The organism is Paenibacillus sp. FW126-R14 (genome assembly GCF_058789495.1).
This window is the reverse complement of record NZ_JBYTBS010000010.1, coordinates 57,672-168,045: the sequence shown is the minus strand read 5'-3', so window position 1 is coordinate 168,045 and position 110,374 is coordinate 57,672. Positions and strand designations below refer to the sequence as shown.

The window sequence follows — 110,374 nt, the reverse complement described above, 5'->3', positions numbered from 1 at the left end:
GACGAGGTTGATAGGTTCGAGGTGGAAGTGCAGCAATGCATGCAGCTGACGAATACTAATCGGTCGAGGGCTTAACCAAAACAGCTGACTAAGCAGCTAGTCGCTACGTCTAAACGTAGATGACAAATATTCTTTACGCAAGTTTCGTATCTAGTTTTCAAGGCGCAAATCACGCTTTGACTGTTTGGTGATGATGGCGGAGGGGACCCACGCGTTCCCATCTCGAACACGACCGTTAAGCCCTCCAGCGTCGATGGTACTTGAACCGCAGGGTTCTGGGAGAGTAGAACGTTGCCAAGCACAGATAAAGAGTCTTTTTGGAAGAAATTCCAAGAAGGCTCTTTTTTTTACATCAGTACAATGGATCATAACAAACCATACTAGCCCTATAAGGAGGGATTGGTATGGGTGGATGCTTGGCTCGAAAATGGTTAGGTGTTTTACTACTTGGTTGTTTGGTGATACAAGTCGTGGTCGTTAGCGGGTGTTCGGCCAAGATGGACGCTGCTAGGGAGGAGATGGAGGCGCCGCTTCAATCCTTAAACAGCTTTACCGAGAGGAAGCAGCCTGCTCCTAATGCAGAAGCGGAACCGAAGCAAGCAATCCCTCCGACAGAACCGCCAGTCGAGCGGCAAATGCCTGCTAAGAAGGTGGTCAAAGGCATTTATGTATCGGCTTGGTCAGCGGTAGGGAATAAATTCGACCAATTGATTAACTTGGTGGATCAAACGGATTTGAATGCGATGGTTATCGATGTAAAGAACGATTCAGGGCAAGTTACATATGCCTCGGCGGTGCCTCTGGTGAATGAGATTGGAGCTAACAGCAACGTCATTATTCGCGATATGAAGGGCACGCTGCGGAGGTTAAAGGATAAGCAAATTTATACAATTGCGCGTGTTGTTGTTTTTAAAGATCCCTATTTAAGCAATAAGAAAAGCAATTATGCGATGAAGACTCATCAAGGCAGTGTTTGGAAGGATAACAAAGGAATAGCTTGGGTGGACCCTTACAAGGAAGAGGTATGGGACTATAATATTCAAATTGCGAAAGAAGCCGCTCAGTTAGGATTTGACGAAGTTCAATTCGACTATGTGCGATTCCCCGAAAACAGCAAAAGGGTTGACGCGGAGGTTAAGTTCAATAATCCGAAGAAATGGACAAAGGCACAGGTCATTGAGACTTTTCTCAAAAAAGCTAAGGATCGCATCGGGGACCATGCCTATCTGTCTGCTGACGTGTTTGGCTTAACTACCTCCTCCGACAATGACATGGGCATAGGGCAAGATTGGTCTATGATCAGCAAACAGGTTCATTATATCTCGCCAATGCTGTATCCCTCTCATTATTCTAATGGGATGTACGGTATAAAATATCCTGATTTACAGCCCTATGCCGTCATTCATAAAGCTATCGTTGATGCAAAGGGGAAAAACGACAAGCTTATGCAGGCCAGTGCTCCTGCCGCTGAAATTAGGCCATGGTATCAGGATTTTACGGCAACTTGGGTAAAACCGCATAAGACATACGGGAACGTGGATGTGAAGGAGCAAATTAAAGCAGCTAAGGAGCTGGGTGTTGAACAATTTTTATTATGGAATTCAAATAGTCTGTATACCTATCGTTAACCGAATGTTCTTATTCGGATGCTTGAGGCTCTCTGAAGGGTTCCTTTTCCTTGACACGAAAAATGGGCTTTTGTTAAGATTGCATTCATATACAATGAGCAGGCTGCTTATGACCTAGTTTTTGAATAAAAGTGATTCAAGGAGGAGTATGTGTTGTGAGGGAAGACAAGTTTGGTAAGGAAGGCTTGACGTTCGACGATGTGCTGTTGGTGCCAAGGAAGTCTGAAGTGTTCGGTAAGGAGATCGACGTTTCGACGGTGCTTGCGTCTCATGTGAAATTGAATATCCCGTTCATTAGTTCGGCAATGGATACTGTTACGGAATCGGCCCTGGCGATTGCAATGGCGAGAGAAGGCGGGATCGGGATTATTCATAAGAATATGCCGATTGAGCTTCAAGCCGAGCATGTAGACCGCGTTAAGCGCTCAGAGAGCGGCGTTATTACAAACCCTTTCTCGTTAACGAAGGAACATCACGTTTATGACGCTGAAGAGCTGATGGCGAAGTACCGTATATCGGGTGTGCCAATCGTTGACGAGGCGAATAAGCTGGTTGGGATTATTACGAACCGTGACTTGCGTTTTGTGCATGATTACTCGATCAAAATCAAAGAAGTTATGACGCAGGAAGGCCTTGTAACAGCTCCGGTCGGCACGACGCTTCAGCAAGCGGAAGGCATTCTGCAGAAGCATAAGATTGAGAAGCTTCCTTTGGTCGACGATAATTTCGAGCTAAAAGGTCTAATCACAATTAAAGACATTGAGAAGGCCATTCAGTTCCCTAACTCCGCGAAAGACGCACAGGGCCGTTTGCTGGTAGGCGCGGCTGTCGGTGTTTCCAAGGATGTTATGGACAGAGCGGCGGCGCTTGTTAAAGCCGGAATAGATGTAATCGTAGTAGATTCAGCACACGGCCATCACATTAATATCGCAGAAACGGTCAAAAAGATTAGAGCGCAATATCCGGATCTTCCTATCATCGCAGGAAATGTAGCTACAGGCGACGGTACGCGCGATCTGATCCAAGCTGGAGCATCCATGGTGAAGGTTGGCATCGGGCCGGGATCGATTTGTACGACAAGGGTTATTGCAGGGATCGGCGTACCGCAAATTACAGCGATCTATGACTGCGCGCAAGCGGCTGCCGAGTTCGGAGTTCCCATTATCGCCGATGGCGGGATCAAGTACTCCGGCGATGTGGTCAAAGCAATTGCCGCTGGGGCAAGTGCGGTTATGATCGGCAGTCTTTTTGCCGGAACGGATGAAAGCCCGGGGGAATCGGAGATTTTCCAAGGACGTAAATTTAAGGTTTACCGCGGTATGGGTTCTTTGGGTGCGATGAAAGAAGGCAGCAAAGACCGTTATTTCCAAGAGAATGAGAGCAAGCTTGTCCCAGAAGGTATTGAGGGGCGCGTAGCCTACAAAGGGCCGATGGCGGACACCGTGTATCAACTCGTTGGCGGTCTTCGTTCAGGCATGGGCTATTGCGGCGCGCGTAATATCCAAGAATTGATTCACGATACGCAATTCGTGCGGATCACAGGCGCTGGACTAAAGGAAAGCCACCCTCATGATATTCAAATTACTAAGGAAGCTCCGAACTATTCTTTGTAATTGTCACATTTTGGTTATATTTGGAGGCGCGGGATTTGAACCTGCGTCTTCTTTTTTTTGTCTAATAGGGTGTGTTACAATATAAAAATGGGATAAAAATGACTAGGGAGAGTGGAGTTGTGAGATTTTTTAGTTTTACAAAGAAAAAGATTGCTTTGGCGTTAGGTGTTAGTTTAATAGCTCAATCCGTACTTTTACATATACAACCGGCTTCTGCCGCTGATACAAAAGCACCGGCTGCTACTACAGCTCCAACGACTGCAACAACAGCAACAACTGGAAATGAACTGAAGGTCAGCGCCAAATCTGCCATTATCATGGAAGCTAGCACAGGCGCCGTTCTCTATGAAATGAATGCTGATGAAGCGCTGCCGCCTGCTAGTATGGCGAAAATGATGACAGAGTATCTTGCCATGGAAAGCATCAAAGAAGGCAAATATACGTGGGATTCGAAAGTAACGGCATCCAAGAATGCCGCCGCTGTCATTGGCTCCGGACAATTAATCGCTGAAAATGAAACACTGACTTTTAAAGATATGTTTAACGCTATGTCCATTTATTCCGCGAATGACGCGTCTGTGGCTTTTGCCGAGCTGCTCGGGGGCGGATCGGAAGAAAACTTTGCGAAAATGATGAATGAGAAAGCCAAACAATTGGGCATGTCCGACAAAGCGCACTTTATCAGCGCTACGGGACTATCCCGTGCCGATCTGAAGAACCCGCCGCAATCCATTGAGGGCGAAACGAAAATGACAGCGCGGGATGCGGCAATTCTTGCCTATAACATCCTGAAGGATCATAAAGAGGTTTTAGAATTTACGAAAATTCCGTCTTTGAAGCTCAGACCGACCGATAAAACGCCGATGATCAACTGGAACTGGATGCTGGAAGGCAATTCAACCAATACAAATTTCAAGAAATATGCTTATCCAGGGCTGGATGGTTTGAAAACAGGTTCGACGGATGATGCCGGCTACTGCTTTACAGGGACTGCTGAAAGAAACGGGATGCGCCTGATCACGGTTGTTATGGGCACTAAGACAGAGCCTGAACGTTTCAATGAAACTAGAAAGCTCCTCGATTACGGATTCAATAATTTTGAAATTAAACCATATCTAAATGCGAAACAAGAAATAGATTCTTTGAAAATCGTAAACATTAAAAAAGGCGTTCAAACGCAAGTTCCTGTTGTAACTAAAACCGGGTTAACGTTTGTAACGAAAAAAGGTGCAAAAGACACGGAATTTAAAGTTACGGCACAAGCCTTGGAAGAGAGCAAACTGGTAGCTCCAATTGCCAAAGGCGACGTGCTCGGCAAAGTAACGGTGGACTACAATGGACAAGTAAAAACCGTAGATCTTATTGCCAATGACGATGTCGAAAAAGGAAGCTGGATCCGGTTGTTGTTCCGTTCTTTCAAAAACTTCTTCAGCGACCTGTTTAAAGGGATAAAGGGTGGCTCCTAGACCAGATAATGGGTTGTATAATGCCCCTCCTTCATGTAAAATGTTTGTTTAGAAGTTTACTATCGAATCGTGTAGGAAACTGTATAAAATCGCACTCAGGTATAGGAGGAAATAAAGAATGGAAACAGGAACATCCCGCGTTAAAACAGGTATGGCCGAAATGCAAAAGGGCGGCGTTATTATGGACGTTATGAACGCCGAGCAAGCAAAAATCGCAGAAGCAGCTGGTGCCTCCGCTGTTATGGCGCTAGAGCGCGTACCTGCTGACATTCGTGCGGCTGGCGGGGTATCCCGTATGGCTGATCCGACTATCGTTGAAGAGGTTATGAAAGTCGTATCCATTCCGGTTATGGCGAAAGCAAGAATCGGGCACTTTGTAGAAGCGAAAGTCCTGGAATCTCTGGGCGTTGACTATATCGATGAGAGTGAAGTTTTGACACCAGCGGACGAAGTGTTTCACATTAACAAACGCGATTTCACAGTTCCTTTCGTTTGCGGGTGCCGCGATCTTGGCGAAGCACTGCGCCGTATTGGCGAAGGAGCATCCATGCTTCGTACCAAAGGTGAGCCAGGAACAGGCAACATCGTTGAAGCTGTGCGCCACATGCGCATGATTCAAGGGCAAATTCGCAAAGTACAAGCGATGTCCAAAGATGAATTGATGTTCGAAGCGAAAACGCTTGGAGCTCCATACGAATTGATGCTGCAAGTTCATGAAACAGGCAAATTGCCGGTTGTTAACTTCGCTGCAGGCGGTGTGGCAACTCCGGCCGATGCTGCGCTCATGATGCATTTGGGTTCTGACGGTGTGTTCGTAGGTTCCGGTATTTTTAAATCGGACAACCCAGAGAAATTCGCCAAAGCCATCGTAGAAGCTGTAACGCACTATACAGATTTTAAATTGATCGCAGAAATCTCCAAAGGCCTAGGTACCCCTATGAAGGGAATCGAAATTTCCAAGCTGCAAGCTTCCGAGCGTATGCAGGAGCGCGGCTGGTAATGACGAAGATTGGGGTTCTCGCGCTTCAGGGCGCGGTAGCGGAGCATATTCGCGGCATCGAGAAGGCAGGCGCTGAGGGCGTCGTCGTAAAGCGTACGGAGCAGCTTGCCGACCTTGATGGCATTATTCTACCTGGCGGAGAGAGTACGACAATTGGCAAGCTGATGCGCACGTATGGCTTTATCGATGCGCTTCGGGAATTTTCTGCGGCAGGCAAGCCGATCTTCGGCACCTGCGCAGGGTTGATTGTCATCGCGAAGGAGATCACCGGACAGCCGGAAGCTCATCTTGAGCTGATGGATATTACGGTGGCTCGCAACGCGTTTGGCCGTCAACGCGAAAGCTTTGAGACGGATTTGCCGATCAAAGGCATTGACGAGAACGTTCGCGCGGTGTTCATCCGTGCCCCGCTGATTGAGAAAGTGGGACCCGGTGTGGATGTATTGGCTACGTATGACGGCCAAATCGTCGCGGCGCAGCAAGGACATCTTCTTGCGGCCTCGTTCCACCCTGAGCTGACAGACGATTTCCGTCTGCACAGCTACTTCTTAGATATGGTAAAGCAAAGTCAAGCATAATTGATGGTACAAGCACCTTGATTTCACCGGAAATTCCGGTAAGGGTGCTTGCTTCCATATACAACCATTTTGCGCTAACGGAGGAATCTCCTTGTTTGATGTAAAGTTACTTCGAAACGATTTGGCAGCTGTACAAGCTGCGATGCAGAACCGTGGTAAGCAGATTGAAGAGCTAAGCGGTTTCACTGCATTAGATTTAAAACGCAGAGAGCTTCTGCAAGAAACTGAGCAGCTCAAAAATCGCCGCAACACCGTTTCCCAAGAGGTGGCGGTACGCAAGCGGTCCGGCGAGAATGCCGATGAGCTGATTCAAGAAATGAAAGTGGTCGGAGACCGCATTAAAGAGCTGGATGACGAGATTCGCGTGCTGGACGAGTCCTTGCAACAAGTGCTCCTCTCCATCCCGAATATGCCCCATCCTAGCGTCCCTGTAGGCCGATCCGAAGAAGAGAATGTAGAATTGCGCCGTGTTGGCGAAATTCCGCAATTCGATTTCGAAGTGAAGCCACACTGGGAAGTAGCGCAAGAGCTGGGCATCCTTGATTTCGAAGCGGCGGCGAAGGTAACGGGTTCGCGTTTCGTTTTCTACAAAGGGCTCGGCGCAAGACTAGAGCGTGCCCTAATCAACTTCATGATGGACCTGCACAGCGATGAGCATGGCTATGAGGAAATGCTGCCGCCGTATATCGTTAACCGCGATAGTTTAACGGGTACCGGTCAGCTTCCGAAGTTTGAGGAAGATGTTTTCAAAGTGGAGAATTCGGAGTATTTCCTAATTCCTACGGCAGAAGTGCCGGTTACGAACTACCACCGGGAAGATATTTTGACAACCGAGCAGCTGCCTGTTAATTTCGTCGCTTTCAGCGCTTGTTTCCGCTCGGAAGCCGGGTCAGCCGGAAGAGACACACGCGGCTTGATCAGACAGCATCAATTTAACAAAATTGAGCTCGTTAAAATCGTTAAGCCCGAAGACTCCTATGATGAGCTGGAGAAGCTCACAGGGCACGCTGAGCGCGTTTTACAGCTGTTGAAGCTCCCTTACCGGGTATTATCCCTATGTACGGGTGATATTGGCTTCACGTCGGCCAAAACGTTTGACTTGGAAGTATGGCTTCCAAACAGCGGCGCATACCGTGAAATCTCATCTTGCAGCAACTTCGAGGATTTCCAAGCCCGCAGAGCGAACATTCGTTTCCGCAGGGACGCTAAGGCGAAACCGGAATTCGTACATACCCTGAATGGTTCAGGCTTGGCGCTCGGACGCACCGTTGCGGCGATTCTCGAGAATTATCAGCAAGCTGACGGCTCGATCAAGGTGCCTGAAGTTCTTATTCCTTACATGAACAACGTAAAAGTAATCGCGAAAAAATAGTACTTGCGTATTATCGGGATTATGTGATACAATGCTTTTTGTCACTGCACAAGGTTGTCTCCTCTACAGGGGACACCTATCGTGGAGAGGTGGTCGAGTGGTTTAAGGCAGCGGTCTTGAAAACCGCCGAGGTGCAAGCCTCCGTGGGTTCGAATCCCACCCTCTCCGTAACCATGGTAATACCCCCAATAGTTTAACTACATGGGGCATAAAGCGCTGAAACGCACTGGACTGTTGAATACACGGTCTGGTGCGTTTTTTATTTGTTCCGCAAGTTGCTAATGACAACAATAGTCCGCTATTTACACCAATGGCGGCGATTTGAACTGTACCGCAGTTGTTGTTTTTTTACATGGATAAAAGCCGGGCGCCTTCCGCATTTTAAACAATGTGGAGGTGTTACCTATGAGCAATGAGAAGCTGACAATCGATCAAGCGGAATTGGTACAAGAGTGGGCAAATGTTCTCCCTACGACCTTGCAGCCTACCGATCAGGCACGCGTATGGGCCGATGAAGCCGATGCTCAGACCGTTAGGGTTCATATTGAAGCGGGAGGGCACTCGGGTTACAACTTCGATTTTAAAGTCAATTACGTGGATGCCAGAGAGGTTAATGTGGAACTGATGGACGTGCAGCAGGGCACTACTCACATTGATGAAACCGGTGATGTCGTTCAAAATTTGGTGGATGACTATGTTCGCCACATTCATGAATGCGCACAAGTCTTGCACAGAGTTACACACGCTTAAACTGCGGAGGGGAGTTCAATCACATGACAAAGCAAAAAGCTCCGGATAAAAATTTGCAAAATGTTGCCAAAGATTTCGAAGCGGCTCCTGTGAACAGTCATCATGCTCAGCAGGTGCAGCAGCAAGTAAATGATCATAGACATCAAGATGCTCTGAATCATAAAGGAAACTAGAGAGGAATGATGATGATGAAGCCAGATGCTTATGGAGTAGCGGATCCGTCTCAAAACCAATCAACCCGGAATAACCAGGGCAAACAGCAGCAGGATCCTCTTTCGGGATCGAAGAAAGTGAAGAACCGTAACCATTCGAGGAATAATGGGCATGGCGAAGGAGCGGGGCACGGTCATTAAAAATTGTTCTCCGGACAATGTTTAAAGATCGCCAAGCCGGACATACTATATCTTGTCGGTGAGCAGAGAGGTGTGGTTCCGTTGGAGTATTCCGCGAAACAAAAACCGTTGCAAAGAGGACTTTCATACCTGTTATAATCAGGCTGGAGGGGATGTGCCAAAGACACGTACCGTGTTTTATAAGCAGATTTTCCTAAAGGTTTATGTGTAACATGTTTAAAAGAAACCCAAAAAACACCGACAAAAAAAGAACCCCTTAAAAAGGGTTCTTTTTTTCGTCTGGCGAATAAGGAGCTGAAGTCGGCTCTGCCTGAGTAGGTCCCATTTTCCGATAAAGTAGCAATTTGATGCCGCCGCCGATGAGAATTACAGCTACGATTAGCGTTTGTCCGAAATTGTTTATCCAGTACAAGTAATTATTCGGGAACATCTGATATAGAAACTGGACAATGACTTCCTTAAATACGTAGTAGCCGCCGAGCAGGATAAGGACAAAGCCGATGGATCGGTGGTGCGCAGCCCAGTTTTCGACGATCGGTTTATCTATGAGCGAACCGTTCTCATATTTCGAGATGCTCTGTAAGGCATCGAAGAAGCTAAAAAACCACAGAATCGGGATCAGGAAGAAGAAAAGGGACAGCCGCAGCACATCCAGCACATAAATGGAGAACAAGAAAATCGCCATCAATTGAATGCCTCTTTTATTCATCGACAGATACAAGTGTGCGGCACCTGGGAAAATAGCGATAATTGTCGCCAAGGTCCGGTTCTTGCGACCGTTATCATCGCCTAGATGAAAGTCATCGAAGAGACTGCGATCCGTAAGCTCGAAGCCCGCTTGTTTGCGCTCTTGCTGCTTTAACGCATCGAACATCGTATAAAACCATAAGACCGGCATAGCTAAGAGAAAAGCAACGAAGCTGTTATTATGGGTCATCATGGTGATGAAAAAGACGAGAACGGCAACCCCGAAGAAGGATACCATCGCGGTCAATCCGCGCTGCATAAGACCCAGTTGGAAATGGCCGAGACCAGGGACGAAGGAGAGCAGCATGACCCTCGTTCTTTCTTGTTGTGCGGCAGCATGAGCGGCATAAGGGTTTGGCTCCCAAGCGGACGTGTGCATATAAGGGTCACCTCCGTAAGGCGCTCCCTGCGGCCCGTAATAAGGCTGAGGGCGCAGCAGGAAGATGATCATATCCACCATATTCGCGATCCCTACGAGGGCTGCGAAGAGGAGAAGGAGAATCAGGGATTTATCATGCGCATGGAAAACAGCGACGCCAACGAAAAGGAGAAATAAGGGACCAAAGAACCCTGCTCCGTAAAGTACGGCGCGAAAGATTCGATTCATATAGAGATGACCCGCTCCGGGGATGAAGGACAACAGGAAAGCGACGAGGCTGCTTTTGTTTGGCATTTAAGTTGTAAACCTCCTTGTGGTTTATTTGTTCTGCAGAGTATCCAGCCAACTTAGCGTTCTATTTAATAGTTTATCCGAGATCGGTTGATCGATTTTTAATTCGGAAGGAGGAGCGGGTTGCAGCGCGCTTCGAGGTCCCAACTCCTGCGATAATCCGTGAAAAAAGCCGGTAGCCGCCAGAATCAGCGTCGCCGCCGCCGCAATCCCGTAATGCAGCATCGTAGAGCGGTTCCGGGAACGTTTGGTTCCTATCGTACGTGTGAGTATGGCATCTACATACTTGTGCTCCTCGACATCCATAAGGGGCAGCGCCGCCGTCATTTGCTCCATACAGATCATATACAGCGCCAAGCAATCATCACATCCGTATAGATGTTGTTCCATTTCACTTAATTCATTCGGTGGCAGCTGCTCATTGATATATTGGCTCCAGGCTTGTTCATCATAGTGTTTCACAAGAAATCCTCCTCCTTCCAGTTGTTGCGAAGCCACTGCTTGGCCCTGTACAGCTTGGATTCGATCGTTTTCACCGTCACCCCGTGGGCATTAGCAATATCTTGGTACGATTGATGATGAATATAATAGGCCGTTAATACTTCGTGGTAATTGGCGGGAATTTGGTGAAGTTTCCGGCGAACGAGCTCGGTGGTCTCCTTCGTCAGCACCTCATGTTCCACACCATTTGAAGAGAACGGATGAGTCCCCGAGGTCTGGCCTTCTTGGATCGGAACTTCCATCTCTGCAGTCATATCTTCCCTTCGCCTGTTGGCCGATCGTTTGAAGTCAATAGCCCGGTTCACCGCAATGCGGGTCATCCAGGTTTTAAGCCCTTTCATCTGGTACTGGGGGAGGGAGAAGAAAATTCGGGACCAGACATCCTGCGATATATCCTCGGCATCCTTCGTATGGCGTACGATGGCATAAATGGTTTGGAACAAGTATTGACGATAAGTCGCAACAAGTTCCCGGAATGCCGCCTCATCACCATTCAATATGCGTGTTACAAGCTCTTGTTCCTGAATGTGCTTCTCCTCCTCTCCGCATGAATAGACGCAGGCGACGATGCCCAACCCTGCACTTCAGGCAAAAGAAAAGAACGAATCGTTACGATCCGCTCTTCTATCAGTTAAAGCGCAGCGGTAGAGCTGCTGGACTTGACCGCGGACATCTTAGGCGTACTTCGTACGAACCATTGAGACAACAGAGCGCTGATCACACCAAGGACGCCTAGCACGATAAAGCCTTGATTCAAAGAGAACCAATCCCCGATCACGCCCATCAGCACAGGGCCAACGAACATCCCCAATCCATAGATCGCTTGGAAAAAGCCCATCGCCGTCGCCCGCTTTTCGGCAGGCATATGTTTAATACTCATTCCCATGAGCAGTGTAAAAGAAAGTCCCCGTCCAAAGCCGGCAAAAGCCTGCGTTATCATAAGCACCCATAAATGATGCGTAAAAGGGATCGTAAAGGTAAATACCCCCATGAGAATAAAGCCCCAAACAACCATTCGTTTCTCTCCGTATTTGGCTGCCCATTTGCGTCCGCCGAATAAGGAAGCCAGTGCAACAGGCACATTGGCAAATAACGAAAGCATGGATAGCGAGAACTTATCGGCGCCTAACGATGTGGCGTATACGGGAGTAAACCCGAAGACCGTAGCGAAGATCAGCACCTGCGACAAAATGGCAAGCAAGGACACGAAGAGGAGCGTACGGTCTGTGGCGACGTCTCCTATCCCCCGCAGCGTAATTTTCGGCGCATCGGGCTCTATTTTTTCGATCAAAAAGAAAGAACCGACGAATCCGAGCAGCCCCAGCAGCGCTCCTAAAATGAAAGCTGCCTCCCAGCCGAGCGAGTCTGCCGCCCATCCGGCCGATAGAATGCCGAGCACCTGGCCTAAGGAGTTGAAAAAGGAGATCGTACCGATCGCTTTCGTGGACTCCTCATGCTTATAGTAGCTCGTGAACAAGACGGTGAAGTCGACCCATGTTGCCGCGGCTGCCCCCGCCAAAGCCCGGAGAATCAGAATCCACGTGAAATCGTGGGTGATATAGAGGCCGAGTCCGCCAATGGCTGTAAAAAACAACCCGAATGTAATAAAAAGCTTCCGTTTATGAAAGCGGTCCGACATGATGCCTACGGGAATGCGCAGCAGCATTTGGGAAATCCCATACATGCCAACGATCCATCCCGCCAGTTGGTGATTCCCGCCAAGGAACTCCACATAAGGCGCCATGATGGGAACGCTCGTATACATGGACATCCAGAACAGCAGCGTAACTGCGCAAAATAAAGGAATGCGATAAGAGCTTGGAATTTTGTTAATTGTCACGGGGTGCTCCTTTCCTACCTAATCTACCGTTTATTATAGAACATCGTCTGTAGCAAGGCTATGACAGGATGGTTGCAAAATAAGGCAGCGCGCGGCACCTCCTTCTTTTTTGCGCGGCGGATCATCCCTTTTTCACGCAAAAATACGGACTCTGTTGTACTTTGTACAATGCAGAAGCGGTTTTTTCCTCTCCATCGTCATCTTCATTGCACAAAGTACACTTATTTTGACCTCTGTACTTCGAAAACCACTCCTCCCCCTCCAAAACGTTGTACATAGTACAATGAAGATGAGCGTTATGGCTGGATTTCAGTCATTTTATTGCACAAAGTACAACATAGGATGTGCTATTGTCTAAGACCCTCCCCCTCCGAGAACCCCTGTCCACTTGTTGAGATCCTCCCTCTTTTTGGTTGTTAATATCGTCTGAAAAAGGCCTTACTTGTGCTCATGTTGATAGTGCTGATTTGTTTACCGGGATATGTGGATAGTCTATTCACATGTGGATAGACTATAAAAAGTTTGCAACTGGAGGAATTACCTATATGCGGCGGGAACTATTTTAGTCGAACGGATAAGCATCACGAAGACTTAGCGGAGATCAACGGAGTTTTACCGATAAATAAGAAGAAGACGGCTTCTGTTAGATCAGTTGCCGTCTTTTTTCGTCCAGAGCATTCTATTTGTGAACGATGGCACGATTTACTCTGTGCCATTTACGAGTATTAATAAGTCCGTAGGCGTAACGTCAAGGTATGCGCAAAGTTTCGCTAGAAGCTCACGCGGATAGCGTTCCATTTCATCATTAATATAGTTGACGAACGGATTCGGATCGGTAATCGATATCTTGTGCGACTTGACGTATGGACAGGTTACGAGCGTCTATAAGTGGTTTTAAATTAGAACGGATAGTCAATGAATTGGGGGCGCTGCATTCATAACGTATCAACCTCTGGGAATATTGTTCGAACGTATATTCGTAATTATACGCGTAGTGTGGGCGAAGGGCAAGCGATAAAAGCGACGACGTCGTCGTATGAAAGTGCCTAAAGTGACTGATGTCATTACCTATAATTACCGTCTCAACAGAGTAAAGGCAACACGTCTAATTACCATAGAGCGCGAAAAGTTAACTAATGAGGAGACTTAGTATGAGCAATCAGATGATTAACAAAATACGTTAGAATTTAGCGTCAAAGAAATGGAAGACATTCAAGATGTGTTTTTCGATTATGAGGAACGATTAGTTGCACTCGGTTATGACGGGGAATTATATTACATATTATTAGACAAAGAGTTCTTAAAGGACTAAATATAAAATAAACGCCAGTCGCAGCGGAATCACTCCGTTACACTGACGTTTATTTTTCGTTATATTAATTTGGATTATATTCGTTAACTTCGAACGTTTCAATTTTATCGAACGCGACATAATCTTTGCGGCTGATAAACTTCGCAAGGTTATACGTTTTATTAAACGTGTATATTTCCGATCCAGTACCTGTCGCACGTCCATTATACCACGCGATAAACGCGTTAACGTCCGTCATAGGGAGATCATACTCCTTTTCGAGTCCGCTAGTTAACGTGACAACGAGTAGGGCTCGTCCGGCTGTTACGGGTGCCGTTGGAGTCGCGGATGCAACATTACTTTTTACGGATTCATTACCGGCAGTATCTACCGCACTTATTTGAAACGTATATAGCGTACCATTCGTTAGATTTGTAACAAGAAAGTTATTTGTTGCTACTGTAGTAAGGAGAATTCCGTCTTTATATATCTTGTAACTCGAAATGTCGGGTTCCGCATTAGCTGTCCATGATAAACTTACTTGAGTATTGCCAGCAGTTGCATTAAGTCCGAGTGGTGCTATTGGCGGCGTAGTGTCGACTGGAATAGCTAATGTACCGTAGACGTTAAATTCAAAAACATCGTCTTCTTGCCCATAATTTCTACTCACAAGAGCTACATAGCGGACACCTTGTTTTTTTGTGGAAAGAGTAAGTAATCGGCCATCAGTTGTGTGACCACTGTCTATGTAGTTTCCTAAGTAGCTACCATCACTTTTAAAAAGCATCATCGAGACGTTTGTACCTAAAGATGACTTTAAACGGAATGACGTCAACTCAGCATCCGCGTCCAATTTGTAAAGAACCATGCTTTTATTAATTCCATAGCCCATAATTCTATTTAGTGTTGATTCGTTGTTATCCGTCAGCAATGTAGTTGATTCGGAAGCAGCGTTATACTTTGCTTCTTTCACAACGTATCCTACTACAGGCTCCTCAAGATCTGAGGTGTTCATAACCTTCCCTGGTTTCCCATCAAGTAGACCGCCCGTGTAGTTAGTTGCCGCTTTAGCACTTACTACAGGTAATAACAATGAAATTACTAAAAGAAAAATTGCAATTCTCAATCTGTTTTTCAAAGTAAATTCCACCTTTTTCTAAAAATAAGTTACTCGGTGAATTTTACGTTATTAAACATAATATGTCTAAACATTTACAGTAAAATAATATAATATATGTATTTTATTAGTTAATTTCACGTAGCTCGTACATACTACGCGCGAAGCAAAGTCGCCAATCCTCACGATTTCCCCGCATTATTCGCGTATAATGCCGCCATTTTCGAGGTTACCGCACGCACTCATTGTGACGGTCGCCTGCGATAATGCGGCCGCGAAGAGTTCAAAGCGTAGTGCCTCGAGTATACGAAAACCGCCGTCTGCAATCAGAAGTAGGCATGTCCTATCGCGAAACCCAGCAAACGTGCTTGTATCAATTGCCGCAAGTAACTGTTTAAGCTGATCCGGACTGAGCGTCGCTTACTCTTTGTGATCAAAGCACGGCTGTTTAACGTTCTTGACTGGATTGATATGAACTTCTTTTCACGTGCCAAAAACAAAAAGTTAAATATGGTCCTCAAATCTCGCAGCTGAAACGCAATAGTGTAAGGCGACAAGTTGGGAGCGTCCTCTATATCGCGTCTAAGCTTAGTGCTCATAAATCTAACGTAATCGCGGACAACTTCGGTTGTGATCGCGCCAATATCCACTAGTTGTGGACAAGTTTGACCGATCCATTCGCGAAAATAACCCCAGTATAATACATAACTCCCCAACGTTCTCTCGCGCATGCCCTCCGCCTTCTTAGCAACATCAAAACAAATGGAACGCACTTTCAAGACCATACGAAGGCACTACGTCCACATTTCGGCATCCACTAGCGATTGATTTACCTTTCCGCGGATCAACATTACTCATAACGAAAACCCCCTTACGTTATTCCGTAAAGGGTCACATGAAACGGGTATTTAAACGGTGAATTTCCGGCATATAGTTCCGCAAATTTTCGTGTACAGACTGTATGCCTTACGTTCTCCTTCCGCTGAGCTCAATGTTAGCTAAACGTTGACCTACCGCGGATTTCTAAGCAAACGCGCCCGAGATGATTCGAACATCCGGCCTACAGTTTAGGAAACTGTTGCTCTATCCTGCTGAGCTACGGGCGCATAGCAAGGATTATGATAGCACGAAGCCTTGTGCGGTGCAACCTTTTGGGCGGCAGCGTGTAAATCTAGTGCCGCTAAAAAATATTCTCGCGGGAGCGCCTACTCCTTCCCCCGCAGCTTGCGGAAAAACTGCGTCAGCATAGTAGCGCACTCCGCCTGCAGCACGCCGCTGACCACATCGACCCGGTGATTGAACCGGTCCTCCTGCAGCAGGTTCATCAGCGTTCCCGCGCAGCCGGCTTTGGGATCGGTCGTACCGTAGATCACCTGCGGAACCCGCGCTTGGACGATGGCTCCCGCACACATCGGACAAGGCTCCAGCGTGACGTAGAGCTTGCAATCGAGCAAACGCCAAGCTTGCAGGTGCTCGCTAGCCTGCTTAATGGCAATCATTTCAGCATGAGCCAGAGGATCCAGCGTGGTTTCGCGAAGATTGTAGCCGCGGCCGATAATTTGACCTTGATGGACAACAACGGCGCCGATGGGCACCTCGCGAATGGCTTCGGCTTTGCGTGCTTCTTCAATAGCTGCTTTCATCCAGAGAATATGTTCATTATGCTCATTATGTTCATCCACAGGGGGACACCTCGCTAAAAATAATCTTATCCACATGTGTACAAAGAATCGAACAAATATTCGTTGTTAACAACCTGTGGATAACAATGTGTATAACTTAAAAAGTTGTGGATATGTAATTCTTTTAACATTCATACAACAAATACAATCCGTATGCAAGGGATTTAGTTGATAATAAGATCAGCCATCCGTATAATGAGAGATAACGTAGGTCTTTTAGACCATAAAGAACGAGATATGTATAAATTTCATTTGCAGGGTTCGATAATGGCAAACTTGCCGAAAGGCAAGGACGCAAAGCTGAGGGTCTACCGTTCCATGGAACTATGACAGCCTGGTTACCGAAAATCGATGCTTTTTTGGGTTGAGGTAATAGGCTGTTCCCGCGGTAAAGGGGCAGTCTATTTTTTATATACGGAGCACGGAGGAAGGTGTTGATGAACAAAATGGCGAGCAGGCAGAAAGCTATGAAGTTTTACGGCAGCAAAGAAGGGTACGATGCTGAAGTCATGATTGAAAGCAAGGCGATGCTGAGCAAGGACGATTTCGTAGCCACAGGCGTGCTTACTTATGCGCTCGGCGATATTATCGAGGTGGAGCTGCCGGAATATGATAATTTTGCGCTGGGCGATAAATGTAAAATGACCGTGTATACGAGGTCCGGGCTGTTTGTCATGGAGACAACGGTCGTGGCCAAGGAGCAGGGCTCTCTCATTGTCCTGAATCCGCCTGAAAACCGCAGGAAGTTTACGGAGAAAAGGGAGTTCCCTCGCGTGGATGTGAAGAATGAGGGGCTGCTTTTCGGACTTCAAGACAAAAATAAGCGAAATAAGCATCAATTCGATGATCCAATCCGGTTCTCTATCAAAAATATATCCGTCAACGGCCTAGGTTTCACAATCAATGAGAATGCTATGCTTGAAAAGGTCATACAAAAGCATTCCCAGCTTGAAGTGGAGTTGATTTTGGGCTTTTTGGTGCCATGTACAATGGAAATTGTCCGGCAGGAAAAAACGAATGAAGGCTATTACTACGGGGCAAGCTTTACCGCCATACCGGAACAGAAAACGAACGCGCTGCGCGGCTTTATTTTAAAAAATCAGATCGAAACCTACTTCGTCCAGAAGCGGGAAAATGAAACGAAAAAAGCGCTGGAAAAAAAGTCTGCGGCTAATCAGTAGCCTTCAGGCTTTTTTTTGCGTTCCAAGTACTATATAATAAGAAGGATGATTTTCGAAAATTAAGGAGTTGTAACTACAATGGCTTTGAAAGCAGGTATCGTCGGTCTACCGAACGTAGGAAAATCGACATTGTTTAATGCAATTACACAGGCGGGGGCAGAATCTGCGAACTATCCGTTCTGTACGATAGATCCGAATGTCGGGGTAGTTGAAGTACCGGACGAGAGATTGCACAAGCTGGTAGAGATGATTGTCCCTAAAAGCATTGTCCCGACAGCCTTTGAATTCGTTGATATTGCGGGTTTGGTAAAGGGTGCGAGCAAAGGCGAAGGGCTTGGAAATAAATTTTTGGCTCACATTCGTGAAGTGGATGCGATCGTGCATGTTGTCCGTTGTTTTGAGGATGATAATATTACCCACGTATCCGGTAAAGTGGATCCGATTGGCGATATCGAGACGATTAATCTCGAATTGATTTTGGCTGACATTGAATCCGTAGAGAAGAAGATCGAGCGCTCCCGCAAAAACCTGAAAGGCGGCGACAAGAAGGTTGTAGCCGAGGTTGAGTGTCTGGAACGCATCAAGGAAGCTCTCTATAACGATCTGCCGGCGCGCAGCATTGATTTAAGCGACGATGAGAAGCTGCTTGTACGCGATCTTCATTTGCTGACCATGAAGCCTGTGCTTTATGCGGCAAACGTGAGTGAAGATGAAGTGGCAACAGCGGATGAGAATCCGTTCGTCAAAATCGTTCAGGAGTACGCGGCGAAAGAAAACAACGAAGTTGTTTCGATCAGCGCGAAGGTAGAGTCCGAGATTGCTGAACTCGAGGACGAAGAAAAAGCGATGTTCCTGGAAGAGTTGGGACTTCAAGAGTCCGGCTTGAATAGATTGATTAAAGCAGCTTATCGCAAGCTTGGCTTATATACGTATTTTACGGCCGGGGTGCAGGAAGTAAGAGCTTGGACGATCCGCAAAGGAACGAAAGCTCCTCAAGCGGCTGGCGTGATTCACACGGATTTCGAGCGCGGATTTATTCGTGCCGAAGTTGTGTCTTATACGGATTTGGTAACGGCCGGCTCCATGAATGGCGCGAAGGAAAAAGGCCAAGTGCGCCTGGAAGGCAAAGAGTACGTGGTGAATGACGGCGACGTTATGCATTTCAGATTTAATGTGTAAACCATAAAAAATAAAGAAAGGAGTGATCCGTTATGTTGGATCGACTTCAGTCCATTGTGGACCGCTATGAGAAATTAAGCGAACTGCTGTGTGACCCGGATGTAACGAGTGACACGAAGAAGCTTAGAGAGTATTCGAAGGAACAATCTGATCTTCAGGAAGCCTACGATGCTTATAATGAATATAAGAGCGTGACCGAGCAGCTGGCAGACGCGAAAGCGATGCAGAACGAGAAGCTGGACGATGAAATGCGTGAAATGGTGAAAATGGAGATCGAAGAGCTAAGCGAACAGTCTGCTAATCTAGAAGAACAGCTTAGAGTGCTCATGATGCCAAAAGACCCGAATGACGATAAGAACGTCATCGTTGAAATTCGCGGAGCGGCAGGCGGCGATGAAGCTGCGCTGTTCGCAGGCGACTTGTACCGGATGTATACGCGTTATGCGGACGGGCAAGGGTGGAAAACGGAAATTCTCGATGCTTCCGTCAATGATTTGGGCGGGTTCAAAGAGATTATTTTCATGATTACGGGCAAAGGCGCTTATAGCAAGCTGAAGTTTGAGAGCGGAGCGCACCGTGTACAGCGTATTCCAGTAACAGAATCAGGCGGACGTATTCATACATCAACGTCCACGGTTGTTGTGATGCCGGAAGCGGAAGATGTTGAGATTGTCATTCATGATGCGGATATTCGCGTAGATACGTTCTGCTCCAGCGGAGCAGGCGGTCAGTCCGTTAACACGACGAAATCAGCGGTTCGCGTAACGCATGTGCCTACGGGCATCGTTGCGACGTGTCAGGACGGCAAATCGCAAAACTCCAATAAGGAGCAAGCGCTTCGCGTACTGCGCGCGCGGATTTCGGATAAGATGCGCGAGGAAGAGGAAGCGAAATACGCGGGCGAGCGCAAGAGCAAGGTTGGAACGGGAGACCGTTCGGAGCGAATTCGCACGTACAACTTCCCGCAAAGCCGGATTACGGATCACCGGATCGGCTTGACTTTGCATCGTTTGGAAACTGTTCTAAACGGGGATATGGCGGAGATTGTGTCCGCACTAACCATTGCTGCACAGTCCGATGCTTTAGATAAAGGGGAGCAGGCAATGTGATGCCGACTGCCTCGATGACGATTAGAGAAGCCTATGTAGAGGCTTCTTCTTTTTTAGGGAAGCTGGGCGTAGCGGAAGCAGCTTCCTGTGTGGAGCTTTTGCTGCAGCACCTGCTTGGCTGCAGCAGGACAGAACTGCTGTTCCGTTTCCAGGAACAGTTTCCGGTGGAGCTGGCGGATGCCTGGCGCCAGCTTGTAGAGAGGAAGGCCGCGGGCGAGCCGGTGCAGTACATTACCGGCGAGCAGGATTTTTACGGCCTTCCGTTTGCGGTGAGCCCGGCCGTGCTGATTCCGCGGCCGGAGACGGAGCTGCTCGTGGAAGCTTTGCTCCACGAGGGCTCGCGTCTGTTCCCGCAAGGTGCTCCGCTGCTTGCGGATGTGGGCACCGGGAGTGGCATCATCCCGGTGACCGTGGCTCACGCGCGCCCGGACTGGCGCGTGGCCGGCAGCGACATCTCCGCGGCAGCGCTGGAGATGGCCCGCTCGAACGCGCAGCGGCACGGCGTGGCTGCGCGGGTGGAGTGGCTCGAGGGCGACCTCCTCGAGCCCTATATCAAGCGCCGGATCGCTCCGGATATACTGGTGTCCAACCCACCGTATATTCCTGATGGCGAGCTCCCGGCGCTGATGCCGGAGGTGCGGCTGTTCGAGCCGCACACAGCTTTATTCGGCGGTGTCGAGGGACTCGACTTATACCGCCGGATGATTGGGCAGCTGCCGCTGCTGCCGCGAATCCCGACCGTGGTCGGGTTCGAGGTCGGCATCGGGCAGGCGGAGGCTGTCGCGGCGATGCTGCGGGCCGCCGCGGATTGGGAGCAGATCCGGTTCGTGCCGGATCTGCAGGGGATCGATCGCCATGTGATCGCGATCCGGGCGCTCCTATGATTCAGCTCAGGGAATCCCCGCTGCAACCGAGCCCGGCAAGCGACTCTATCAATCCTATCAAATTTAAATAGATTACTAGGTTTAGCCTCTCCTCTTTTTGCCTATACTGGCTAGTAGAAGCGAAAGGAAAGGGGCTTTTCCTTATGGTAAAAAGAACGGATCGTCATTCATTTAAACATTTATTATTCGTGGCTTTTGCACTTATTGTTATGATTACTAGTTGGGAATCCAATCGTACGAATGCGGCGGTGATTTCGCCTACGATACCGGAAGAATCTATTCGCCTGCGGATTCTAGCAAATTCGGACTCTGCGCAAGATCAGGCGCTAAAGCGTGAAATTCGAGATGCGATTATTGCGCGTATGCAGGATTGGGTTATTGGACCTCACTCACTGGATGAAGCGAGAGCGGTGGTAACGGCTCATTTACCGGAGTTCGATGCGCTTGTCGGGCAAATGATCGAAGCTCGGGGTTATACTTATACGCATACGGTTGAGCTTGGCAAAGTCCCTTTCCCTACCAAAATGTACGGTAACGAAGTGTATCCGGCAGGTGATTACGAAGCGCTTCGCGTCACGATTGGCAGCGGGGAAGGTCAGAACTGGTGGTGTGTGTTGTTTCCGCCGCTTTGCTTTGTGGACTCTGTTTCCGGAGAAGCTGTGGCGGCAGCGGCTGTCGTAGCCAAAACGGAGGGCCAAGAGAAGATCACAACTTCACCTTCGGCAACAGCCAAAGACAGTAAAGCAGCTCAGACAACGGTTAAGCAGGGTAAAGAAGCTAAGGCAAGCACAGCAGGCACATCAAGCACAAAAGAACAAGTGCAGCCCGCCGGCTCGCAGCCTGAAGTGAAGTTTTTTGTCTGGGAAATGATCAAGAAAGTGGTTGCCTGGTTTAGTTAATAAATTGAATTTAATTCGGAAGTAAGGATGATAGCTGGTGACAAAGTATTGGAAAGTGGATCCTGAGCAGGGAAGCGGTAGGGGTGGAGAATTGATGGAAGCGGCAGCGCTTCTGAGGAGCGGAGACACCGTCGCTTTCCCGACAGAAACGGTATACGGCCTTGGTGCTGACGCTACGAATACCTCAGCGGTTGAACGTATTTTCTCAGCCAAAGGACGGCCCTCCGATAATCCACTGATCGTTCATATCGCGGATACCCGGCAGCTCACAGGTTTGATCGAGCCTGCTTGCGTCACGCCCGATCATCGCAGTCTTATGGAAGCTTTCTGGCCGGGTCCTCTTACTATTGTGCTGCCTGTGAAACCAGGCGGCATTTCGCCGTTGGTGACGGCCGGTCTTACGACGGTAGGGATAAGAATACCTGATCATCCGGTAGCTCTGCAGCTGCTTCGTGAAGCGGAGCTTCCTATTGCGGCGCCAAGCGCCAATCGTTCAGGCAGACCGAGTCCGACACTGGCATCGCATGTCAGAGAAGACCTTGACGGTCGAATCGGAGGCATTGTGGACGGCGGAGGAACGGGTGTCGGAGTCGAATCGACGGTGATTCAGCTTGTTGAGGGCCAGCTGTATATACTGCGTCCTGGCGGTGTGACGGCGGAACAGCTGCAGTCCGCGCTGCCGGCTATTCAAATTCATGAGCCGGAACGGGAAGATGTGCAGGCTTCGGAGACGCCGCGTGCTCCGGGCATGAAGTATACGCATTACGCGCCGAAGGGGTACATGCATATCGTTTTTGGCGACGATGCAGAGGCAGTGTCTGCTTGGATTCAGGGTGACATTCATGCAGCCAAGGCAAGAGGGGAATCGACCGGTATCCTTACTTTTGAGGAAAGAGCTTCCCGCTTTGAAGCCGATTTGGTGATTGCCTGCGGATCGTTAGCTGAGCCGGAAACGATTGCCCAGGAGCTGTACGCTGCATTAAGAGAATTCGATCTGCAAGACATTCATTATATCGTCGCAGAGGGCTGTCCGGAAACGGGAATTGGTCAAGCGATCATGAATCGTCTGCGCAAAGCGGCAGGTCATCGGCTTGTACGCGTTTAGCTAGCATGATTCCCAGTTTGTCCGCATATCTTGGTTAAGAAAGCGGACAAGGGGGATCGTACTTATGCTCTTAAATGACGTTGACTTTGGGCAGATCATCACCATATTCATCATGGCGATTGCTCTGGGCTTGGATGCTTTTTCCTTGGGGATCGGCATCGGCATGAAGGGGATTCGCTTGATGGATATTTTGAAAATAAGCATTGTGATTGGTATTTTCCACATCATTATGCCGTTGATGGGCATGTTCATGGGGCAATATGTCTCGCACTTGCTAGGCAATGTCGCTACAGCGGCCGGCGGATGTTTGCTTATTCTTTTGGGCTCCCATATGGTGTACAGCTCGATTCGCGGGGAGGAAGCGACTTCTTTCGATCATAGATCGCTATGGGGTCTGACGATTTTCGCGCTTAGTGTCAGTATAGATTCGTTCTCTGTTGGGGTGTCTCTAGGGATGTTCGCGACGGATATTTTGCTTACGGTGCTTGTGTTTGGCTTGTTCGGCGCTTTGCTTTCCATAGCCGGATTATTGGTCGGAAGGCGGGTTAACGGTTGGGTTGGCGAGTATGGCGAGGCGTTTGGCGGACTTATTTTGCTCGCGTTTGGGATCAAGTTTTTGCTATGATACAATACAGGTAGAGAAGGCTCTGCCTTTAAAACTTTTAGGAGGAACTCATGTTGCGAATTCTATTTGTCTGTACAGGAAATACGTGCCGCAGTCCATTAGCTGAAGGTTTGCTGCGTATCAGGGTGCATCAAGAAGGACTTGCGGCGGAAGTTCGTTCAGCTGGGGTATCGGCGATGACGGGCGCTCCGATCTCCCTGAACAGTGCATCGCTCCTGCAAGAAGCGGGCTTCACGGAGTCCATTAGCTCGTTGGCGATTCAGGAGTCTGAAGTGAAGTGGGCAGATGTTATTTTGACGATGACGATGGGGCATAAACGCACGGTGATCCAGCGATTCCCGGCTGCAGTCGAGAAAACTTTTACGCTCAAAGAATATGTAGAGGATGACCATCATGTCCTGCAGGCGATTGAGGAAAGGGAAAAGCTTGTGACGGAAGTTCAGCTCAAGCAGGCTCTGTCGCAAACGGTGACGCTCGAAGAAAGAAATCGTATTTATACCCTTGAACATGCCATTCCGGATTACGATATTTCCGACCCGTACGGGGGTTCGCTAGAGGTTTACCGGCAAACGGCGAAGGAAATAGGCGGGAGTTTAGATAAATTAGTTGCAAAGCTTCGACAGAAAGAGGGCCCGCAGACTGGGAAATGATTTGCGGAATACGTCTTTACACCCGGAGCATAATACGATAAAATGTACCTATCAAGCAGGACTCAATGTAACTGGCGACGAGTGGGATCAACCACAGTGGAGCATTGAGCTATACGGCCGGTCGCCTGGGCAAAAGAGCAACGCGCTATTTCTAGCGTGTCCGCTCTTTTTTTCGTTTTCTGGTGGACTTTGGGATATAATAGGATGGTCGAATTCGAACAAGCAAAGGAGCGTTCTACTCATGAAAATTGCGTTAGGTGCGGATCATGCAGGCTATCGTTTGAAAGATGTTATCATTCCTTTTATTGAATCATTAGGTCATCAGGTTATAGATTATGGCTGCAGCTGTGCAGATTCGGTCGATTATCCGGATTATGCGCTGCAAGTTTGCGAGCAAGTGGTTTCCGGCGGAGCCGACAAAGGGATTCTCATCTGCGGAACGGGCATCGGCATGTCCATCGCTGCGAATAAGGTTCCGGGGATCCGTTGTGCCCTGGTGCATGATCTCTTTTCCGCCAAAGCGACACGGGAGCACAATGATACGAATGTCCTTGCTTTAGGTGAGCGTGTCATCGGACCGGGCGTTGCTGAGGAAATTGTAAAAATTTGGCTGGAGACGGAGTTTTCGCAAGGCGTCCGCCATCAAAACCGCATTAACAAAGTGCAAAGCATCGAAGATCGCTTCGCGATTCATCCATAGAGGGCGACCGCGATGACAGATTCCATACTTCACACGATTGCAGAAGGCTTGGAAACAAATCTTCGTGAGTTGGTCAAGGTGGGCAGTCTGCAGCCAGGTCATATTCTGGTTATCGGTACGAGCACAAGTGAAATTCTCGGGCACCGGATCGGCACTTCGGGGACGCTGGATGCGGCCCGGCCGATTTTTGAAACGGCGCAGCGTATAAGCCGCGAGTTCGGGCTGCACTTGGCTTTCCAATGCTGCGAGCATTTGAACCGTGCGCTTGTCATCGAGGAAGAGCTGCTGTTCAAGGCTCCTCAGCTTGAGCCCGTAGCGGTTATTCCGGTGCCCAAAGCTGGCGGTTCGATGGCCTCGTACGCGTACCGCCACTTCGCAAAGCCTGTCGTTGTCGAGACGATTCAGGCGCACGCCGGGATTGATATCGGCAGCACGTTGATCGGGATGCATTTGCGGCGGGTTGCCGTACCTGCAAGGCCCCCCGTGCGAAATATCGGTCATGCCTATGTGACCATGGCGTTTACACGGCCTAAACTGATTGGCGGCATAAGAGCCGTCTACTCGCCGGATGCTGCCGAACAGCTCTACCGGCAAGCCGCGCCGGATGCCGATTGCTAGGCGATATGTTTAGATAAATTATCCTTTAGGAGGAATTCCATATGACAAACTTTCTAAGCAAGCAAGATCCGAAAATCGTAGAAGCAATGAATCTGGAGCTTGGTCGTCAACGCGACAAAATCGAGCTTATCGCCTCGGAAAACATCGTTAGCCAAGCGGTTCTCGAAGCAATGGGCACGGTTCTGACAAACAAATACGCAGAAGGCTACCCGGGCAAAAGATACTACGGCGGCTGCGAATACGTAGACATCGTAGAAGATATCGCCCGCGACCGCGCGAAAGAGCTTTTCGGCGCAGAGCACGCGAACGTTCAACCGCATTCCGGAGCACAAGCGAACATGGCTGTTTACTTGGCAGCTCTTAACCCTGGCGACACAGTGCTTGGTATGAACCTGGCGCATGGCGGTCACTTAACGCACGGCAGCCCGGTGAATGCTTCCGGTATTCTTTACAACTTCGTAGCTTACGGCGTAAGCGAAAAAGATTTCCGCATCGACTATGACGATGTGCGCAAAGCGGCGTTCAAACATAAGCCTCGCATGCTCGTAGCAGGCGCGAGTGCTTACCCGCGCACGATTGATTTCGAAGCGCTGGCTTCCATCGCTAACGATGTAGGCGCTCTGTTCTTCGTCGATATGGCGCATATCGCCGGTCTGGTTGCAGCCGGCTTGCACCCGAACCCGGTGCCGCACGCACATTTCGTAACAACAACGACGCACAAAACGCTTCGCGGTCCACGCGGCGGTATGATTCTTACGCGCAAAGCTTGGGCGGCAGCCATTGATAAAGCTGTATTCCCTGGTTCCCAAGGCGGTCCTTTGATGCATACAATTGCAGCAAAAGCGGTATCCTTCGGCGAAGCTCTTCAACCGGAATTCAAAACATACGGTCAAAACGTCATCGACAATGCGCAAGCTTTGGCGGCTGCTCTGACAGCGGAAGGCATCAACCTTGTTTCCGGCGGTACAGACAACCACTTGATGCTGGTTGACCTGCGCAACCTGAACATCACAGGTAAAGATGCTGAGCACGTACTTGACGAGATCGGTATCACAGCGAACAAAAATGCGATTCCTTTCGATCCGACAAGCCCGTTCATCACTAGCGGTATCCGTCTAGGTACACCGGCTGTAACGTCCCGCGGCATGGGCATTGAAGCTATGCAAACGATCGCGAAAGTGATCGCACTGACGTTGAAAAGCCCGAAAGACGAAGCTGTGCTGGAGAAAGCTCGCGGCATGGTGAAAGATTTGACGGCGCAATATCCGTTGTACCCAGGTTTGACTTACTAATAAATACGAAGGGGCTGCCTCAGAGGGTCGTTAATGACCTTTTGAAGCAGCCCTTTTTTTATATTTTTGAGGCCGTCAGATGGGCAATTTTCGCATTAGCGTACCTCGTCTACACCGCCGCATGCTGCACTTTTTGCGACTCTTCCTTCAGACTTGGCAGGATGGAGGCCAGCATGCCGATGCCGAGGACGCCGGTCGCTAGAATGTACACGGCCATAGCGCCCGACGGCAGGAAGCCGCCGATGATCATGTTAAGGCCGCTGAGCATGATGGCGACCCGATTGGTCATGCTGCTCAGCGCCATATAGGAGCTGCGGGCATCATCCGGGACGAGCTGCACGAGGAGCGATTGCTTTAACGGCACATAGGTCAGCTCGCCGATTGTGGCAACGAGCATGAGCAGCAGCAGCAGGGCCGGCTGGTTGCCGAAAACCAAATACGTGTACCCAGCCACATTCAGGAACATGGCGAACAGCATGAAGCGATTGTCGGAGTTCCCTTTGAGCAGTCGGCCGACAAAAAGGGAAAGCAGGACAACGGCAATCGTATTCTCGGTACGCAGTACCCCCACCAGCGGCAGGCCGTCGATCGTCGCCGATAGACCGGGCAGCCATGGGGTTTGATGAATGTCTTGAGCGAGCCGGATGCCGATGTACCCGCTTAAATTCATCTCTACGGACACGACCAGCACACTGGAGAGCAGATAGATCAAGAATCTACGATCCTGAAGCACTATTTTATAGCGTTCGATCATGGTAATGCGTTTAGTTAAGGCTGGGGCCTGATTTTCACCCGTGTTTCCGTTTGCTGCGGGCATTGTTTCTTTCATGAATAAGGCGGTCACCAGAAGTGCGATGAGCGACATCCCGCCAGCAGCCAATAATAGCTCAAACAGATAGTCGCTGAAGAAATACCCGCCAATCATAGCGGCTACGGATATAGCGAGATTGTTGCTCCAATAGTTGATCCGGTAGATGGCTTTGCGCGTATCCGGTCCCGAGACATCAATCAGCATGGCCTCAACGGCCGGTTTGCTTAGTCCCCAGGAAGCGCTGCTGATTATTGTCATGACGAGCGTAAGCTCGGCCGAATGCCAGACAGGAGAATTGGCGAAGGTCATGATCGCGTAAGACAGCATGGCGACCCCTTCCCCGAACAGCATCAATTTTTTGCGTCCGACCCGGTCGGCGTAGTGCCCGCCAATGGTAGCGGTGACGAGAGCTACAATGATGGAAATCGTAGTGGCTGTGCCGGCCATCGTCGTACCGAGCGTACGGGCAAAATAAATCGACATGAACGGAATAACCATATTGCTGAGTATGTTGGTTAGAAAGCTAAGAGCAATGCGCAGTCGCACATTGGGATGGAATTGAAAGAATGTCATGCTGCATCACCTGTTTCATAGAGTCGTAAAGTCTTGGTGCTACCCATCATAACAAATGACCCTAGGTTAAAAAGTGTATAGAGCTTTGAAAAACTTTCACCTTTTATTCCCTCCAAAGGCTGTTGACGAATCGGTGAGGTGCCCCTATACTCTTGGTAATTCGTGTAAATGGAGGGGATTTTCATGCAGCTGGCTTTACAATATGCGCAGTTAAAAACATCAATAACGCGTGTTTTACAGATCCCCCACACGTATATGGACGTGCCCGTCTCGGTTGAAGAAATTGCCGGCTACCTTTACTGTACGGAACGAAACGTGAAAATTCTGATTCGCAAGATGAGCGAAATGGGCTGGATTGTTTGGACACCAGGGCGCGGCCGCGGGCACCGCTCGGCCATTCGGTTTCTGGTTGCCGCTGAAGATCTGCTGCTGGCGGAAGCGAAAGTGCTTGTCGAGCAGGGAAACTTGAACAGCGCGATGAGCTTATTTCATATGGAGGGTCTTGATGGGGGCGTCATTGACCGGTTCCTGGCTTGGCTGGGCAGTTACTTCGGCTACCGGGGCAACTGTGAGTCCGGTAACCCCGAGACGCTGAGGCTGCCCATGCAGTTCAGGGTATTGACGCTCGATCCCGTCGATATACTCTTCTCACGAGATCTCCACTTCGTGAAGCAGGCCTTCGACACGCTCCTCTATTACAATCCGCTCTGCGGCTGTCTGGAGCCGGGCCTCGCTCATGAGTGGGCTTGCAACGACAATGCGACCGTATGGACCTTTTATTTGCGAAAAAGGGTGCGATTCCATCATGGCCGCGAGATGACGGCAGACGATGTTGTCTTTTCATTCAACCGGCTGCGCTCGCTGGGTACGGAGTACTCGCCGAACCGTTGGCTGCTGAGGTCCGTCAGAGAGATTCGCGCTGTAGACCGGCTGACGGTCAGGTTGGAGCTGGATGCGCCGAATTATATGCTGCCTCACTATGTGAGCTCTTACCAGGCAGCGATTGTTCCCGCGGATGTTTATAGCGCTTCTAAGGTAGCGGATGCCAGTATGCTTCCCGTTGGAACGGGTCCTTTTCGAATTGCGAGGCATGATACGGGAGGCTTAACGTTAGAAGCGTTCGAGGATTACTATAAGGAGTGCGCCCATTTGGATCGCATCGAGCTTCTCTATGTGCCGGATAATGTCAGCGATCGAAGATGGCAGCAGCTGAACTTTCAAATGGGCAAGCTCAATCACTATAAACAGCCTGCCCCTGCGCATTGGTACAAAAAAGAAGTGATGATGCTGGGCTCCAGCACGCTCGTATTTAATTTTCGTAAAAAGGGTCCTCAACAAGAACTCAAATTTCGCCAAGCCATTCAGCTTATCCTGAACCGAAGCGGGTTGATCAAGGAATTAGGCCTTTATCATGCTAGACCTGCCGCCGATTTCCTGCCGCCAGAGTCGCCGACTGCAGAGCCGGAGGATCATCAGCCTGAGCGTGCGAGAGAGCTGTTGAGAGAGTGCGGATACGACGGCGAATCCATCACTATGATTTTTACACGGAAGAATCAGCCTCATGCGGAATGGATTCAATCCTGCTGCCGGGCTGTCGGGATTGGGGTTGTCCTGAAGGAGTATACCTTTGAACAAATGACCAAGGTTCCCCTGTTGTTAGAGGCCGACGTCATTATCGGCGGAGTTGTGGCAGATGACGATGAAGCGCGCTGTTTGATCGAAGTGTACAAAGTAGGCAATCTGGCGGTTCGTACGTATGCGACGGATGAGCAGCGTCTGGTTTTTGATGAAACAATCGCAGCCATCGAAGCAGAACCCGATGCGCAGGAACGTTTGCAGCGAATCCGTGGCATGCAGGATCTCATTTCTGACAACTACGCGGTCCTGTTTCTTTTGCATACGACCCAGCAATTGGTATACAGCCCTCATTTACAAGGGATTGCGTTCAATACGCTGGGCTGGTTTGATTTTAAAAACATCTGGTTTCGCTCTGATTCTATGGAAGAATAAGCGTATTTCAACACCGCTTGAGAGAAGATCTCCGGCGGTTTTTTATTTAAATAAGGAGATTCATGGTAGGTTTGGTTTTTCGGAGGATAAGTTGGATAACATATGATATAATGAACGAGGTTTGTCGTACCTTGACGCTAAATAGGTAAAATACATATAACAATGTGGTTTTTTAGGAGGAAATTATGGGGAAGTTATTTATTTGTGATCATCCGCTTATTCAGCATAAGCTTACCTTTATTCGGGATGAGAATACGAAAACGAAAGACTTTCGGGAGCTTGTGGACGAAGTAGCCACATTAATGGCTTATGAGATCACCAGAAATATTCAGCTTGAGCATGTTCAGGTGAAAACACCTGTTACAACAGCGGATTGCCGCATTATTTCCGGCAGAATGCTGGGACTCATTCCAATTTTGCGCGCAGGACTAGGGATGGTTGACGGTGTGCTTAAACTGATCCCGGCGGCAAAAGTGGGACATGTTGGCCTTTACCGTGATCCGGACACGCTGCAGCCTGTCGAATATTATGTGAAGCTGCCGACAGATGTGCAGGAGCGGGAACTGATCGTGATTGATCCGATGCTGGCTACCGGGGGATCCGCCAATATGGCCATTGAAGTCTTGAAACGCAGAGGATGCACCCAAATCAAGCTGATGTGCCTAATTGCGGCGCCGGAGGGAGTTAAAGCGGTTCAGCAAGAGCATCCTGACGTTGATATTTATGTAGCGGCCGTAGATGACTACTTGAACGATCACGGCTATATCGTACCCGGACTGGGAGATGCGGGAGATCGTCTGTTCGGCACGAAATAAAAGAGTTGTGACGATGGGGGAGAAGAACCAATGAAACGTTTGAAAGTCATTACGATTTTCGGTACTAGACCTGAAGCAATTAAGATGGCTCCTCTGATTAAGGAGTTGGAGAAGCATCCGGAGCATATCGAGTCGCTCGTTTGCGTAACGGCACAGCATCGTCAAATGCTGGATCAGGTGCTCGACATTTTCAAAATTACGCCGAATTATGACTTGAACGTCATGAAAGACCGTCAGACGCTGAACGAAGTTACGATGCGCGTGCTGCAGGGGCTTGAGCCTGTGTTCCAGGAATCGCAGCCGGATCTTATTCTCGTGCATGGCGATACGCTGACGACGTTCCTCGCAAGCTATGCCGCTTTCATGCAGAAAATCGCGGTCGGCCATGTCGAAGCCGGTTTACGCACATGGGACAAAATGTCCCCGTATCCGGAAGAAATGAACCGTCAACTGACCGGCGTGCTGGCCGATTTGCACTTTGCGCCAACGGATTTGTCTGCGGACAACCTGCGCAAGGAGAATAAATCCGAGCCGCAGATCTATGTGACGGGCAATACGGTAACGGATGTTTTCCAATATACGGTTGAAAAAGACTTCCGGCACCCGATCCTGGACTGGGTGGGGGACCGCAAGCTGATTCTGATGACGGCGCATCGCCGGGAATCGCAAGGGGAGCCGCACCGCCAGATCTTCCGTGCGGTACGCCGTATCGCCGACGAATTCGAGGATATCGCGATCGTGTATCCGGTGCATTTGAGCCCTGCGGTTCAAGGGCCTGCTCATGAAATATTGGGCAATCATCCACGGATTAAGCTGGTAGATCCTCTTGATGTAGTAGAAACCCATAACTTCTATCCACATACGCACATGATTTTGACAGATTCGGGCGGTATTCAGGAAGAAGCGCCTTCCTTCGGCGTGCCGGTGCTTGTCCTCCGGGATACGACGGAGCGTCCGGAAGGCATTCAAGCGGGCACTTTGGAGCTGGTTGGAACGAACGAGGAGAAGGTCTATGAGCGTGCTCGCGCGCTGCTGACTGATGCGGATCTGTACAACCGAATGAGCCAAGCCGCTAACCCTTACGGGGACGGCAAAGCATCTCAAAGAATCGTTCAAGCCATCCTGCATCACTTCGGCAAGGTCACGGAGCGTCCTGAAACATTCTAACCGTGACAAAATCATGACAAACGCTACAGCGTACAGTTCGACTGTTTGGTTTGGAAACTCGCAATCCCTAGAGCCGCAAGGCTCTGAGGGGTTTTGGGTGGTGAGGCCTGTTAAGTTTCGTCAATTGACAAACCTCGCATGCCTTCGATACAATAAATGAGGATTCGTAGCACTATGTCTACGAAACAGGTTTTCCCAAGCGGAAAGCCTTCAGGAGGGATGCGATGAAACGGCAAAATCCCAATGATAATCCGTGGCGGGCAGTAGCTTTAACTAGCGCAATAGGCATTGACCTTGTAGTTTGTTTAGGAGCCGGATATTTGTTCGGTGACTGGTTGAGTCGTGTGCTAGGTGGACAGTTCTGCTTGTTAGGCGGGTTTTTACTAGGGCTTGTAACCGGAATCATTAGCATTTACTTCATGATAAAGCGGTACGGAGGGCTATGATGGATGAATTTTCAGCCACTCTGAAAACGGTTCAAAATGTGTTTCTTTTCTTTTTATCCTTTTGTTTGGCTGCATGGGCGCTTCTTGTCGATTACCGGGTTTACTTGGCGGGCATTATGCTTGGATCTGTGGCGAGTATGATCAACGCGAGGTTCTTGGCCTGGAAGATTAACAAGTTGGCAGCAGCTGCGATAGAGCAGAAAGGGCGCAAGGTGACCCTAGGTTTTCTGACAAGAGCAGCAATTGCTGGCTTCGCAGGTTTGGTTGCCGTTCGGTATCCGGAACATGTCGCTTTAACCACGACAATTATTGGATACTTTTTTGCTCAATTGGCAACACTCGTACTGGGTATTCTTTCTATTAGAAAGTCTAAGAAGTAATTCCATTCGATGAAAGGGGTGAAAATGGGAAATATGGAACATAAGGTACCAGAGTTTGAGTGGTTAGGTATTCACTTCGACGCATCAGCTCTTATGATGATCGGAATTACCACCATTATCGTGCTTATTCTTGCAATCGCAGGGGCTAGCCGTGCATCCGTAACGAATCCTTCGAAAATTCAAAACTTCATGGAATGGACGATTGAGTTTGTAGAAGGCATCATTGGAAGCACGATCGGTTCTAAGCATGGCAAAGGTTTTATCGCGCTTGGTCTTACGCTCATTATGTACATCTTTATCGGCAACATGCTCGGCCTTCCTTTCTCGATCGTGACGGAAGATCATGTATCATGGTGGAAATCACCAACGGCTGATATCGCTGTAACAGGAGCACTGACGGTTATTGTTATCGTACTAAGCCACTACTTAGGGATAACGCGTAACACGAAGCATTACTTCGCGCATTACTTTGAGTACAAAGGGGCAATGTTGATCCTTCACTTGATTGAAGTTGTATCAAAGCCGCTTACGCTCGCTTTCCGTCTTTACGGTAACATTTATGCAGGTGAAATTATGATATCTGTCATCATCGGAGCTGGTTGGTTTGGAATTGCGCCTCTCTTCGTATGGCAGGGCTTCAGTGTGTTCGTAGGTGCTATTCAGGCCTTCGTATTTACAATGCTGACAATGGTTTACATCTCACAAACGTTAATCCACGAAGAACACTAAAAGCAAGACTTACCTCGGGTAGTCTCGAGTCACTTATACACAAAACAAACCTAAGAGTTTAAGGGAGGATTTTATCAATGGGAGCAATAGCATTAGTAGCAGCAGGTATCGTATTCGGTTTAGGAGCACTAGGTGCAGGTATTGGTAACGGTTTGATCGTAGGTCGCGCTTTGGAAGGTATTTCCCGTCAACCAGAACTACGTGGTACGCTTCAAACAACTATGTTTATCGGGGTAGGTCTAGTAGAGGCAATGCCGGTCGTTGCATTGGTACTTGCGTTCATCTTTATGGGGAAAGCTTAAGAAACCGTTTGGCGGGGATGGCCGCAGTCGCCACCACGCCTTCGTTTTGCCCACGTTATCAGAAGGGAGTGACGTTACTTGCATATTGAATGGTCCACATTTTGGATTCAACTTATCGCGTTCTTAATTTTATACGTGCTACTTTCCAAGTTTGCGTTCGGCCCTCTGTTCGGCATGATGGAGAAGCGCAGACAATTGGTTAAAGATCAAATCCAAACAGCTGAAGCAAGCCGTAAACAAGCTGATCAACTGTTAGAGGAACAAAAGCAAGCTCTGCAACAAACACGCAAGGAAGCTTATGAAATCATTGAGCAAGCGAAACAAACAGGCTCTAAACAAGCGGATGAAATCGTTCGCGCAGCTGGAGCGGAAGCAGCTCGTCTGAAAGAAGAAGCTTTGAAAGATATCGAGAACGAGAAGAACAAAGCGGTTGCCGCACTTCGCAGCCAAGTTGGCGCGATGTCCGTTCTGATTGCCTCCAAAATTATTGAGAAACAAATCGATGAAAAGTCACAAGAACAATTGGTTGAGCATTACCTCAAAGAGGTAGGAGGCAACGTATGAGTGACATCGTCGTAGCGAAGCGTTATGCCAGAGCTCTTTTTGAAGTGGCTAAGGATAAGGGGATTATTTCCCAAGTCGAAGAAGAGCTGAAATCTGTAGCTAGTGCGATTAGGGACAATGCAGACTTGCAGAAGTTCCTTAACCATCCGAATATCGGGACGACCGTCAAAACGGACCTGCTGAAGCAGATTTTTGAGGGCAAAGTTTCCGAACCGGTGTGGAACACGCTGCTGGTCTTGATTGATAAAGGAAGACAAGCGATTTTGTCCGTTCTTGTGAGCGATTTTGCAAAAATTGCGGATGAAGCGCTTGGACAAGCGAGTGCAACGGTTTATTCCGCATTTACGCTGACAGAAGCTCAACAAGCGGAAATTGCAACGCATTTCAGCAAAGTTACGGGAAAAACAATTCGCGTTGCGAGTGTAGTTGAGCCTAAGCTGCTCGGCGGCATCCAAGTGCGTATTGGCGACCGTTTATATGATGGAAGTTTGGCAGGCAAGTTAGACCGCCTATCCAAAGCTTTGGTTTAATAACAAGCACTGTAAGAATAGGGGTGACGTTCGTTGAGTATCAAACCTGAAGAAATCAGCTCATTGATTAAACAACAGATTGAAAACTATAAATCCGATATGCAAGTGGTTGACGTAGGTACAGTCATTCAAGTCGGGGACGGTATCGCTCGTGCTCACGGTTTGGAAAATGTAATGGCAGGCGAACTGCTTGAGTTTTCAAATGGCGTTTTGGGCTACGCGTTTAACCTTGAAGAAAGCAACGTAGGTATCGTTATTCTCGGACCTTACAAAGATATCCGTGAAGGCGACGCAGTAAAACGTACAGGACGTATCATGGAGGTTCCTGTTGGGGAAGCCCTTCTTGGTCGTGTCGTTAACTCCTTGGGTCAACCAGTCGATGGTCAAGGACCTATTGCTACAACAGAATTCCGCCCTGTAGAGAACATGGCTCCAGGCGTAATGGCTCGTAAATCCGTTCATGAGCCAATGCAAACAGGGATCAAAGCGATTGACGCGATGGTTCCAATCGGTCGCGGTCAACGTGAGTTGATCATCGGTGACCGTCAAACAGGTAAAACAGCGATTGCGATCGACGCGATCCTGAACCAAAAAGGCAACGGCGTTAAATGTATCTACGTTGCTATCGGTCAAAAACAATCCACAGTCGTAGGCGTTGTTGAAAAACTTCGTGCTGCCGGCGCTTTGGAATACACAATCGTTGTAACTGCTTCTGCTTCCGAGCCTTCACCAATGCTTTGGTTGGCTCCATACTCAGGCTGTGCAATGGGCGAGTACTTCATGTACAAAGGCGAGCACGTATTGATCGTATACGATGACTTGTCCAAACAAGCTGCTGCATACCGTGAGTTGTCCCTCTTGCTGCGCCGTCCACCAGGTCGCGAAGCATACCCAGGTGACGTATTCTACTTGCACTCCCGTTTGCTGGAGCGCGCTGCGAAATTGAACGATGAGCTTGGCGGCGGTTCGATTACTGCACTTCCATTCATCGAGACACAAGCGGGCGATATCTCCGCATACATTCCGACGAACGTAATTTCCATTACGGACGGTCAAATCTTCCTTGAGTCCGACCTGTTCTACTCCGGTCAGCGTCCAGCGGTTAACGTTGGTAACTCTGTATCCCGTGTAGGGGGCTCCGCTCAAACGAAAGCAATGAAAAAAGTTGCCGGTACACTTCGTGTAGACTTGGCACAATACCGTGAGCTTGCTGCATTCGCAGCGTTCGGTTCCGACCTTGACAGAGCGACGAAAGCTCGTCTGGATCGCGGGGTTCGCACACTCGAAATCTTGAAGCAAGGCGTGCATCAGCCGCTTTCGCTTGCAAAACAAGTTTGCTCCCTGTACACCGTTGTTAAAGGTCACTTGGATGACACGCCAGTACAAGACGTTACTCGTTTCGAGCAGCAATTCTTGGCTTACTTGGAATCCAACCGTCCGGAAATCTTGAACAGCATTAATGAAACAAAAGACATTACTGCGGATAACGACAAAGCGCTTGTTGATGCCATCAACACGTTCAAAAAGAGCTTCGCAGTTTCTGAATAATATTTGAATACCTGTGCTTTTCTTCGCGAGAAGCCAGGTGCTCCGTTTATGCCTGAGATTAGGTGCAAGCTGCCTGAGATCAGGCCTTCGAATGAAGGCTTTCCAAAGCCTCAAAAGAGAGGTGACAGGTATGGCAAAAGGAATGCGCGAGATTAAGCGCCAAATCAAATCGACACAAAACACGAAGCAAATTACGCGCGCGATGGAAATGGTCGCAGCAGCGAACTTGCGTCGGGCTCAGCAAGCTGCGGAAGCGGCTCGTCCTTACTCGGATAAGCTGAAAGAAGTAGTTGCTAGCATCGCTGCAGGCTCCAAAGGTGTGAAGCACCCTATGCTTCAAACGCGTGAAGTGAAGAAGACCGCTTACTTGGTAATCACTTCGGATCGCGGTTTGGCTGGTGGCTACAACGCGAACGTATTGCGGAAGGTTATGACGGAGATTCGCGAAAGACATCAATCCACGTCGGAATACGCGGTTTTTGTAATCGGACGTAAAGGTAGCAATTTCTTCAAGAAACGCAATGTTCCGATCGTTCAAGAAGTTACAGGACTTCCGGATTCTCCGAAGTTCTCGGATATTAAATCGATTGCAGCTTCTGCGGTTGCTAATTTTGAGAATGGCTCGTACGACCAATTGTTCTTGGTGTACAACAAGTTCCAAAATGCAATCAGTCAAGTACCAACCATGGTTCGTCTGCTTCCTATGGAGGAAGTCAAAGGTTCGTCTACGGCTAGCTACGAATATGAGCCGTCTGCGGAAGGCGTTCTAGAAGTGCTGCTGCCTAAATATGCGGAAACGATTATTTACAGCGCAGTATTGGAAGGTAAAGCAAGTGAGTTCGGTGCGAGAATGACAGCGATGAACTCGGCAACGAAAAATGCAACGAAGATGATCAGCAGCTACACATTAGCATACAACCGTGCACGTCAAGCTGCCATTACGCAAGAAATTGCGGAAATCGTCAGCGGCGCGAACGCGAACGCTTAATTCATAAAACGTCTCGTTCAGAGGCGAAGCTTTTCTTAGGAGGGAAACCATGAGCAAAGGGCGCGTTGTGAATATTACAGGGCCTGTCGTCGACATTGAGTTCGGACGCGGACAACTCCCTGAAATTCTGAATGCAATCAAGATTGAAAAAACGGAAGCTGGTCAAACGGTTACGATTACGGTTGAAGCGGCGGTTCACCTCGGTGACAACCTCGTTCGCTGCGTAGCGATGTCTTCCACGGACGGACTTGTACGTGGCGCTGAAGCTACGGACACAGGAGTTCCAATCACTGTACCTGTAGGTGCTGCAACACTAGGTCGCGTATTTAACGTTGTTGGAGATCCTATCGATGGCATCGAAAACGTTGATCGTACGTTGACTAGTCCAATTCATAAAGAAGCTCCTGCATTTGAGAACTTGTCCACGAAATCGGAAGTTCTTGAAACAGGTATTAAAGTTATCGACCTTATGGCTCCTTACGCAAAAGGTGGTAAAATCGGTCTCTTCGGCGGTGCGGGCGTAGGTAAAACCGTAACGATGCAAGAGCTGATCCACAACATCGCGCAAGAGCACGGCGGTATCTCCGTTTTCGCAGGCGTTGGCGAGCGTACTCGTGAAGGTAATGACCTTTACCACGAGATGAAAGACTCCGGCGTTATCGAGAAAACAGCGATGGTATTCGGTCAAATGAACGAGCCTCCTGGTGCGCGTCTGCGCGTTGCCTTGACTGGTTTGACAATGGCAGAATATTTCCGTGACGTTGAAGGCAGAGACGTTCTTCTGTTCGTCGACAACATCTTCCGTTTCACGCAAGCAGGTTCCGAGGTTTCGGCTTTGCTTGGTCGTATGCCTTCCGCGGTAGGTTACCAACCTACTTTGGCTACAGAAATGGGTCAATTGCAAGAGCGTATTACATCCACGAAAAAAGGTTCCGTAACATCGATTCAAGCGATTTACGTTCCTGCGGATGACTATACGGATCCGGCTCCAGCTACAGCGTTCGCGCACTTGGACGCTACAACAAACTTGGAGCGTAGCATCGCGGCTGCCGGTATTTTCCCAGCGGTAGATCCACTTGCTTCCTCTTCCCGTATCTTGACGCCTGAAATTCTGGGCGAAGAGCACTATAAAGTAGCACAAGGCGTTAAACAAGTTCTTCAACGCTACAAAGAGCTTCTGGATATCATCGCAATCTTGGGTATGGATGAGTTGTCCGATGAGGATAAACTGGTTGTAACCCGTGCGCGTCGTCTTCGTTTGTTCCTGTCCCAGCCGCTTCACGTTGCTGAGCCGTTCAACGGATTCCCAGGCTTGTACGTACCATTGAAAGATACTGTGCGCAGCTTCAAAGAAGTTCTTGAAGGTAAGCACGACAACCTTCCTGAAGTAGCGTTCCACAACGTAGGTACGATTGAGGACGCAATCGAGAAAGCGAAAACGCTGTAAGATACCCAACGGTAATCTTACGTGTTAGCTGAGGAAGGAGAATCCAAGTGAGTACATTCCTACTGGAAATCGTTACTCCTGAGCGCAAAGTGTACGCTGAACAAGCGAACATGGTTGTTGCAAAGGGTGTCGCAGGGGAGCTTGGAATTCTGCCGAACCACATTCCACTCGTGACTCCACTAAAAATCAGCTCGATTACTGTGAAGAAGCAGGGCTCTAAAGACGAGATCATCGCAGTGAACGGCGGTTTTATGGAAGTGCGTAAGGACAAAGTGGTTATACTGGCGGAAAGCGCCGAGCTGCCAGAACAAATCGATGTGGATCGTGCGAGAGCAGCGAAAGAACGTGCGGAGAAACGTCTTGCGGAAGTAAAGCAAGGCAACGTTGACTTCAAACGTGCGGAAGCGTCTTTGCAAAGAGCATTGAACCGGATCAGCGTATCCGGCAAATAATAGATCGAAAAAAGCGAAGGAACCCAGGTTCCCTCGCTTTTTTTATTATGGCCGAGTATTTTATGATAATTATGGAAAATCTACTCCTTATATCTGATAAATTAAGGGCTTGGAATTAGTCATCGACGCCTAAAAGGACTTTTGGTATAATATTGAAGGTGAATATTACCAAATTTGATAAGAGAAATATCAAAAGTAAATAGGAATGGAGGCGGTTACATTCAGATGATGTACACAAATAACTATGTAATCGTAGCGATTTTTTTAGGGTTAGGTATTTTCCTCCCGGTGGCAGCGCTTACGATAGGCAAATGGTTAAGGCCGAGTAAACCCGTCGTGGAGAAATATACGACGTATGAGAGTGGGAACGAGCCTGTAGGTGAGGGACAAATCCGGTTTAACATTCGATATTATTTATTTGCTTTGATGTTTGTCATCTTTGATGTAGAGACCGTATTCCTGTATCCATGGGCTGTTGCTTTTAATCAGCTTGGACTGTTCGCTTTAGTAGAAATGTGCATTTTTGTAGCCTTGCTAGCCATAGGATTAATATACGCATGGAAGAAGAAGGTGCTGCAATGGACTTCAGTTTAGAGTCGATATCCCCGGAAGAACGCGAAGAATTAAACCGCAATGTATTTATGACGACACTGGAGCAGGTGAAAGCTTGGGCTCGCAGTAATTCGCTTTGGCCATTAACATTTGGTCTTGCTTGTTGCGCCATCGAAATGATGGGCACGGGCGGATCCCATTATGATTTAGACCGTTTCGGAGTCATCTTCCGTACGTCGCCTAGGCAATCCGATGTGATGATTGTAGCAGGGACAGTTACGAAGAAAATGGCTCCTTTGCTTCGCCGTCTTTATGAGCAAATGCCTGAGCCGAAATGGGTTATTGCCATGGGCTCCTGCGCAACAGCCGGCGGACCGTATATCAAATCGTACTCCGTAGTCAAAGGTGTCGATCAAATCGTTCCGGTTGATGTCTACATACCGGGTTGTCCGCCGAACCCGGCGGCGCTCATCTACGGAATCAACAAGCTTCAGGAGAAGATTCGCTATGAAGCGAAGACCGGTAAGCAGGTGATCAATCGATGAGCGAGGATAAGAAACCGGAGGGCAGTGCAGAGCTTACTGCCGAAGAAAAAGCAGCAGAGCGCGCCGCGGCGAGAGCCGCCCGCCTGGCGGCAAAGGCCGCTGCTGCTGAGCAGGCCGGCGAGCCTGCGCCGGCCACGGCCCCCCCTGCGGAAGCTAGCGCAGCAGGGGATGACGAGAAGGCGGCCAAAGCGCAGGCCGCCGCAGAAGCACGCGCAGCGCGAGCCAGCGCGCGTGCGGGGAAGACCGACGCGGCGGAGCCTGCCGCGCCGAAAGAGCCTTCGCCGAACCAGCCGCTGCTGGACCGGCTGGTCGCGATCTTGAAAGAAGGCGCCGGCGAGGATGCCGTCGTCGACAGCTTTATCAACGAAAGGGACGCGCATCGCCCTTACGTGGTCATTCACAGCTCCCGCTGGCCGGAGGCTGCGGTTACGCTGCGGGATCACGAAGAGCTGCGCTGCGACTACTTGCGCAACCTCTCCGGCGTGGACCAAGAGACGCACCTGGAGGTGGCGTATCATCTGCTTTCTCTCACCCACAAGCGCGAATACTGCGTGAAGGTGAAAACAGACCGGGATCAGCCAAGCATCCCTTCGGTCGCTCCTGTGTGGCCGACCGCGAATTGGAATGAACGGGAAGTATATGACCTGCTGGGGATCGATTTCCCCGGGCATCCCAACCTAGTACGCATCATGATGCCTGACGACTGGGTCGGCCATCCGCTGCGCAAAGATTACGAACCGCTTGACCCGGAGGTGTAGCATTTGTTACGGACAGAAGAGCTCCTGCTAAACGTTGGGCCTCAGCATCCGAGTACGCACGGCGTTTTCCGCGTGATCGTGAAATTGGATGGAGAGGTCATCAAAGAAGCTATACCCGTTATGGGCTATCTGCATAGAGGAACAGAGAAGCTGGCTGAGAACTTGAGTTACACGCAAATTATTCCTTATACGGACCGCATGGATTACGTGTCGGCGATGACGACGAACTATGTGCTCGTCCATGCCGTTGAGAAAATGATGGGACTGGAAATCCCGGAACGCGCCGAATTCCTTCGCCTAATCGTGATGGAGCTTCAGCGCATCGCTTCCCATATGGTTTGGTGGGGAACTTATTTGCTGGATATAGGCGCAATGAGCCCGTTCTTATTCGCTTTCCGCGATCGTGAAATTATCATTGACCTGTTTAATGAGCTTTGCGGAGCTCGTTTGACTTACAACTATATGCGTGTAGGCGGGGTGAAATGGGACGCTCCGGACGGTTGGATCGATAAAGTTAAGAAATTTATCCCTTATATGTACGGCAAGTTGGAAGAATATCACACCCTCGTGTCCGGAAATGAAATTTTCCTATCCAGGATTAAGGGCGTAGGGAAATATGATGCCGATACAGCCATTGCGTACGGCCTTAGCGGCGCTAACTTGAGATGTACAGGCGTAGACTGGGATATTCGCAAAACGCAGCCCTACAGCCTCTATAACCGCTTCCAGTTCGATGTGCCTGTGCGAAGCGGAGGCGATTGCTATGATCGCTATCTGCTGCGTATGGAAGAAGTGAAACAGTCACTGCGTATCCTGGAGCAAGCGGTGGCGCAGTTCCCGGAGCAAGGCGAAACGATGGGCAAGGTGCCCAGGGTCATTCGTCCTCCGGAAGGGGAAGTGTATGCCGCTATCGAGTCCCCTCGCGGAGAAATCGGCTGCTATATTATTTCCCGGGGCAAGCAAGAGCCATTCCGTCTGAAATTCCGCAGACCGTCCTTCGTAAATCTGCAAATATTGCCAAAGCTCCTGGTCGGTGAATCGATGACCAATCTGATTACGATACTGGGCGGCATCGATATTGTCGTTGGGGAGGTGGATGCTTAATGGTGAACTTGCTGGAAGAGAGTCTGACATGGACGAACTTCTTTGTTTTCCTTTTCTGGGGCATCGTCATGCTGATGCTGGTTCTTGGCTTCGTTACCTATGCCATCTACTTTGAGCGGAAGGTCATCGGATGGATGCAGCTGCGGATCGGACCGAACCGGACGGGGCCGTTAGGGCTTTTGCAGAGCGTCGCGGACGTATTTAAACTGCTGATTAAAGAGGATACCATTCCGAAGAAGGCGGAGCGCGAGCTGTTCATTCTGGCGCCTGTCATTACCTTCATTCCGTCCTTTACGATTATTGCGGCGATCCCGTTCTCGGACCGGATGTTTAACGCGAACTTGAATGCCGGTCTGCTTTTTTACGTCGCCCTTACGGGGATTTCTACGATTGGCATCATTCTTGGCGGCTGGGCATCTAATAACAAATATGCGCTGCTCGGCGGCATGCGTTCAGCGGCGCAAATGATTTCTTACGAGGTTCCGCTTGTCATCTCCGTGATCGGCGTCATTATGATGACAGGCAGCTTGAATCTGCATACCATCGTTGACCACCAAGCGGGGGGCTTCTGGCATTGGAATTTCATTCCCCAGATTCTAGGTTTCATCATTTTCGCAATTGCCGGTGTATCGGAGCTTAACCGAACGCCTTTTGACTTGCCGGAGGCGGAGTCCGAGCTTGTCGCAGGCTATCACGTGGAATACAGCGGTTTCCGCTTTGCCTTTTTCATGCTGTCGGAGTACGTGTATGTATTTATCATCGCCTCGCTGACGAGCCTGATTTTCTTGGGCGGCTGGCATTCGCCGTTCCCTTTCCTTGATTTTATTCCGGGGATTGTGTGGTTCCTGCTGAAATTCTCCTTCGTCGTGTTCGTCCTGTTTTGGCTGCGCGCGACGCTGCCTAGGGTGCGGATTGATCAGCTCATGGGATTCGGCTGGAAAGTGCTGCTGCCATTAGCTTTGGTCAATATGCTGGTGACGGCGATCATTATGACCATCTTTTAGCAAAGTCTAAGGAGTGAACCAAATGAAGGGCATAATGAAAGGCCTAGGCGTAACGTTGAAAAGCATGACACAGAAGAAAATCACGTACGCATACCCTGACGTCCCGATTAAAATGCCGGATCGTTTTCGTGGTATTCAACATTTTGACCCGGAGAAATGCATTGTGTGCAATCAATGTGCGCGTATTTGTCCGACAGAGTGCATCACCCTCACGGGGAAAGCGAATCCTGATCCCGAGAAAAAGGGCAAGGTCATTGATACGTACGACATTAACTTCGAAATCTGCATTTTGTGCGATCTTTGTACGGAAGTATGTCCGACAGAAGCGATTGTCATGACCAATAATTTCGAGCTTAGTTCGTATAGCCGTGATGATCTTTTCAAAAATTTGCAATGGTTGAATGAGAACAACCAAAATATTCGCCAGGAGAATAACTCGGCCATGCCAAAAGGGGGGGCCAAAAAAGATGTTTAACGGAATTGGAGACTTCCTCTCAAGCGGTTCAAGCTGGGCTTTCTTCATTTTCGCTCTTCTTGCCATCGGCGGAGCTATCTTTATGATTTCTTTTACCAAAGTCGTTCATATGGTCATTGCCGTTGCGCTGACGTTCATTAGCTTGGCGGGGTTGTACATTATCCTTGAAGCGGAGTTTGTCGCGTTCGTTCAGGTGTTGATCTATGCGGGAGCCATCTCGATTCTGATGATCTTCGGCATTATGATGACGAAGCACCGGCAAGGGGAAGATGAAGAGCCAAGACGCCCTTGGCATGAGGGATTGGCGATTGTCGGCGCTTTGGGCTTGTTCGGAGTTCTATTTTATGCGATCCAAAAAACGACCTTTGTCGCCACAGGCACTTTGGATGCCGGCAAAGACAACACGTTGGAAATCGGCAAACTGCTGTATAACGAGCATGTGATTCCGTTCGAAATCATGTCCGTGCTGCTGACGGTAGCCTTCATCGGCGCTATCGTCGTAGCGAAGAGAGAGGAGGATTAGCGATGGGCAATGTCATTACTCCCTATCTTACGCTGGCTGCCATCCTGTTCTGTATCGGCCTATACGGCGCATTAACGAAGAAAAACGGGGTCATCGTCCTGCTTTCGATTGAGCTGATGCTCAATGCGGTGAACTTGAATTTGATCGCATTCTCCAAGCTCGGAGATCATCCTGCGCTGACAGGTCAAATTTTCTCGCTCTTCAATATTACAATTGCAGCTGCTGAAGCGGCTGTCGGGATTGCCATTCTTATTACCATTTACCGGAATAAAGGAACAGTCGACGTAACGGATTTGGATTCTATGAAGCGCTAGGAGGCTAACAAGGATATGGTATCGGACTATTCACAGTACGCCTGGCTCATTCCGTTGTTTCCGCTGATTGCTTTTCTAGCGCTTACGGCTATGGGACGTCAATTAAAAGACTTAGGCATCTATATCAGTATTTTCGCGATGCTTGCATCATTTATCGTGGCTGTATTGATATTTATTGAACGCATTGGCGGCAAAGTTGAGGATTATACGTGGGATAAGCTGAATTGGCTGCAGGTCGGCGATTTCACCTTGAATATGGGGTTTGAGGTCACCAATTTGAATGCCTTGATGCTGGTCATCGTCACGCTGGTTTCTTTACTCGTCAATATTTACTCCAGAGGCTATATGAAGGGCGACGAGCGAATCCATGTATTTTTCAGCTATATCGCTTTGTTTTCCTTCTCGATGCTAGGGCTTGTTATTTCGGAAAATATGTTAGAGCTCTACATTTTCTGGGAACTTGTAGGGGTATGTTCCTTCTTGCTCGTCGGTTTCTGGTATTTCAAGCCGGAGGCAAAGGCTGCAGCCAAAAAAGCGTTTATCGTCACCCGGATCGGGGACGTGGGGCTGTTTCTGGCCATCCTGCTGCTGTATTGGTATATGCCTGGAAATTCGCTTGATTTCACATCGATACATAACGCTTTTACAACGGGCAAAATCGACCCGACGATCGTCACCTGGATTGCCGTTCTGATCTTTATCGGGGCAATGGGGAAATCAGGTCAGTTCCCGCTGCACACTTGGTTGCCTGACGCCATGGAAGGCCCGACGCCAATTAGTGCGCTGATCCACGCAGCTACGATGGTTGCGGCTGGGGTGTACTTAGTAGCGCGCACATTTGATATTTTCCACGCTTCTCCGGATGCTTTGACGGTTGTTGCCTATGTGGGCGGCTTCACGGCCATCTTTGCAGCCACGATTGGGATTGCGCAGAACGATATCAAACGCATTCTCGCTTACTCTACCGTAAGTCAGCTAGGCTATATGATGATGGCGCTCGGAATCGGCGTTTCGTACACGTCGGGCATGTTCCATTTATTCACGCATGCTTTCTTTAAAGCACTGCTTTTCTTGGGCGCAGGCAGCGTGATTCATGCTGTGCATACGCAGGATATCAATGAAATGGGCGGCCTGTCCCGCAAAATGAAAATAACGACCTGGACATTCGCCATCGGAACGCTGGCGCTCTCGGGTATTTTTCCTTTCGCAGGATTCTGGTCGAAGGATATGATTTTGACGGAAGCCTACGAGCATAACCAGCTGTTGTTCTGGGTTGGCGTCATTGCGGCTTTCTTCACAGCCTTCTATATGTCCCGTCTCTTCTTCCTGGTTTTCATGGGCTCACCTAGAGGCAAAGCTAACGCGCATGGCGAGCATGGTCATGCTCATGAACCGCATGAATCTCCGTCATCGATGACGACGCCGCTGATCATACTGGCTGTGCTCGCTGTGGTTGCGGGGTTCGTCAATACGCCGTTCAACGAATGGCTTGGCCACTGGTTAACGGGTCAAGAGCATGAGGAGGCGGCCAACTGGATCGTCATTCTTTTATCGACACTTGCCGGGCTGCTCGGGATCGGACTCGGGTACCTGATTTACCTCAAACGTTCGATTCCACGCGATGTGGTTTCTGGCAAGCTGCCGTGGCTGTATACGCTGCTGAACCGCAAATATTTCGTGGATGAAATCTATAACGGAATCTTCGTTAAGCCGCTGCGCGGATTGGGATGGATTCTCGAGCTGATCGATGTGTATATCATTGACGGTATCGTGCGTTTGGTCGCCTTTACGGTGGTCAGTCTTGGCCGTCTCGGCTCCCGTCTTCAAAACGGTCAGATGCAGACCTACGGTGTCATCATGATTCTAGGGATGCTGATCCTGGCTCTCGCCATCGCAGGAAGGAGGTTCATCCATGCCGGCTAATTTTCCCATACTTAGTCTGATCGCTTTCTCGCCTTTGCTCGGCGTGCTGGTCCTGCTCTTCGTTCGAAGCGACCGCGGCCGTTTAATCAAGACGATCGGTATCGTGACGACACTGATTCCGCTTATTTTGGCGGCATGGCTGTACGTCGATTATAACTACCAAGGCGACCCTATTCAGTACAAAGAACAGTTGTCTTGGATTAAGGTTCCGCTCAACCATGAAGGCATTCAACAAATTACGTCTTATTTCTTTGAGTTCAAATACAGCGTAGCGGTAGACGGAATTTCTTTGCCGCTCGTATTCTTAACGGCTCTGGTGTCGTCCATGGCGGCCCTGGCCTCGGTGTATATCAAAAAGCGTTGGAAAACGTACTTCATTTTATTTCTGCTGCTGGAAACCGGCATGTTCGGCGTTTTTATGGCGCAAGATCTGTTCTTGTTCTTCTTGTTCTTCGAAATTACGCTCGTGCCGATGTTCTTCCTGATCGGAATATGGGGGTATATGAACAGGGAGCAAGCGGCCAACCGCTTCCTTCTCTACAATGGACTCGGCTCGGCGATTATGCTGATTGCGTTCCTTATTCTCGTCAGCACGGCTGGCTTCAACCAAGATCCGTCGCAGACAGAGGCTATCATTTACTATAGCGGTGACATTCATACGATTGCGCATAATTTACTGCAGGAACCGTCCGCCTACGTGAATCAGGAAGGCTCTCCGTTCTTCCTAAGCGCGGCTATGAAATGGACTGTGTTTATTATGCTGCTGGTCGCCTTCGGCATTAAGCTGCCGATCTTCCCGTTCCACACATGGATGCTCAAGGTACATACAGAGGCTCCGCCTGCTGTAGTTATGATTCACTCCGGTATTTTGCTGAAAATGGGGGCCTACGGGCTTATCCGCTTCGGCATCCTGTTCTTTCCGGCGGAGGCGAAGCAGTGGGCCTGGATGTTGGCGCTTCTCGGCGTCATCAACATCGTGTACGGGGCCATTCTGGCGACGGTCCAAAAAGATTTCAAGCTCGTGCTGGCCTACTCGAGTATTAGCCACATGGGCATCGTCCTGCTCGGTCTAGCCGCGTTTAACGTGTCGGGCCTGCAGGGAGCCGTGTTCCAATTGATCTCACACGGTCTGATCTCGGCCCTGATGTTCTTGCTCGTCGGCAGCATCTACGAGCGCACGAACACCACTGAGCTCGATCGCTTAGGCGGTCTCGCGCAGGCAGTGCCTTTCATCAGCGGGATTCTGCTGATTGCGGGGATGGCCTCGCTCGGATTGCCGGGCTTATCCGGCTTCGTCAGTGAGTTCCTCGCGTTTCTCGGACTCTTCGAAACGCACCGCGTGTACGCCATCATCGGTACGCTCGGGATCATTCTCGCAGCGGTTTATGTGCTGCGCGGGGTGTTGAACATCACGTTTGGCCCGAAGCATCCGGCTCTGGTTCTGCAAGGCATACGCGACGCACGGTTAATCGAGGCGGTGCCGATGATTACTCTGGTGGCGTTTATCCTCTTGCTTGGGGTGTACCCAAGCGTGCTGAGTCAGCCGCTTCAGCAAACGATAGGCAGCTTGGATCAATTGATCCAAAGCGTCGCCGGGAAGATAGGAGGTTAGTCCGGTGGAACAGCTTCGACTCCATGTCGCCGATTTAGTGCATCTGCTCCCTGAGCTTTCGCTGGTTGCCACCGCGATCATCCTGTCTCTCTTGGATTTGATCCTGCCAAGCAGGTTAAGTCGTTCCGTTATTGGATGGTTGACCTTGGTCGGCCTTGTGATTTCTGCCGTATTTGTCTTGCTTCAGTTGAATCCGGAAGAGGCCATTCAGCTGCTCAACCAGAGCTACAGAGTGGATGATTTCTCGAATCTGCTGAAATTGTTCACTTTATTAGGAACCGGCTTCGTCATCCTGATGAGTTTAGGCTTCGTGAAGGAAGATGCGATCCCCCATGTAGGCGAATACTATTATTTCTACCTGCCTGCTGCGCTGGGCGCCATGATTATGTCATCTTCCGGCGATCTGATCACGTTATATGTGGGGTTAGAGCTTCTTAGTATAACCTCTTACTTGCTTGTAGCGATGAAGAAGAAGGAAAGCAACTCCAATGAAGGAGCTTTTAAATACCTGGTCATGGGCGGCGTTTCCTCCGCCATCATTTTGTATGGGATGTCCTTCTTGTACGGTATGGTCGGAACGACCAATCTTCCGGAGATTGGCGCTGCGCTTCCGTCGCTTCTTGCTTCTTACGAGCCGCTGCTTTATGTTTCGTTCTTCATGCTGCTTGCCGGCTTCGGCTTCAAAATCGCCGCTGCCCCGTTCCACAGCTGGGCTCCGGATGTGTACCAAGGCGCTCCTACGCCGGTGGCAGCCTTCTTGGCCGTCGTCTCCAAAGGTGCCGGGTTCGCCATTCTTTTCCGTGTATTCTACATCTTGTTTGGCTTCAGCTCCTTCGAGGAACCGAAATTCCAATCCGATATTTTCCTGGCCATCTCTGTCATGGCTGCGATCGCGATGGTGACCGGTAATTTCATTGCGTTGAAGCAAACGAACATAAAAAGGCTGTTGGCTTACTCGGGAATTGCCAATGCGGGATATTTGCTGGTTCCGATCGCAACGTACTTCTCCGCCGTCCATTACGCGAACTTCTCTGAATTTATTTTCTATCTAATCGCGTACTTGTTCATGAACATTGGGGCATTCGCGGTGTTGATGATTGTCGAGCAAGCGGAGGGACATACCGAAGCAAAAGGCTTCGGGGGTTTGTACTACCGGGCGCCTTATACAGCTGCTGCGATGGTATTGCTTGTGCTTTCCTTGGCTGGGATCCCTATTTCCGGGGGGTTCTTCGGTAAGTTGTATATTATTCTCGGAACGATGCAAACCCACCAATATTGGCTGGGCTCCCTGATGATCGCGACGAGTGTGGTATCCTTGTACTACTACTTCGGAATCGTGCGTCAAATGTTTATGCGCAGCGATTACGAGTCTGCCGAGGTGAAAGTGCCGGTTACGCTGGGCGTAACGGTCTGGTTATGCGCTCTTGTCAGCTTAGTCCTGGGCTTCGTGCCGCACCTTGTGCTCAGATGGATCGAAAGCATTTTTATGCTGACGAAGGATTTTATTATGATGTAAAAATGGTGAAGAGCCTTCCCCTAGCTGGGGAGGGCTTTTTTATATAGCTGCCCGTCTGGACGAGCATACGTTTAATGCTGGTTTAGCACAAAATCCGCGATTTTCCGCATCTCTGGTAATTGCCTCCAAATCTCACACAAATCCCACATTTCCATGTACAATAGATTCACATGAGCCAAGCCCTAAAGATTATTTCAAAAGTTCTGAACTTTTTGCGAAGAAAAACCGTTATATGTATCGAGAAGACGGGTAATGTGGTATAGATAGAGAAGGACAAAGACCATTACGAGATAAAGGAACTGTGATCTCATGAAATTCATTCGACACGTATGGCTCATCGTTCTGATGCTGCTCGTTGTGGAACTTACAGTGATGGTTACAAAAGCAGAAGCGGCATATCCCGCATCGACGGATCCCATGAGGGTAAAACAAACTTATCTGGACATGATCCACATCGATCAAGCGTGGGCTGCGGCTGGAGATACCCGGACGCCTATAGTCGTGGCTGTTGTTGATACGGGTGTTGATCTTACACATCCTGATTTAGTAGGTAATTTGGTGGATGGCGTGAACTTGCTTCAGCCTACGAAGAAGCCAATGGACGATAATGGACATGGAACGAATGTAGCTGGTATCATAGCGGCTTCGATTAATAACGATAAAGGTATCGCAGGCATAGCCCCCAATACGAAAATCATGCCGATCAAAGCGTTGGAGGCGGACGGCACTGGCGGCGAAGCGAAGCTTGGCGAAGGCATTAAATATGCCGTGGATCATGGGGCGAAGATCGTTGTGCTTTCCTTGGGTTTGAACAAGTATTCCGATTACTTGGCGAACATTGTGCAGTATGCAGAAGATCACAATGTACTGCTTGTGGCTGCTGTCGGAAACGAAAGCATGAGTGTCAAATACCCGGCGGCGTATCCGACAGTTTTAGCGGTAGGCGGCGTTCGCTCCGATAAGCAACCGGACCCGCGATCCAATTATGGACCAGAGCTGGACCTGGTTGCACCATGGGATGTGTATACCACAGCATTGGGAGGCGGCTATCAGTATCAGGACGGAAGCTCGATGTCCGCACCGCAGGTTGCCGGAGCGGCCGCATTGGTGTGGGGCAAATTTCCGGCGATGAGCGCGTATCAAGTACGATCGCAGCTCGAACAGACGGCGGAAAATTTGGGCGAAGAGGGATGGGATCCCAAAACGGGATATGGGCTGTTAAGAGTCGACTTGGCACTGACAAAGCCCTATAATGAAAATCGGTTTGAGTCAAATAATACTAAAAACAAAGCAGCCAAACTGTCTATACATACCACTGTGACAGCAGTGCTAACTTCTGCGCAGGACGAGGATTGGTTCGCGATTGATTCGCCCTATGACGGATATATCAAGGTATGGTTGAAGAATGCGGATAGCTCGGGTATTCGTGTGCGCTTTGATTCCGGAGAAACGTTCGTTTCTAACAATACTTCGAATGGCATGCAGCCTTTTCTGGTGAAAGTAACCAAGGGTCGCACATACTTGCAGCTTCAGACAGTGGATCGCACCCGGAAGACGGGGATCAGCTATAGCTTGCAAACGGATTTTATTATCTACAGGGATCCCTATGAGGATAACGATAAGCAGTACAAAGCATTTGCGCTCCCTGCACGCAGCCAATCGCTCCGTGGAACTTTTCACCAAAAAGGCGACGTTGACTGGTTCGTTCTTTCCTTGCAGCAATCGGGCACGATTCGGTTAAAGGTTTCCGTGGATACAGGACGTATTGACCCGATGATTCTTTTTCAAAAAGAAGGGGAAAAGGCGATTACGATCGATCAAACCGGTGATGGCGGAACCGAAATCAGCCCGCTTATGGATGTATTTCCGGGGCAATATTATATCCGCATCAGCAATGTGAAGGATTTTACAGAGCCGATTACGGGCGAGTATACGCTTGATATCGATTATTCGCCGAAGCTGATTGATCCGAATGAACCTAACGATAAGTCGTATCAGGCGACTTTCGCAGCGATGAATTCGGTATACGAAGGGTTATTTAACACCAATGAAGACGTTGATTGGTTCAAATTCCGCATGACCAAAAACGGATTGGCGCAGGTGAGGTTAACCAATATCCCGACTTCAAGGACGATGTACGCAACGTTATATGACAGTACATTGAAGGAGCAGGGCTTTTATAGAAACGAATACGGCTCTGATGAGCTCTTCATTGAGAAGACGCTGGATGCAGGCACCTATTATATTAAGCTTCAAGCCAATCAATGGTTTATGAGTCAAATGTACCGGTTAAAAATAAGCAACTACACCCTAATCAGCGGGTTTGCCGACATTGAGGGTCATTGGGCGCAGGATGCGATCAGCAAGCTTACGGAGCAAGGCGTGATCAGCGGCTATGGAAACTACCGTTTTGCTCCTGACCAATCGATTACGCGTGCGGAGGCAGCGGCTGTGCTGACCCGGGCTTTGAAGCTGACGAAGCGCAAAGAGTTGAAATTCAGCGATATGGACACTTCGCACTGGGCATATGAATATGTAGCCAAAGCGCTGCAGGCGGATATCGTCTCCGGGTATCCGAACGGGACTTTCGGGCCCGACCGCACGCTTACCCGGATGGAAATGACGCAGATGCTTGCGCGCAGCATGAATATGACAGGGAAGAAGCGGGGCAATTCTCCTTTTAAAGATGTAGATGAGTCTTATTGGGGAATTGGCATTTTAAAGCAAATGTGGGCTGACGGCTGGGTTGCCGGCTATCCGGACGGGACCTTCCATCCTGACGAGCAGGCTACCCGCGCAGAATTTGTCTCCATGCTGTTGAAAGTAATGAATCGGTAGAACCGAAGAGGAGTGGCCTGGATGGGAGAAACAGACAAATGGAATGAAGCTGCAAAGTATGCTTCGCTCATGAATATGGTCGACATTGTTGTTTATATTCTCTGTATCGGCTTGGCGTGGTGGGCGCTGCAAGCGTTTCGCTTTGATGTGCTGCTGAAGAACCCTAAGGGTGCGCAAGCCATTATGCTGCAAATTTTGCTTTCGATTGGATTGGGGCATCTCGTTGCCAGTTTTTTCATCCAGTATTTAGGTCTCTCCATGGGCTTCGGAAAGATGTTTTAATTCGTTTTTTCGAATAATGCTTTAAATTGTTGTCAACAATGGATAGTAGAACGGAGCCAAAATTGAGATCCTTTGCGAACTCTATGATGGTGTCTTGGAATACCAAAAGAACACAGTTGTATCTATGTGGCTTGTGATGATAAACTTAGGAAATGTGCAAAACCTTGTAATTAAAATAAGTGCGCGGAGGGACCATGATGAGCAAAATTATCGTCCGCGGTGGCCGAAAGTTAGCTGGCAATGTGAAAATCAACGGAGCGAAAAATGCGGTACTGCCGATTATTGCAGCTTCCATTCTGGGGTCGGAAGGTGAAAGCGTCATCCACGATGCGCCTCCCCTTGACGATGTACTAGTCATTAATAAAGTATTGCAGAGCTTAGGTATTGAAGTCGAATATGACCGTCAGGTTATTCGCGTTCGTGCCGAGCGCATTGACACCTGTGAAGCATCGTATGATTTAGTTCGTAAAATGAGAGCCTCTTTCCTTGTCATGGGGCCATTGCTTGCAAGACGGGGGCAGGCGAGAATTTCCCTCCCGGGCGGCTGTGCAATTGGCACGAGGCCGATTGATCAGCATCTCAAAGGCTTTGAAGCGATGGGTGCCGATATTGAATTGGGGCAAGGGTATATCGAAGCGAGAGTGAAAGGGCGCCTGAAGGGTGCTAAAATTTATTTGGATGTAGCCAGCGTTGGCGCAACCGAGAATATTATGATGGCTGCTACGCTTGCCGAAGGCACAACCATCATTGAGAATGCAGCCAAAGAGCCGGAAATCGTCGATTTGGCCAACTATTTGAATGCCATGGGTGCCATTATTCGCGGCGCTGGAACAGGCATTATTCGCATAGAAGGCGTAGAGAAACTTTGTGGGGCTGTACATACGGTTATTCCGGATCGCGTAGAAGCAGGTACATATATGATTGCTGCGGCAATTACCGGCAGCGAGCTGTACATGGAAGGCGCTATTGGGGATCACCTCCGTCCTGTCATTTCCAAAATGCAGGAAATGGGCGTGATCATCGAGGAAGACGAGAACGGCATTCGCGTTAGTGCTACGGGGCCGCTGCGTGCGGTGGACGTGAAGACGCTGCCGTATCCGGGCTTCCCGACCGATATGCAGTCGCAAATGATGGCGCTGCTGATGGTGGCGGACGGCACGAGTCTTGTGACGGAGACCGTGTTTGAGAACCGGTTCATGCACGTGGAGGAATTCGCGAACATGAACGCGCATATTAAAGTCGATGGCCGTACCGCGATCGTGAGCGGCAATGCCAAGCTGCGCGGCGCGAAAGTATGCGCAACCGACCTGCGCGCAGGAGCCGCGCTTATTCTGGCGGCGCTGGCTGCAGAGGGTGAGACCGAGATTACGGGGGTTCACCATATTGATCGCGGGTATGTCGACATTACAGACGTCCTGCGCGGACTTGGTGCGGACATCACGCGTTCGGTACCGCAGCAAGTGGAGCAGGAAGCTGCGGACCTGGGCTTTTTCAATATCCAGCCAACATTAGCATAAGATGAATAGAACGAACCGCCGGAGGAGCTCCGGCGGTTTTTATTTTGGGGTTAGCGGAGCGCCGCCCCCGTATGATGGCCAGTCTCAGATGCCTCGTGTTCTAATCTAGCAACGCCTCTCATAAGCTAAGTCATACCAAATTACCTGCTAGTAAACGCGCTTATGGAGGCTGCTGAGACGATGTTGAAGAAGAAACGTGTTCCTGGCCGCGGGGTCATCCTATGGATGGCTGTTTGTTTGTCTTCGATGCTCTGTGTCATCATTCTTGTTCCTGGATTGATAGTCAAGAAGATTCCGGGCGGCGGCGTACCTTCGGCCCAAACGGACGACTATGGTTCCAATCCGGCGACGGTGACCCAGCAAGGTTTAATGATTCCCGTGTATTTGACGAAGAAATCGGTAGTGGAGACGGTTCCGCTGGAGCAGTATGTCAAAGGTGTACTAGCCGCAGAAATGCCGGTAGAATTTGAGCTGGAGGCGCTAAAAGCGCAAGCGATGGCTGCTAGAACTTACGTTGTACGGAGAGTGCTAGAGAAGGATTATAGCAATATGCCTGTGAATGATGCGCTCGTAACAGATACCACCGCACATCAAGCCTATTTGACCGATCAAGAGCTGAGAGAGAAATGGAGCGGGAGTTCATATGAGACGAATATGGTCAAAATCGATAGAGCCGTGAACGAAACCAAAGATATGATTCTGACTTACGAGCATAAGCCTATCAATGCGACTTTCTTCTCCACCAGCAACGGGTATACCGAAAACTCGGAAGATTACTGGCCGTTCATGAGTCCCTATTTGCGCAGCGTACCGAGCCCATGGGATGTGAAGCTGTCTTCACGCTACCAGGAAACCGTAGATATCACTTACAAAAGCATGCTGCAAAAGCTGGGGGTTACGAGCATATCCACCACCGGTACCGGGGAGAAGAGTATGAAGGTGCTAGAGTGGTCAACGGGCCACCGGATCAAGAAGATAGCAATCGGAGGGAAAACTTTTTCTGGCCGCGAAGTAAGAGAGAAGCTCGGACTAGCATCCTCTCAGTTCGCATGGAAATGGGCCGGCTCCAAAATTACGTTTACGACCTACGGATACGGCCACGGAGTAGGCCTGAGTCAATGGGGAGCTAACGGCATGGCCAAGGAAGGCAAGACAGCGGAGCAAATCGTCACCTATTATTACACGGGAATCTCTATTGAAAAAGCCGCGCCTTTTATCCCAAAATCTTAGTTTGCAACGTTTCTATAAAAATATCTTTCTTCAAGTATAAAACCTTTAAATGTGTCAAGAATGGTTGATGAGGTGATTAACCATGAGTGATCAAAACAAAGGTTTTCAAAAAGAAGAAGCTCCTAAAACTGTTCAAGGAGCACAAGGAAGTCCATCCGCATGGAAGAAGTTGCTTGCTAAAAAATGGGTATTCCCAGCAACGTATGTAGCAGCAGCGGCAATTATCTTAACCTTAATGTGGGTGTACCAGGACGCCGGGAAGAAAACAGTCAGCCAAGAAGATCTGGGCATTAAGGTAAGCAGCGAGAATCAAGCACCCGACAATTCCAAAGATGGAGCGGTTGCCGTTAACGCACCTGCAGAGGCTATGCAATGGCCTGTAAAAGACAGATCGCTGGTCGAAGTATCCATCCCGTTCTATGACACCAATGCAACCAATGAAGTGAAACAGGCGGCGATGATCCAGTACAATGATCAACTGACACCGCACACTGCAATCGACTTGAAAGCCAAAGATGGCGCAGGATTTGATGTATTGGCCGCTTTGAGCGGTAAGGTTACGGCGGTTGAGCAGAATCCGGTTGTCGGCAGCCTTGTCGAAATCACACACAGCAATGGTTTGATCAGCGTTTACCAAAGCTTGGCTGAAGTGAAAGTAACCAAAGGCGCTGAAGTGAAGAAAGGCGACGTGATCGCGAAAGCGGGACGTAATGAATTCGAGAAGGAAGACGGCGTGCACCTGCACTTCGAAGTGCGTCAAGTTGCCGATAATGCCGCTGTGAACCCTGAAACGATTTTAAACGCTAAACAGTAATTCCGTTAGGGATAAAAAGGCGAACAGTTGGCTTTGTCTCCAACCAGCCTACATAGAATGAGGGCAGCGGGTATATCCTGCTGCTTTTTTGCATTGATGGCTCGGGTACGCGGCCCCGGGATTTGCTTAACATAGCTCACAAAACAAGCTTGTCCTCTCCAAAAAGGATCGCATAAGCCCTTATTCCCTGGTTTTTTTGAAAATAAATATGGGAATTGGGCTTGTCAGGCTTGGTTACGTAGAATATCTAGTCATGCCCCTCATATACTTTACCAAACTATCTCGAGTAGGGAGGCGAGGGGAGTGCACGATTACATCAAAGAGCGAACCATTAAGATTGGTACCTGTATCGTCGAGACCAAGAATACGGTTCGCACCATTGCGAAGGAATTCGGTGTTTCCAAGAGCACGGTGCATAAGGATTTGACGGAAAGACTGCCGGAAATCAACCCGGACCTGGCCAACCAGGTGAAGCACATTCTGGAGTATCACAAGTCCATCAGACATCTAAGGGGAGGAGAAGCGACGAAAATCAAGTATCGTAAGACGCGAAATCCGAAGCACTCCGAAAACTTAGTGACGGTCAAATCCTAAAAAAACCATCATCCCGGCGGTTTCCTATAACTGGACATGTCGAAATTTAACGGAAAAAGAGGAAATAATGCATTTGCAGCGAATTTAGCTTATAATTAGAACTATCTATAAGAGCGCCGATTCTTCACGGGATGGACGGTAGATTTAGGGAGGATTAACTTGAAATGTTAAGCAAGGATATTGGGATAGATCTCGGCACGGCAAATGTGCTCATTCATGTGAAAGGACGCGGCGTTGTGCTCGATGAGCCATCTGTAGTAGCGATTGAAAGCGATACGAAACGCGTGCTTGCTGTAGGAGAAGAAGCTTTCCGCATGGTCGGTAGAACTCCGGGCAACATTATCGCGATTCGTCCATTGAGAGATGGCGTTATCGCAGATTTTGATATTACAGAAATGATGTTAAAGCATTTTATTGCAAAAGTAGGGGGCAAGAACTGGTATTCGCACCCGCGGATCTTGATCTGCGCCCCTACCAACATCACCTCGGTTGAGCAGAAGGCGATCCGTGAAGCGGCTGAGCGCAGCGGTGCGCGAGAGGTATTCATGGAAGAAGAGCCGAAGGCAGCGGCCATCGGTGCGGGCATGGACATTTTCCAGCCTAGCGGCAACATGGTTGTAGATATTGGCGGAGGGACGACGGATGTAGCCGTGTTATCCATGGGCGACATCGTCACCTCCTCCTCCATCAAAATCGCCGGAGACAAGTTCGATATCGCGATCACGAAGTACATCAAAAATAAGTACAAGCTTCTGATCGGCGAACGGACAAGCGAGGATATTAAGCTTAAAATCGGAACGGTATATCCACATGGCAGAGATCAAGAGATGGATATTCGCGGCAGAGATATGGTATCCGGTTTGCCGCTTACGATTACGATTCACTCCAGTGAGGTTCAGGAAGCTCTATGGGATCCGGTTTCATCGATCGTAACGGCTGCGAAGAGCGTTTTGGAGCGCACACCGCCTGAGCTTTCCGCAGACATTATTGACCGCGGCGTCATTCTGACCGGCGGAGGAGCTTTGCTGCACGGGCTGGATCAATTGTTGGCGGACGAGCTGAAGGTTCCGGTATTAATTGCGGAAGATCCAATGTCTTGCGTAGTTAAAGGAACAGGGATTATGCTTGATAACTTAGATAAGGTTTCCAAACGTAAATTTTAGCTGGACAGTTTATCCAAGAGGGTGAAGAGATGCTAAGAGGACTGTATACCGCGGCGGCAGGAATGATTTCCGAGCAGCGCAGACACGATACCATTACCAACAATATTGCCAATATTAATTCCCCGGGTTTTAAACAAGGCAATGCCTTGTCACGCTCGTTCCCGGAGATGCTCATTTCAACGATACGCGGTGGACAAGGAGCCTCGACAGCTCCACTTGGGAAAATGAGTCTTGGTGTGTTTTCCGAGGAAAATATCTCCATTCACGCGCAAGGCGACTTGCAGGAAACGCAAAATCCTTTTGACTTTGCCTTGGTGTCAAACATCCAAGTGCCGGGCATGGTTTTTGACGCTTCAGGGAAATACGTGAGTGAAGACGGGCAGCGCACATTCCAACCGAAGGCTTTGTTTACCGTGATGAACGCGCAGGGAGAGCCCCGGTATTCCTTGAACGGTAAGTTTACGGTAGATACGACAGGCCAATTGGTGAACGCGGATGGCAATCAAGTGCTGGGCCGAGATGGACAACCGCTGCTCCTGATTGACGGAGCGGGGCAGCCGATTCACTCCTTTAAGGTGACAGACAAAGGCGAGTTCCTTGACGGGAACGGCCGACCGCTGCTGAATGCAGCCGGACAACCTGTAGGTTTAATGCTGTCGCGTGCCGAGAATCCCAACTTGCTGCTGCGGGAAGGCAACGGCTTGCTGCGGATTAATCCGGGCGATGAAGCAACGGTTACGCAGGTCGCAGCGGGCGATCAAGTTGAGGTTCGACAAGGCTTCGTCGAACGCTCCAACGTGGATTCTGCGCAATCCATGGTGGATCTGATGTCAGCGCTTCGCGCTTATGAAGCGAACCAAAAGGTCATTCAATCTTACGATAAAAGTATGGACAAGGCAGCGAACGAAGTAGGACGCGTCTAATCTAGCTTGCGAAGGAGCTACACATGAACAATTCCATGATTAACTCATCGGTATCCATGCACAGCTTGCAGCAGAAGCTGGATATTCTGTCCAATAACATAGCGAACGTAAACACGAACGGTTTTAAGAAAAAAGAAGCCTCCTTCGAGGACGTTTTGACCAACGTGAAGTCACAGCCGGAAGGGTTCCGCCAGCAAGGACGGTTCTCGCCGCTTGGCTTCAACCAAGGATGGGGATCGAAGCTGGTTCAAATCCAGACGAACCTTGCGCAAGGGCCTATTCAATCTACGGGCAATGTCACGGATTTTGCGATTCAGGGAGACGGCTTGTTTGAAGTAGCTGTCAGCAAAGTAGACGCGAATGGCAATCAGGTATTCCAGCCGGCATGGACCCGAAACGGGGCGTTCAGCTTAACGCCTGACGCGAATGGCGATACGGTGCTGACGACCAAAGAGGGCCATTTTGTTACGGGTGCGGACGGCAATCCGATTCGCGTGCCTGCCGGTTTCAGACCTGTCGTTGAACCGAACGGTCTCATCAACGGCTACAGCGAGCAGGATCCAAGCGCTGCGCCGCTTAATTTGGGACGAATCAAGCTCGTTCGCGTTGTGCGTCCGCAGCTGCTCCAAGATGTTGGAGAGAACTTATACGCGCTTCCAGCGGGGATAACGAATGCGGAGAAGGCTAATATTTTGCAAGATGTGAATCCGGGATTGGATACAACGGGCAATCGGGTTACTTTGATGCAAGGGTTTTTGGAGCAATCGAACGTGACGCTGGCCGATGAAATGACGGATCTCGTAATGGTGCAAAGAGCGCTGCAGCTCAATTCCCGGGCGATTACATCCTCCGATCAGATGATGAATATCGCGAATAATTTGCGCGCCTGATCGCAGAAAGGGAGGGATAGGGCTCGATGTCAGACAAGCCTGCTCCAAAGAAGAAAGCGCCACGGCCGAAATGGCTGGGCGTTATATGGCTTATTTTCAAGATCATTCGTATTCCTGTTCTTTGCGTGTTGGCCGTTTACGTCGGACTATGGCTCGGATACTCCAAGCTGGGCCATCAGCCGGCTGCGGAAATCTTTCATATGAGCACCTGGCGGCATTTATACGATTTGGTCTTTGCGAATTAATTCAAACTCCCGTATTGGGAGTTTTATTTTTGTGTAAGCAAATGTATAATGAATGAAGGTTAATCGTCATATTCCAGATAATAGGCGCAGGAGGGGTACTTTGAATATTCCGAACATGCTCACCATAAGCAGGTTTGTTCTAATTCCTGTGTACCTCGTTATTTTTTTTAGCGGCCATATTCAGGTTGCCTTCCTGATTTTATTGGCAGCGGGACTTACAGATATCTTAGACGGTTATATTGCCAGAACTCGAGGCTTGGTTACGCCTGTTGGCGTTATGCTGGATCCCCTTGCAGACAAGTGCATGATGATTGCGGTCATACTTTCTTTGCTTATTACCGGGATGATACCGTGGCAGGCGGCGGCAGCGATATTCATTCGTGACCTGGGCATGATCATGGGCTCTGCCTTTTTTCATTTCAGGGGCAAATTAACGGTTCCCGCCAACGTGATGGGGAAATTAACGACGGTGCTTTACTATTTCGCCATACTCTTCATTGTTTTTCATTTAGACTTCGCCATGACGTATTTATGGTTCGTGATCGGGGTTTCCTTCTTAACTTCCTTCATTTATATTTTTCAATTCCTGTTGTTAAACCGAAGGGCCAAAATCAAATAGAAACATAACGTAAAAAGAGCCTATGTAAGAGACTGTGCACAGACTGCTTAACATAAGCTCCCCTTATATGAACCTTCACTTCTGCAGTTAATGAAGGGACACCAGTATTGTAAGTGATTACCTTGTATTTTATACAAGCAATTTGAAAGGAGCATTCCACGTTATGCTAGATATTAATCAGATTCAAGAGATTATTCCGCACCGCCCTCCTTTTCTGCTCGTTGACCGAATCTTGGAAGTTGAAGAAGGTGTGAAAGCGGTAGGGATTAAGAATGTTACCATCAATGAACCGTTCTTTGCCGGACATTTTCCAGGCTATCCGGTTATGCCGGGCGTGCTGATTATCGAAGCTTTGGCACAAGTGGGCGCAGTGGCCGTATTATCGATGCCGGAGTATAAAGGCAAAATCGGTTTGTTCGCCGGCGCAGACGGCATTCGCTGGCGCAAGCAGGTGGTGCCAGGCGATACGCTAACCTTAGAAATGACGATAACACGTGTAAAAGGTACGATTGTCAAAGGCCAAGCTGTGGCGAAAGTAGACGACAAAGTGGTAGTCGAAGGTGAGCTTATGTTCGCCCTTGCTAATAAATAATCCATAGATAAGAGGAGATGAACCTGACTACTATGACGCGTGTACAAACAGAATATCAATTATGGCTGAACGATCCGGCTGTGGATGACGAAACGAAGAAAGAACTGCAAGCCATTGGGGGAAATGAGAAAGAAATTGAAGATCGCTTTTACAAAGATCTCGAATTTGGCACAGGCGGACTTCGCGGCGTGATTGGCGCTGGAACGAACCGCATCAATGTATATACCGTTGGACGCGCAAGCCAAGGTTTAGCGCAATATGTGAAGGGTACCGGCGTACCAAGCCCTTCTATTGTCTTGGCTTATGATTCCCGTCATATGTCGCCGGAGTTCGCTTTAGAGGCCGCCCTGGTCTTCGCAGGCAACGGCATCAAGGCTTATTTATTCAAGACGCTGCATGCTACGCCACAGCTGTCTTTTGCCGTAAGATACTTGGGAGCTGCCGCAGGCGTCGTTGTTACAGCAAGTCATAATCCACCTGAATATAACGGATACAAAGTGTATGGAGCAGACGGCGGACAGCTTGTTCCTCAGTTTGCGGAGCAAGTGATCGCTGAAGTTCAGAGCATCGACTCCTTCGATAAAGTGAAGAAGCTGAGCCAGCAGGAAGCAGAAGCGCAGGGGCTGCTCACATGGCTGGGCGAAGACGTCGATCAAGCGTACATAAAAGCCGTAACCACGATTAGTCAGAATCCGGAAGTGATTAAGGAAGTTAGCGACGATTTCCGCGTTATCTTCACGCCGCTGCATGGAGCAGGCAATGTCCCGGTCAGGGAAGTACTGAAAGCCGTTGGCTTCGGACAAGTCCGTGTCGTTGCCGAACAAGAGCTGCCGGATGCGCAGTTCTCGACGGTGAAGTCTCCGAACCCGGAGGAGCGGGAAGCTTTTACGCTCGCTATCGCACAGGCGAAAGATTGGAATGCCGATATCATTATCGGCACGGACCCGGATGCCGACCGCATGGGGGCGGTAGTGAAAGATCCGAACGGTGAGTATGTCGTTTTGACAGGCAACCAGTCCGGGGCTATCATCGTTAATTATTTGCTATCCAGCCTGAAAGAACGCGGTACATTGCCGGCGAACGGCGTCGTTATCAAAACGATCGTTACGAGCGAAATGGGCGCAGTGATCGCTGGTCATTACGGCATTCCAACGCTAAACACGTTAACCGGCTTTAAATATATCGGGGAGAAAATGACGCAATTCGAGCAAACGGGCGAGCATACTTACCTGTTTGGCTACGAAGAAAGCTACGGTTATTTGGCCGGAGATTATGCCCGAGATAAAGATGCGGTGATCGCAGCGATGCTTATTGCCGAAGCGGCAGCTTATTATAAGAAGCAAGGCAAGACTTTATATGAAGTCCTGCAAGAGCTGTACGAATCCTTTGGTTACTTTTTGGAAAAACTGGAATCAAGAACGCTCAAAGGGAAAGACGGCGTGGAACAAATCGGACGCATGGTGGAAGCCTGGAGAACGAATCCTCCGGCGGAAATCGGCGGTACGCGTGTTACCGATATGGAAGACTACGCCAAAGGGGTTAACGGACTTCCGCTCGAGAATGTGCTGAAATTCAAGCTGGAGGACGGCTCCTGGTTCTGCCTGCGCCCTTCTGGTACAGAACCGAAAATTAAGTTCTATTTTGCGGTCAAGGGAACAACAGGAACCGAAGCCGCGGAACAGATGGATCGCATCGTTCAATATGTGCTTAGCCGTGTAGACGGATAATGAAATAGGATCAATTGAACCTCTTCAGAACCTAAGTCAGGGATAGGTCGTCTAATGAATAGATGGAATAAATCCGCATTCATAGAGCCTATTTTCCTAGGCTTGGGAGCTGGAGAGGTTTTCGAATGTATATGGGAATAGAAAGTAAATGCTCTAAGGAGTGGACAATTGGTGAATTGGTATAAAACTTGGAATAACCCGCTCAAAAACGTTCTATGGTGGCTCGTCATTATTGGTATGCTAGGCTCGCTTCCGCTAGCTTACACGCGCCACCAAACCGAAACTTCGACGAAGAACGTCGAGTTCGTATTTGACTATCGCGATATCTTGGATGTTTCGGATCTGCAAACAAACCCACGGAGCTTCGTTGCCCAGCAGCTGAAGAATATGAAAGCCGCAGGCGTCGGATCCATGGCCGTATATGAGAGTACGCTGTCCGAGTTCAAAGAGAGTCGTCATATTGATATGTACAACTCAAGGGACGCAGCCGCGCTTACCCAAACGTTCGGCGATCCGAATGAGAACTTCACTTATGTGTTATTTAGAGACAGCGAGACGCAGCAAAAGCTGGAGCCTTTAATTCAGAAAACATTTGGCGACCTGGGCGTTGGCATCAAACCTTGGAGCTTCAAAAACCGTAACGGACTCATTATTCAAATGAGTATGGACGATGCTTCGATTAAGGGAATGGACCCTGACCCGATCACCTTGCAAATGTTGAAGGATCAAGGCTTCCAAATCGTAGTGCGCCTGTCGAATCGCCGGCCTTTCGTCACGAATGAGATGGATCGTCTCCTGAAGCAGCTTCATGACTACAGTGTGAAAAGAATCATTGTAGATGGCAATGAGGTTCCGGGCTATACGGAAGAAAACACAGATCTTAACCTTAATAAAATGGCGGATCTGCTGAACAAAAACGGCATCGGTCTGGCCGCTATCGAAATGCTGAAAGAGCCTCAAAAAGGGTTTAATACGTTAGCTAAAGAAACGAACTATAATGTCGTCCGCCTGCACTCCTTCACGGAGAAAGACGGTGAGAAGCTGACAGAACCGCTGAAAAAGGCCGAGCTGGAGGACCGTATCCAAGGAGTTGCGGACCGTTTCGTGCTTGCAGTGAAGGATCGCAACATTCGTATGGTTTTCCTAAATGCGAGGCCCGTAAAAAGCCTTGATAAAGGTAAGCTTGTAGATCCGCTCTTCGCTTACTCTGAGATCTTGCAAGGCAAAGACGGAGCCATTCCACGCATTGAGAAAGAAGGCTTTAAACTTGGCATAGCCCAGCCTTTTGAAGTAGAAGCGAATGTTTGGCAGAAAGCAGCCAGCGTCTTTATGCTGATTGGCGGCTTGAGCCTAATCGTGCTTATGATTTCATTCTTTATCCCGGAAGCAACGCTCATTTTCTTTGTGCTTGGTCTGCTGGGCTTGGTTGCACTGCACACTCTGTCAGCTAATTTATACGCGCAGGGTCTTGCCTTGGCAGCGGCTATTTCTGCGCCAAGCATCGCCATTATGCGGGCTATTCGGACGGTTCGTTCAGGAGCTGCAGCCAAATGGAAATCCGGCTTTATTTTTGCCGTATGGACATTGATCATTACCTCGGCGATTTCGCTCATAGGTGTCGTTTACGAAGTAGCACTTCTTAACCACATCACGTATATGCTCGTTCTGCAGCAGTTCCGCGGCGTAGGCGTGCTGCATTTGCTGCCTATCGCAATCGCAGGCGTATACTTGTTATTCTTTAGCGAGAACAATACCTATAGCGACAAACTCAATAATATCCGCCGCATTCTCACTTCCTATATAAGCGTATTGTGGATTGTCATTGCCGGAGTTGGTCTTGCTGCTGTTTATTATTATTTGTCTCGTACAGGCAACGAAGGACAAGCTTCTACGGTGGAGAAATTGTTCCGCTCTTTCCTGGAGAACACGCTTGGCGTGCGTCCGCGTACGAAAGAATTTTTGGTCGCCCATCCGTTATTCTTGCTTGGGGCCTACCTGTCTGTCCGCTACAGACATGCAGTTTACCTGATTTTTATCGGGGTTATCGGACAGCTTTCCATCGTTGATACGTTCGCTCACTTGCATACACCGCTTCATATTTCTTTCATCCGTATTACTTACGGTATCGTATTTGGCGCTATCATTGGCCTCGTTCTAATCGCAGCTTGGGAAATTGTCACAAGGAGTTGGAAACGATGGGTGCCAAAGTTGTCAAAATAGCGATATCCGGCTATTATGGCTTCGATAATAGCGGGGATGAGGCTGTGCTTCAATCGATTTTGTTCGCTTTGGAGGAACAGGGCCGGGAACAGGGCATCCGCATCGAGCCGATCGTGCTTTCCGCGAATCCGGAGAAAACGTCAGCGATGTACGGCGTTGCTTCGTATCATCGGATGAAGCCGGGCTCGCTGCTCCGCGCGCTGCGGGAAGCGAACGGTTTGATCAGCGGCGGCGGCAGCTTGCTTCAGGATGCTACAAGCTCGAAGACCATTCCGTACTACTTGGCTGTAGTGAAAATCGCGCAGTGGCTTGGAAAGCCCACTTTTATTTATTCGCAAGGCATCGGGCCGGTGAACCGCCGGATGTTTGACGGCTGGATCCGCAGCGTATTCAAGCGCTGCGCCTATGTGTCCGTCCGCGATATCGAATCCGCGGAGCTGCTGGAGAAGATGCGCCTCCCGCGGGAGCGCATCGCGGTCGTGCCCGACCCGGTCATGGGCCTGCCGCTTCGCGGCGAGGCTGGTGCTAACGGGTCGGTAGCGGGTGTGCGGACGGTCGGCGTGTCCGTCCGCTTCTGGAACGAGGACCGCTCGGAGCTGGAAGCTCTCTCGCGGTCCCTCGTAAAGCTGCTCGCCGCCGATCCTAACGTGCGGCTGCGGTTCTTGCCCTTCCACCTCCCGTCTGACGAGGTGGCTTCGCAGTTCGTGATCGACCGTTTGGGCGATCACGGGGGGCGGGCGGAGATGGTGCCGGGCATCGTCCATCCGCAGGATATGCTCGCGCAGGTCGCGGGATGTCACCTGCTGATCGGGATGAGGCTGCATTCGTTGATTTATGCAGCCTCGCAGTATGTGCCTATGGTTGGCATCTCGTACGATCCGAAGATCGACCAGTTCCTCCATAGGCTCGGCATGAAGGCCGCGGCATCGACCGCTCGCTTCGATGCCGACGCTTTGGCTCAGGAGGCGCAGCGTCTCCTGGCGGATTCAACCGCTTGGGCGGCGTCCAAGCGCGCCGCCATTGAGGAGCTTAAGGCGCAGGCGCAGCTCCCTGCGAATCGCATCGTTTCATTTTACATGCAAAAAAAATAGGAAAAAGTCAACCAAAACGTGAAAGTTAACGTCACATAAAGGAAGAGATATCTATGAGCTCAACATCGACAACGATCCCAACTGGAGTTGTTTCTGCCCAAGCTGTACCCAAAGTCCGCATATACGGGGTTCCTTTCTCCAAGATGAGCATGGCCCAAACGGTAGCCTATCTATCCAAGGCGATCGAACAAAGACAGCCTCACCAGATCATTACCGCTAACCCGATTATGGTCATGGCGGCGCTGGATGATCCTGCTTATATGAGCATGATGCAGCGCGCTGAGCTTATCGTTCCTGACGGAACGGGCGTCGTCTGGGCGGCCAATTATGTGGGAGAGCCTGTAGCTGAACGGGTTCCCGGCTATGATTTGATTCAAGAGCTGATGAAAGCCGGAGAGCCGAAAGGCTGGAAAGTGTATCTGCTGGGAGCTTCAAGCGACGTGATCCAAGCGGCGGCTGCTAAAATTCGTGCGAACTATCCCGGAATCAAGTTGGTTGGCGTGCGCGACGGCTATTTTGGTGACGAGCAGGATGCCGAAGTGATTCAATCCATCGTGGACGCGGAGCCGGACCTTTTATTTGTAGGGAGAGCGGCAGCGAATCAAGAGCCTTGGATCGGGAAATACAAAGGGCAGCTCGGCGTTCCGGTTATGATGGGAGTCGGGGGAAGTTTTGATGTGCTTTCGGGCAAGCTAAAAAGAGCGCCGGTCATATTCCAAAAACTACGTCTTGAATGGTTCTACCGCCTGTTGCAGGAGCCGTGGCGCTACAAAAGAATGCTATTACTCCCCAAATTCGCGATGAAAGTGATGCGCGATAAAGAGAAAGTCACAAAATCATGAAAATTTTTATGAAAATTGGCTGAAAACGGTCATTTCAGACAAATTTAGCAGTAGTATTTGTGGACAAATGGGAGTATAATTCTCTTCGGCGGATCACCTGCCACCCAAGACAAGAGGAGCTGTGAAGAAGACATGTATGGATTATATGCGATTGGGTTCATCGCTGCCTGCGTTATTGCAGTGCTGCTGACACCCTTGGTCAAAAAATTTGCCTTCTGGGTTGGAGCTGTGGATGCCCCTAACCAACGAAAAGTTCATACCCGAATTATGCCGCGTCTCGGAGGCCTAGCTATTTTCCTAGCATTTGTCGGAGCGTATTTCGTCGTCTCTCCAGCACTTGATGCCGTAAACTCCAATGCAGCCTTTGGTTTGCTGCTCGGTGGTTTAGTTATCGTCATTACGGGGGCTCTGGATGACCGTTTTCAACTTTCGCCCAAATGGAAGCTGCTCGGGCAGCTCATTGCCGCGTGCATCGTCGTTTCCTTTGGCCTCAAAATCGATCTCGTTAACATTCCGTTCGGAGAGACAAACCTGCCTATCGGCTGGTTGAGTATCCCGATTACGATATTATGGATCGTCGGCGTATCCAATGCCATTAACTTGATTGACGGTCTTGACGGCCTGTCAGCAGGAGTATCCGGTATTGCTACCACTACGATTCTTATCTTAGCGCTTATGATGAGCAATGTGACCGTTATTCTATTGAGCGTGATCCTGCTAGGAAGCATCGTAGGATTCATGTTCTATAACTTTCATCCGGCCAAAATCTTCATGGGCGATTCAGGCGCCTTGTTCTTGGGCTTCGCCCTGGCGACATTGTCGATTCTCGGCTTCAAACAAGCAGCCGTTGTATCGCTCTTAATTCCGATTATGATTCTAGGCGTGCCATTATCCGATACCTTCTTCGCGATTATGCGCCGCTACGTGAATAAACTGCCGATCTCGGCGCCGGACAAAAGCCATCTGCACCACTGCTTACTGCAGCTCGGCTTCAGCCATCGTACAAGCGTATTGATCATTTACGGAATTGCTTCCGTATTTGGCGGCAGCGCGGTGGTATGCTCGGTGTTCATTTCCCAGGATTCTACTTGGGGCCTGATCATGATCATCGTTGCACTTTTCCTCGTAATGCTCGTTGGAGCAGAAGCGATCGGCATTATCAGCAAAAGCCGCAAGCCGGTCTTGAACTTCCTGCAAAGACTTATCCGCAAGCCTGTACAGAGCGACCGGATGGGCAAATAATTCAGCACTTATATCGCTTTACGCTAATCCAACCTTCGGGTTGGATTTTTTTTCTATTTTGTGAACTTCCCTCTTTCTCTAAACAATTGCGAGGTTTTGACCGATAAGAAAGGTACAAGAACTTTTGGTAGGTAAACTGCGTCTAAACATGTAGAATGATAGAAGAATTTGGGAGGGATTGTCGAAAGTGAAAGAAAGGCTGGCCAAGCAGGCTGGTCAAGAATGACATGACGATCATGAATAATATTTTAGATGACATAAGGAGGAACTAGCTTTGAAGACCAAGCAAAGAAATAAGTGGATTAGCATTAGCCTCATGGTTGCCATGCTGCTAACCTTGCTTCCGCCACTCACGGCTTCTGCCGCGCCTGTAATCAATATAACGAATTATTACGTACATACGGACCCCAATGATACTACGGTAATACAGGATGATCCGCCCTACTCCGATGCCGCGGTTCCTAGAATCACATCGAACCCAATCACGCTCAGCGTGGATATAGGGGGAATTTCTGACGATCAAATCACGAATATTTATTACGAGATTAAGAATATCAATACCGGGGTAACCACTCCCAACAAAACGAATCGCGCAATCAAGAACCCTAACAACAGCAACCAAATTACCTTTGAGAATATTCAATTAACGGAAGGTTTAAATAAAATCGTTGTTAAATACGGAAGCACTTCAACGGTTGATTCTAAGCCGGCATGGATTTACTTTACACCGGTGTCCAACATCACGAATTTGAAAATTAACGGTGCTGACTTTGCCGATGGCGGAATGTATCCGGTAAACGGACCATACACGAACCTATCCATTACGGGTAATTCCAATAATGCTTATCAAGTCAATGCTACCGTAGCAGGAGCTACTTACGAAGCAACCAATTTTTCCGGCGGTATCTTTACCTTCTTAACAAACACAGGCAGAGCCTCGGACTTGGCTTTAACGCCAGGGGATAACCTGGTAACTTTCGTTGCCAAGAATCCGACGAACTTTTACACGACATCGAGAAACTTTATTTATAACAATGGATACGGTTTTGCTTATAACGGTAAAGTTCGTTTTAAAGAGACGGCTACAGGGAATACAGACCAAGCATTGGTCACCGTTCCTAGTTTGGAAAGCGCAACGGATAATAACATCGTGTTTACAGCAGATTTAAAGAACAGCAAAGGGAATATCACAGCAGGCAGCCCTGACTACTTGTATGCGGATATTAGTGTTGCCGGAAGTGGGACAACGCTTCGATATACATTTGCAACAGGCGCAACAACCACTAATGGCGGTTACTTGAACGTTAACCCTAATGTCGCAAGCGGAACAGATCCAAGCTTAGTTTCTCCAGCGGTTGTAACGGGAGGTACTGCTTACGATGTCCATCATATTGAGGCATACCTTCCACTGAGCGGTACGGCTACGTCCCAAGAAATCGATGTTAAATTCGTTACAAGTCTTGGTGGAGAATATACAACAAGATATACTTTCAATTATGTTAATCCAACTTTGCCTTACATTAGCTATACAGCGCAATATTTCGCTCCGGCAGTTGGCGCGGGTTATGAAGTCAAGCTTACTGAGCAAGGCACGAACCAAATCAATGAATTCCCAGCCAAACTTAAATTCCATGTGAATGGAAATGCGGATAAAGTGAAAGTGACAATCCCTGGTTTTGCAGACAACGGTGACGTGGCAGTTAATGCAGTGGATGCCTCTTCCGGCGTAGCGGAGATTGATCTTCATGATATTCCGGACGGTGCTACCAAGCTGACGTTGGTTCCTTGGAACGCCACAACGGGTTATAATCAGGCTGGTTCCAAAACGTATCAGTTGAATATCTCAAGTGCGCCTTATGTCATTGTGAATAGTCTTTATAATGGGAAAGTAGTCAGCAACCCGGCTCAGATTACTTGTGCGAGCGGTTTTGCCCCTTGTATTACAGGTAAGATTGTTAATTTGCCGCCTACAGGCTACGACGATGTTGAAGTATCTGTGAATGATACGAACATTACTTTACCTGCTACAGCAATTAATAGAACAGATGGAACTTTTAATATCCCTGCTAGTGCATTCAATACACTTTTTGACGCCGATGGTAAAAAGACAATTAAGTTCTCTCTTTATTTGAGGCCTGCAGGCGTAAAAGTACTTGTTACACAAACGATATATGAAATTTTCGTTCTAAGCGATTACGCACCTCTAATAGAGGAGCTAACTGTTGATCCGGGAGTAACGCCATCCACGCCTAGTACAGTCCCTGGAGCATATTTGACTACATCGGATAAGCTTCAGTTAACGGGTACGGTGTTAAACGCTAAAATAAATTCAGCAGATCCGACTTCAACAGCTATTTTGTATGTAAGAAGCGTCCCTAATGGTTCTACACTTTCTGTGGGTACGACTCCGCAATTAGCACAAATCTCTCAAGTTACTAATCCACTGGACGGTAATCAAATTACGACCAAATTCAAGCTTTCGACGCCTTTGAATTTGGATGCGTATGGAGATTATGTATTAGAGCTGGTGGCTAAGAACAAAACAGGCCGTACGACAAGCAAGATGATTACTATTACTAAACAGCCTGTAGACTATCTGCTGCTTCAACCAACGAATTTTGTTAAAAATGCGGATAAAATTGACCAAGCTAACGTAAATACAAATTTCCAAACCGTAGTTATTCAAGCAGACGGAGCAAGCTCTATTATTTACAATAAAACAGAAGCCAAGCTTACCGCACCAGGAGTCTTCCGTTTGGATGTTCCGAATCTTAAAGCGGGCAAGAATACAATCAGCTTCGAAATTATTCGCGGAAGTGCTAAATCGAAGGGTTCCTTTATTCTTAATAATTTGAATACACCAATTGAAGGTGCACAATATCGTACTAATCTCACAGCTAAAATGAGTCTGTTCGATGGGGATCTCACATTGACGTTCCCGAAAGATACGAAGTTGATGAGAAACGATCGTACTCAAACGGAACAGTTTATTACTTCCGATCGTAAATTAGTCTTTGGGATCGCCAATCAGGATGACGGGCGTGTAGATAAGGCTTCGGAAACACAGGCCGGATCTCGCTTCCTTCAGGAGCCGACGGGTCGATTCAGAGCTGCCAGCAAGTTGTTCTGGATAGATGGCGGAGCGATTGATATTAGTGCGGCAAGCAGTACTTCAACACTTAAAGACGCCTTACAAGGCAGTGGCAACTTACCGTCTCCATCGCTTCCGGGACCTGGGGAGACTGCATTCTACGCTAGATATATCAAAAACTTAGTCATACCTACGGAACGTGGAACCTTAACTTTGAAATATGACGAAGAGGTTCGTAATGACTCATGGAAGTACCTTACTGTCTATCAATTCGGTACATTCCTGGATCCGAGCGGTACGGGCAATCAGTATGTAGGCTGGAAAAATATCGGCGGGGTTGTGGATCCCAAATCCCACACGATCAAAGTGCCGGTTGAGAGCTTCGGGTATTTCCAAGTCATGTATATGAATAATAGCTTTAATGATGTAACCAATCATGATTGGGCACGTGATTACTTGGATATTCTTTATTCCAAAGGGATCATGAACAATAAGACACCGGGACAGTTCTTGCCAAATGACGCGATTACACGCGGCGAGTTCGTAACGATGTTGGTTAACATTTTTAATATCCCATTAGTTAATGAAGATACAACCTATCATACCAACGATCCGACCAACCCTAACTTCCAAGGTACTTTCGCGGATGTACGCAGAGGTCTCGGATTACCGAATAGCAGCAGCTTGTATGACTTTATGCATATTGAAGCAGGAGCTCGGGCAGGAATCGTAAGAGGAAACTCCAATGGCTTGTTCCTTCCTACTAACTCTATTAGTCGTGCAGACGCAGCCGTTATGATTGAAAGAGCAGCAAACATGAAAACCACCACTGATTCGGCCAAATCGCTTGCTAATCTTAAAAAGCAATTTACAGATGCAGGCGACATTGATACTTATGCATTAGCCTCTGTAGAAGCCGTAATTAAAGCGGGATTAATGGACGGCATCGAAAATGCACCTGTACAAGGGCAGAAAAAGCCTACCTACAGCTATGACCCTAAAGGCAATATGACTAGAGCTCAGGCCGCGGCTATTGCTAACCGTGTGCTCAAGCAGCAAAAGAAAATCCCTTAAAACCTGAATGAACAAGAAGACTGTGTCCGACGTATAGGATGCAGTCTTTTTTCTATCTATATGAAACTAGGGAACTAGAATTCAGCTTATCTTAAGCTAACTTTTAGATAGCACTCAGTTTCTCTACGCATTTGCTTCACAAATAGATTGTAAATTGTACTTGTGGGCGAAAATTGCCCGAAGAGATGAGTATCTAGAGCAGCTGCCTGCTGGAAAATACTTATCAATGAAATTGCGTATATACTAAAGTATACTAAGTCATGTAGCCGAGGTGATAGACGATAAGCTACACGGAATCAACAACAAGATGCAGTCGTCCCGTTGGTTATAAGTTTTTATAACAAAAAACTTTAAAATATTAGGAGGAAACAAACCCTTATGAAGAAAACTCTTTCCGTAGTCCTTACATCCGCTATGGCTTTCTCCATGTTCTCGTCCCTGGCATTCGCGAAGTCGTCTGCTGACTTTACAGACTTGAAAGACCTGGATGCTGCGACAAAAGCCAAATTTGATGCGATGATCTCTGCTGGTATCTTTGATGGCGTATCCGATACAACATTCGGTCTGAAAGACGAAATGAACCGTGCGCAATTCGCAAAAGTTGCAGCGCTGATCATGGGTCTTGACATCAACAAAGACTTGCAAACTTCCAGCTTCACTGACGTTAGTATTGACGATCCAGCCAACGGTTATGCACTTCCTTACATCGAAGCTTTGAAAACAGCTGGCGTAACAGACGGTTATGCAGAAGGTCAATACAACCCGGCTGGTAAAGTAACAAAAGAACAATTGGCTACTTTCTTGGTTCGTGTTCTTGGACAAGATGCGGCAGCGAAAGGCAAAACCGGCACAGATGCAACAGTATCCGGTTGGGCACAAGGCTATGTGGCTCTTGCGCTTGAATTGAAACTTCTTTCTAACAACGAAGATGGCACATTTGGCGGTATGAGCAACGCAACTCGCGATTTGTTAGTGAGCGGCGCATACGAAGCGAAACAACAATACGTACCGGCTGGTAAAGTTTCTGTAACCGAAGCGAAAGCAACGGGCGTATACAAAGCAACCGTTACCTTCAACAAACCGGTAGACACAACTAAAGCAACCGTGGCTTTGACAAAAGGAACACAAGCTATTTCCGCAACAACAACTTGGTCTGAAGATAAAAAAGTAGCAACACTGACAACAGACACAAGAATTGGTGAAGGCGAGTATACAGCGACTGTATCCGGTCTTGATGCAGCAACGGTAGATAAAACAACAGCAACATTCAAGGCGCAAGATGAGCAAGTGACGAAAATTGACTTCGTAAACGCTGGCGACACTGTGGCGTACAGCAAAAATGCCGTGATCAAGCTGAAAGCTGTCAACCAATACGGAGAAGCCGTATCGATGGGCACATCCAGCTTCACAGCACTCGTATCCGGCCAAGCGCCAGCAAGCTTCAAGAAAGATGCAGATGGCAACCTGGTTATCACAGCTGACGTAACAGGCTCCGGTATTTCCCAAGGCAATGGTATCGTTCCGGTAACAGTTTACTTCAACAACAGTGACGTAACGGTATCCAAAAACTTCAAAGTCGGTACAGTGCCGATCTTGAGCAAAATTGAGACTGGAAATGTAACGTACTCCAATGGCGGTACAAAATTAACTGCCGCTGACGAAACGGCTTCCATCGCACTGAACATGTTTGACCAATATGGTAACCCAATCGTTGAAGGTCAATTCACGAATAACGAAATCAATGCAAGCAACATCAACCCGGTTATCACACCATATGAGCAAAACCTTGAAATCGTAAAAGCGGGCTCTACGCTTGCGACAGGCGACCTGTTTGACGAGAATGACAATGCACGTATCCAAGTGAAATTGAAAGCAAAATTAGATAAAACAGCGGATTACACGATTAACATCTACGGCGGTTCTTCTTCCGCAACAGCAACAGTGAGCGTAGGCGCGGCGAACTTGGCTACGAAAGTAGAGTTCGATACGTCTTCCGTAACGCTTGCAGCGAATGATCCGGATGTCTATGTACCATTGATCGTAACAGACGCTAACGGCAATAAATTAAGCGCACAAGACATCGTGGATAACGCAGACCGCTTTACTTTCAGCGTAACGAACGGTAAAGGTTCGATCCAAGAGACAGGCGCTGACAAAGGGAAATTGAAATTGGTCTTCGATTCTGTTAACACGGTAGGATCAAAAGTATATGTAACGGGCCAAATCAATCAATCGCAGTCCAACACATTTGTACAAACAAGCCTTCCAGTACAAGATGCACGTGTGGCTGACCGCATTACCGTAACAAGCGAGCCGGCTGCCAAAGCAATTCTAGGCGCAAGCGACGATATCGAATTCCAATTGAAAGATCAGTATGGTAAAGATGTTTCAAAAATCGCTTCCGATATCGCAAGTGCAAATGGCCAAAAATCCAACTACCGCGTCAAAGTTGAAGTGACAACAGACGGTGAAGGTACAAACGCAGCACCTAAAGTTGAGCATGCAGCAACACCGGTTGCTGGAGCGCCAGCAAATGTAACAACGTACTACTATAACAATGACCAATTGGCTGACTTCAACAAAGGTTTTGACCTGACTTCAACGACAGGTAAAGTAGGAAAAGTTACGGTCAAAGCTGTTGTAGAGAAAGCGACAAATGGCGGAGCTTACTCGGATTACTCATCTGCGGTAACTCGTACTTTCGAAGCAGTGAAGTCTGATACAGCTTTGACGTACTCCATCAATACACTTGGCACGTTGTACGCAGCGCAAGACAACTTGAAAGCAGACTTTACAACTGGTGAGAAAGTAACAGCCGGAGCAAGTCAATTTGACAAAAAACTATCTGTCATTGCGAAGGATTCAGCAGGAAACAAAGTCGTTCTTCCTTCCAACGCTATACAAGGTATTTCAAGCTCGGATCCATCCATAGCAACGGTTGCTGTTAATGGTACAGACGGCTATGTCATCGGTAACAAAGCAGGAACAGCTACTGTATCTGCTGTCGTTCTGACAAACAAAGGCGAGACTATTAACTTGACTCAAGCGGTAACTGTGAAAGCAGACGCGATCACGGTAGACAAACTTGAAGCAGGAGCAACGACTGCCACGTATCAAGAAGGCAACATGGCCTACCAGTACTTCACTGATGGCGATGACACGCTGATGGTAACAGACCAATACGGTATCGAGTACGAAAATGCAGCCATCAACCAATATGATGCCGTACTAGGACTTCGTTACACCGTATCCGTTGTAAGCGGAAGTGGTAATGTAGAAATGAATGCACAAACAGGCGCGATTACGCAAATCAACGGTGATGTGCATGAGTTCTTGATCACAGCGATTGCACCGAATGGCAAATCCGTTCAAGTCGCAGTTGCAATGCCACAAAACTAAGACCAAATAAAAGAGACCCTTCGGGGTCTTTTTTATTTCTATATATTTTCTATTTTTCACAACCTGGATTGCTGGAAAATACTTATCAATGAAATTGTGTATATACTCAAGTATACTAAGTCATGTAGCCGAGGTGATAGAAGATAAGCTACACGAAGTTGGCGAAGAAGATTCAACAGTCGTCCCGTTGGTTATAAGTTTTTATAACAAAAAACTTTAAAATATTAGGAGGAAACAAACCCTTATGAAGAAAACTCTTTCCGTAGTCCTTACATCCGCTATGGCTTTCTCCATGTTCTCGTCCCTGGCATTCGCGAAGTCGTCTGCTGACTTTACAGACTTGAAAGACCTGGATGCTGCGACAAAAGCCAAATTTGATGCGATGATCTCTGCTGGTATCTTTGATGGCGTATCCGATACAACATTCGGTCTGAAAGACGAAATGAACCGTGCGCAATTCGCAAAAGTTGCAGCGCTGATCATGGGTCTTGACATCAACAAAGACTTGCAAACTTCCAGCTTCACTGACGTTAGTATTGACGATCCAGCCAACGGTTATGCACTTCCTTACATCGAAGCTTTGAAAACAGCTGGCGTAACAGACGGTTATGCAGAAGGTCAATACAACCCGGCTGGTAAAGTAACAAAAGAACAATTGGCTACTTTCTTGGTTCGTGTTCTTGGACAAGATGCGGCAGCGAAAGGCAAAACCGGCACAGATGCAACAGTATCCGGTTGGGCACAAGGCTATGTGGCTCTTGCGCTTGAATTGAAACTTCTTTCTAACAACGAAGATGGCACATTTGGCGGTATGAGCAACGCAACTCGCGATTTGTTAGTGAGCGGCGCATACGAAGCGAAACAACAATACGTACCGGCTGGTAAAGTTTCTGTAACCGAAGCGAAAGCAACGGGCGTATACAAAGCAACCGTTACCTTCAACAAACCGGTAGACACAACTAAAGCAACCGTGGCTTTGACAAAAGGAACACAAGCTATTTCCGCAACAACAACTTGGTCTGAAGATAAAAAAGTAGCAACACTGACAACAGACACAAGAATTGGTGAAGGCGAGTATACAGCGACTGTATCCGGTCTTGATGCAGCAACGGTAGATAAAACAACAGCAACATTCAAGGCGCAAGATGAGCAAGTGACGAAAATTGACTTCGTAAACGCTGGCGACACTGTGGCGTACAGCAAAAATGCCGTGATCAAGCTGAAAGCTGTCAACCAATACGGAGAAGCCGTATCGATGGGCACATCCAGCTTCACAGCACTCGTATCCGGCCAAGCGCCAGCAAGCTTCAAGAAAGATGCAGATGGCAACCTGGTTATCACAGCTGACGTAACAGGCTCCGGTATTTCCCAAGGCAATGGTATCGTTCCGGTAACAGTTTACTTCAACAACAGTGACGTAACGGTATCCAAAAACTTCAAAGTCGGTACAGTGCCGATCTTGAGCAAAATTGAGACTGGAAATGTAACGTACTCCAATGGCGGTACAAAATTAACTGCCGCTGACGAAACGGCTTCCATCGCACTGAACATGTTTGACCAATATGGTAACCCAATCGTTGAAGGTCAATTCACGAATAACGAAATCAATGCAAGCAACATCAACCCGGTTATCACACCATATGAGCAAAACCTTGAAATCGTAAAAGCGGGCTCTACGCTTGCGACAGGCGACCTGTTTGACGAGAATGACAATGCACGTATCCAAGTGAAATTGAAAGCAAAATTAGATAAAACAGCGGATTACACGATTAACATCTACGGCGGTTCTTCTTCCGCAACAGCAACAGTGAGCGTAGGCGCGGCGAACTTGGCTACGAAAGTAGAGTTCGATACGTCTTCCGTAACGCTTGCAGCGAATGATCCGGATGTCTATGTACCATTGATCGTAACAGACGCTAACGGCAATAAATTAAGCGCACAAGACATCGTGGATAACGCAGACCGCTTTACTTTCAGCGTAACGAACGGTAAAGGTTCGATCCAAGAGACAGGCGCTGACAAAGGGAAATTGAAATTGGTCTTCGATTCTGTTAACACGGTAGGATCAAAAGTATATGTAACGGGCCAAATCAATCAATCGCAGTCCAACACATTTGTACAAACAAGCCTTCCAGTACAAGATGCACGTGTGGCTGACCGCATTACCGTAACAAGCGAGCCGGCTGCCAAAGCAATTCTAGGCGCAAGCGACGATATCGAATTCCAATTGAAAGATCAGTATGGTAAAGATGTTTCAAAAATCGCTTCCGATATCGCAAGTGCAAATGGCCAAAAATCCAACTACCGCGTCAAAGTTGAAGTGACAACAGACGGTGAAGGTACAAACGCAGCACCTAAAGTTGAGCATGCAGCAACACCGGTTGCTGGAGCGCCAGCAAATGTAACAACGTACTACTATAACAATGACCAATTGGCTGACTTCAACAAAGGTTTTGACCTGACTTCAACGACAGGTAAAGTAGGAAAAGTTACGGTCAAAGCTGTTGTAGAGAAAGCGACAAATGGCGGAGCTTACTCGGATTACTCATCTGCGGTAACTCGTACTTTCGAAGCAGTGAAGTCTGATACAGCTTTGACGTACTCCATCAATACACTTGGCACGTTGTACGCAGCGCAAGACAACTTGAAAGCAGACTTTACAACTGGTGAGAAAGTAACAGCCGGAGCAAGTCAATTTGACAAAAAACTATCTGTCATTGCGAAGGATTCAGCAGGAAACAAAGTCGTTCTTCCTTCCAACGCTATACAAGGTATTTCAAGCTCGGATCCATCCATAGCAACGGTTGCTGTTAATGGTACAGACGGCTATGTCATCGGTAACAAAGCAGGAACAGCTACTGTATCTGCTGTCGTTCTGACAAACAAAGGCGAGACTATTAACTTGACTCAAGCGGTAACTGTGAAAGCAGACGCGATCACGGTAGACAAACTTGAAGCAGGAGCAACGACTGCCACGTATCAAGAAGGCAACATGGCCTACCAGTACTTCACTGATGGCGATGACACGCTGATGGTAACAGACCAATACGGTATTGAGTACGAAAACGCAGCCATCAACCAATATGATGCCGTACTAGGACTTCGTTACACCGTATCCGTTGTAAGCGGCAGTGGTAATGTAGAAATGAATGCACAAACAGGCGCGATTACACAAATCAACGGTACTGTGCATGAGTTCTTGATCACAGCGATTGCACCGAATGGCAAATCCGTTCAAGTTGCAGTTGCAATGCCACAAAACTAAGACTAAGTAAAAAAGACCCTTCGGGGTCTTTTTTTTATTGCACGAATAAATATTTAAAATATTTTTTTTAGAAACGCAACTTTTTCTAAAACTGTGCGTTTAATACTTTGAAAACAAGTTCATAATAAGAAGTTATTTCTTTAGCAGTAAGCAATAGCTAAAGTTGTTAAAATAATTCTTTACGACGCTATTCGACCAATGTATAATGTAAATTGGTGTGGGTGTCTATTTTCCTACTAAAGTTTACTAGTTTCCAATGTGGCCAATAGAGCTGCACGCGAACTTAGTTATATAATGCTCTAACTCTAGGAAGGGGGTGAACCATACAATGAGTGAATCGAGCTCGAATATTGTAAGATCCAAACTAAAAAATAAAACCCAAGATATTCAAGGAGGAGAAAAAAAGGTTATGAAAAAAAGTTTAAAAGTAATCGCTTCTGCAACACTAGCTTTCTCTTTGTTTGCATCCGTAGCAATGGCTGCTGAAACAACTACACCAAGCACTGATACTACAACTACTACAACTGCTCCAGCTGCAGTTAAGACTTCCAAGGATTTCAAAGATCTTGATGGTCTAGACGCAACTGTACTTGCTAAAATCGACGCTATGCTTGCGAAAAAATATTTCGAAGGTACAGCTGCTGATTCTTTTGGTATCAAAGAAAACATGACTCGCGCACAATTCGCGAAAGTTCTTGCTTTGGTTGCTGGCGTCAAAGTTGACGATAGCGTTAAAGTTTCCAGCTTTGAAGATGTAAAAGCGGACGATTCAGCTAACGGCTGGGCAATTCCTTTCATCGAAGCTGCTAAAAAAGCAGGTCTTGTAGATGGTAAAACAGACAAAACTTTTGACCCGGGCGCTAACGTAACTCTTGGTGAGTTCGCTACTGCACTTGTTAAAGGTCTTGGAATCAAACCAGACACTTCAGGTACTCCTTGGTACGCTGACGCTGTTAAACAAGCAATCAGCAACAAAATCCTTCCAGAAGGTACTGACGGTTCCAAATTGGCTACTCGTGCTGACCTAGTTGTTGGTGCATTCCAAGCTGATGCGGCTATCGCAAACGTTGGTAAAGTATCCGTAACTGAAGCTAAAGCTGCTGGCGTATACAAAGTTGAAGTTACATTCAGCAAAGCGGTTGACACTGATAAAGCTAAATTGGCTTTGACTAAAGGTACATTGGCTGTGGGTACATCCACAACTGCTCCGAAATGGTCTGATGACAAAAAATCCGTAACACTTACAACTGATACTCGTATCTCTGAAGGTGATTACACAGTAACATTGTCTGGCCTTGATGCTTCTGCTGTTGAAAAAACAACTGCAACTTTCAAAGCTACTGACGAGCAAGTTTCCAAAATTGACTTTGTAAATGCAAGCGACACAGTTGCTTACAGTACAAATGCATCTGTTAAAGTGAAAGCTGCTAACCAATATGGTGAAGCAGTATCTATCTCCACTGCTAGCTTTACAGCACTTGTGAGCGGGCAAGCACCTTCTTCATTCAAGAAGGACGATGATGGAAATTTCGTGGTTACGTTCGCAACTAAAGCAGATAATAACGGTATTACACAAGGTAACGGAGTTATCCCAATTACTGTTTATTACAACAGCAGTAACGTTACAGTTTCCAAAAACTTCAAAGTGGGAACAGTGCCGCTTTTAAGCAAAATTGAAGCTGGTAAAGTAACATATTCCAATACTACTACAAACAAATTGACTTCTGCTGATGATAGTGCTTCGATTCCGTTGACGTTCCTTGACCAATACGGAAATGCTATCGTAAGAGCTCAATTCACTGGAGCTAATCCAGAAGTTAATCCGACCAACATTAACCCAGTTATCACACCTTACGAGCAATATTTGACAGTTGATAAAGCCGCTTCCACTCTGGCAGTTAATGATTTGTTCGACGACAATGGTAACGCGCGTGTTAAAGTTAAATTGACTTCCAAAGTAGACAAAACTGCTGAGTACACAGTTAACATTTATGGTGGATCTTCTTCCGCTACTGCAACAGTTAACGTAGGCGCAGGCAACTTGGCTACTAAAGTTGAGTTTGATACATCCGCTGTTTCCATTAGTGCTACAGATAGAGAAGTATTTATTCCGCTAGTTGTAAGTGACGCTAACGGAAATAAATTGAGCGCTCAAGATATCGTTGATAACAAAGCGCGTTTCAATTTCTCTGTATCCAATGGTACAGCAAATGTTCAGGAAACAGGCAGTGACAAAGGAAAGCTTCGTCTGCTCTTCACTGCAGATAACAACGTAGGAAATAAAATCTTTATTTCTGGTTCAATCAACCAATCACAAACCAATACATTTGTTCAAACAAGTGTAAACGTTGGTGAAGGTCGTTACCCAGATTCTATCGTTGTTAAAACTGAATCTGCTGCAAAAGCAATTTTGGGTGCAACAGATAAAGTTATTTTCCAATTGGTTGACCAATTCGGTAAAAACCTTAACGATAATATTGCTGCATCCATCCCAGGTCAAAACGGACGTACTGCTGAGTACCAAATCAAAGCTGAGGTTACAAGAGATCAAGCTGAAAATAAAACTGACATTACACCTAAAGGAACACCTTCATCAACTGTTGTTGCTGGTAATGTTACGACCTACATCTTTGATAACACGAAAATTGACCAATTTAACAAAGGCTTCAACACTCTAACTACTAGCGGTTATGAAGGTAAAGCCACTGTTAAAGTAGTAGTTGAAAAGAGAATTGCTGGTGGAACTACTTGGGGTGAAGTATCCGGCACTGTTAGCCGTTCTATCCAAGCAGTTAAAGCTAATACTAAGTTGACTTACTCCTTGAATTCAATTGGAACTCTGTTCGCAGCAAAAGACAAATTGGGTTCAACTGCTGGTCTTGATGCTAATGATCTATATGCAGGCTACAGTCAATTCGATAAGAGTGTTGGCGTAACTGCAAAAGATGAAGCTGGCAACAAAGTTAAATTGCCTACAAACTTCATCCGCAGCCTTTCAAGCTCTGATCCTAACGTAATCTTAACTGCTTCGGGAGCACCTACTGCACCTGGTCAAGGTGGCGCACCAGACTTTGTATTAAACAATACAGAGAAAGGTTATGTATTGGGTAACAAAGCAGGTACTGCTACAGTATCAGCAGTTGTTTACACTAACACAGGTGAAACTATCAACTTGTCCCAAGAAGTTACAGTTAAAGCCGATGCTATTGCAGTTGATACTATTACTGCAGGTAAAACAAGTATCAATGTTTCTGACATTACGGCTGCTACTGGTGGTCTAAATGTATGGCAGTTCTTCCACAAAGATGATGACAACAAGCTTAAAGTTGTTGACAACTACGGTATTGAGTATACTAACGAACAAATTCTTGCATACAAATCCGTATTAGGCGTTAACTACACAGTTAACACAACTGTTAAATCAGGTGCAGCTGTTTCAATTAATGCTTCTACGGGAGTAGTGAGTATTCCTCTTGGTGTTACTGAGTTCGTTGTTACTGCTACAGCACCAAACGGTAAATCCGTTCAAGTTGTTGTAACTAATAACCCTAATAACTCTTATTAATTTTAATTCAGAGAAAGAGACCCTTCGGGGTCTTTTTCTTTTATACAAGAAATTCATAGCAGAGGTGACAAAACTAATGAAGTTATCTGTAAAAATTGCAGCGTTAGCATGCATGCTAGCCCTTGCTCCGTTAAGTACATCACAAGCCGAAGCCCCGACCCCAGGCTCGTCCACCGACCCGGTGATCACGAAGAGCTACTTCGATCAGAACACCTTAAGCGAAGCCAAGGTGAAGGATCTGATCGCCTCCGCGATCGCTGCTAGTGCTGGCGGAAGCCAGCCTGGCAGTGGGAGCAACGGAGGTGGCAGTATTACCCCAACGCCAGCGACAATGAAGGTTGTCCAATTGGAAAATGGACAAACCCTCTATGCCGGTGCTGGCACTGAGTTTATCGTTCGCTCCGGCCGGGTTCTAGCCATGAGCAACGATGATAACGGCATCCCGGATGTAACGGGAGGCAAGGATCTGCCAGCGGGGACTGAGGTCGCGCTGAATCATCTTTTGATTTTCCCGACTGAGGGACGGGGAATTAAGCCTTCACCGAAAAATACCGCGGACACTTTTGTGATGGTACGCGGCAGTTATTTACTGCTTAATGCAGACGGAAGTGCGGCTGCTAAATAAGCCTTCTCCATAATTTTACCCATTATGACAACTTCTTATGCGGTTCTAGTTTAGGAATCCAGCCATAATAAAGGTGTACCCACAAAGGTCGACTGCGGAGTATTGTTTTAAATAATAAAAACTCTAAGGAGGCGTTTATTATGGCAAGAAACAACAACAAGGTGGTTCCTCAATCAAAAAAGGCACTTGATGTACTTAAGTATGAAATTGCTGCTGAATTAGGATTGCCAGTGGGTAAGCATATGTCGTTTAATGGGGATACGGAATTTGCAACAGAGCTGGGATCTATTCCCTCATCCTCAATGAAAGAAGACTACTGGGGCCACATTTCTTCAAGAGATGCAGGGGCGGTAGGAGGAACAATAACTAAAAGGTTAATTCAACGTGCAGAAGAGGCATTGTTCTCTCTCTAAATCCATTTTGGAATAATTCATAATTTCTTCATGGTTACATTCATTGACACTAGACGACAAATAAAGTAAGATAAATTATTGAAGGTCAATATTTAATTTAACCTTTTCCTATCGGGAAAGGTTCATTTTTTTGTTGTCTTTATTCATTGATTGACTTGCTTGATCTGTTATTTTTACCATTGCGGAATTCAAAGATCTTGTCAGCGCTTGAGCGCAAAAGAGGGATTCCGTTTGGCGTGAAAAGCTGCCGCTAAAGCCGGGCCCACTTTTTTTCATATAGAGGCATCGAGTAGAAGCTTTTCAAACATACTAAATGAAATTAGGAGGATGAATGATATGACGCAAGTACGTGGACGTCGTTTATTTACATCCGAATCCGTAACAGAAGGTCATCCGGATAAAATTTGTGACCAAATTTCTGACTCGGTATTGGATGCATTTCTTGCCAATGATCCGAATGCTCGTGTAGCATGTGAGGTATCTGTAGCAACTGGTTTGGTTTTGGTAATCGGTGAGATTACTTCAAGCTCTGAGTATGTGGATATTCAAGCAATCGCAAGACAAACAATCAAGGAAATCGGTTATACGCGTGCAAAATACGGATTCGATTCCCAAACTTGTGCGGTTCTCGTTTCTTTGAATGAACAATCCCCTGACATTGCTCAAGGTGTAGACAGAGCTCTTGAAGCAAGAGAAGGCTCAATGTCCGATGAGGAAATTGAAGCAATTGGCGCGGGCGACCAAGGTCTGATGTTCGGATTCGCGGTTAACGAAACGCCTGAGCTTATGCCGCTTCCAATTTCGATTTCTCACCAACTTGCTCGCCGTTTGACAGAAGTTCGCAAAAATGGAACTCTTCCATACTTGCGCCCTGATGGTAAAACACAAGTTACTGTCGAGTACATCGATGATAAACCGGTTCGTGTTGATGCAATCGTTGTATCTACACAGCATGGCGAAGAAGTTACTTTGGAGCAAATCCAAAAGGACATTAAAGAGCATGTTATTGCTCCAATCGTTCCAGCGCACTTATTGGATGAGAATACAAACTATTTCATCAACCCAACTGGCCGTTTCGTAATCGGCGGACCTCAAGGGGATGCTGGTTTGACTGGCCGTAAAATCATCGTTGATACGTATGGCGGATATGCTCGTCACGGCGGCGGTGCTTTCTCCGGTAAGGATCCAACAAAAGTTGACCGTTCCGGTGCATACGCAGCACGTTATGTCGCGAAAAACATCGTAGCAGCTGGACTTGCTGAAAAATGCGAAGTTCAATTAGCTTATGCAATCGGTGTTGCTCGCCCGGTATCCATTGCTGTGGATACATTTGGTACGGCTAAAGTGAGTGAAGAGAAGCTTGTTGAGCTGATCCACAATAACTTTGACCTTCGCCCTGCTGGCATCATTAAAGAACTTGACCTGCGTCGTCCGATCTACCGTCAAACAGCTGCATACGGTCACTTTGGCCGTAACGATCTGGATGTTCCTTGGGAGCGCACAGATAAAGCTGAGATTTTGAAGGCTCAAGCTTTAGAATAGATAGAAAAGCCGTCCTCTTTTGGGCGGCTTTTACTTTTGAGGAAACAAGAACATACGTTTGGATTTAACTATAAAAAATGGTAATATATTCATACCTTCCAATAACTTTTCATCCAGAGCAGTTCCTATGGTATACTGGATTTACGATTACATGCATCTATTACAAGTAGATGGATCGGGGAGTGACGGAAATGGACAATGAATTGAAAGAAGCGCTATCAGCCTTGCTGAAAGCAGAGTTTGTACCAGTGTTCAAGGAACTAGATGGAATCAATACCCGACTCGATGGTATGGATCAACGCTTTGACGGTATGAATCAACGCTTAGACCGCATGGATCAACGCCTGGACGGTATGGACCAACGTTTAGAAGTTATGGACCAACGCCTAGACCGACTAGAACTAGAACAAACTCAAATTAAACAGGCTGTTTTGGAAACTAATGAAACGGTAAAACGAATCGAGCTGGTCCAAGAGCAACAACACGTCATTATTGAACTTTTATCAGCACGGTCTATCGAACATGAAGCTAAATTAAAACGTATCCTGTAATTTTACAGGTTTTGCATCTCAGGCAGAGAGCAGGCCCAGCTAGGGTTTTGCTCTCTTTTTTTGTTCGCTTTTGGAGTATAAATACAACTGTGATCCTATCGTAACTTTTTCCATAGTTTAAGAGTCTATATAAGTATCGTGAAAATGATAGATAATAGAATTAGACTGAAAGAGGAGCGTGGAAAAGCAACATGACGGTACAGAAGCAAGTAGGGATTGGTGCGCTGGCTTGCGCATTGGTGTGGCAATTGGTAGCTGGAACTACGGTAAATGCGGCGGGATCAACGTTGACACTAAGTTCGCAGGAGACGATCACATCAGGCGCAGTCATGAAGAATTATGTGTGGACGACAAGTAGAAGCAATAAGGATGTTTCGGTGAACGCAAATGTGATCGAGGTCGATTTGACGAATCCGAACGTGAAAATAGACGCAATGGCTGGGACGAACACGCAGTTTACAAAAAATCAGAGTGTTTTAGGCATGGTCAAGGATAGCGGCGCAGTGGCAGGTGTAAACGGGGATTTCTTCAATACACAAGCCGAGGGAGTTCCGGAGGGGGCCCAAATTACGAATGGAAAGGTTATGGCGACTCCTGCCAAAATATCGGGGCTGTACTCTTTTGCTATAACGAAGAATAATCAGCCGATCATTGATATTTTTGACTTCCAGGGGAAGGTTACGGCGAAGGATGGGACATCTTTTGAGCTTGGCGGTGTGAATAAAACGTATTATTGGGACGATAACGATGTTGCGATGATTGCGGACGGACTTTTCCTATATACGAGTGCTTGGGCAATGACACAAAGAGCGGTTGACGGAACGCACGTTCCGACGGAGGCGCTTATCCAAAATGATATCGTGAAGGAAATTGCCGTAGATACGAATATAAAAATGGTTGCTCCAGCGGACGGCTATATTCTCAGAGGCTCTGGTCTGGCGCGCGAGTTTATCGTAAATCACCTCAAAGTCGGAGATAAAATCACCACCAAATATGATATGGTTCCACACGATGCTTCCAAAACGTATGATTGGAAAAACTTCAAAATGCTTATCGGTGGCAGCACACTGCTGGTAGATGAGGCGAAGCCGAGTTATTTTACCCGAAATATCAATGATTTCAGCGGTTACAGCCCGCGTTCGCGAACAGCTATAGGCTATTCAAAAGATTTGAAGACGGCATACATTATTACCTCTGACCGCAGCGCAGGCAGCGCAGGGATGACGCTTCCAGAGCTTCAACAGTTTATGATCAGTGCCGGTGTTTGGCGGGGAATGGTTCTCGATGGCGGAGGCTCCACACAGATGGTGTCCAGGCCACTAGGTGACTTTGATCCGAAGCTGGTCAATAAGACGGAAAATGGCAATCAGCGTTCTGTAGTAAATGGTGTAGGCGTATATTCTACCGCGCCAAAAGGTGAGTTAAAAGGTCTTATTTTAAAGGGTCAAAATATTTTATTCATGAATGAGTCAAGCACTTATCAATTTAAAGCATACGATGATTATTATAATCCGATTTCTGTGGACGGTATCGTTCCACAATGGAGTAGTTCTACGGCAAATGGCGGATTCAAAGATAATGTGTACACACCTGCAACGCCTGGTAAAACGCAAATTATTGCGAAGTCAGGCAAAGGTTCTGCATCAATGGATGTAGAGGTTATCGGCAGAAATCAAATTAATTCGATGAAATTTAATTCGGGCTCTTTTTCATTGACAGAAGGTGGGGATTTCAGGCTGCCAATTACAGTAACCACGAAAAGCGGTGCAACAAGAGAACTGCCAGCGGCTTCAGCAACATGGGAACTTAGCGGTGTGAAAGGAACCTTGAAAGACGGCGTTCTTCATGTAGATAGTGCTTCAGGTTCTCAAGCTGCTCAGGTTATCGCGAGATATGATGGCTTCAGCACAATGGTTACTCTTCCAGTAGGGCAAGAGAAGGTATGGTATGATTTGGACAAGTCTGCCGTCATGACAACAGGTGATAAATATCCGGCAGAAGTTGTTTCAGCTGTGAATATTGAGCAAGAAAACGGAAATAAAAATTTGGCGATTGCGTATGATTTTACAAAAGGTACAGGCACGAAAGCCGCGTATGCCCGGTTTGATGGCACAAACGGTGTTCAGATTGCAGGCGAACCTGAGTTTATAACGGCTAGGGTGTTTGGGGATGGAAGCTTCAACTGGGTGCGTGCCGAGATTGTTGATGCCAACGGCAAGTTGAACTATGTAAGCTTTACGGAGAACATGAACTGGACGGGCTGGCGTAAATTAACGGCTGATGTGTCCGATCTGAAATTCCCGATTAAGCTCAAGAGTGTATACGTAGCTAATCCCGCGAACGGACAGGATGAAAGAGCCTCGAAAGGGAAAATTAATATCGACGATATCTCTTTCATTTATAAAGGACAATTGGCAGCTCTGCCAAAAAGTTCAGTGAAGCTCACGGTAAATAAGAAACAAGTAACCGTAAACGATAAAGCCATGACGTTAGAGCAAGCTCCGACGATTGTGAATGATAATACGCTTATTCCGATTCGTTTTGTAACGGAAGCTCTTGGCGGTAATGTGAAGTGGGATGATGCCGAACGGAAGGTAACCGTTATTCGAGGGGATAAGTTAATTGATCTCTGGATTGATAATGCGGATTTACTGGCTAATGGGGACCGTGTCACGGCGGAAGTAGCGCCAAAAATTATGAACAATGTGACCATGGTGCCACTGCGTATAATTTCTGAGAAATTAGGGTTTAAAGTAGGCTGGGATCCCAAGAATTATGGAATTACTATCGAATAAATAGTGCTAGAAGTTCAATTCAAATTGAAAGAACTATGGTACAATATGGGGTAGACTAATTTCTAATATTGTTCACCAAAAAGGAGCATGTTTCATTTGCAACCAGACGCTATAGATCGTGTCATAAAAAACGCAATTAACGTCATGGAGAGCAGCAAGTATCAGATGTTTGAGATCGCTGAAGCTTCCCGCTTAGAGAAAGAATCGCTTACTCGTGAACTTGAGGAAATAAAGTATGAAACGAGTATCACGATTGAGTTGGTCGACAAGTTGGAGAAGGATTACAAGCGCTCCCGCATTCGACTCACGGAAGTCAGCCGTGACTTTAATAAATACCGTGAGGAAGATATCAAGGTTGCTTATGAAGCGGCTATTGCCTTTCAATTACAGCTTACTATTGCCAGGGAAAAAGAAAATAATCTGAAGACCAGACGCAATGACCTGCAAGTGCGAACTAAGAATGTAGACAAGCAGGTAGAGCGGGCTGAAACGATCGTTTCTCAGATGAATGTAGTGCTAGAATACTTATCCGGAGATCTCAATCAGGTCACTCGCATATTAGAATCGGCTAAAAACAGGCAATTGCTTGGTTTGAAAATTATTTTGGCACAAGAGGAAGAGCGAAAGCGTATAGCGCGTGAAATTCACGATGGCATGGCTCAGACCTTGGCGAACGTCGTGGTTCGCACAGAAATTGCGCAGCGCATGCTTATAAAAGAGGACATCCCCGCAGTAAAGGAAGAACTAGTTGATTTAAAGGGACAAGTCAGAGGGGGGCTTGAAGAAGTTCGGAAGATCATCTTCAATCTCCGCCCAATGGCGCTTGATGACCTAGGCATCGTACCAACACTGCGCAAGTATGTTCAAGATTTTGAAGAGAAGTATCGAATTCGTACGCAATTCAATCTCGTAGGCAGGCAGACTCGCATTCCCTCAGGGCTTGAAATTGCGATTTTCCGACTGGTGCAAGAAGCTCTATCTAATGTAATAAAACATGCGAAAGCAACTTTCTTATCTGTTGAGCTAACACTGGAACCTGATCAAGTACAAATCTACGTTGTAGATAATGGGGTCGGCTTCGATGTGCCGCAAACAGAGCAGAAAATAGCTAAAGGGAATAATTTCGGGCTGCTGGGTATGCGTGAGCGTGTCGAGTTGCTGGAAGGCACAATGATGATTGATTCCGCGAAAGATTCCGGAACCAAAATTAAAATGCTAATCCCTATCGGCGGCGGTGCAGAGAACAAGGAGGAAAATCAAAATGGACAACACGGCGAGTCATAAGCGCAATGTACGAATTGTTATTGCGGACGATCATCAGCTGTTTCGCGAAGGTGTTAAACGGATTATCAATATGGAAGATGATATGGAAGTCATCGGTGAGTGTGGTGACGGAATCCAGGTGATTGAGCTTTGCAATCAAATTACGCCGGATATTGTTCTCATGGACATTAACATGCCGCTTGAGAATGGCGTTGTTGCGACAGAGCGCTTAAAGCTTATTTTTCCTGATATTAAAGTTATCATTCTTTCACTCCATGATGATGAGAGCTATGTGTTCGAGACCCTCCGCAAAGGAGCCTCGGGTTACTTGCTCAAGGATATGGAAGCAGAGTCGCTCATTAATGCAATCCGCTCCGTTGTTGCCGGTCATGCATATATTCATCCGAAAGTTACAGGCAAGCTAATCAATCAGCTTAGACGCATGACATATTTAGATGATGTCGGAGTGGTCGGTTCAGGCCAAGGCGCTAAGGAATCTGCGATTAAGTACATACATAATACCAATAGTCCTCTCACCAAACGGGAAGCTGAGGTTCTGCGTCTCATGGCAGAAGGGAAAAGCAATAAGCTAATTGGAGAGTTCCTCTACATTAGTGAAAAAACGGTGAAAAACCATGTTAGCTCCATTCTCCAGAAAATGGAAGTGGATGACCGCACACAAGCGGTTATTATTGCGATTAAGAATGGTTGGGTAACCCTGTAGGACTCCCTTTGTTGGAACCCCTCTACTTTTTGCGGCATACACTGCAAATAAGGGAGGGATCCGCTATGTGGATTGGATTGCTTTGGATCTTGGGTTGCTACGGGATTAGTATCGCTGTGCTTCACCTATGGTTCGGTGCTCGTAAGGGTAGAAATAAGAAGCCGGCTAAATTTCTGCTTGTCACCAAAAATAACCAAAATCAAATCGAATGGTATATTCGCTCACTTTTTTTCTTCTCTGGATTAAAAGGCTACGAAGTTACAGCAACGATATTCGATGAAGGGTCGTCTGACGATACAAGGCAAATCATTGAGCGATTATCTCATACCCATTTGCTTGAGCTTAGATATCATACGGAATATGATGCGGTTGATCAATTCATGAGTCAACATACAGGGGAACCTTTTGTAGTTGTGCATCTCAGCAATAGGGAGGACCTCGTGAAGATCCCAGTCGGTTAGCTGCAATTGCTAACAGACGGCATTTTGAAAAAGAGAGTAAGGTGGGCAATGAAGGTTCAACTTTACGCAGTTTGTTTGAATAAAGAGTGGGGATGGCATTTGACTATTCACCCTATGACGGACATTCAATATTGGTTCGAGCAATACGCAGCCGACGCCGGCCTCGTACTGTTCGAACCTTTTATTTCGTTAGGGCAAGGTGTGCGAATGCTGCACAAGCTCAATTCTGCTAGTTCGGTGCAGGCAGGGGTGAATGATAAGGGAATGCTGCAGCATTTTCGTCATGTAGCGAAAGAATGCGGTCTGCGGAATAGTGAGTCTTTTCAAATGGTGAAAAATTCATCTGAGACGCTGAACCCAAAAAGGGTTCCGAAGGTGACATTAGATTCGGAGGTCTATGCCAAACTTGTAGCAGTTTGCTCCGGAAGGGCACTGCTTCTTGAAGAATTTGAGCAGTTGCTGGAAGCAACGGGCATAGGGATTGGCGTTGGAGAAGCGTGGCCAAGCTATCTTCAGCTTGCTCACCTTAATGGGGATGTAACGTTGGAGAATGGTCTTCAAATGGAAGAAAAACGAGACTGGGGAAGGATGTTTAGGACGAGGGCGACTTATTGCTGCAAGCGGTGCGGCAGCTCGGATGAACAGATGTTTTGGGCGGCTTGTCAGCATTGCGGACAAGATTGTCCTTACTGCGAGGCTTGTTTGACCATGGGGAGGACCAGATTTTGCTCGCTGCTTATTCTTGGTACACCAAGGGAAAGCCGTATTAAGTCTCTGCCGGAACAAAAATTTGCTGACGCAAGCGCGGCTCAGGAAAATCTTCAAGCCTATATCGAGCCTTGGGGACTTAGTGAAGCTCAGGCTCGGGCTTCTCTGGAAGGGCTGCGCTTTATATGCGGTGAGAAGCCTAAGGTGGGGAAATTGCGATCTCAAGCTCCCCGACGGTTTCTAATCTGGGCGGTTACCGGCGCCGGTAAGACAGAAATGATATTTCCTCTCGTTCATCATACAATGGCCAAGGGAGGACGTGTCCTTATCGCAACCCCGCGCAAAGATGTGGTGCTGGAGCTGCAGCCTCGAATTGCGCGTGCTTTTAGCGGCTATAGTATAGTGACGCTTTATGGCGGCAGCCAGCAACGCTGGGAGCAGGGGGCGATCACGATCGCTACGACGCATCAGCTTATTCGGTTTCACGAGGCATTCGACCTTGTTATTATCGATGAGATTGATGCCTTTCCTTATCATAACAATCCGATGCTTACCTATGCGGCTGCAAAAGTTTGCAAGCCAAGTGGTGTTAATATTCTGCTTTCGGCTACACCGCCGAAAATCACCAGGCAGGAAGCTGAGCGTGGCCGGTTGCCTCACATAAGGGTTCCGGTACGTTTTCACAAGAATCCCTTGCCGGTTCCAGAGCGCATAGCTGTCGCATCTCTAAATAAAGTAATACCGTCTCGCAATTTACCCAATTTGCTGCTTGCAAAGCTGCTGGGTTCTGTGGAACGTGGTGCGCAGTTATTTGTTTTTGTTCCCAGCATACAGTTGGTGGAGCCTATGGTGAATTTGCTGAGGGCAAAGTTATGTCAGGGTGGCAACACGGTGTGGGTCGAAGGAACCTCATCGAAGGACGCAGCTCGTGCTGAAAAAGTCCAACGCTTTCGAAACAGGGACATACAATTGCTGGTGACGACAACGATTCTGGAACGAGGAGTCACTGTACCCAAGTCGGATGTATTTATCCTGGATGCCGACTCCAAGTTATTTGATGAAGCAGCTCTCGTTCAAATGGCAGGACGGGCTGGCCGGTCCAAAGACGATCCGGCAGGGATGGTTTATTTTGCAGCAAATGAATTTACCCACTCACAGAAGGAGGCTATTCGGCAAATACAGAAAATGAACCGCATTGCGCGCAAACAGGGCTATTTTGAGAGGGGGAAATGAATGAGGGATTGGAGAGCTTGGCTGAAAGGAATGAGGGTCGCCGTCTATTCGCTGCTTAGCTCTATGAAGAAGGAATGCCTAGTTTGTAAACAGACCGGCATGATCCGACTTGAGCAGTTAGGGCTTTGCGATTCGTGTTATGCGCGGATACCCTGGATTCGAGAAGCAATTTGCCAAATCTGCGGAAGAGGGGAGGTATGCTATGACTGTCAAAGAAGGCAGCACGCATATTTCTCGCAAAGCCGCAGTGCTGTCAGATATGATGAAGCGATGAAAGAGCTTTTAGCCCGTTACAAATACAGGGGGGACGAACGGCTCAAAGCCGTTATTGGCAGCATGCTCATCCATGCTTATCACTTATTGCAAAATGAAAGAGAGAAAGGGGATATCGAACCACCTCCGGCTCAGGAGCTTATCACATTCGTACCTGTAAGTGAGCGCAGGCTGCTGGAACGCGGCTTTAACCAGGCGGAGCAGATGGCCATGGAGTTAGGCCGGAAAACCGGACTTCCCGTTGTGCCTCTTCTTCATCGATCCAAACATACGGATAAACAAAGCTTCAAGAAGAGGAGTGAGCGGCTGGACGATTTAGCACATGTTTTTGAGACGAACGAGAAGTTCCTGGATCAATTGACGAGCTATCAGGCAGCTTCGTATGTCATATACATCGTGGATGATGTCTACACCACCGGGAGTACTATGAATCAGTGCGCTAAAGTTTTAACTGAGTGCCTGCCGGTAAAAGTATTCGGAATAACATGGGCGAGGTAGAAAGAATCACAAGCGCGAACATCTCAAAAATAGGGATATGCAAACGTTGTCGAATTGCTGTAAACTGGAATTAAATATTGGGTATCTGGGAAGAATGAAAGGGGGCCATATAATGGGCATGAATGTTGCTAATTGTCCACGTTGTGGGAAGATTTTCGTTAAAGGATTTGCTGAGGTATGCCCGAACTGCTTAAAGGATCTGGAACAGCAGTATGATAAATGCCTGAAGTATCTGCGTGCAAACAAAGGTACTAACATAAATGAGTTAAGCGAAGCTACGGACGTATCTATCAAACAGATTACGAAATTTATTCGTGAGGGTCGAATTTCTATTGTCCATGCTCCGAATATGGCTTACCCTTGTGAAGTGTGCGGGACCTCGATACGTGAGAATACGATTTGTGATTCTTGTCGGATGAAGCTCGTTAAGGATGTTAGGAATAATGCTGAGGATGAGCGGCGTAGAGCGGAGCTTGCTGCGCAGGATGGTGGCATTACGTTCAAGATTCAAGAACGCTTGAAGGACCGCCATTAATTTTGAATTAGGACCGCAGAGATATAAAGTTTCATATAAGAGATGCCGATAATAGATCTAAAGATTATCGGCATTTTGTTTTTTTAAGGTCTGAGAACATAGGAGTTGTTAGGGTATGAAAATTAATGAAAATCAACGAATCGGAGCAATTAATCCTTATAAAAAAGCAGGTGATTCCGCCTATGCTCAAGCTGCCAGCAAGAAGGGCAAGCTGAAGGATCAAGTGGAGATTTCGGCGGAAGCGAAAGAACTCTTAGGGGCTTCGGGAACAGCTCGTACGGAAGAGCAGACGCTTCGGATTGAACAACTGAAATCATCTGTGGCAGCGGGTACTTACCGCGTTGATGCGGCTAAATTAGCAGAAAAAATTCTTCCTTACCTGAAATAAGGAAATACATCCAAGATAGAAGCAGGTGACGATCGTATGTCCATACAGCCTTTGCTGGAAACGATGGATAAGCTTCAAGAAGCGCATGAGGCATTGCTTGAGCTTGCCAAGGTGAAAACGCCGATTCTTGTTAGCAATGACATCGATCAATTGAACATGATTGTTAATCGAGAAAACAAGTGGGTAAGAGCGATTGCAGAGGCGAATCAGCAGCGGATTCAAATCATCGGCTCCTACTTAATATCAAGAGGATATAATCCTAACCCCAAGATTACGGTCGGCGATTTAATCAAAGTTATTTTTAAGGCTGAAGAGAAACAAGCGCTGATGGATGCACAGCAGAAGCTGCTTGCTACGATAGAGGAATTGAAACAGAGCAACGTCATTAATCAACAGCTTATTGAGCAGTCATTGTCATTCGTTAATTATTCCCTTGATTTGGTTATTGGCCCGCCGGAGGATGATCTTGTTTACAGGAACCCGAATCAGGCAAAGAGCGGAAATCGTTTAGGGATGTTTGACCGAAGAGGCTAGTGCCTGGATAGAATCAGAATACCCATATAGGGCATAGGAGAGGGAAATCATGAGATCGACTTTTGGCGGAATTGAAATATCCAAGCGGGGGATCCTTACACAACAAGCAGCATTGACAACGGCCGGACATAACGTAGCCAATGCCAACACGCCTGGCTTTTCACGCCAGGTTGTCAAAATGGTTGCCGCAGAGCCCATTGAGGCACTAAGTTTGCAGCGCTCGACTATCCCGGGGCAAATGGGACAAGGTGTTATGTTTACCGAGGTGAGCCGGATTCGTGAAGCTTTCCTGGATAAGCAATATGCGAATGAGAATAAAAGCTTAGGCGAATGGACGGTTCGCCAAGATACATTGGAGAAACTGGAAGCTATTATCAACGAGCCGTCAGACACAGGTCTGCGCCAGGTGCTCGACAACTTCTGGAATGCGTGGCAGGAGCTGAGCAAGCAGCCGGATAATCTGGAGACAAGGGCTGTTGTTAAGGAAAGTGCACTGGCTGTTACGGATGCCTTCAACCACGCAGCGAAGCAGCTGAAGGATCTAGGATCCGACTTGAAAGATAATATGACTGTTAAAGTCACTCAAGTCAATACGACTTTGAAGCAGATTGCCGAGCTAAATACGGAAATTTTCCGGATCGAAGGCCTTGGTAATAACGCGAATGATCTTCGGGATCAACGGGATTTGCTTGTCGACGGGTTGTCTAAGGTCATTAATGTTACCGTACAAGAGGAATCTGGCGGATACCATGTAAAAATGGGGAATCAGGATCTTGTTGTTGCTAGCACACCGACGGAATTTGATGAGGCTCTGGCTAGTTCGGCCTATCCGGCTGATTTGAACAGTGGTGAGCTTTACGGATTGATGCTGTCTGATCAACGTTACGTCACAGAGTATAAGAATCAGTTGAACTCCATGGTTTCTACCATTGTCACAGCCGTTAACGACATGCATAAGCAAGGTTATACACTGCAAGATCCTCCTACCAAAGGAGGGGACTTCTTTGTACCGATTGCTGATTTTAACACTGCTGCAGAAACGGTGCAGGTAAGCTCGAACATTACGGATAACGTAGAGCGAATCGCCGCTTCGGGTAAAACATATACAGATGCTAACGGTGTAGAACGTGTCGTAAAAGGTAACAATGAGCTAGCATTGAAACTCGCGGGCATTAAGAATACGAAGTACAACTTCGATGGTTCAGGCGTCACCAAAATCATCCTAAATGGCGGTACATTCGACGAATTCCTTCGAGCGGTAGTGTCGGAAATTGGCGTTCAGACGCAAGAGGCACAGCGTCAGGTTTCGAATCAGAAGATTCTCGTTGATCAAGTGGATGCTAGACGCCAATCGGTTAGCGGTGTTTCCTTGGATGAAGAGATGGCCGACATGATTAAATATCAGCACGCTTATAACGCAGCTGCCCGTGCCCTTACAACTTTTGATGAAATGCTTGATAAAGTTATCAATTCAATGGGTACGGTAGGCAGATAGTAGCTTGACACACTTGATATGAGGTGAAATAAGATGGCATTACGCGTTACGCAAGGCATGCTCAATACACAATTGCTGCGCAATTTAAATACGAATTTATCTCGGATGGATAAGCTGCAAGATCAGCTTTCAACAGGCCGCAGAATCAATAAGCCGTCAGATGATCCGGTTGGAATCAGCTTCTCTATGCGTTATCGCAGTGAGCTCGAAACTAACGACCAGTATCAAAGAAACGTTGATGCTACGGTGTCGTTTTTAGATTATACGGATACCATGTTGGACCAGACGGGACAGGTTATGCAAAGAGCACGTGAATTGGCTGTAGCTGCTGCCAACGGGACAAATTCAGAAGAGTCACTGAACGCAATGAAGATTGAGATTGATCAGTTATACAATCAGTTGACCAATATCGGGAACAGCCAATTTAACGGCAAGTATATTTTCAATGGGCAAATTACGGATAAACCCCCTTTTCCTGACCCGGATAATGCAGCTAACGCTGTAACGGACAATGGCGAGATTAAGTTCGAAATCGGCGCTGGCGTTCAAATTGCAATGAACAAGACGGCCGAGCAGGTGTTTGGTGCTTCCGGTATGCAAAATAATGTTTTTCAGATATTAAAAGATCTGTCTACTTCGTTATCAACAAACAATACGTCAGGTATTCAGAAGTCAATTGAACTCATGGATACACGAATGAGCGGAGTTCTAGGGGCTAGGGCAGATATCGGGGCAAAAACGAACCGGGTACAGCTTGCCGAGGATCGCCTCAAGGATATTGGCATTAACCTGCAAAGTTTGCAGTCCAAAACGGAAGACGCCGACATGTCGCTTGTTATAACCAATTTAAAAATGGAAGAAAATGTGTATCAAGCCTCATTGTCTGCAGGATCCAAAGTTATTGTCCCGACACTAGTTGATTTCCTTCGCTAATAATCTCAAATAGGAGGCGGTTGTGTTGCCTAGTATTCCTCAAATACAAATAAGCCAGCAGCCGGCTCTCATCGGGATCGACGCAGACCTTGGGCAGCAGGACATCAGGCAGCCGCGTGCTACGTATGAGATGCAAGTGGAACAGCCTAAACTAGATATCCGTCAGCCGAGGGGCGAACTCGAAATTGACCAAAGCCGCGCTTGGGACGCACTAGGCCAAGGTCCAATCCTCACGGCTTTAAGCCGGATTTATTCTCAGTGCCACGAGATTGCGATGCAAGGCATTGCCCGCCGGGTTGAAGACGGTAATCGCATGGCAGCTATTCACTTGGGTGGAAATGCCATTGCTGAAATTGCAAAAGACTTAAGCATCAGTCGTCCGCAGTTCGATTATTATGGCGAAGCAGGCTACGATAATGTCGATATTACATATACCGCGCATAAGGCTGAAATCAATGTTACGGATGGTAAAATCAACGTGAATGCTCAAGTGAATAAACCCGAGATTGACTACACTCGCGGGAAGCTTGACATTTATATGCGACAGTACCCTAAGGTAGAAATTACACCGCCACAAATTGATTTCAAAACATAAAGCGTTATAATCAGGCTATAGATGATTTCTATGGCTTTTTTTATTTTAAAATGTATCGAAGGAGCTTGAGACATGCACATTTCGACTTTGTTCTTTGGCGGGCTAGACGTTCAAGAGTCCGAAGTTTTTACATTTACGCAAGGTGTTCCGGGATTCGAGGGGTTAACAAAGTTTACTTTGGTTCAACCTGAAGATAGCGCTCCATTCTCATACATTCAGTCCGTTCAGAACGGCGATCTTTCATTTCTTGTAACGGATCCTTTCCTTTTTTTCAAAGAGTATGACATTCATTTGTCCGATAGCTTGCTGGAGGAACTAAAAATTGAAGCACCTGACGATGTTATCGTCTGGTCTGTCGTTACGGTAAACAGTGATTTTACTAAATTTACTTTAAATCTTTTGGCTCCGATCATTTGGAATGTGAAATCGAAGATGGCTAAGCAAATTATTCTGCATGACTCTGAATATAACGTCAAACATGAGATTGTGTTGAGTGAAGCAGCGCAAGTGGAGGGGTGAGGAGCATGCTGGTTCTGGCTAGGAAAAAAGGCGAGTCGATCATGATCGGCGATCAGATTGAAATTGTCATACTTGGCAGCGAAGGTGACACGATTCGTGTCGGTATAAAGGCTCCGAAGCAAGTAGAAGTATTTCGAAAGGAAATATATCAGCAAATCCAGGAGTCGAATAAAGAAGCTACGGCTAGTTCAATTAGTCCTATGAACCTAAGTAAACTAATGAATAGATCCAAATAAATGAAAGTGTCGGCCACAAGTCGACATTTTTTTTATTTTAGCTATAAACTTTGGGAAACGCTTGGACGATATATATATCATTGGGACAACAAGCTGGGCGGCCGACCCGCTTGTAAACCTACAAATAAATCCACATGGACGTGGATCAAACGAACCTTCAGGAGGAAGAAAAATGAGAATTAATCACAATATCGCAGCAGCGAACACTCACCGTCAATTGACTGGTAACACAGCAGCAGCAAGCAAATCCCTTGAGAAATTGTCTTCCGGTCTTCGCATCAACCGCGCTGGCGACGATGCAGCAGGTCTAGCAATCTCCGAGAAAATGAGAGCACAAATCCGCGGTTTGGATATGGCTGCTAAGAATGCTCAAGACGGTATCTCTTTGATCCAAACAGCTGAGGGTGCATTGAACGAAACTCACTCCATCCTTCAACGTATGCGTGAGCTTTCCGACCAATCAGCTAATGGAACAAACACAGCTGACGATCGTGCAGCTCTTCAAGAAGAGGTTAAACAGCTGAAAGACGAAATCGACCGTATCGGTAACACAACTGAGTTCAATACTCAAAAATTGCTGAATGGTGCTTTGAAATCTGCTGGTGGCGCGAATGTTGCTGTTGATACAACAACAGGTGCTCAAGTTGCTAAGTTGACTGCTGGAACAGTAACGTCAGCTGGTACTGCAATGAATGCTACAGCAGTAGTAGATGCAGATTTTGCTAAAGAAACTATCACGATTGATGGTACTGCAATTGATGTAAACTGGGGTAATCTTACTACAGATGAAAGAAATACACTTAAAGGAATTTCAACCGATTCAACTACTCGCAATAATGCAAAAGATTTGATTCTTCAGAAAATCAATGAAGCTATTGATCAATCCGGTAAGAATGTTGCTCATGTATCTGGTTATGTAGATGCAGCGGGTGCTCTAGTACTGGAAAGTGGATCAAAAGGTGTTGATTCTAAAATTGCTGTTGGAACTGCCGGCCTATTAGGAGGTAAGGTTCTAGATGGTGGAACAGCTGCAGCTGTTCCAACAAACGGTACAACTAATTACAATGGTTCTGCAATTGCAGCAAATACAAAAGCGGATATCAGTGTAAATGGTGTTGCTATGCAAATTAACCTTGCAACTGCAATCGCGACAGGCGACACTATGGCATCTGTTGCAACAACTTTACAAACAGCTATTAACGCAGCGATTACTAGCTATAACACAGTTCAAGGTAAATCTGCTGGTGACGAAGGTTTCGTTAGTGCTGCACAAGTCAACGTAAGCAAAGATGGCCGTTTGGTTATCACGAATGAAAATGGTCCAATTTCTCTTAAAGATAAAGTGGGCGGTACAGCAATCTCTGATTTGGGTCTTACTCAAGCACAAACAGAAGCAACAGGCAATGGTGGCGTAACATTCCAAATCGGTGCTAACCGTGGTCAAACGATTAGCTTCGGTATCAATGATATGCGTACTGCTGCTCTAGGTTTGTCTGCTGTTGATATTTCCACAGCTTCAAGTGCTTCTCAAGCACTTGACACACTTGATGGTGCTATCAAAAATGTTTCTGCACAACGCTCCAAAATGGGTGCTGTTCAAAACCGTCTTGAGCACACAATCAATAACTTGCAAACAGCTTCCGAGAACTTGACGGCTGCTGAGTCCCGCATTCGTGATGTTGACATGGCTAAAGAAATGATGGACTTCACTAAGAACAACATCCTTTCCCAAGCTGCTCAAGCTATGTTGGCTCAAGCAAATCAACAACCACAAGGTGTTCTTCAATTGCTTCGTTAATTTTAATTTAAGAGCTCTAGGGGTTTTTCTCCTAGGGTTCTTTTTTATTTAAATGGAAAGAAATCCATAAAATTTTATTAAGGCTCTATAACAACTAAAGGAACTCTATCCGATATAAATGATATATGTATATCTTCGGATGGAGGTTTTTCTATGAGCTTGAATTACCCAGTCGGCGGGTTCGGAAACAACGGAGGAGAAGGAAAGCTAGCTCCTGAGCCAATAAAGATTCATAAGGTAGATGAGACCGGGACCAATAATGCAGCAGCATTCATTGCATCTAACATTACGAATACATCCGAACTAAAAACAGCAGAACTACAAGGCGAAAACGTCACGATTAGTGATACTCAGTTGGTGAAAGCGATTGAACATGCGATCAAGGCTATTCAAGGGAGAACAACGTCTCTTGAGTTTTCTATTCATCAAAAAACAAAACTAATTTCAGTCAAAGTCCTGGATAAAGATACGGGCGAAACGATACGTGAAATTCCGCCTGAGAAAAGTTTGGATTTTGTAGCCAAGCTCTGGCAAATGGCCGGAATTCTTGTGGACGAGAAAAGATAATTAAGGAGTTGATCTAGCGATGGTAACTCGTTTAAATGGATTCTCAGGAACGGGTATTGATATTGATGATACAGTAAAGAAGTTAATGACGGCTGCTCGTATGCCGCAGGACAAATTAAAACAGCAGAAGCAGTCAATTGAATGGCAACGTGATGATTACCGCACTATTAACTCCAAGATCATGGCTTTCCGTGACTTGGCTTTTAATATGAAACTTCAGTCATCTTATCAATCGAAGAAGGCTACATCTACTGATGAAAGCAGTGTAAGTGTGACAGGGACTTCCGTGGCAAATCCTGGGAATTACTCTCTTCAAGTAGACAAGTTGGCTTCTGCAGCGACAGCAACATCAGATCTCCTAGGTGCTACAGTAAAAGGAGCAGATACAAAGGTTTCTGATATAGTTGGGGCTCTTAGTCCAGCTAAAACTTTTACAAGTAATACACTACTAACCATCGGAGGATCTAAAGGGACTACGACTATAGAGGTAAAACCTACAGATACATTAGGTAGTCTTGTCTCCTCAATTAATAGCAAATCCAGCATTACAGGTGTCAATGTTAGCTATGATGCAACAATCGATAAGCTCTTTTTCACATCCACCTCAACAGGTAAAGCAGGTCAAGTGAATTTAAGCGCCAAGAACGTAGCGGGTAATACGGCTGATTTGTTGACTGATGTGTTGAAGATTTCAGGTGGTGCGACTCAAACTGGTACTACAATTTCGGGAACTAATAATTTTGTAGGATCTCTACAAATTGATAGTTCGCTAAAGACAACGCAGACATTACGCATAAAGATCGGTAGTACAACAGCTGATTTCACGATTGATAAGGATACTACCTATGACAAGTTAATATCGGATATTAATAAGTCTGATATATCAAAAGTTGCAACGGCATACCTAGATAGTAATAATAATTTAAAATTTAAAGATGCTGGCGACAATCCAATCACCGCGACTCTATCCGACCAAAATGATGATACTACGAAGGTGAACAGTAAGCTTACTACACCTGCACCCAATCTTGATGTACCTACTTCTACTTTAATTGATAGAAATTTAACGACAACTAAACAATTGAGAGTGAAAGTAGGTTCTACATCGGTTGATATTAGTATCGATAAGACTACAACGATTGCTAATGTGATCGATGCCATCAATAGCTCGGCTGTAGGCAAATTAGGAGTTTCTGCTTATCTGGATAGTAACCATAATATTGTTTTTGCTAATCCAACAACGGACTCCATTACATTAACTGATGAAAAAGATAGCGCAGCAAATGTGCTGCCTCAATTTAAAATGAATAGTACAACTACACCGGCAACCTTCAATCAAGTTAAGAACGAAGGAACTCAAGCCGAGGTGAAATTTAATGGAGCAACTGCGAAGTATGATACGAACTCTTTCACGATAAATGGGATAAATTTTACTGCAAAGAAAACGACTTCGTCGGCTGTTGGCGTTAACGTGATTGGTGATACCGATACGATCTACAATAACATTAAGAATTTTATTGATAAATATAACGAACTAATAGATACTATTAATACAAAAGTTACTGAAAAGACGTATAGGGATTATACACCGCTAACGGATAGTCAACGTGAGAGTATGAAAGACGACCAGATTACGGCATGGGAAGCCAAAGCCAAGAGCGGGACATTGCGTGGCGATATGATACTTAATCAAGCGTTAACGAATTTTCGAAGCTCTTTTTCAAGCCCGGTGACAGGTCTACCTTCAGGGAACGCGAAGAGTCTTTCTGAAATTGGTATATCGACAAGTGTTTCGTTAGGTGGAGTAATCTCTGGCAGTTATTTAGATAACGGGAAAATTTATATCGACGATACTAAGCTCAAGAAAGCTATCTCAGAGAATCCGGATCAAGTGATGGCTTTGTTTGTATCGGACGACAAATTAAAAGAGTCGACTGCTGGTGATGGTGTTGCAACACGTTTAAATAATTTGGCTACATCACTCATAAGTAAAATTACAGCAAGAGCTGGTACATCGAATAGCGTAGATACCAGCTATACATTAGGGAAATCAACCAAAGAACTTAACAAAAGAATTGATGACTGGACTACAAAATTAGATGCACTGCAAACCCGTTACTATAACCAATTCACCGCTATGGAAAAATATATCACACAAATGCAAGCACAAAGCGCACAACTAACACAACAAATGGGCGGCTAATAAGAGTCCTACTTTAAACTAGGGGGAAATAACAATGATTCAAGCCCAACGCAATAAATACTTGGAGAATACGGTACAAACGGCAAGCCCGGCACAACTGCTTATTATGCTTTGTGATGGAGCCATACGTTTCTGCCGTGCGGGTATAGAGGCTTTGAAAACGACCAACTATCAAGACGCTAACACCAACCTAGTCAAGGTACAGGACATTATTAGCGAATTCTCTATTACGATTGATCGGAACGCTCCGATTTCGGCTGATCTATTGAGGCTGTATGAATACTTCAATCACCGCTTGATCGAAGCGAATATGAAGAAGTCGGTTGAGCCTGCTGAAGAAGTGCTTGGTTATTTGATTCAGTTGAAGGAAACCTGGCTGCAAGCTGCTAAGCAAGTAAGTGCTGGCTCCGCAGCACCTGCAGGAGCTCTACATGGATAAGCTGGTCACAGAGCTGGAACAGCTAACACAACAAGGATTAGCCGAGCTTGTGACAATGGATGCGGAGCGGATCTCCGAGTTTATGGAGAAGCGCGGGGACATCATGCAGGCGCTTCTTAACGCCACAGCAACAGCGACAACGCGGGATAAGGAGACTTATCAATCACGCATTCAAGCTGTGATCAGTCTGGATCCCATTTTTCTGAAGAAGCTGCAGCAATTCCGGGATGAAGCAAGCATGCAGCTGGCCAAGCTCGACACGGGTAAAACCCAGCGAAATGCCTACGATAACCATTATGACACGGAAAGCTTCTTTTTCGATCGAAAAAAATAAGTTTATGCACAGAAACCTTTTGCCGCGGCAGAAGGTTTTTTGGTTATCAACGGTTTTGCAACGCTTTCATCTCGGAAATGTGGACAAACAAATTCTATTAGACCGTGATGTACACAAGCCCACCGCATCGCCCCGGGCTTATCCATAACTCACTCGCAATGACCTGTGGATAATGTGAATAAAACTGTGCATAACTTTGTGAATAAATCGTAAAAGTGCCGGACACGACAGGATTCTACAAAATCTGCAGTTATCCACGGCTTGTATATACCCGAATTTTCAAAAAATTTACTTGGGTACTAAGTTAGAAATTGACAGGTCAAGCAGGAGGGTGTTATAGTCAAAAAGTAAGGGCTTACATTTCTATTTTATGTATATCTATATTTTTAAGACGAAGGGAATGTGTACGTTATGCAAGGTAAAGTGAAATGGTTCAACGCAGAAAAAGGCTATGGTTTTATTGAGCGTGAAGATGGTGGAGATGTATTCGTGCATTTCTCAGCCATTCAATCAGAAGGATTCAAAACGCTGGACGAAGGTCAAGCTGTAGAGTTTGACATCGTAGAAGGCGCACGCGGACCGCAAGCAGCTAACGTTAGCAGACTATAATGATCCGGCACGTCTGTGCCGCTAGTATACACCTACGAACATGCACACCCTGGGAATCATCCTGGGGTGTTTTTTTGCGTATAAATTTTATGCTCGGAATTTAAAGGAATTATGAAGATGGGGTGGAATGTAGTATAATGTAAGTAGGAAGGGAGATGTTTAACTATGATGATTAGCATTCGCGGAGAACACCTTGAAGTAACTGAGGCACTCAGGGACTATGTCGAGAAGAAATTAAACAGACTAGATAGGTATTTTGAAGCTCCCCTTACATCCGATGTACAAGTGAAGCTAAGTGTGGTTAAAGGTCTGCAAACTATCGAAGTAGCTATTCCTCTAACGGGCGTGCTGCTGAGAGCTGAAGAACGCAATTCAGATATGTATGCTTCGATTGATTTGGTAGTGGACAAGTTAGAGCGCCAAATTCGCAAGCATAAAACAAGAACCAACCGCAAAATTCGCGAAGAAGGCGGCAAGCGTGATTTGTTCAAAATCGAAACATCACCTGTCACTTTCATGGAAGAGGAAGATGACTTTGAATTGGTCCGCAACAAACGCTTCGATTTGAAGCCGATGGATGTTGAGGAAGCGATTTTGCAAATGAATTTGGTTGGTCACAGCTTCTTTGTTTTCTCCAATATGGACACAGATTCCGTCAATGTCGTTTATAAACGTAACGACGGCAAGTACGGACTAATTGAGCCAGCAGTTTACAAATAAGATAATGTTCCAAAGAGCTTAATTCGATACATTCGAATTGAGCTCTTTTCAGTTCATAATAAAGGTTATGCATCGTCTCATCTGGACAGAGAGGTCGATTATTTGGCATGCATGCATTTAAGAAAACGATTCAATACTATAGAAATAATTGAAAACGTGAGATTTTCGTCTGTTTAGGACAGTTTATGCAGAAGTAGATCGAGGGTTTGTTGCGGCAGGACGGTCAAAGGTGGTACAATTTAAGGATACGAATGCAATGGAAAGGGGTTCACCGATGCTAGGACTAGTGAAGAAGATTTTTGGTGATTCCAATGAACGGGAAATTAAACGGATGTTAAAAGCGGTTGATTATATCAACGGGCTTGAGGCCAGCATTGAGCCGTTATCCGATGAGGAATTAAGAGGCAAGACTGTCGAGTTCAGAAATCGCCTGGAAAAAGGCGAGGAGCTGGACGATTTGCTGCCGGAAGCTTTTGCGGTAGTCAGAGAAGCAGCTAAACGCGTATTGGGCAAACGTCATTACGACGTTCAACTTATTGGGGGTATGGTGCTGCACGAAGGCCGTATCGCCGAGATGAGAACAGGGGAAGGGAAAACGCTGGTTGGAACACTCCCTGTGTACTTGAATGCATTGCTGGGCAAAGGCGTGCACGTTGTAACCGTCAATGACTATTTGGCGCAGCGCGATAGTGGCGAAATGGGTCAGATCTATAGATTCCTTGGCCTGACGGTTGGGGTTAATCTGCATGAACTTACGCATGAGGAAAAGCAAGCAGCTTATGCCTGCGATATTACGTATGGCACGAATAACGAATATGGGTTCGATTACCTGCGCGATAACATGGTGCTTTACAAAGAGCAGATGGTTCAGCGTCCGCTTTATTATGCGGTCATCGATGAAGTGGACTCCATTTTGGTCGATGAAGCCAGAACGCCTCTTATTATTTCGGGACAAGCTGCCAAGTCTACGGACTTGTATTATGCGGCGGACCGTTTTGTGGCGAAGCTGAAAGAAGAAGAGGATTGCACGATTGATATTAAAGTGCGTTCCGTGGCTCTTACGGAAGAAGGGGTCGCGAAAGCGGAGCGTGCATTCGGCATTGAGAACTTATTCGATCATCAGAATGTGAATATTAACCATCACGTGACTCAAGCGCTGAAAGCGCGTTTCATCATGAAGCGCGATGTGGACTACGTCGTACAAGACGACGAGGTTATGATTGTCGATGAATTTACAGGCCGTATTATGACAGGCCGTCGCTATAGTGATGGGCTGCACCAGGCTATTGAGGCCAAAGAGCAGCTGCAAGTTCAGAATGAGAGCATGACGCTGGCGACGATTACATTCCAGAACTATTTCCGGATGTACCGCAAGTTGGCGGGGATGACAGGTACGGCGAAGACGGAAGAGGAAGAGCTCAAGAAAATTTACGGGCTTGAAGTTATCATTGTTCCGACGAACCGTCCGATGATTCGTAAAGACATGCCGGATGTGGTGTACAAGTCGGAGAACGGTAAGTTCAAGGCGGTTGTTGATCAAATCGTTGAGAAACACAAGCTGAATCAACCGGTCTTGGTCGGTACGGTGTCGATTGAGAACTCGGAAAGACTTTCTGAGATGCTCAAAAAGAAAGGCGTACAGCACAAAGTCCTTAATGCCAAATACCATGCGGAAGAAGCTGAAATCGTATCGCGTGCGGGCCAACCGGGTGCCGTGACGATCGCTACGAATATGGCGGGCCGCGGTACGGACATTATGCTGGGAGAAGGCGTACATGATATCGGCGGGCTGCATATTATAGGTACAGAACGTCATGAAAGCAGACGGATCGATAATCAGCTGCGCGGACGCGCAGGCCGTCAAGGCGACCCTGGTTCTTCGCAATTCTACCTCTCTCTGGAAGATGAATTGATGAAACGTTTCGGCGCTGAAAATATTATGGCGATGATGGATCGCCTCGGGATGGAAGAAGATCAGCCGATCGAGAGCAAATTAATCTCCCGTGCTGTGGAATCCGCCCAAAAACGCGTGGAGGGCAACAACTTCGACGTACGTAAAGTGGTCCTTCAGTATGACGATGTTATGAATCAACAACGGGAAATTATCTATAAACAGCGCCGCGAGCTGTTGGAGTCGGAAAATATCCGCGAAGTCATCGAGGGTATGATTAATGCAGTGATTGAGCGCGTCGTGAAAGCGCACTGTCCGGAGGAGCAAATTCCGGAAGAGTGGGAGCTTCAAGAAGTTGCGAATTTCGTGAACAACAACTTCCTTCAAGAAGATGCGCACATTAGCGACCAAGATATTTGGGGCAAAGAGCAGGAAGAGATCATTGATTATATCAAAGAACTCGTTAGCAAACGTTACGATCAGCGTGAAGAAGAGATCGGACCTGAATTCATGCGTGAATTCGAGAAGGTCGTTTCGCTGCGTGCGGTAGACAGCAAATGGATGGATCACATCGATGCGATGGATCAACTGCGTCAAGGTATCCACCTGCGTGCTTACGGCGGTACGGATCCGCTTCGTGAATACCAGTTTGAGGGCTTTGAGATGTTCCAAGAGATGATTGAGAACATTCGCGAAGAAGTCGCAATGTATATCATGAAAGCTCATGTTCAAAGCAACCTGGAGCGTCAAGCCGTAGCCGAAGGGCAAGCGGTGGATACGAAGAACGAAGCCGGCGGCAAAAAGCCGGTCGTGCGCGACGAGGAACAGCGTATCGGACGCAACGATCCGTGCCCATGCGGCAGCGGCAAGAAGTTCAAACAGTGCCACGGACAAGGCAGCTAAGCGAAGCTGACGCGATCCGGTTAGAACGGGCACAAGAGAATAAAGAGGTGTAAGACATGCTGGAAGCAGAAGTGAAACAAGACTTAAGAGAAACAGCAAAGCGACTAACCGAATTACGGGGGTCTCTTTGACTTAGATCATAAACTGGAAGCGATCGGCGATTATGAGGAAAAGATGGGGGCGCCGGACTTCTGGGACGATAACGAACGCGCCCAGAAGACCATCGCCGAGCTCAACGCCATCAAGAGCGTTGTGGATCAATTTCAGGGCTTCACGAACGAGTTTGACGACCTGCAGGTCATGGTCGAGCTCGAGGAAGAGGAAAGCGATGCCGGCCTGGTGGCTGACATTGAGTCAGGCATCGCGGCGCTAAAGACCAAGCTCGAAAGCTTCGAGCTTGGCCTGCTGCTCAATCAGCCGTATGACCGGCTGAATGCGATCCTAGAGCTGCATCCCGGCGCGGGCGGCACGGAGTCGCAGGACTGGGCGGAGATGCTGCTGCGCATGTACCGCCGCTGGGCGGAGAAGCGGGGCTACAAAGTCGAGGTGCTCGACTATTTGCCCGGCGACGAGGCCGGCGTGAAGAGTGTCACGCTGCAGATCACAGGCTTCAACGCCTACGGTTACTTGAAGGCGGAGAAGGGTGTGCACCGGCTCGTGCGGATCTCGCCGTTTGACGCGTCGGGCAGACGTCACACGTCGTTCGTGTCTTGCGACATCATGCCGGAGATTGAGGACGATACGGAAGTTGAGATCCGCACAGAGGATCTCAAGATCGATACGTACCGGGCGAGCGGCGCCGGCGGTCAGCATATCAACACCACGGATTCAGCCGTGCGGATTACGCACATGCCGACCGGGGTCGTGGTGAGCTGTCAGCAAGAGCGCTCGCAGATCAAGAACCGCGAGAAAGCGATGAAGATGCTGCGTTCCAAGCTGTACGAGAAGAAGATCGAAGCGCAGATGAAGCAGCTGGCTGAAATTCGCGGCGAGCAGTCCGATATTGGTTGGGGCAGCCAAATTCGTTCTTATGTTTTTCATCCGTACAGCATGGTGAAAGATCACAGAACTTCGGCGGAGACCGGCAATGTCGGTGCGGTCATGGACGGAGATTTGGATATGTTCATCGATGCCTTCTTGCGCCATCAGATTCGTAAGCCGGACAACGCCGAGTAATCGGTGGATTGGCGAATGCGGCGAAGTCCTTTGCCTCCGGCGGAGGACCAGCGCATAGCAGAGGCAATAGACGTTCATCCTACACCTATCAGGTGTAGGATTTTTTGTGAGAGGAGGCCTATGGTGGCCAGAAGAGAACCGATGCTACGGATAGGAAGTCCTGCACATACCATTTTTGAATATTCCTTATTAATCATAGGCTCGTTGATTATGGCGGCTAGCTTTAACTGCTTTTTGAACCCGAACCAAATC

100 protein-coding genes, 2 tRNA genes, 2 rRNA genes, 1 pseudogene and 2 riboswitches (1 of these 107 running past the window's edge) are annotated in these 110,374 nt (G+C 47.5%); of the genes and pseudogenes, 96 read left to right on the top strand and 9 right to left on the bottom strand.

Features of this window, described 5'->3' with window-relative positions; translation table 11 throughout:
• From AC3WRW_RS10120 to AC3WRW_RS10065, 12 genes are all read left to right on the top strand, one after another.
• Nucleotides 1–79 (top strand): 23S ribosomal RNA (locus tag AC3WRW_RS10120); the annotation flags it as partial.
• A gap of 104 nt (nt 80–183) precedes the next feature.
• Nucleotides 184–300, top strand: a 5S ribosomal RNA gene (rrf, locus tag AC3WRW_RS10115).
• 104 nt (nt 301–404) lie between these two features.
• Nucleotides 405–1,628, top strand: coding sequence for a putative glycoside hydrolase (locus AC3WRW_RS10110; RefSeq protein ID WP_492546192.1), 1,224 nt, complete (start codon nt 405–407; stop codon nt 1,626–1,628).
• A 155-nt stretch (nt 1,629–1,783) separates the two neighbouring features.
• Nucleotides 1,784–3,241: an IMP dehydrogenase gene (gene guaB, locus AC3WRW_RS10105; RefSeq protein ID WP_492546191.1), complete on the top strand. Its 1,458-nt coding sequence runs from the start codon at nt 1,784–1,786 to the stop codon at nt 3,239–3,241.
• 119 nt (nt 3,242–3,360) lie between these two features.
• Nucleotides 3,361–4,707, top strand: coding sequence for a D-alanyl-D-alanine carboxypeptidase family protein (locus AC3WRW_RS10100; RefSeq protein ID WP_492546190.1), 1,347 nt, complete (start codon nt 3,361–3,363; stop codon nt 4,705–4,707).
• 118 nt (nt 4,708–4,825) lie between these two features.
• Nucleotides 4,826–5,707: a pyridoxal 5'-phosphate synthase lyase subunit PdxS gene (gene pdxS, locus AC3WRW_RS10095; RefSeq protein WP_492546189.1), complete on the top strand. Its 882-nt coding sequence runs from the start codon at nt 4,826–4,828 to the stop codon at nt 5,705–5,707.
• Nucleotides 5,707–6,285, top strand: a complete 579-nt coding sequence (gene pdxT, locus AC3WRW_RS10090) for a pyridoxal 5'-phosphate synthase glutaminase subunit PdxT (protein ID WP_492546188.1) — start codon at nt 5,707–5,709, stop codon at nt 6,283–6,285. Before pdxS ends, pdxT begins: the two co-directional genes overlap by 1 nt.
• A 91-nt stretch (nt 6,286–6,376) precedes the next feature.
• Nucleotides 6,377–7,657: a serine--tRNA ligase gene (gene serS / locus AC3WRW_RS10085; RefSeq protein WP_492546187.1), complete on the top strand. Its 1,281-nt coding sequence runs from the start codon at nt 6,377–6,379 to the stop codon at nt 7,655–7,657.
• 83 nt (nt 7,658–7,740) lie between these two features.
• A tRNA-Ser gene (locus tag AC3WRW_RS10080) sits at nt 7,741–7,825 on the top strand.
• A gap of 237 nt (nt 7,826–8,062) precedes the next feature.
• Nucleotides 8,063–8,407, top strand: coding sequence for a hypothetical protein (locus AC3WRW_RS10075; RefSeq protein ID WP_492546186.1), 345 nt, complete (start codon nt 8,063–8,065; stop codon nt 8,405–8,407).
• Nucleotides 8,408–8,430: 23 nt separating this feature from the next.
• Nucleotides 8,431–8,580, top strand: a complete 150-nt coding sequence (locus AC3WRW_RS10070) for a hypothetical protein (RefSeq protein ID WP_492546185.1) — start codon at nt 8,431–8,433, stop codon at nt 8,578–8,580.
• A gap of 12 nt (nt 8,581–8,592) precedes the next feature.
• Nucleotides 8,593–8,760, top strand: coding sequence for a small acid-soluble spore protein P (locus AC3WRW_RS10065; RefSeq protein ID WP_492546184.1), 168 nt, complete (start codon nt 8,593–8,595; stop codon nt 8,758–8,760).
• Nucleotides 8,761–9,016: 256 nt separating this feature from the next.
• Here the strand turns inward: AC3WRW_RS10065 and AC3WRW_RS10060 are convergent, their stop codons facing one another.
• From AC3WRW_RS10060 to tadA, 8 genes and pseudogenes are all read right to left on the bottom strand, one after another.
• Nucleotides 9,017–10,180 (bottom strand): hypothetical protein, encoded by a 1,164-nt coding sequence (locus AC3WRW_RS10060; RefSeq protein ID WP_492546183.1) that lies wholly within the window; start codon nt 10,178–10,180, stop codon nt 9,017–9,019.
• Between the two features lie 24 nt (nt 10,181–10,204).
• Nucleotides 10,205–10,639 carry an anti-sigma factor gene (locus AC3WRW_RS10055; RefSeq protein WP_492546182.1) on the bottom strand — a complete coding sequence of 145 codons (435 nt, stop codon included), beginning with the start codon at nt 10,637–10,639 and terminating at the stop codon, nt 10,205–10,207.
• Nucleotides 10,636–11,175, bottom strand: a complete 540-nt coding sequence (locus tag AC3WRW_RS10050; RefSeq protein WP_492546181.1) for a sigma-70 family RNA polymerase sigma factor — start codon at nt 11,173–11,175, stop codon at nt 10,636–10,638. The genes AC3WRW_RS10055 and AC3WRW_RS10050 overlap by 4 nt, the downstream gene beginning before the upstream one ends.
• Before the next feature lie 134 nt (nt 11,176–11,309).
• The gene (locus AC3WRW_RS10045) at nt 11,310–12,518 is read right to left on the bottom strand and encodes an MFS transporter (protein WP_492546180.1); all 1,209 of its coding nucleotides are present in this window, start codon (nt 12,516–12,518) and stop codon (nt 11,310–11,312) included.
• Between the two features lie 702 nt (nt 12,519–13,220).
• Nucleotides 13,221–13,434: pseudogene (locus AC3WRW_RS10040) on the bottom strand (helix-turn-helix domain-containing protein).
• A 460-nt stretch (nt 13,435–13,894) separates the two neighbouring features.
• On the bottom strand, nt 13,895–14,947 hold the full coding sequence (locus tag AC3WRW_RS10035; protein WP_492546179.1) for a fibronectin type III domain-containing protein: 1,053 nt from the start codon (nt 14,945–14,947) through the stop codon (nt 13,895–13,897).
• 1,011 nt (nt 14,948–15,958) lie between these two features.
• A tRNA-Arg gene (locus AC3WRW_RS10030) sits at nt 15,959–16,032 on the bottom strand.
• 99 nt (nt 16,033–16,131) lie between these two features.
• Nucleotides 16,132–16,608, bottom strand: coding sequence for a tRNA adenosine(34) deaminase TadA (gene tadA, locus AC3WRW_RS10025; protein ID WP_492546178.1), 477 nt, complete (start codon nt 16,606–16,608; stop codon nt 16,132–16,134).
• Nucleotides 16,609–16,867: 259 nt separating this feature from the next.
• Nucleotides 16,868–16,954: riboswitch (cyclic di-GMP riboswitch) on the top strand.
• 91 nt (nt 16,955–17,045) lie between these two features.
• On the opposite strand from tadA, the gene AC3WRW_RS10020 reads away from it, so the two are divergent.
• From AC3WRW_RS10020 to glyA, 11 genes are all read left to right on the top strand, one after another.
• Nucleotides 17,046–17,789 (top strand): PilZ domain-containing protein, encoded by a 744-nt coding sequence (locus tag AC3WRW_RS10020; RefSeq protein WP_492546177.1) that lies wholly within the window; start codon nt 17,046–17,048, stop codon nt 17,787–17,789.
• 78 nt (nt 17,790–17,867) lie between these two features.
• A complete protein-coding gene (gene ychF / locus AC3WRW_RS10015) occupies nt 17,868–18,968 on the top strand; it encodes a redox-regulated ATPase YchF (RefSeq protein ID WP_492546176.1) in 1,101 nt (366 codons plus the stop codon).
• Nucleotides 18,969–19,000: 32 nt separating this feature from the next.
• Nucleotides 19,001–20,077 (top strand): peptide chain release factor 1, encoded by a 1,077-nt coding sequence (prfA, locus tag AC3WRW_RS10010; RefSeq protein ID WP_492546175.1) that lies wholly within the window; start codon nt 19,001–19,003, stop codon nt 20,075–20,077.
• Between the two features lie 14 nt (nt 20,078–20,091).
• The gene (gene prmC / locus AC3WRW_RS10005) at nt 20,092–20,961 is read left to right on the top strand and encodes a peptide chain release factor N(5)-glutamine methyltransferase (RefSeq protein WP_492546174.1); all 870 of its coding nucleotides are present in this window, start codon (nt 20,092–20,094) and stop codon (nt 20,959–20,961) included.
• 143 nt (nt 20,962–21,104) lie between these two features.
• Complete coding sequence (gene spoIIR / locus AC3WRW_RS10000) at nt 21,105–21,860, top strand: stage II sporulation protein R (protein ID WP_492546173.1); 756 nt, start codon at nt 21,105–21,107, stop codon at nt 21,858–21,860.
• A gap of 94 nt (nt 21,861–21,954) precedes the next feature.
• On the top strand, nt 21,955–22,965 hold the full coding sequence (locus AC3WRW_RS09995; RefSeq protein WP_492546196.1) for an L-threonylcarbamoyladenylate synthase: 1,011 nt from the start codon (nt 21,955–21,957) through the stop codon (nt 22,963–22,965).
• Between the two features lie 64 nt (nt 22,966–23,029).
• Nucleotides 23,030–23,590, top strand: a complete 561-nt coding sequence (locus AC3WRW_RS09990) for a manganese efflux pump MntP (RefSeq protein ID WP_492546172.1) — start codon at nt 23,030–23,032, stop codon at nt 23,588–23,590.
• A 50-nt stretch (nt 23,591–23,640) separates the two neighbouring features.
• Nucleotides 23,641–24,240, top strand: a complete 600-nt coding sequence (locus tag AC3WRW_RS09985) for a low molecular weight protein arginine phosphatase (protein WP_492546171.1) — start codon at nt 23,641–23,643, stop codon at nt 24,238–24,240.
• Nucleotides 24,241–24,297: 57 nt separating this feature from the next.
• Nucleotides 24,298–24,378, top strand: a riboswitch (ZMP/ZTP riboswitch).
• 103 nt (nt 24,379–24,481) lie between these two features.
• Nucleotides 24,482–24,940, top strand: a complete 459-nt coding sequence (rpiB, locus tag AC3WRW_RS09980; RefSeq protein ID WP_171687239.1) for a ribose 5-phosphate isomerase B — start codon at nt 24,482–24,484, stop codon at nt 24,938–24,940.
• Nucleotides 24,941–24,952: 12 nt separating this feature from the next.
• Entirely contained in the window at nt 24,953–25,558 is a 606-nt protein-coding gene (locus AC3WRW_RS09975) for a TIGR01440 family protein (protein WP_492546170.1), read from the top strand.
• Nucleotides 25,559–25,599: 41 nt separating this feature from the next.
• Nucleotides 25,600–26,850 carry a serine hydroxymethyltransferase gene (gene glyA, locus AC3WRW_RS09970; RefSeq protein ID WP_492546169.1) on the top strand — a complete coding sequence of 417 codons (1,251 nt, stop codon included), beginning with the start codon at nt 25,600–25,602 and terminating at the stop codon, nt 26,848–26,850.
• A 109-nt stretch (nt 26,851–26,959) separates the two neighbouring features.
• Here the strand turns inward: glyA and AC3WRW_RS09965 are convergent, their stop codons facing one another.
• A complete protein-coding gene (locus tag AC3WRW_RS09965; protein WP_492546168.1) occupies nt 26,960–28,234 on the bottom strand; it encodes an MFS transporter in 1,275 nt (424 codons plus the stop codon).
• A gap of 183 nt (nt 28,235–28,417) precedes the next feature.
• Here AC3WRW_RS09965 and AC3WRW_RS09960 point away from each other — a divergent pair, with 183 nt between their 5' ends.
• The 73 genes from AC3WRW_RS09960 to AC3WRW_RS09600 all read left to right on the top strand — a co-directional run.
• On the top strand, nt 28,418–30,244 hold the full coding sequence (locus AC3WRW_RS09960; RefSeq protein ID WP_492546167.1) for an ABC transporter substrate-binding protein: 1,827 nt from the start codon (nt 28,418–28,420) through the stop codon (nt 30,242–30,244).
• Between the two features lie 185 nt (nt 30,245–30,429).
• Nucleotides 30,430–31,059, top strand: a complete 630-nt coding sequence (gene upp / locus AC3WRW_RS09955) for a uracil phosphoribosyltransferase (protein WP_492546166.1) — start codon at nt 30,430–30,432, stop codon at nt 31,057–31,059.
• A 30-nt stretch (nt 31,060–31,089) separates the two neighbouring features.
• Nucleotides 31,090–32,226, top strand: coding sequence for a non-hydrolyzing UDP-N-acetylglucosamine 2-epimerase (wecB, locus tag AC3WRW_RS09950; protein WP_492546165.1), 1,137 nt, complete (start codon nt 31,090–31,092; stop codon nt 32,224–32,226).
• Nucleotides 32,227–32,450: 224 nt separating this feature from the next.
• Nucleotides 32,451–32,672, top strand: coding sequence for an AtpZ/AtpI family protein (locus AC3WRW_RS09945; RefSeq protein WP_492546164.1), 222 nt, complete (start codon nt 32,451–32,453; stop codon nt 32,670–32,672).
• Nucleotides 32,672–33,052 carry an ATP synthase subunit I gene (locus tag AC3WRW_RS09940; RefSeq protein WP_492546163.1) on the top strand — a complete coding sequence of 127 codons (381 nt, stop codon included), beginning with the start codon at nt 32,672–32,674 and terminating at the stop codon, nt 33,050–33,052. The genes AC3WRW_RS09945 and AC3WRW_RS09940 overlap by 1 nt, the downstream gene beginning before the upstream one ends.
• A gap of 93 nt (nt 33,053–33,145) precedes the next feature.
• Nucleotides 33,146–33,781: a F0F1 ATP synthase subunit A gene (atpB, locus tag AC3WRW_RS09935; RefSeq protein ID WP_492546162.1), complete on the top strand. Its 636-nt coding sequence runs from the start codon at nt 33,146–33,148 to the stop codon at nt 33,779–33,781.
• 77 nt (nt 33,782–33,858) lie between these two features.
• The gene (gene atpE, locus AC3WRW_RS09930; protein ID WP_028556930.1) at nt 33,859–34,083 is read left to right on the top strand and encodes a F0F1 ATP synthase subunit C; all 225 of its coding nucleotides are present in this window, start codon (nt 33,859–33,861) and stop codon (nt 34,081–34,083) included.
• Nucleotides 34,084–34,161: 78 nt separating this feature from the next.
• Entirely contained in the window at nt 34,162–34,647 is a 486-nt protein-coding gene (gene atpF / locus AC3WRW_RS09925; protein ID WP_492546161.1) for a F0F1 ATP synthase subunit B, read from the top strand.
• Nucleotides 34,644–35,177: a F0F1 ATP synthase subunit delta gene (locus AC3WRW_RS09920; RefSeq protein WP_492546160.1), complete on the top strand. Its 534-nt coding sequence runs from the start codon at nt 34,644–34,646 to the stop codon at nt 35,175–35,177. Before atpF ends, AC3WRW_RS09920 begins: the two co-directional genes overlap by 4 nt.
• A gap of 33 nt (nt 35,178–35,210) precedes the next feature.
• Nucleotides 35,211–36,725 carry a F0F1 ATP synthase subunit alpha gene (gene atpA, locus AC3WRW_RS09915; RefSeq protein WP_492546159.1) on the top strand — a complete coding sequence of 505 codons (1,515 nt, stop codon included), beginning with the start codon at nt 35,211–35,213 and terminating at the stop codon, nt 36,723–36,725.
• Between the two features lie 130 nt (nt 36,726–36,855).
• A complete protein-coding gene (atpG, locus tag AC3WRW_RS09910; RefSeq protein ID WP_492546158.1) occupies nt 36,856–37,713 on the top strand; it encodes an ATP synthase F1 subunit gamma in 858 nt (285 codons plus the stop codon).
• A 49-nt stretch (nt 37,714–37,762) separates the two neighbouring features.
• Nucleotides 37,763–39,160 (top strand): F0F1 ATP synthase subunit beta, encoded by a 1,398-nt coding sequence (gene atpD, locus AC3WRW_RS09905; RefSeq protein WP_492546157.1) that lies wholly within the window; start codon nt 37,763–37,765, stop codon nt 39,158–39,160.
• A gap of 47 nt (nt 39,161–39,207) precedes the next feature.
• Nucleotides 39,208–39,612, top strand: a complete 405-nt coding sequence (locus AC3WRW_RS09900) for a F0F1 ATP synthase subunit epsilon (protein ID WP_492546156.1) — start codon at nt 39,208–39,210, stop codon at nt 39,610–39,612.
• Between the two features lie 228 nt (nt 39,613–39,840).
• On the top strand, nt 39,841–40,206 hold the full coding sequence (locus AC3WRW_RS09895; RefSeq protein WP_127453506.1) for an NADH-quinone oxidoreductase subunit A: 366 nt from the start codon (nt 39,841–39,843) through the stop codon (nt 40,204–40,206).
• The gene (locus AC3WRW_RS09890) at nt 40,191–40,709 is read left to right on the top strand and encodes a NuoB/complex I 20 kDa subunit family protein (RefSeq protein WP_171687224.1); all 519 of its coding nucleotides are present in this window, start codon (nt 40,191–40,193) and stop codon (nt 40,707–40,709) included. The genes AC3WRW_RS09895 and AC3WRW_RS09890 overlap by 16 nt, the downstream gene beginning before the upstream one ends.
• The gene (locus AC3WRW_RS09885) at nt 40,706–41,467 is read left to right on the top strand and encodes an NADH-quinone oxidoreductase subunit C (RefSeq protein ID WP_492546155.1); all 762 of its coding nucleotides are present in this window, start codon (nt 40,706–40,708) and stop codon (nt 41,465–41,467) included. The genes AC3WRW_RS09890 and AC3WRW_RS09885 overlap by 4 nt, the downstream gene beginning before the upstream one ends.
• Before the next feature lie 3 nt (nt 41,468–41,470).
• On the top strand, nt 41,471–42,571 hold the full coding sequence (locus AC3WRW_RS09880; protein ID WP_492546154.1) for an NADH-quinone oxidoreductase subunit D: 1,101 nt from the start codon (nt 41,471–41,473) through the stop codon (nt 42,569–42,571).
• The gene (nuoH, locus tag AC3WRW_RS09875; RefSeq protein WP_492546153.1) at nt 42,571–43,575 is read left to right on the top strand and encodes an NADH-quinone oxidoreductase subunit NuoH; all 1,005 of its coding nucleotides are present in this window, start codon (nt 42,571–42,573) and stop codon (nt 43,573–43,575) included. Before AC3WRW_RS09880 ends, nuoH begins: the two co-directional genes overlap by 1 nt.
• Nucleotides 43,576–43,597: 22 nt before the next feature.
• Nucleotides 43,598–44,050: an NADH-quinone oxidoreductase subunit NuoI gene (gene nuoI, locus AC3WRW_RS09870; protein WP_492546152.1), complete on the top strand. Its 453-nt coding sequence runs from the start codon at nt 43,598–43,600 to the stop codon at nt 44,048–44,050.
• Entirely contained in the window at nt 44,043–44,573 is a 531-nt protein-coding gene (locus AC3WRW_RS09865; RefSeq protein WP_171687219.1) for an NADH-quinone oxidoreductase subunit J, read from the top strand. The genes nuoI and AC3WRW_RS09865 overlap by 8 nt, the downstream gene beginning before the upstream one ends.
• A gap of 2 nt (nt 44,574–44,575) precedes the next feature.
• Nucleotides 44,576–44,887 (top strand): NADH-quinone oxidoreductase subunit NuoK, encoded by a 312-nt coding sequence (gene nuoK, locus AC3WRW_RS09860; RefSeq protein ID WP_171687218.1) that lies wholly within the window; start codon nt 44,576–44,578, stop codon nt 44,885–44,887.
• 15 nt (nt 44,888–44,902) lie between these two features.
• Nucleotides 44,903–46,810: an NADH-quinone oxidoreductase subunit L gene (gene nuoL / locus AC3WRW_RS09855; RefSeq protein ID WP_492546151.1), complete on the top strand. Its 1,908-nt coding sequence runs from the start codon at nt 44,903–44,905 to the stop codon at nt 46,808–46,810.
• Entirely contained in the window at nt 46,800–48,422 is a 1,623-nt protein-coding gene (locus AC3WRW_RS09850; RefSeq protein ID WP_492546150.1) for a complex I subunit 4 family protein, read from the top strand. Before nuoL ends, AC3WRW_RS09850 begins: the two co-directional genes overlap by 11 nt.
• 4 nt (nt 48,423–48,426) lie before the next feature.
• Nucleotides 48,427–49,938: an NADH-quinone oxidoreductase subunit N gene (locus tag AC3WRW_RS09845; protein ID WP_492546149.1), complete on the top strand. Its 1,512-nt coding sequence runs from the start codon at nt 48,427–48,429 to the stop codon at nt 49,936–49,938.
• 309 nt (nt 49,939–50,247) lie between these two features.
• Nucleotides 50,248–52,776 carry a S8 family peptidase gene (locus AC3WRW_RS09840; RefSeq protein WP_492546148.1) on the top strand — a complete coding sequence of 843 codons (2,529 nt, stop codon included), beginning with the start codon at nt 50,248–50,250 and terminating at the stop codon, nt 52,774–52,776.
• 21 nt (nt 52,777–52,797) lie between these two features.
• Nucleotides 52,798–53,058 carry a DUF1146 family protein gene (locus AC3WRW_RS09835; RefSeq protein ID WP_240159597.1) on the top strand — a complete coding sequence of 87 codons (261 nt, stop codon included), beginning with the start codon at nt 52,798–52,800 and terminating at the stop codon, nt 53,056–53,058.
• A gap of 197 nt (nt 53,059–53,255) precedes the next feature.
• Nucleotides 53,256–54,575, top strand: a complete 1,320-nt coding sequence (murA, locus tag AC3WRW_RS09830; RefSeq protein WP_492546147.1) for a UDP-N-acetylglucosamine 1-carboxyvinyltransferase — start codon at nt 53,256–53,258, stop codon at nt 54,573–54,575.
• Between the two features lie 180 nt (nt 54,576–54,755).
• Nucleotides 54,756–55,805, top strand: coding sequence for a stage II sporulation protein D (gene spoIID / locus AC3WRW_RS09825; protein ID WP_492546146.1), 1,050 nt, complete (start codon nt 54,756–54,758; stop codon nt 55,803–55,805).
• 82 nt (nt 55,806–55,887) lie between these two features.
• A complete protein-coding gene (locus tag AC3WRW_RS09820) occupies nt 55,888–56,619 on the top strand; it encodes a peptidoglycan DD-metalloendopeptidase family protein (protein ID WP_492546145.1) in 732 nt (243 codons plus the stop codon).
• 303 nt (nt 56,620–56,922) lie between these two features.
• Nucleotides 56,923–57,213: a sporulation transcriptional regulator SpoIIID gene (gene spoIIID, locus AC3WRW_RS09815; protein ID WP_029195640.1), complete on the top strand. Its 291-nt coding sequence runs from the start codon at nt 56,923–56,925 to the stop codon at nt 57,211–57,213.
• A 164-nt stretch (nt 57,214–57,377) separates the two neighbouring features.
• Nucleotides 57,378–58,376 carry a rod shape-determining protein gene (locus AC3WRW_RS09810; protein ID WP_171687211.1) on the top strand — a complete coding sequence of 333 codons (999 nt, stop codon included), beginning with the start codon at nt 57,378–57,380 and terminating at the stop codon, nt 58,374–58,376.
• Between the two features lie 29 nt (nt 58,377–58,405).
• Entirely contained in the window at nt 58,406–59,299 is an 894-nt protein-coding gene (locus AC3WRW_RS09805; RefSeq protein ID WP_492546144.1) for a flagellar hook-basal body protein, read from the top strand.
• Nucleotides 59,300–59,322: 23 nt separating this feature from the next.
• A complete protein-coding gene (locus AC3WRW_RS09800) occupies nt 59,323–60,189 on the top strand; it encodes a flagellar hook-basal body protein (RefSeq protein WP_492546143.1) in 867 nt (288 codons plus the stop codon).
• A 26-nt stretch (nt 60,190–60,215) separates the two neighbouring features.
• Nucleotides 60,216–60,434: a DNA-directed RNA polymerase subunit beta gene (locus tag AC3WRW_RS09795; protein ID WP_492546142.1), complete on the top strand. Its 219-nt coding sequence runs from the start codon at nt 60,216–60,218 to the stop codon at nt 60,432–60,434.
• Nucleotides 60,435–60,534: 100 nt separating this feature from the next.
• The gene (locus AC3WRW_RS09790) at nt 60,535–61,053 is read left to right on the top strand and encodes a CDP-alcohol phosphatidyltransferase family protein (protein WP_246294577.1); all 519 of its coding nucleotides are present in this window, start codon (nt 60,535–60,537) and stop codon (nt 61,051–61,053) included.
• A 163-nt stretch (nt 61,054–61,216) separates the two neighbouring features.
• On the top strand, nt 61,217–61,645 hold the full coding sequence (fabZ, locus tag AC3WRW_RS09785) for a 3-hydroxyacyl-ACP dehydratase FabZ (RefSeq protein WP_171687206.1): 429 nt from the start codon (nt 61,217–61,219) through the stop codon (nt 61,643–61,645).
• 23 nt (nt 61,646–61,668) lie between these two features.
• On the top strand, nt 61,669–63,372 hold the full coding sequence (locus tag AC3WRW_RS09780) for a phospho-sugar mutase (RefSeq protein ID WP_492546195.1): 1,704 nt from the start codon (nt 61,669–61,671) through the stop codon (nt 63,370–63,372).
• A 171-nt stretch (nt 63,373–63,543) separates the two neighbouring features.
• The gene (locus AC3WRW_RS09775; RefSeq protein WP_492546141.1) at nt 63,544–65,592 is read left to right on the top strand and encodes a DUF5693 family protein; all 2,049 of its coding nucleotides are present in this window, start codon (nt 63,544–63,546) and stop codon (nt 65,590–65,592) included.
• Complete coding sequence (gene csaB, locus AC3WRW_RS09770) at nt 65,568–66,683, top strand: polysaccharide pyruvyl transferase CsaB (RefSeq protein ID WP_492546140.1); 1,116 nt, start codon at nt 65,568–65,570, stop codon at nt 66,681–66,683. The genes AC3WRW_RS09775 and csaB overlap by 25 nt, the downstream gene beginning before the upstream one ends.
• Nucleotides 66,684–66,736: 53 nt before the next feature.
• Nucleotides 66,737–67,525 (top strand): WecB/TagA/CpsF family glycosyltransferase, encoded by a 789-nt coding sequence (locus tag AC3WRW_RS09765; protein ID WP_492546139.1) that lies wholly within the window; start codon nt 66,737–66,739, stop codon nt 67,523–67,525.
• Between the two features lie 132 nt (nt 67,526–67,657).
• On the top strand, nt 67,658–68,767 hold the full coding sequence (locus AC3WRW_RS09760) for a glycosyltransferase family 4 protein (protein WP_492546138.1): 1,110 nt from the start codon (nt 67,658–67,660) through the stop codon (nt 68,765–68,767).
• 274 nt (nt 68,768–69,041) lie between these two features.
• A complete protein-coding gene (locus AC3WRW_RS09755; RefSeq protein ID WP_492546137.1) occupies nt 69,042–72,932 on the top strand; it encodes an S-layer homology domain-containing protein in 3,891 nt (1,296 codons plus the stop codon).
• A gap of 378 nt (nt 72,933–73,310) precedes the next feature.
• The gene (locus AC3WRW_RS09750; protein ID WP_492546136.1) at nt 73,311–76,331 is read left to right on the top strand and encodes an S-layer homology domain-containing protein; all 3,021 of its coding nucleotides are present in this window, start codon (nt 73,311–73,313) and stop codon (nt 76,329–76,331) included.
• A gap of 244 nt (nt 76,332–76,575) precedes the next feature.
• Complete coding sequence (locus AC3WRW_RS09745; RefSeq protein ID WP_492546135.1) at nt 76,576–79,596, top strand: S-layer homology domain-containing protein; 3,021 nt, start codon at nt 76,576–76,578, stop codon at nt 79,594–79,596.
• Between the two features lie 328 nt (nt 79,597–79,924).
• Complete coding sequence (locus tag AC3WRW_RS09740) at nt 79,925–83,161, top strand: S-layer homology domain-containing protein (RefSeq protein WP_492546134.1); 3,237 nt, start codon at nt 79,925–79,927, stop codon at nt 83,159–83,161.
• Between the two features lie 76 nt (nt 83,162–83,237).
• A complete protein-coding gene (locus tag AC3WRW_RS09735; RefSeq protein WP_492546133.1) occupies nt 83,238–83,786 on the top strand; it encodes a hypothetical protein in 549 nt (182 codons plus the stop codon).
• Nucleotides 83,787–83,926: 140 nt separating this feature from the next.
• Nucleotides 83,927–84,199, top strand: coding sequence for an alpha/beta-type small acid-soluble spore protein (locus AC3WRW_RS09730; RefSeq protein ID WP_492546132.1), 273 nt, complete (start codon nt 83,927–83,929; stop codon nt 84,197–84,199).
• Between the two features lie 336 nt (nt 84,200–84,535).
• Complete coding sequence (gene metK / locus AC3WRW_RS09725) at nt 84,536–85,741, top strand: methionine adenosyltransferase (protein ID WP_492546131.1); 1,206 nt, start codon at nt 84,536–84,538, stop codon at nt 85,739–85,741.
• Between the two features lie 191 nt (nt 85,742–85,932).
• A complete protein-coding gene (locus tag AC3WRW_RS09720) occupies nt 85,933–86,292 on the top strand; it encodes a hypothetical protein (protein ID WP_492546130.1) in 360 nt (119 codons plus the stop codon).
• A gap of 191 nt (nt 86,293–86,483) precedes the next feature.
• The gene (locus AC3WRW_RS09715) at nt 86,484–89,087 is read left to right on the top strand and encodes a stalk domain-containing protein (RefSeq protein WP_492546129.1); all 2,604 of its coding nucleotides are present in this window, start codon (nt 86,484–86,486) and stop codon (nt 89,085–89,087) included.
• An 87-nt stretch (nt 89,088–89,174) separates the two neighbouring features.
• A complete protein-coding gene (locus AC3WRW_RS09710; protein WP_492546128.1) occupies nt 89,175–90,371 on the top strand; it encodes a sensor histidine kinase in 1,197 nt (398 codons plus the stop codon).
• Nucleotides 90,349–91,074, top strand: a complete 726-nt coding sequence (locus AC3WRW_RS09705) for a response regulator (RefSeq protein WP_171683344.1) — start codon at nt 90,349–90,351, stop codon at nt 91,072–91,074. Before AC3WRW_RS09710 ends, AC3WRW_RS09705 begins: the two co-directional genes overlap by 23 nt.
• A 65-nt stretch (nt 91,075–91,139) precedes the next feature.
• Nucleotides 91,140–91,535: a hypothetical protein gene (locus tag AC3WRW_RS09700; protein ID WP_492546127.1), complete on the top strand. Its 396-nt coding sequence runs from the start codon at nt 91,140–91,142 to the stop codon at nt 91,533–91,535.
• A gap of 75 nt (nt 91,536–91,610) precedes the next feature.
• A complete protein-coding gene (locus AC3WRW_RS09695) occupies nt 91,611–93,476 on the top strand; it encodes an ATP-dependent helicase ComFA (RefSeq protein WP_492546126.1) in 1,866 nt (621 codons plus the stop codon).
• Nucleotides 93,477–94,247, top strand: coding sequence for a ComFC family protein (locus AC3WRW_RS09690; protein WP_492546125.1), 771 nt, complete (start codon nt 93,477–93,479; stop codon nt 94,245–94,247). It begins immediately after the preceding gene.
• Nucleotides 94,248–94,359: 112 nt separating this feature from the next.
• Nucleotides 94,360–94,782, top strand: coding sequence for a TIGR03826 family flagellar region protein (locus tag AC3WRW_RS09685; RefSeq protein ID WP_492546124.1), 423 nt, complete (start codon nt 94,360–94,362; stop codon nt 94,780–94,782).
• A gap of 115 nt (nt 94,783–94,897) precedes the next feature.
• Complete coding sequence (gene flgM / locus AC3WRW_RS09680; protein ID WP_492546123.1) at nt 94,898–95,170, top strand: flagellar biosynthesis anti-sigma factor FlgM; 273 nt, start codon at nt 94,898–94,900, stop codon at nt 95,168–95,170.
• Nucleotides 95,171–95,206: 36 nt separating this feature from the next.
• Nucleotides 95,207–95,704 (top strand): flagellar protein FlgN, encoded by a 498-nt coding sequence (locus tag AC3WRW_RS09675; RefSeq protein WP_492546122.1) that lies wholly within the window; start codon nt 95,207–95,209, stop codon nt 95,702–95,704.
• A 49-nt stretch (nt 95,705–95,753) separates the two neighbouring features.
• A complete protein-coding gene (flgK, locus tag AC3WRW_RS09670; RefSeq protein WP_171683338.1) occupies nt 95,754–97,199 on the top strand; it encodes a flagellar hook-associated protein FlgK in 1,446 nt (481 codons plus the stop codon).
• 33 nt (nt 97,200–97,232) lie between these two features.
• Nucleotides 97,233–98,132 (top strand): flagellar hook-associated protein FlgL, encoded by a 900-nt coding sequence (gene flgL / locus AC3WRW_RS09665; RefSeq protein ID WP_492546121.1) that lies wholly within the window; start codon nt 97,233–97,235, stop codon nt 98,130–98,132.
• A 25-nt stretch (nt 98,133–98,157) separates the two neighbouring features.
• On the top strand, nt 98,158–98,727 hold the full coding sequence (locus AC3WRW_RS09660; RefSeq protein ID WP_492546120.1) for a DUF6470 family protein: 570 nt from the start codon (nt 98,158–98,160) through the stop codon (nt 98,725–98,727).
• A gap of 72 nt (nt 98,728–98,799) precedes the next feature.
• On the top strand, nt 98,800–99,246 hold the full coding sequence (gene fliW, locus AC3WRW_RS09655; protein WP_492546119.1) for a flagellar assembly protein FliW: 447 nt from the start codon (nt 98,800–98,802) through the stop codon (nt 99,244–99,246).
• A gap of 5 nt (nt 99,247–99,251) precedes the next feature.
• Entirely contained in the window at nt 99,252–99,482 is a 231-nt protein-coding gene (gene csrA / locus AC3WRW_RS09650; RefSeq protein WP_492546118.1) for a carbon storage regulator CsrA, read from the top strand.
• Nucleotides 99,483–99,654: 172 nt separating this feature from the next.
• Nucleotides 99,655–101,280 (top strand): flagellin N-terminal helical domain-containing protein, encoded by a 1,626-nt coding sequence (locus AC3WRW_RS09645; RefSeq protein WP_492546117.1) that lies wholly within the window; start codon nt 99,655–99,657, stop codon nt 101,278–101,280.
• Between the two features lie 153 nt (nt 101,281–101,433).
• Nucleotides 101,434–101,847: a flagellar protein FlaG gene (locus tag AC3WRW_RS09640; RefSeq protein WP_492546116.1), complete on the top strand. Its 414-nt coding sequence runs from the start codon at nt 101,434–101,436 to the stop codon at nt 101,845–101,847.
• 19 nt (nt 101,848–101,866) lie between these two features.
• Nucleotides 101,867–104,050 (top strand): flagellar filament capping protein FliD, encoded by a 2,184-nt coding sequence (gene fliD, locus AC3WRW_RS09635; protein ID WP_492546115.1) that lies wholly within the window; start codon nt 101,867–101,869, stop codon nt 104,048–104,050.
• A gap of 34 nt (nt 104,051–104,084) precedes the next feature.
• Nucleotides 104,085–104,489, top strand: coding sequence for a flagellar export chaperone FliS (fliS, locus tag AC3WRW_RS09630; protein ID WP_492546114.1), 405 nt, complete (start codon nt 104,085–104,087; stop codon nt 104,487–104,489).
• Nucleotides 104,482–104,823, top strand: a complete 342-nt coding sequence (gene fliT / locus AC3WRW_RS09625; protein WP_492546113.1) for a flagellar protein FliT — start codon at nt 104,482–104,484, stop codon at nt 104,821–104,823. Before fliS ends, fliT begins: the two co-directional genes overlap by 8 nt.
• 411 nt (nt 104,824–105,234) lie before the next feature.
• On the top strand, nt 105,235–105,432 hold the full coding sequence (locus AC3WRW_RS09620) for a cold shock domain-containing protein (RefSeq protein WP_028556842.1): 198 nt from the start codon (nt 105,235–105,237) through the stop codon (nt 105,430–105,432).
• 165 nt (nt 105,433–105,597) lie between these two features.
• Complete coding sequence (gene hpf / locus AC3WRW_RS09615; protein WP_171683319.1) at nt 105,598–106,152, top strand: ribosome hibernation-promoting factor, HPF/YfiA family; 555 nt, start codon at nt 105,598–105,600, stop codon at nt 106,150–106,152.
• A 274-nt stretch (nt 106,153–106,426) separates the two neighbouring features.
• Complete coding sequence (gene secA / locus AC3WRW_RS09610; RefSeq protein ID WP_492546112.1) at nt 106,427–108,946, top strand: preprotein translocase subunit SecA; 2,520 nt, start codon at nt 106,427–106,429, stop codon at nt 108,944–108,946.
• 56 nt (nt 108,947–109,002) lie between these two features.
• Nucleotides 109,003–110,122, top strand: a protein-coding gene (gene prfB / locus AC3WRW_RS09605; RefSeq protein ID WP_492546111.1) for a peptide chain release factor 2 whose coding sequence is annotated in 2 segments (ribosomal slippage) — nt 109,003–109,074 and nt 109,076–110,122 — 1,119 coding nt in all. Because the reading frame shifts where the segments join, the coding sequence is not laid out codon by codon here.
• A 120-nt stretch (nt 110,123–110,242) separates the two neighbouring features.
• Nucleotides 110,243–110,374, top strand: the 5' portion of a protein-coding gene (locus tag AC3WRW_RS09600; protein ID WP_492546110.1) for a YitT family protein. 762 nt of this gene lie beyond the right edge of the window; the window shows 132 of its 894 coding nt (coding positions 1–132); the start codon lies at nt 110,243–110,245; the stop codon falls past the right edge of the window.

What these genes read in the sequence shown, in the direction of transcription:
- AC3WRW_RS09715 (WP_492546129.1), top strand. Translation starts at nt 86,484, where the DNA reads ATGACGGTACAGAAGCAAGTAGGGATTGGTGCGCTGGCTTGCGCATTG.
- AC3WRW_RS09895 (WP_127453506.1), top strand. Translation starts at nt 39,841, where the DNA reads ATGTACACAAATAACTATGTAATCGTAGCGATTTTTTTAGGGTTAGGT.
- AC3WRW_RS09685 (WP_492546124.1), top strand. Translation starts at nt 94,360, where the DNA reads ATGGGCATGAATGTTGCTAATTGTCCACGTTGTGGGAAGATTTTCGTT.
- AC3WRW_RS09645 (WP_492546117.1), top strand. Translation starts at nt 99,655, where the DNA reads ATGAGAATTAATCACAATATCGCAGCAGCGAACACTCACCGTCAATTG.
- AC3WRW_RS09865 (WP_171687219.1), top strand. Translation starts at nt 44,043, where the DNA reads ATGTTTAACGGAATTGGAGACTTCCTCTCAAGCGGTTCAAGCTGGGCT.
- AC3WRW_RS09700 (WP_492546127.1), top strand. Translation starts at nt 91,140, where the DNA reads ATGTGGATTGGATTGCTTTGGATCTTGGGTTGCTACGGGATTAGTATC.
- AC3WRW_RS10060 (WP_492546183.1), bottom strand. Translation starts at nt 10,180, where the DNA reads ATGCCAAACAAAAGCAGCCTCGTCGCTTTCCTGTTGTCCTTCATCCCC.
- ychF (WP_492546176.1), top strand. Translation starts at nt 17,868, where the DNA reads ATGGCTTTGAAAGCAGGTATCGTCGGTCTACCGAACGTAGGAAAATCG.
- AC3WRW_RS10110 (WP_492546192.1), top strand. Translation starts at nt 405, where the DNA reads ATGGGTGGATGCTTGGCTCGAAAATGGTTAGGTGTTTTACTACTTGGT.
- metK (WP_492546131.1), top strand. Translation starts at nt 84,536, where the DNA reads ATGACGCAAGTACGTGGACGTCGTTTATTTACATCCGAATCCGTAACA.
- AC3WRW_RS09705 (WP_171683344.1), top strand. Translation starts at nt 90,349, where the DNA reads ATGGACAACACGGCGAGTCATAAGCGCAATGTACGAATTGTTATTGCG.
- prmC (WP_492546174.1), top strand. Translation starts at nt 20,092, where the DNA reads ATGACGATTAGAGAAGCCTATGTAGAGGCTTCTTCTTTTTTAGGGAAG.
- AC3WRW_RS09945 (WP_492546164.1), top strand. Translation starts at nt 32,451, where the DNA reads ATGAAACGGCAAAATCCCAATGATAATCCGTGGCGGGCAGTAGCTTTA.
- AC3WRW_RS09850 (WP_492546150.1), top strand. Translation starts at nt 46,800, where the DNA reads ATGCCGGCTAATTTTCCCATACTTAGTCTGATCGCTTTCTCGCCTTTG.
- spoIID (WP_492546146.1), top strand. Translation starts at nt 54,756, where the DNA reads ATGTTGAAGAAGAAACGTGTTCCTGGCCGCGGGGTCATCCTATGGATG.
- csrA (WP_492546118.1), top strand. Translation starts at nt 99,252, where the DNA reads ATGCTGGTTCTGGCTAGGAAAAAAGGCGAGTCGATCATGATCGGCGAT.
- nuoH (WP_492546153.1), top strand. Translation starts at nt 42,571, where the DNA reads ATGGTGAACTTGCTGGAAGAGAGTCTGACATGGACGAACTTCTTTGTT.
- AC3WRW_RS09735 (WP_492546133.1), top strand. Translation starts at nt 83,238, where the DNA reads ATGAAGTTATCTGTAAAAATTGCAGCGTTAGCATGCATGCTAGCCCTT.
- AC3WRW_RS09840 (WP_492546148.1), top strand. Translation starts at nt 50,248, where the DNA reads ATGAAATTCATTCGACACGTATGGCTCATCGTTCTGATGCTGCTCGTT.
- fliW (WP_492546119.1), top strand. Translation starts at nt 98,800, where the DNA reads ATGCACATTTCGACTTTGTTCTTTGGCGGGCTAGACGTTCAAGAGTCC.
- flgK (WP_171683338.1), top strand. Translation starts at nt 95,754, where the DNA reads ATGAGATCGACTTTTGGCGGAATTGAAATATCCAAGCGGGGGATCCTT.
- AC3WRW_RS09690 (WP_492546125.1), top strand. Translation starts at nt 93,477, where the DNA reads ATGAGGGATTGGAGAGCTTGGCTGAAAGGAATGAGGGTCGCCGTCTAT.
- AC3WRW_RS10020 (WP_492546177.1), top strand. Translation starts at nt 17,046, where the DNA reads ATGAACAAAATGGCGAGCAGGCAGAAAGCTATGAAGTTTTACGGCAGC.
- fliD (WP_492546115.1), top strand. Translation starts at nt 101,867, where the DNA reads ATGGTAACTCGTTTAAATGGATTCTCAGGAACGGGTATTGATATTGAT.
- AC3WRW_RS09985 (WP_492546171.1), top strand. Translation starts at nt 23,641, where the DNA reads ATGTTGCGAATTCTATTTGTCTGTACAGGAAATACGTGCCGCAGTCCA.
- AC3WRW_RS09990 (WP_492546172.1), top strand. Translation starts at nt 23,030, where the DNA reads ATGCTCTTAAATGACGTTGACTTTGGGCAGATCATCACCATATTCATC.
- nuoK (WP_171687218.1), top strand. Translation starts at nt 44,576, where the DNA reads ATGGGCAATGTCATTACTCCCTATCTTACGCTGGCTGCCATCCTGTTC.
- AC3WRW_RS09620 (WP_028556842.1), top strand. Translation starts at nt 105,235, where the DNA reads ATGCAAGGTAAAGTGAAATGGTTCAACGCAGAAAAAGGCTATGGTTTT.
- AC3WRW_RS09805 (WP_492546144.1), top strand. Translation starts at nt 58,406, where the DNA reads ATGCTAAGAGGACTGTATACCGCGGCGGCAGGAATGATTTCCGAGCAG.
- AC3WRW_RS09810 (WP_171687211.1), top strand. Translation starts at nt 57,378, where the DNA reads ATGTTAAGCAAGGATATTGGGATAGATCTCGGCACGGCAAATGTGCTC.
- AC3WRW_RS09995 (WP_492546196.1), top strand. Translation starts at nt 21,955, where the DNA reads ATGGAAGCGGCAGCGCTTCTGAGGAGCGGAGACACCGTCGCTTTCCCG.
- AC3WRW_RS09835 (WP_240159597.1), top strand. Translation starts at nt 52,798, where the DNA reads ATGGGAGAAACAGACAAATGGAATGAAGCTGCAAAGTATGCTTCGCTC.
- AC3WRW_RS10065 (WP_492546184.1), top strand. Translation starts at nt 8,593, where the DNA reads ATGATGAAGCCAGATGCTTATGGAGTAGCGGATCCGTCTCAAAACCAA.
- upp (WP_492546166.1), top strand. Translation starts at nt 30,430, where the DNA reads ATGGGGAAGTTATTTATTTGTGATCATCCGCTTATTCAGCATAAGCTT.
- prfA (WP_492546175.1), top strand. Translation starts at nt 19,001, where the DNA reads ATGTTGGATCGACTTCAGTCCATTGTGGACCGCTATGAGAAATTAAGC.
- atpG (WP_492546158.1), top strand. Translation starts at nt 36,856, where the DNA reads ATGGCAAAAGGAATGCGCGAGATTAAGCGCCAAATCAAATCGACACAA.
- fabZ (WP_171687206.1), top strand. Translation starts at nt 61,217, where the DNA reads ATGCTAGATATTAATCAGATTCAAGAGATTATTCCGCACCGCCCTCCT.
- AC3WRW_RS09765 (WP_492546139.1), top strand. Translation starts at nt 66,737, where the DNA reads ATGAGCTCAACATCGACAACGATCCCAACTGGAGTTGTTTCTGCCCAA.
- AC3WRW_RS09920 (WP_492546160.1), top strand. Translation starts at nt 34,644, where the DNA reads ATGAGTGACATCGTCGTAGCGAAGCGTTATGCCAGAGCTCTTTTTGAA.
- pdxT (WP_492546188.1), top strand. Translation starts at nt 5,707, where the DNA reads ATGACGAAGATTGGGGTTCTCGCGCTTCAGGGCGCGGTAGCGGAGCAT.
- AC3WRW_RS09795 (WP_492546142.1), top strand. Translation starts at nt 60,216, where the DNA reads ATGTCAGACAAGCCTGCTCCAAAGAAGAAAGCGCCACGGCCGAAATGG.
- csaB (WP_492546140.1), top strand. Translation starts at nt 65,568, where the DNA reads ATGGGTGCCAAAGTTGTCAAAATAGCGATATCCGGCTATTATGGCTTC.
- AC3WRW_RS09965 (WP_492546168.1), bottom strand. Translation starts at nt 28,234, where the DNA reads ATGACATTCTTTCAATTCCATCCCAATGTGCGACTGCGCATTGCTCTT.
- murA (WP_492546147.1), top strand. Translation starts at nt 53,256, where the DNA reads ATGAGCAAAATTATCGTCCGCGGTGGCCGAAAGTTAGCTGGCAATGTG.
- atpE (WP_028556930.1), top strand. Translation starts at nt 33,859, where the DNA reads ATGGGAGCAATAGCATTAGTAGCAGCAGGTATCGTATTCGGTTTAGGA.
- secA (WP_492546112.1), top strand. Translation starts at nt 106,427, where the DNA reads ATGCTAGGACTAGTGAAGAAGATTTTTGGTGATTCCAATGAACGGGAA.
- AC3WRW_RS09975 (WP_492546170.1), top strand. Translation starts at nt 24,953, where the DNA reads ATGACAGATTCCATACTTCACACGATTGCAGAAGGCTTGGAAACAAAT.
- AC3WRW_RS09890 (WP_171687224.1), top strand. Translation starts at nt 40,191, where the DNA reads ATGGACTTCAGTTTAGAGTCGATATCCCCGGAAGAACGCGAAGAATTA.
- atpB (WP_492546162.1), top strand. Translation starts at nt 33,146, where the DNA reads ATGATGATCGGAATTACCACCATTATCGTGCTTATTCTTGCAATCGCA.
- hpf (WP_171683319.1), top strand. Translation starts at nt 105,598, where the DNA reads ATGATGATTAGCATTCGCGGAGAACACCTTGAAGTAACTGAGGCACTC.
- AC3WRW_RS09760 (WP_492546138.1), top strand. Translation starts at nt 67,658, where the DNA reads ATGTATGGATTATATGCGATTGGGTTCATCGCTGCCTGCGTTATTGCA.
- AC3WRW_RS09640 (WP_492546116.1), top strand. Translation starts at nt 101,434, where the DNA reads ATGAGCTTGAATTACCCAGTCGGCGGGTTCGGAAACAACGGAGGAGAA.
- wecB (WP_492546165.1), top strand. Translation starts at nt 31,090, where the DNA reads ATGAAACGTTTGAAAGTCATTACGATTTTCGGTACTAGACCTGAAGCA.
- AC3WRW_RS09750 (WP_492546136.1), top strand. Translation starts at nt 73,311, where the DNA reads ATGAAGAAAACTCTTTCCGTAGTCCTTACATCCGCTATGGCTTTCTCC.
- AC3WRW_RS09940 (WP_492546163.1), top strand. Translation starts at nt 32,672, where the DNA reads ATGGATGAATTTTCAGCCACTCTGAAAACGGTTCAAAATGTGTTTCTT.
- fliT (WP_492546113.1), top strand. Translation starts at nt 104,482, where the DNA reads ATGGATAAGCTGGTCACAGAGCTGGAACAGCTAACACAACAAGGATTA.
- AC3WRW_RS09740 (WP_492546134.1), top strand. Translation starts at nt 79,925, where the DNA reads ATGAGTGAATCGAGCTCGAATATTGTAAGATCCAAACTAAAAAATAAA.
- AC3WRW_RS09800 (WP_492546143.1), top strand. Translation starts at nt 59,323, where the DNA reads ATGAACAATTCCATGATTAACTCATCGGTATCCATGCACAGCTTGCAG.
- glyA (WP_492546169.1), top strand. Translation starts at nt 25,600, where the DNA reads ATGACAAACTTTCTAAGCAAGCAAGATCCGAAAATCGTAGAAGCAATG.
- flgM (WP_492546123.1), top strand. Translation starts at nt 94,898, where the DNA reads ATGAAAATTAATGAAAATCAACGAATCGGAGCAATTAATCCTTATAAA.
- spoIIR (WP_492546173.1), top strand. Translation starts at nt 21,105, where the DNA reads ATGGTAAAAAGAACGGATCGTCATTCATTTAAACATTTATTATTCGTG.
- nuoL (WP_492546151.1), top strand. Translation starts at nt 44,903, where the DNA reads ATGGTATCGGACTATTCACAGTACGCCTGGCTCATTCCGTTGTTTCCG.
- AC3WRW_RS09730 (WP_492546132.1), top strand. Translation starts at nt 83,927, where the DNA reads ATGGCAAGAAACAACAACAAGGTGGTTCCTCAATCAAAAAAGGCACTT.
- AC3WRW_RS09820 (WP_492546145.1), top strand. Translation starts at nt 55,888, where the DNA reads ATGAGTGATCAAAACAAAGGTTTTCAAAAAGAAGAAGCTCCTAAAACT.
- AC3WRW_RS10075 (WP_492546186.1), top strand. Translation starts at nt 8,063, where the DNA reads ATGAGCAATGAGAAGCTGACAATCGATCAAGCGGAATTGGTACAAGAG.
- atpD (WP_492546157.1), top strand. Translation starts at nt 37,763, where the DNA reads ATGAGCAAAGGGCGCGTTGTGAATATTACAGGGCCTGTCGTCGACATT.
- AC3WRW_RS09720 (WP_492546130.1), top strand. Translation starts at nt 85,933, where the DNA reads ATGGACAATGAATTGAAAGAAGCGCTATCAGCCTTGCTGAAAGCAGAG.
- AC3WRW_RS09745 (WP_492546135.1), top strand. Translation starts at nt 76,576, where the DNA reads ATGAAGAAAACTCTTTCCGTAGTCCTTACATCCGCTATGGCTTTCTCC.
- rpiB (WP_171687239.1), top strand. Translation starts at nt 24,482, where the DNA reads ATGAAAATTGCGTTAGGTGCGGATCATGCAGGCTATCGTTTGAAAGAT.
- AC3WRW_RS09885 (WP_492546155.1), top strand. Translation starts at nt 40,706, where the DNA reads ATGAGCGAGGATAAGAAACCGGAGGGCAGTGCAGAGCTTACTGCCGAA.
- fliS (WP_492546114.1), top strand. Translation starts at nt 104,085, where the DNA reads ATGATTCAAGCCCAACGCAATAAATACTTGGAGAATACGGTACAAACG.
- AC3WRW_RS09960 (WP_492546167.1), top strand. Translation starts at nt 28,418, where the DNA reads ATGCAGCTGGCTTTACAATATGCGCAGTTAAAAACATCAATAACGCGT.
- AC3WRW_RS09710 (WP_492546128.1), top strand. Translation starts at nt 89,175, where the DNA reads ATGTTTCATTTGCAACCAGACGCTATAGATCGTGTCATAAAAAACGCA.
- AC3WRW_RS10070 (WP_492546185.1), top strand. Translation starts at nt 8,431, where the DNA reads ATGACAAAGCAAAAAGCTCCGGATAAAAATTTGCAAAATGTTGCCAAA.
- AC3WRW_RS09675 (WP_492546122.1), top strand. Translation starts at nt 95,207, where the DNA reads ATGTCCATACAGCCTTTGCTGGAAACGATGGATAAGCTTCAAGAAGCG.
- nuoI (WP_492546152.1), top strand. Translation starts at nt 43,598, where the DNA reads ATGAAGGGCATAATGAAAGGCCTAGGCGTAACGTTGAAAAGCATGACA.
- flgL (WP_492546121.1), top strand. Translation starts at nt 97,233, where the DNA reads ATGGCATTACGCGTTACGCAAGGCATGCTCAATACACAATTGCTGCGC.
- pdxS (WP_492546189.1), top strand. Translation starts at nt 4,826, where the DNA reads ATGGAAACAGGAACATCCCGCGTTAAAACAGGTATGGCCGAAATGCAA.